This is a genomic window from Marinomonas ostreistagni, from assembly GCF_016888445.1.
In the GTDB taxonomy this organism is placed as follows: domain Bacteria; phylum Pseudomonadota; class Gammaproteobacteria; order Pseudomonadales; family Marinomonadaceae; genus Marinomonas; species Marinomonas ostreistagni.
Window position 1 is genome coordinate 459,730 of sequence record NZ_JAFEKF010000002.1, and the last position, 115,343, is coordinate 575,072.

Sequence of the window (115,343 nt, forward strand, 5' to 3'; positions counted from 1 at the left end):
GAATCACAAGAAGTGCCGCATGTGGCGCTGTTTACTGAGCATTCGCTAGCGCAAAACCTCGACGCTTATCAGCAAAATCGTTACCAACAGCTTAGTCATGAGTTGACGCTAGAGCCGTTTAGCTTGGATCAAACGCGTGCCTATATGCTGCACCGTGTGCGAGCGATTGGTGGTGGCATCAACTTGCCATTTAACGAGAAGCAGGTGAAAAAGATCTACCAACGGTCGCAAGGCCACCCTGGTAAGATCAATCAAGCAGCGCTCGCCATGATGGGCGATAAAAATGCCGCCAAGAGCATGCAAAAAGGCACCAAGTCATCACCCTTTAAGTTTTCCGGCGGGTTATCCTTTGGCTTTCCTGTCGTGCATATGGCGCTGCTATCCATTGTGATGCTGGGTATTTTGGTGGCGGTTATTTTCAGTGGCGGCGAAGACGAAGCCCCCGCGAACACCGCTAGTACTAGTATCGCCCCGATTAGCCAAGCACCGCGCCAAGCCAGCTCTGAAACCATTGCTCGCATTGAGCAGATGCAGCGTCAGATTGGCCAAGAGAGTCCGGTTTCTTTACCGCCGATAGCAGCCAACAGTGGCACCAGCAATGGCAATAACACGTCAGTGTCTTCGGTGGCGCCAGCGCCGTTACGCAATAATGATTCTACCAGCGCCAGTGAACCGCGCGTGTCAGCACCAGTACTGGAGAGCGAAGAGCCGGAGGTGGCCAGCGCGCCCGAACCAGCGTCAGAGCCAGAAACAGTCGCTCCGAGCGATCCTTTCAACCAAACGCAGCGTTGGTTGGAGCGCAATCCAAACCGTTATACTTTGCAGCTACTCGGCACCCATAACCAAGACACAGTGCAAGATTTTATCCGTGACCAAGGTAGCTTAGATGCGTTTAGCTACTTCGAAGCTCTACACAATGGCCGTCCTTGGTATGTGGTAGTGTATGGCGAGTATCGTAATCGCAGTGAAGCCATCGGCGCGGTAGAAAATCTGCCTGGCGGGCTTGCTAGCCTCAACCCTTGGGCACGAAGCGTACGTGGTATCCAGCAGGATATTCGTCGCGCCAATGGTCAATAATCCTACAAAAATCCCACTCTTTAGGGCGTTACTGCATCTTTTCTGCATGATTTAAGTCGCTTTCTGGTAAAAAAATTCAAAAAAAGTAAAAAAAACCATATTCGACTGGATTACCACCGATGCCAGTGGAATTTTCTGCTGGCTATAACGGCGACCATAGATAATTCTCCATTTGCGTGAGAATGGTTTTCATCTAATGCCTAAAAACAGCACTTTTTGTGCAAAAAACGACCTGTCAAATTTGAGTGCCTTCTGGGCGCGGAGTATATTGAATCACCTTTTAACGCATTAGTGGGTCTATAAAAACCATTCTCAGGCGCGTTCGATGCCTGTCCACTAGATGCGACATGAACTGAATCAAGTAGAGATTTCTACCTTTTAACTGTGGGAGTTGGTGTATGAATGCAGGCCTTTATCGTCCTGGCGAGTTCAAAGACAACTGTGGGTTTGGACTGATCGCTCACATGGAAGGCACGTCTAGTCACGACCTTCTCAAGACCGCAATCGAATCACTGACCAGTATGACGCACCGTGGCGGTATCGCCGCTGATGGTAAGACCGGTGATGGTTGTGGCTTGTTAATCCAAAAGCCAGATGCATTTCTTCGTGAAGAAGCTGTGTCGTTATTTAACCACGTTTTTTCGGATTTATACGGCATTGGTATGGTCTTCATGGACCAAGATGCGACCTTGGCGACCGAGCAACGTGATGTACTAACCAAAGCACTAGAAGACGAAGGGTTAAACGTAGTGGGCTGGCGTGACGTGCCAGTGGATCCTTCTTGCTTGGGTACGATCGCGATGGATTGTCTGCCACGCATTGAGCAGGTATTTGTCGACAGCAATCGTTTGGATGCCCGTACTTTCGCGACCCGTTTATTTGTCGCGCGTCGTCGTGCTGAAATCGCTTTGGCGCAGTACGAAAATTTCTATATCTGTTCTTTGTCAGACAAAGTGTTGTCTTACAAGGGCTTGATGATGCCAGTGGATCTACCGACTTTTTATCAAGATCTTGGCAACGAAAAACTGCAAACCGCGATCTGTGTCTTCCACCAACGTTTCTCTACCAACACCTTGCCAAAATGGCCGTTAGCACAGCCATTCCGCATGTTGGCGCACAACGGTGAGATCAATACCATTGAAGGTAACCGTAACTGGGCGATCGCCCGTGGCAGCAAATTACGCTCGCCATTGTTACCTGAGATTCCAGAATTAACGCCAGTGGTCAACCTAACCGGTTCTGACTCGTCTTCGATGGACAACATGCTGGAACTGCTTGTGACGGGCGGTATGGATATCTTCCGTGCGGCACGCATGATTATTCCACCGGCGTGGCAAAACGTTGAAAACATGGACCCTGAGCTGCGTGCATTCTACGAGTTTAACTCTATGCACATGGAGCCATGGGACGGTCCAGCGGGCTTAGTTATGACTGACGGTCGCCATGCAATCTGTATGCTAGACCGCAACGGTCTGCGTCCGTCACGTTGGGTGGTGACCAAAAATGGTTACATCACACTGGCATCTGAAATCGGTACTTACGACTACAAAGACGAAGATGTCGTGTCTAAAGGTCGTGTGGGCCCAGGTCAAATGTTGGTGGTCGACACGCAAACCGGTGAAGTACTACACACCAACGATATCGACAACAAACTTAAGTCTGCACACCCTTACAAGAAGTGGTTGAAGCAAGAAGGCTTGCGCATCGAAGCCTTGCTACAAGAGCATTCGATGGAGTTCGTGCCGTTTACCCCAGAGCAGATGTCGACCTATCAGAAGATGTTCCAAGTCTCGTTCGAAGAACGTGACCAAATCTTCCGTCCGTTGGCCGAAAGTGGTCATGAAGCGGTTGGCTCTATGGGTGATGATACGCCGATGGCGGTCATGTCCAACCAAACGCGTCCGGTGACCGACTACTTCCGTCAGAAGTTTGCGCAAGTCACTAACCCGCCGATCGATCCACTGCGTGAATCGGTGGTAATGTCCCTTGAGACCTTGATCGGTGTTGAGCGCAACCTGTTTGAAGAAACGCCAAAGCACGCTAACCGTATTATCTTATCGTCGCCAGTGCTGTCACCACGCAAGTACAGCCGTTTGTTGGCGATGGAAGATCATCGTTTCCGCTTGGTGCGTTTGAACACTTACTACAATCCAGAAGAGATCAGCCTAGAGCAGGCGATCGAAAACCTTAAGCACAGTGCTGAAGAAGTGGTGCGTAACGGTGCTGTGATTGTCGTGCTGACTGACCGGGATCTAGAAAAAGGCTTGTTGCCAATCCCTGCGGCGATGGCTGTCGGTGCGGTGCATCATCACTTAACAGAAGTGGGCTTGCGCTGTGACTCTAACATCATTGCCGATACCGCCTTTGCCCGCGACCCACACCAGTTTGCGGTGTTGCTAGGATTCGGTGCGACCGCGGTGTACCCATATCTGTCTTACCGTCTGATCAATGACATGATCGACAAAGGCGAAGTCTTGGGCGACCCGATTATGTGCCACCAGAAATACCGTAAAGGCATCAACAAAGGCCTGATGAAAATCATGTCGAAGATGGGCATTTCTACCGTTGCGTCTTACCGTGGTGCACAGCTATTTGAAGCCGTGGGCCTAGACAGCAAAGTGGTTGATCTGTGTTTCAAAGGTGTGCCAAGCCGTATTCAAGGGGCAACGTTTGCGGACTTCCAGCGCGAGCAATCCTTGATTGCTAACAATGCTTGGAAAGCGCGTAAGCCGATCAATCAAGGCGGTTACCTGAAATATGTACACGGTCAGGAATACCACGCCTTTAACCCAGATGTGGTTAAAAACTTACAAATGTCGGTCACCAGCGGCAAGTTTGAAGACTTCAGTAAATACGCTGAATTAGTCAACACACGCCCAGCATCGATGCTACGTGACTTGTTTGGCATTCGCTTTGATGCGCCTTCTATCGATGTTGACCAAGTTGAATCGATCGAGAGCATCTTGCCGCGCTTTGACTCGGCAGGTATGTCGCTAGGTGCCTTGTCACCTGAAGCGCACGAAGCCTTAGCGCAAGCGATGAACGAATTGGGCTGTCGCTCTAACTCAGGTGAGGGTGGTGAAGACCCAGCGCGTCATGGCACTGAGCGCCGTTCTAAGATCAAGCAGATTGCCTCGGGGCGTTTTGGTGTGACACCAGAATACCTAGTCAACGCGGAAGTGCTGCAGATTAAAGTGGCGCAAGGGGCCAAGCCAGGTGAAGGTGGTCAGCTACCTGGCGGTAAAGTAAACGGCTTGATTGCGCGTCTACGTTACTCGGTACCGGGCGTTACTCTGATTTCGCCACCGCCACACCACGATATTTACTCGATCGAAGACTTGGCGCAGCTGATCTTCGACTTGAAACAAGTCAACCCTGAAGCCTTGGTCTCAGTGAAACTTGTTTCTGAGCCAGGTGTCGGTACGATCGCGGCGGGTGTTGCCAAAGCGTACGCCGACTTGATCACCATCTCAGGCTACGACGGTGGCACCGCGGCATCGCCGATCACATCGATCCGTCATGCCGGTTCGCCATGGGAGCTAGGTCTTGCCGAAGCGCAACAGGCACTGCGTGCCAACGATCTGCGTGGCAAGATTCGTCTGCAAACTGACGGCGGCTTAAAAACTGGCTTGGATGTCGTGAAAGCGGCGATCCTTGGTGCAGAAAGCTTTGGCTTTGGTACCACACCAATGGTGGCTATGGGTTGCAAATTCTTGCGTATCTGTCACCTCAATAACTGTGCCACAGGTGTCGCGACGCAGGACGAAAAACTGCGTGAAGAATACTTCATTGGCACGGTTGAAATGATCAAAAACTTCTTCCGCTTTATGGCCGAAGACACGCGTCAGTGGATGGCGAAACTGGGTGTTAGCACCATGGCTGAGTTGATTGGCCGTACCGATTTGTTGACCTTGCTACCGGGGGAAACGGAGAAGCAAGCCAACTTGGACCTGTCGCCGATTCTAAATAACGATGCGATCCCTGCGGACAAACCACAGTACTGCCAAGTGCCGTTTAACCCGCCACACGATAAGGGCCTACTGGCTGAGAAAATGTGGTCAACGGTGCAGCATGCGGTGGAAGAGAAAGAAGGTGGTGAGTATGCCTTTACCGTGACCAACCAAGACCGCTCGATCGGAGCGCGTTTGTCCGGTGAAATTGCTAAGCGCTACGGCAACCAAGGCATGATTGATGCACCGTTGACGTTAAAGCTTAAAGGTACGGCAGGACAATCCTTCGGTGTGTGGAACGCCGGTGGTTTGCACATGTACCTTGAAGGCGATGCCAACGACTATGTGGGCAAAGGCATGACGGGCGGTAAGCTGATCGTGCGTCCGCCGCAGAATTCGGTATTTGAGTCGCAAAAATCGGCCATTATCGGTAACACCTGCTTGTACGGTGCAACCGGCGGTAAATTGTTTGCAGCGGGTACCGCAGGTGAGCGTTTTGCGGTGCGTAACTCAGGTTGTCACGCTGTCATTGAAGGCGCAGGCGATCACTGTTGTGAATACATGACTGGCGGTCTGGTCACGGTATTGGGCAGCACGGGTTACAACTTCGGTGCGGGTATGACCGGTGGTTTTGCTTACGTACTCGACTTGGATCGTACCTTCGTCGACAAGTACAACCACGAGTTGGTGGAAATCCAACGTGTGGGTACTGAGTTGACTGAAGAATACCGCTCACACCTACGTGGTGTGATTGAAGAATATGTTCGTGAAACGAACAGTGAGTGGGGCCGAGAAATCCTAGAAGACTTCTACGACTACATCGGTAAGTTCTGGTTAGTGAAACCGAAGGCGGCCAGCCTAGGGCAACTATTGGCGAATACTCGTCAACGTCCAGAGTAATTGGTAGTCCGGTTTTCCATCAATGTCATTAGCAGCACGCCTAATCATAGCAGCACCGCCTCGTCAGACATCCATGTCTGAAGAGAGCGGAGCGTCCTTCCATGGACTGAATGCTGGCCATGATCAGGCTTGTTTAAACGTTCTGCTGCTTGAGTGGCATTGGGTTTCCCATTTGAAAGAGTGCCGCGCTCAGCGCGGCCACAGGAGATAGCAGCTTATGTCTGAGCGCTTGAACAACGTATTTCAATTTGTTGAAGTAGATCGTAAAGATCCAAAGAAAAAGCCACTGCTGACGCGTAAGTCGCAGTTTGTCGAAATCTACCGCCCGTACGAAGAAGACAGTGCCAAGCATCAAGCGCACCGTTGTCTGGAGTGTGGTAACCCTTACTGTGAATGGAAGTGTCCGGTACACAACTACATTCCTAACTGGCTCAAGCTGGTTGCAGAGGGCAATATTTTAGAAGCGGCTGAGCTGAGCCACCAAACCAACTCACTGCCAGAAGTGTGTGGCCGTGTGTGTCCACAAGACCGTTTGTGTGAAGGCTCTTGTACGCTAGGCGAAGGCGGCTTCGGTGCCGTAACCATCGGCTCTGTGGAAAAATACATCACGGATACAGCGTTTGCTTTAGGCTGGCGTCCGGATATGTCCAAAGTTGTGCCAGTGAACAAAACCGTGGCCATTGTGGGCGCGGGTCCTGCTGGCCTTGCTTGTGCTGACATCCTGGTACGTAACGGCGTCAAGCCCGTGGTATTTGATAAAAACCCAGAGATTGGCGGCTTGCTGACCTTTGGTATCCCGGAGTTCAAACTGGAAAAAACCGTCATGACACGCCGTCGTGAAGTGTTTGAAGAGATGGGTGTGGAATTCGTACTGGGTACCAGTGTCGGTGATGATGTGCCATTTGAGCATATCCTTGAAGAATACGACGCGGTGTTCCTAGGTATGGGTACCTACAAATACATGAAGGGCGGCTTCCCTGGTGAAGATCTACCTGGTGTTTATGACGCGCTCGATTTTCTGATCTCCAACGTTAACCACTGCTTAGACTTTGAAGAGAATGAAGAAGACTTCATTAGTATGAAAGGCAAACAAGTCGTGGTATTAGGCGGTGGTGATACAGCGATGGACTGTAACCGTACCTCGATTCGCCAAGGCGCTAAGAGCGTAACCTGTGCCTACCGTCGTGATGAAGAAAACATGCCAGGCTCGCGCAAAGAAGTGAAGAATGCCCGCGAAGAAGGCGTGCAGTTCCTCTTTAACCGTCAGCCAGTTGAGATCATTGGTGATGGCAAAGTAGAAGGCATCAAGGTGGTTGAAACGCAAATGGGCGAGCCGGATGAAAATGGCCGTCGCCGCGCCGAAATCATTGAAGGCAGCGAGCAAGTGGTTCCGGCCGATGTGGTTTTGGTGGCATTCGGCTTCCAGCCAAGCCCAGCGCCTTGGTTCGAAAAATTTGGTATCCAGACCGATAGTAAAGGTCGTGTGCTAGCACCCACCAATGGCCGCTATATGTACCAAACCACCAACGAAAAAATCTTCGCTGGCGGCGACATGGTACGTGGCTCTGACCTCGTTGTTACCGCGATCGATGAAGGTCGTAAAGCCGCAGAAGGCATTATGGACTTCCTCGACGTTTAAGTTTCGTCATGTGACTCACAATCTGTGATGTCTCATCTAGGCCCCTATCGCAAGATAGGGGCTTTTTTTTGCGTCAACAAAATGTCGTAAATATATAAAATAAGATGATAATCAGTCTTATTTGTGAAATGTTTTTGCGCTATATTTGCCGTTACTTAATTATAACTCGCAGTAATGAATGTCCTATAGGGTTATTCCTTTGCGTGAATCTTTAGGACAATTTTGACTCAAAAAGGACGGTAAAATGAGCTTCAAGCGCAAGATAATGGTAATTTTGTTGGCCGTGGGGATTTTGCCAGCTTTGATACTAGCGGCTATTTTAACCTGGGTTTCGGCGCAGGCGATTTCCCAGTCAGTCTTTGATCACTTATCTTCCGTGCGTAGTGCCAAAGCCTCTACCGTCACCCATTACCTTGAAACCTTGGCGCATGAAGTGGAAATCTTGGCGCAAAGCCCAGATGTTAATGATGCGCTAGAAACCTTTGCGGAGACGTTTTACAACCTACCAGAAATCGATGATAGTGCTGTCGACACAGCATTAACGGGTTATTACCAAGGGCAGTTTTTACCGCGCTGGCAAGCACAAAATACGGCTGTTGGAGCGCAAGATGCCAGTCGTTTGATGACGCAACTGTCACCTCAAGCCCGTTATTACCAGTACCAGTATATTACCCAGAATCCTCATCCGGTTGGACAAAAGGATAAGCTGCGAGCAGATGCCAGCGATAGTGCTTACAGTGCTCAGCATCGCCGTTTCCATCCGTATATGCGAGAAGTGCAGCAGCGCTTCGGTTTTTACGATATTTTCCTGATCGATCAACAAGGTACCGTTGTTTATAGCGTTTTTAAAGAGCTCGATTTTGCCACCAACCTGAATACTGGTCCATATCAAGATTCAGGCCTAGCACGAGCTTACCAACAAGGTTTAGCGCAGCCAGCAAAAGGAGTAGCGGTAACGGATTTCTCGCTATATGTGCCGTCCTATGATGCGCCGGCAGGTTTTATTTCTTCGCCTATCTTCCAAGACGGTGAGCGTGTCGGTGTGCTCGTTGCGCAGTTTCCGATCGATGAACTCAATGCTGTCATGAAGGAGCGTGATGGCTTGGGAGAAACAGGGGAAACCTACCTTGTCGGCCCAGATAATCTAATGCGTTAGGACTCTTATTTAGATCCCGAGCATCACTCTGTGATGGCGTCCTTTAAAGAGCCAACTAAAGGTCAAGTGGATACTGCTGCAGTACAGGCTGCCCAAGGCCAACAAAGTGGCACTCAAATCATCCAAGATTACAACGGTGAGCCGGTTTTATCTGCGTATGCGCCTTTGCCTTTTGCTGGATTAGGTTGGAGCATCTTGGCCGAAATGGATGAAGCAGAAGCCATGGCGGCGCGTAATCAAATGCTCTGGGTGAGCATCGCCTTGGTCATATTGGCAGCTGTTGTTGGTCTAATAGTCGCACTGCTAGTAAGCCGCATGGTGTTGCGTCCTTTAGGGGCTGAGCCCAGCACTATGCGCGACATCGCTGATCGCATTGCGCAAGGGGATCTAACGGTGAACTTTAATGCCACCCAAGAGCCAAGCGTGTACCGCTCAATGGCGCTTATGGCGCAGAGTTTAACTGACTTGGTGGCTGAGATTCGTCACGGTGCACAACGTCAATCACAAACAGCACAAGAGCTTGCTGTCATTTCTGAGCAAACCAGCGGCGCGATTCGTGAGCAAAATGCCAACACCACGCATATTGCTGCGGCGACCTCGCAGTTAAGTTCGACTTCAAGCGAAGTATCGCAAACCATTCAGAGTGTGGCCCAAGCCACGCAAGAGGCCAAAAGCAAGGTCTCCCAAGGCGCACAATATGCTAACGCTGCTTCAAACGCGTTAGAAAATGTGACCGAAGAGCTGCACACCTCTGGCCAAAAAGTTGATTATCTGGCACAGCAAGTTGAGTCAATTTCGGCAGTGCTTAGCAGCATTGAAGGGCTGTCGGATCAAACCAATCTGTTGGCATTGAATGCGGCGATTGAGGCAGCACGCGCCGGCGAAAGTGGTCGCGGCTTTGCCGTAGTGGCGGATGAAGTGCGCACACTAGCGCAAAATACGCAGAAAGAGACAGAGCAAATTGCCAATATTATCGCCTTGCTACAAAACGGCGCGAAAGAAGCGCAGACCTTAGTGTATCGTAGTATTGAAACCTCTGGTGAAGTCGCGTCACAAAGCCGTCAGAGTGCTGTGTTGTTGAACGAAGCCGCTAAGCAAGTGGACCATGTAGACGAGATGACGCTGCAAATCGCCAGCGCCGCGGAGCAGCAGTCTTCGGTCACCAGCGAAATCAGTGGCAATGTCGAATCACTGAGCGCCAGCTCTTCACAGATTGAGCAGACCGTTGAAGAAATCTCTAACTCAAGTGAAGAAGTAGCGCGACTATCGGGTAATTTGAATGTCTTGGTGGATCGTTTTAAAGTGAGTTGATACTCCTTTAACATGAGACGCTGATGCATTTTTTAATCTTTTTAGGCTCTGTTCGCACCTCCACGCCGCCGCGTCCTGCGCGGCTGGGGGAGCGCGTTGCCAAAGCTTGCTTACAAGTCTTAGGACATGCCTACCCAGAACACTCCTTTGAGCTGATTGATCCGCTGGATTACAGCCAAGACGCTATATTTAAACCGCATTTCGCTTACGCCAAAAGCAAAGTACCTGACGATCTAGACGCGTTGGCGCAGAAGATTGAGCAGGCCCATGGTTACGTTATGGTCAGCCCCGAATACAATCATTCTATGAGCCCTGCGTTGGCCCATTTGCTCAACCATTTTGGTAGTTCGCTGTTTTCGTTTAAACCCAGTGCGATTGTGACCTATTCGGCGGGGCAATGGGGCGGTATGCGCGCCGCAGTAGGCATGCGTACCTTTCTAAGTGAGCTGGGTTGTTTGCCAGTGTCGGCCATGATTCATGTGCCCAAGGCGCAAGAGGTCTTTGACGAGCAGGGTAGCGTGCTGGCCGAAGCGAGTTCCGATCAATAGCAGGGTTACTTCGGCCGTACGTTTAGTCAGCTTCTGTGGTGGGCTCAGGCCTGTGATAGCCAGCGTCAACAGAGTGACCCATTTGCCACGAGTGAGGCGTTTGTGCGTTCGCCAGACGAGCGCAACGCGCCCCGTTAACGACTTTCAAGGTTACACCTTAGTTCTTATTCATTTGCGCTTGAGTCCGCGACTAGGATTGCCAATAGTGGTATTAGGCAACGGGCAGGAGCAAGCACAGATGAAAAAGGCCATAGTAATCTTGTTGGTATTGGCACTGGTTGGCAGCGCCGCTTATGGCGTGTGGTTTGTCTCGGAGCGCTGGCAAGAGCCCAAAGTGATGCCGGTAGTCGGCGCGACCTCACGAGATTGGCACCCCGAAACTTTTTGGTATGAGCCTTGGGGCGAGTCGCTGGTGCACAAAGGCATGGATATTTTTGCCGACCGCGGAACGCCAGTCGTAGCGGCCACCAACCATTATATTATGTCGGTCAACGATAGCCGTCGCGGCGGTAAAAATATTTGGGCGCTTGGGCCTAATTGGCGTATGCATTATTACGCCCACTTAGACACCATTGAAGAAGGTTTGGGTGGCTATGTAGCAGCGGGGACACCGTTGGGTACCGTGGGCAGTTCAGGTAATGCCCAAGGCAAACCACCGCATTTGCACTACGGCATTCGCAGCATGATCGCCGATGAGTCGCGCATTGATGATTCAACCTTGGGTGAACAAAAAGCTTATTGGCTCAACCCGATCGAGTATCTGGCACCGGTGATCGTCACTCCATAGATTTGACCGTTTGGTTAATGTTGGCAGGATTCCTGCTAAGCTTATGAAGCCCTTATTTGCTTCCCTGACGCTTTAAACAGGGCATAATAACGGTATGCATAGGAGTAGCAGGCAGTATGATTCGTTTTTTAATCAATGACCGCGAAGTCACCGTCGACCACATTTCCCCAGACACGACGGTACTGGAGTACCTTCGCACCAAAGTTGAGCAACGCGGGACCAAAGAAGGCTGTGCTTCGGGTGACTGTGGTGCCTGTACCGTGGTGTTGGCTGACGTCATCGAAGGTCGCCTGCAATATCGCCATATCAACAGCTGTATTACGCTTCTTGGCAGCTTACATGGTAAGCAACTGGTCACCGTTGAGCATCTAAAAGAGCAGGGTGCGTTGCACCCAGTGCAGCAAGCCATGGTGGACTTGCATGGCTCTCAGTGTGGCTTTTGTACGCCAGGCTTTATCATGTCGATGTTCTTTCTTTATAAGAACTATGAACAACCCACTCGCGCTGACGTAGAGCGTGCATTAGCCGGAAACCTTTGTCGTTGTACCGGTTACCGCCCGATTATTGATGCCGCGTTAAGCCTTGCGGGTAACCGCTCAGAAGACGCCTTTGCCAAGCAAGAAGCGCAAACTGTTGAGCGTTTAAATGCGATTCGCTCACAGCAGCCAAGTGGCTCGTTGCAGTACGGCACACGCCAATTCCTTATCCCTACTAATAGTGATGAACTGCTTGATGCTCTCAAAACTCATCCTGATGCTAAGCTGCTAGCAGGCGGCACCGATTTCTCATTAAGCATCACTCAGCAGCTTCATCAGCCAGAGACCATTATTTACACTGGCCGTGTGGCCGAACTGACACAAATAGAAGTGGCTGAGCACTGTCTCAAGATCGGTGCAGCGGTAGCCTACAGTGATGCCGAAGCACTGCTACACAAACACTTCCCAAGCTTTGCTGATTTGCTTGAGCGCCTTGGTTCACTGCAAGTACGTAACCAAGGCACATTAGGTGGCAACATTGCCAACGCTTCTCCGATTGGCGATACGCCGCCTGTGTTGTTAGCGTTAGATGCTGTGCTACATGTACGTGGACAAGCGGGTCGTCAAACCCTGCCCATCCGCGAGTTCTTTACTGGCTACCGTCAAACTAAACTGCCAGAGATGGGTTTTATTGAAAGCATTGAAATCCCGCTGCAACCAGAACGCTTAGTGCAGGTGTATAAAATTTCCAAACGCTTAGACGATGATATCTCTGCGGTGTGTGCCGCGTTTTCGATCCTATTAGAAGACGGTGTGGTCGCGGATGCGCGCCTCGGATTTGGTGGTATGGCAGCAACGCCAGCAAGAGCTCTCAATGCAGAGCAAGCCTTAATTGGACAGCCTTTTACCGAACAAGGAATACAAACGGCGCAGCAAGCGTTAAGCCAAGATTTCAGTCCAATTGATGATGTTCGAGCCTCAGGTGCTTACCGTCTACAAGTGGCGCAAAACCTTCTACTACGCGCTGTCCTTGAGCAAGATAATCCGACCAATGAAGCCATGGAGGTGGTGCAGTATGCGTAATCTTAAAGCAACCGGCAGCACGGCCACCCAAACCGGTGGTGCAACGGGCGTCTCACGTAAACATGAAAGTGCGCCGAAACATGTGGCGGGCGAAGCGATCTATGTGGACGATATGCTTGAACCACGTGGCACGCTGTATGGCGCGGTAGGCTACAGCGCCATTGCCAAAGGTCGCATTAAGCAAATGGATCTTAGCGCCGTGCGCCAAAGCGAAGGCGTCGTGGATGTGCTCTTGGTCGAAGACATCCCAGGGCATACGGACATCGGTGCGGTATTTGGTGGCGATCCGATTTTGACCTCTGAGGAGATTAAATACCAAGGTCAGCCAATCTTTGTGGTGGTTGCTGATACTGAGTTACAAGCGCGTCGCGCCGTGAAAAAAGCCCAGATCGAATACGATGAACAAGCTGCCACGCTTGATGTGATCGAGGCTTTAAACGCGCAACAATTTGTGCGGCCATCGCACTTCATGAACTATGGCGATGCCCATACCACGTTAGCCAAAGCGCCGTTACGTCTAAAAGCTGAGCAACACATCGGCGGTCAAGAGCATTTCTATTTAGAAGGCCAAGTGGCGCTGGTCGTGCCAGCCGAAGATGGCGGTATGTTGGTGTACAGCTCGACGCAACATCCAAGTGAAGTGCAAAAGCTGGTGGCGGAAGTGCTTAATGTCCCTGCGAACCGTATCACGGTAGATATGCGTCGTATGGGCGGCGGCTTTGGCGGTAAAGAAAGCCAAGCAGCGGCGTGGGCGTGTATGGCGGCGGCGTTGGTGTTGAAAACGGGCAAACCGGTGAAATTACGTTTGCCGCGTGTTGACGATATGAGCATGACCGGTAAGCGTCATCCATTCTACAACACCTATGACATTGGCTTTGATGAACAAGGTTTGATCCAAGCGGCAGACATTATGGTCGCGGGCAATTGTGGTCACTCGGCGGACCTTTCTGATGCCATTGTCGATCGCGCCATGTTCCACGCGGACAACGCTTATTTCCTAGGTGATGTGGCGATTGCAGGGCATCGTTGCCAGACCAATACGGTTTCGCATACTGCGTTTCGTGGCTTTGGCGGCCCGCAGGGCATGATGATTATTGAACGTGCTATGGACGATATTGCGCGTGTGGTGGGTAAAGACCCATTGGATGTGCGCAAGCTCAATCTCTATGGCGGTGAAGGTCGTGACACCACGCCTTACCATCAAAAAGTGGAGCACAATGTTTTGCTTGAGCTGATCGAAAAACTGGAGCAAAGCAGTGATTATCGCGCCCGTCGTCATGAGATCACTGAGTGGAATAAAACCAGTCGCGTGCTCAAGCGCGGCCTCGCTTTAACGCCGGTAAAATTTGGTATTTCCTTTACCCTACAACACCTTAACCAAGCTGGGGCACTGATTCATATTTACACCGATGGCAGCATTCAAGTGAATCACGGTGGCACGGAAATGGGCCAAGGGCTGCATACTAAGATTATTCAAATTGTCGCTGAAGCCTTAGCCATTGATCCTAATGAAATCCAGATCACTGCGACGAGAACGGATAAAGTGCCCAACACCTCGCCCACCGCGGCGTCGAGTGGTACGGATCTAAATGGCCAAGCGGCGAAAAACGCAGCACTGACTTTAAAACAGCGCATCGCAGAATGCATCGCTGAGCAAAAAGCCTGCGAACTTGAAACGGTGATGTTTGCTAATGGCCGCATTTACTGGGGCGATCAAACCGAGTCCATGAGCTTTGCCGATGCGGCGTTATTTGCTTATGAAAACCGCGTGTCTTTGTCTGCAACGGGTTATTACAAAACACCAAAAATCTGGTACGACCGCGAGCAAGCCAAAGGGCGTCCGTTCTTTTACTTTGCCAACGGTGCTGCCGTGTCCGAAGTGGTGGTGGATACCCTAACGGGCGAATACAAAGTGCTCGGTGTGGACATCCTGCATGATGTCGGTCGCAGCTTAAACCCTGCGGTGGATCGCGGTCAGATCGAAGGTGGCTTTATTCAAGGTATGGGTTGGCTTACCACCGAAGAACTGAAGTGGAACGACAAAGGCGTATTGACCAGCAATGGCCCAGCCACCTACAAAATCCCTGCCATCAGCGACACGCCTAAGCGTTTTAATGTGGCTCTGTTTGAGCGTGATAACGATGAAGAAACCGTGTATCACTCCAAAGCCGTTGGCGAGCCGCCGTTTATGCTGGCGATCTCAGTGTGGGCGGCACTGCGTGATGCTATCTCTTCGCTGTCAGGTTATAACGTCAGCCCGCCTCTCGATACGCCGGCGACGCCGGAGCGAGTGCTGAATGCGATCATGATGACCAAACAAGCCAATATAGAAGCACAAAAGGAGAGCCGCTGATGGACGCTTGGACGAATAAAGTTGCCGAATTGCAACGCACTGGCGAGGCTTATACCTTAGTGACGGTCATCGGTACCCGCGGTTCATCGCCTCGTGAAAATGGTAGCAAAATGGTGGTGACCGCAGACGCCAGTTTCGACACCATCGGCGGCGGGCATTTAGAGTACAAAGCCATTGCTCAAGCGCGCGAACTGCTTCTCACCGAGTATGACTGCCAGCATATCGAAAGCTATCCGCTCGGCGCCACGTTGGGGCAATGCTGTGGTGGTAAAGTATTGGTGCTGTTCGAATATTTTGCCAAACGCGGCCTCGATGTATGGTTGTTTGGGGCGGGGCATGTGGCCAAAGCCATGATGCCACTACTGGCCGAATTACCCTTGCGTGTGCACTGGGTAGACAGCCGTTTAGAGCAGTTCCCCGAAGCAATCCCTGATAATGTCGAGCAGTGCTTGAGCGATGATCCCGTAGGCGAACTCAGTCGCGCCAAGCCGGGCAGCTACATGTTGGTGTTGACCCATAATCACCAGTTGGATTATGAATTGACGGAGGCGGCCCTTAAGCGCGACGACCTAAGCTTTGTTGGAGTGATCGGCTCAGATACCAAAGCGCTGCGCTTTCGCCAGCGTCTCACGCATCGCCAGTTTCAAGCCGAGCAGATCGCTCGACTGACCTGCCCAGTAGGGCTTGAGCAAGTGCCGGGTAAGCGCCCGATGGAAGTGGCGGTTTCGATTGTGGGGCAGTTGATCGCCCACTACCAGACGGCCCAGCAGCAACCTTCAAAGCAGCACAATGCGCTCTCTTGGGCAGCGCTCACCGAAGAGCTCGGATTGGACAGCCCCTAGCGCTTTCACGGAAGTTGCGTCTTTATTGCAGGAAGTCAGTGTCGGTTGGTGGTTAGTATAAAAGTCACTTAATCATTACGCAGCCATCTAGACACTAGATAAGGAGAGCTTTATGAAAATGCCAAATTTGGGTATGGGAACCTTCCGTTTAAAAGGCGAGACCGCCTATAACTCAGTACAAATGGCGCTGGAAGAAGGCTTTCGTCATATCGATACCGCGCAAATGTACGACAACGAAGAAGAGGTTGGTCGTGCTATCGCGGACAGCGGTGTGCCACGTGAAGAGTTATTTGTCACCACCAAAATCCATATGGACCATATGGGCAAAGAGGACTTACTGCCAAGCGTGCATGAGAGCCTTAAAAAACTACAGCTAGATTACGTCGACCTGTTATTGATCCATTGGCCGACCCCCGCTAATGGCGAAGGTATGGAAGAATACCTAGGTGAATTGCTTAAAGCGCAAGAGCAAGGCCTCACGCAAAATATCGGCGTCTCTAACTTTACCATTGAGCTATTAGAAAAAGCGCAATCGATCCTGCCTAAAGGTGTGTTGGCCAATAACCAAATCGAGGTTCATCCATACCTGCAAAACGCCAAGATTCGTGACTACGCTGACAAAGCCGGCATTCATATCACAGGTTACATGCCCTTTGCCGTGGGTAAAGTATTGAAAGATGCAGAGATTCACCGCATCGCTGATAAGCACAAAGCGACGCCGGCTCAGGTGGTGATTGCTTGGGCACTACAGCAAGGTTTGACGGTGATCCCATCGTCTACCAAGCGCGAAAACTTACAAGACAACATCTTTGCCTTAAAGATCGAGCTAGATCCAGAAGATATGGCCAAAATCTCCACTCTTGATCGTGGTGACCGCCAAGTGGACCCAGACTTCGCACCTGCCTGGGACGAATAAGCATTTTCTATAAAAAAAGCCGCCCTAATGGGCGGCTGAATAGAAAGAAAACACTAGATGGACAATCGCGGTTTTCAAAAGGAACTTCGGTAGCTTTGTTTAGAAGCGGTAGTTTAGGCCTAGCTTAAAATTGCGGCCCGGTTGGTAAGAAGTGGTATCAGCGCCGGTACTATCGTCTGTTGAAGTTTGGCTTTTGCTATACAATTCGTCGGTTACGTTGTCGACTCGAAGTTGCGCACTAAAATTATCAGTAAACTGATACGAAGCGAATACATCATAGACTGTGTAACTGTTGTACTCGACTGTTCTGGTGTTGCCACGGAAGGTAGATTCATACTTACGACCCTTGCGGTACTTTGTGTCCACTCCTACGCGACCTTTTTGGTCATTGAAGTAAGTGCCAAGTGTAACGCTGACGCTGCGAGGAACCATGTTGTTATCTTTCGTTTTTGAGCCGTCATCTTCAACAACATAACCAGCCATATCTTGGAAAGAGAATTTAGCAAATAAAAACTCACTATCGTAACCAGCTGTTAATTCCCAACCAAAGACAGCGGCTTCATCTTTGTTAACAAACCGACGCACTTCATAAGGGCGACCGTTATATGTGCCCAAGTTCTGATCTAATGTACCTAAGGTATCGTTGTAGATTTTGTCTTTTAGGTCATTATGAATGTAGGTCATACTTGCGTTGACACGGTCTTGTGCTTGCCAAACCCCCATACGTTCGAATGTTAGGCCAATTTCTGAGTTTAATGAGGTCTCACCTGTTAAGTTTTCGTTGGGAATAACACACCAGTTGCCATGGCCATCCATACAGCCCGTAAGGTTGCCTGTCTCGTAGATACCATCACCGTTAACATCCGAGCCAGAGAATGGTTCTTCAGGGAAGCCTTTGCCATAAATCTCATAAATGGCAGGAGAACGGTAGCCTGAGCCAACTAATGCTGTAAAGCCTAAACCATGGATAGAGGTGTCTTCGAATGGCTTCCAAAGAGCAGATAACTTGGAGTTAAGCGAGCCATCGCCTTCAATATCATTACTATTGAAGCTCGCGTCATATTGATCGTAACGGAGGCTACCAGCCAGCTCTAAACCTTCACCAATATGGATTGTGTCACTTAAATAGCCTCCAATAGAGGTGCGTTCCGCAACTTTTGCTGAGCCATCATCATTACTATAAATCATACGAATGTCATCGAAAGTATAATCTAGGCCATAGCGTACGATATGCATGGTGTTGCTTGTAGGAAATAATACACTTGTGTTTTCAATCTCTGCATAAGTAGTGGTTACGCCACCATTTTCCTCCCAATCGCCAGTGCCATTATCAGTCTCTTGATCGCCATCAGAACGCGAGAGTCTAATCTTTAAGTCAACAAGATCATTATCTTTCGGGTTATAGGTGTATTGAGCAGATAGTGTTTGGTCTTTGTTTTCTTTTTTGGTTTCAGAGCCGTCATCGTCAAAATCAGAGTATTCCATATGGTTTTCAAGGATACTTGCTTCTAACCTTTGCTCTTCATCAGGAGTGAAAACACCTTTAACCAAGTAGCTCAAATCTTCCGAGCCAGTGCTTCCATTGTTAGTTTCATAACCGTTGGCGTCTTCATAAGCCTTAGTATCTTTGGCTGAAATGGTCGCGTTTGCAGAGAATTTGTCGTTGAATTTCTTCGCCACGTCGGCGCTAATTCCGTTTGCTTCGCCATTGGTCTCGTGAGAGTAACGAAGGTTTGCGCCCCAATCTCGACCTTCACGAATAATACTTTCTGGGTCTTTGGTCTCCAGTAGCAGCACACCACCTGTTGAGCCATTGCCATAGGTGTTAGCAGCAGCGCCAGGAATCACGGTAATGGATTCATACATATCCATATTAAGCCAGATAGTGTCGCGATCGGCGCTACCTTTATGCATGATTTGACTACGGTTGTTTGGAGCACCTTCAACGCGAACACTAACAGCTTTTCCAGATTGACCGCGTACAGTAATTTCACTACCACGTGAGCCACCTACTTCATCTATTTGAATGGAGGCATTATTCTGTAATGCATCAGCTAAGTTAGACGCTTGAACTGCTTCAATATCTTCGCTCGTAATAGTGGTCGCACCATGGGCTTCACTTACGCGTGCTTTATCGGTTGTTTGTAATTCCGTTTCTTGAGTGCTTTCTACCACTAGGGTATCGAGCTGTTCGTCAGCGTAAAGTGTGCCTGAGGCGAGTGCTACTGCCACCGCAATCATCGAGCGTTTCATTCCGTGTATTCTCCAGTATTAATCGTTTTTTAAAGATTTTGTGCACATATGTAAGGTTATATACATGATGGCATATCAATAATGATATTTAAATGCACTTGATAACGATTATCATTAATAGTTCACGGAACGTTTTGTTTACAATTGCGGAACAGTGCCGTTAGCTTGGTATATTTCAGTAATGGCCTGTAACACATTGAGCTTATTAGAAATTAAAGCTTCCTCGGCGCTGTAAAGGCTACGTTGGGCGCTGATCAGGTCGGATTTTTCGCTAACGCCTTCTTGCCATTCGTACTCAATAATATCGGTTTGCTGCTGCAAATTATCGTACGATGCCAGTTGGTAGCGATAGCTGACAAGGCTTTGCTGATAGTTACTTAAACTGTCTTTTACTTCCTCTAGAGCGGTGCGTACGGTGCTTTGATAATTGATCTGAGCAATGCGCTCATTAATGGCTGCGCGTTGTTCATTGAGAGTGCGTGCGCCGCCATCATAGAGCGTCATACTGATCGACTCAGACAATGCGATAGCCCACTGCTCGGCCAAGTCGTACAGATCCGAAGGGCGCAGGCTGAGGCTTATAGACAGATTAGGCCAACGCTCTAGCTGAGTCACTTGGCTGGTCAAAAACGCTTGGCGCACATTGGCTTTGGCGGCTTTTAGATCCGGACGCTGACGCAGCAGCTGTGCCGGCTGATTAAGCGCAATCTCGGGCACCACAATATCGGATAAAACGGTATCAGGGAGTTGCTCTACCCACTCATCGATGCCCGCCAGTAGGGCGATGGCGCGCTGTTGATCACGCTGTTGTAGCGTTAAGGTTTCGACACGCTCTTCAAGGCTTAAAATTGTGCTTTGCTGGCGCAGTAGATCGCTTTTAGAGACCACGCCGGCATCGTATTGTAAGTCGTATAATTCAAGGCTTTCTTGTGCAGAAGCCAAGTTTTGCCGACTGATAGCAAGGCGTTCCTTGGTCGCTAGATAACTAAAGTATTGGCGGATGAGGTTGGCGGTCAGAGAGATCTGAGCCGCTTCTAAATCCCACTCACTGATGCTGGCGGCAAGGGCGGCCTGATCTTCTTGGGCCTGTAGTTTTCCCCATAGGTCCCACTCGTAACGTGCTGAAAAGGAAAGGCTTTCAGAGTGTTGGTAATAGTGGCTGACATCCGCGCTAGAGCTGGATTGTGAGGCGCTGAGGCTGCCACTGGCACTGATGCCTTGATTGGCACGTTCAAGATCCAGGGCTAATTGCGCACTTTGTAGGCGCTGTGCTGCAACCTGTACGTCCCAGTTTTGCGCAAACGCTTGGCGCAGTAAAAACGCCAGATCCAAAGAGCTAAAGCTTAACCATTGATCTGGGGTAAAGGCACTGTAGCCGTATTGTTCTTGCGCCAAACTTGGTGGCTTGGGCGCTTGATAGACAGAGCTACTGCTACAGCCAAGTAATAACAGTGCGCAACCAGCGCTGATCAGATGTTTCATTTATTCCTCCGCCAGAGCATCGATAGGGTTAAGACGCGACGCTTTACGAGCTGGTGCGTGACCAAAAATAAGTCCCACCAAAAAGGCCGACGCAAACGCCAGTGCCGCCGGCTGCCACGCCAGTGCAATGGCAATATCAAAGCGAGCGATGAACAAGGCCGCGCCCACGCCTAGTAACACACCGATCACGCCACCGCTACAACACACCACTAACGCTTCGATATTAAATTGACGCAAGATGTCTTTGGGCTTGGCGCCTGTGGCCAAACGCAAGCCGATTTCACGTCGTCGCTCGGTGACACTCACCAACATAATGTTCATCACGCCAATACCGCCGACCAACAAAGAGATGGCGGCAATTGAGCCTAATAACATAGTCATGGTGTTTTGGGTTTCGGACACGGCTTCAATCAAGGAGGCCGTGTTAAAAATGCCGAAGTCTTCTTTGCCATGGCGCTCAATAAGCAATTGGCGAATGGTCTGTTCGACCTGCTCAAGATCTTCACCACTTTTAACTTTAATGGTCAGCCCGCCTAGGTAGCGCCCAGCAAATACTCTTGTTAGGCCGGTTTGCAGAGGCACAAGTACCACTTCGTCGTTGTTCATGCCGCCTGCCGAGGCGCCTTGAGCGGTTAGTACGCCTATCACTTGATAGAGGCTGTTTTTCATCATCACGTACTGGCCGATGGCGTTTTGCTCAGGAAACAGCGACTCGGCGATGGTAGCGCCGATCACGATCACTGGGGCTTTATCGGCGTTGTCGCGCTCTCTAAACATCACTCCTTGGGCAATTTCCCAATCACGGATGTGCAGATAATTAGGCGTGGTCGCCATGATCTTGCTGCGATAATCACGGTTTAGGTAACGAATGGTCGAGCGTGCTTCGCGTTCTGGGGCAATGCCGACGAGCTCAGGCAGTTCATTGAGAGCCTCGACATCGTCCAAGGTGAGGGTAGCAATGTCACCGGAGTTACGCATGTTGGCGCCACCAGGGCGCAGCATCAGCAAATTGGTGCCCATGGATTCAATGCGATCAATCACTTGTTGCTTACCACCTTCGCCGATGGCCATCATGGCGACTACTGCCGCGACGCCAATGACCACGCCAAGCAAGGTCAGTAGGGTGCGAAACCAGTTGGCAAACAAGGCACGAAAGGAAATTGTCACGGCTTCGCTCAGGGCAATCGACGGTAGCGGGCGCAGTGTTTCCTTGGCGGCGGTGGGCGTTGCCTCTGTCTCGGTAGGAGCACCGTTGTCGGATAAAATCGTGCCATCTTGAATATGAATCTGACGCTTAGCTTGTGCCGCCACATGGGCGTCGTGAGTGATCAGAATCACGGTCACGCCTTGCTGATTGAGTTCGCTGAGCAGCGCCAGCACTTGCTCGCTACTCTGTGAGTCCAAGGCGCCGGTGGGCTCGTCCGCCAGAATGACTTCTGCACCATTAATCAGCGCACGGGCGATCGACACACGCTGTTGCTGACCACCAGAGAGCTCGCTTGGTTTATGCTGCTCGCGTCCTTCAAGTCCTAGCTGTTGCAGTAAGGCAAAGGCGCGCTCGCGCCGCGCTGATTTGGCCGTATTGGCGTACAAAGCGGGTAACGCCACATTTTCATGGGCGCTCAAGGCTGGCAACAGCTGATAGCGCTGAAACACAAAACCAAAGGTTTTGAGGCGCAGTGCGGCCAGTTGATTGGTATCGAGCTGACTAACATCATGGCCATTGATGCAATAGCGCCCGTAAGTGGGGCTGTCGAGGCAGCCAAGGATGTTCATCAAGGTCGATTTACCAGAGCCAGATTGACCCATAATAGCGACGAACTCGCCTTGCTCGATGGTCAGTGACACATCGTTTAAGGCTTTGATATGCGCGTCGCCGTTGCGATAGCTGCGCTCAATGTGCTCGAGTAGCAACAATGGAGGCTTAGTTGCCACGGCGGCCTCCCATTGGTGGGCGGTTGCCGGTCAAACTGCTGGCTTGATTGCCTCTGGGGGCATTTTGATTACCCGAAATCACCAGATCGCCCGCCTCTAAGCCAGAGGTGATTTCAATATGGGTACGATTTTGAATGCCGGTTTCGACTTTGACGCTCGCACGCTCGCCATTAGCGCCGGGAACAAATGCCAGGCTGCCGCGCGGGCGCTGGGCAATACTGGCTAACGGTGCCATCAGCACATCTTCGGCTTGCTCCTGAATAAAGAAAACTTGCGTACTCATGCCATCCATTAGTTTGCCCGCTTGGTTATCGACATCGATGAGCACTTGATACAGCACCACATCGTTGTTGACCGAAGGCGTGGGCAAAATAGTATTGAGCGTTGAGTGGTAAAAGACGTCAGGGTTACCTAAGGTTGAGAAGCGCACCGCCATACCTTCGCTTAATTTATGAATGTCGGCTTCTGAGACATCTGCGCGCAAGGTCATCTGCTTTAGACTGGAAATCGTCATCAAGGTGGGGGCGCTTTGGTTAGCATTTAAGGTTTGTCCAACGCGAACCTCAATACTGCTGACGGTGCCATCAATTGGGGCGTAAATGCGGCTATAAGAAAGCGTTGCCACATCACCATCAAGCGCTGCTTGACTGGCTTTTATTTGTGCTTCAATCGCGGCAATACGGGCCTTTAAAATCACAATATCGGTTTCTGCGGACTGTAGTGCATCATCACTGACCGCGCCGCGCTGGTGTAAACGACGGTCGCGCTCGATGCGAGTGTTCGAAAGCTCCAGTTGCGCTTCAAGCTGCGCCAATTGCGCTTTTTGGTTCTCAAGGCTGGCTTGCGAGCGGTTGACGTCGATTTCAAATACGGTGGCATCGATCTCTGCCAACAGCTGACCTTGTTGTACTTCATCGCCTTCTTCCACATAAAGTGTCTCGATTTGGCCAGACACTTGGGCGCCGACATCGACGTAATTTGAAGGCTCCAGTGTGCCTGTGCCGGCGACACTGATCTCAATATCACCGCGTACGATGGGTTCAGTGCGCCAGCTAGGTTGCGCATCTTGTTGCGCGAACACATACCAAGCGCCAGTTGCTGCGGGAATGCCTAAGACAAGCAACCAAATGCTGACTGTTAGCCAAGAGCGACGGAAAGTCATAAGTACTTACTCACGTTAGAAACGGCGCATGGGCCGATATAAGAGGTTATGAAAAGAGGCAGGAATAGTTACAAAATAGCAAGATCTTGTAAATATGAATGATAACGATTCTTGGTAAAGCTATGTAAAGGTGTGCTGTTGAGATCTATAAATAAAAAAACGGACGCAAATGCGTCCGTCTAAATAGGCTCTTGAAATATGAGACTCACTTAAGTGGAAGCTTAAAAAAGTCTATAACCGCTACGCTCTAAGTAACGATACAAGGCATATAGTAGACGCTTTAAGTCGCTTACGCAAATAATAATTATTATCATTAAGAAATTTTATCGTTTAATCCTTATTCAATGACGTTAGATAACAAACGCTTTACCTTTTATAGAATTTAGCATTGAACGAGCAAACAATAATCATTATTATCCGCAGCTCTTTTATCACATCAAGGTAGAGTATTGTGTTGTCCAGTTTCAGCAAGGGAATAAGCTCACCCAAAGTACAGGTGACGTATCGCACGGCGTTGGTCTTGATTGGCGGTTATGCCTTAGCCGCTGGCTTGAGCTTGTTGGCCGCGCACTTTTCAACATTACAAGGGCGCGATTTACGCGGTTTACTCTACTTAGTATTTTTCGTCGCTTACACGGTGGCCATTATCCTGTTGTTTGCCATTAACCGTCATCGCCAAGCCACTTGGGCAACCCTGCTAAGCAATGGCGTCACTTGGGGCGTGCTCTGGTTAATCGGAGGTCTGTCATGAAAGGGCCCTTACGCAAGACCATGACTTGGCTACATACGTGGAGCAGTATCTTACTCGGGTGGCTGTTGTTCGCGATTTTCTTAACCGGCACCTTGTCTTATTTTCGCATGGAAATTAATCATTGGATGACGCCAGAGGCACATGTGTCGGTACCGTCAGAACACGCCATTGGTATCGCCGCCAAGCGTTTAGTCGAGGTGGCTCCCGAAGCTGAGAGCTGGAACATTACGCTACCCAGCGAGCGCAATAATACGTTGGATTTAAGCTGGCGTAATCCCGGCGATACTCAGCGCCGCCGCGGTCCGATGGAAGTGCTTAACCCAAGTACGGGTGAGCAGATTGAGGTGCGTGAAACACGTGGTGGCGACTTTCTCTATCGTTTTCATTTTGAGTTGTACCATTTGCCCCGCGGTTTTTCGCGAACCTTGGTAGAAATCGCCACCATGGCGATGTTTATCGCCTTGATCTCCGGCATCATCATGCACCGCAAGATCTTTAGCGACTTCTTTATGTTTCGCACTAAGAACCGCTCTTTAGGCTGGTCGGATGCCCACGCAGTGACTGCTGTGCTGGCGCTACCGTTTCATTTAATGATTACCTTTTCAGGGCTGATTTTACTGGCTTCGACCTTAGTATTCTGGGGCGATGACATAAACAGAAGCGCCAATGGGGGCAATCAAGCGCGCGGGCCAGCACAAGTAGCAGCCGAGCCTGTTGAGCGTTTGCCTGCGCCAGATTTAACGCGCATGCTGGCAACTGCCGAGCATGAGTTGGGCGCTCGTGTCAGCTTCCTGTTGGCGAATAAGCCCATGACACGGGAAGCTGAATACATTTTCTTCTCGTCAGAGCGTGACAGTCTATTAGGGAGTCGCTTCGGTCAAACACTGACACTTGATAATGACGGCAATGTGCGTGAAGCCTCCGGCATGTTTGCTACTAATAACCAAGAAATCAACGCGGTGAATGCGATCAATGGTGTATTGAGAACATTACACGAAGCGCGCTTTGCCGATCCCTTGGTGCGCTGGTTGTTTTTCATTGCAGGTGTCTCAGGCACCTTAATGGTCGGCACAGGCTCAATTTTATGGGCGACTAAACGCGCCAAACGCCAAACTGGGCAGTTTGGTTTTGAGTTGGTACATGTGCTAAATATCGCCAGTATCAGTGGACTTTGCATTGCTGTCGCCAGCTACTTTTGGCTTAACCGTTTGCTTCCGGCCGAGCTTGCCGTCCGCCAAAGCTGGGAGATTAATGGCTTCTTTATGGTTTGGCTGCTGACATTGGTGCACGCTGCGATATACCGCCATCGCCACGCTTGGCAAGCGCAACTGTGGCTGGCAGGTAGTCTGTTTGTATTGCTGCCAGCATTGGATCAGTTTACTTCTCCAGTGGGCTTGTGGAGTGCGTTAATAAATGGCGATTGGATGCGCTTAAGCTTTGATGGCATGAGTTTATTAATAGGCGCTATCTTGTTGCTTTGTGCAGGGTATTTGCGCCAAAAAATGCAAAAAGTAAGAGCCCAGCAAGCTGTAAAGAAGAGGTCGAGCAGCACTGCTTCAGGTACGCAAGAGGTGATCGCGAAATGATGGTGTTAGTATCGTTCCTATTAAGTTTTTATGCGTTTTTACACTTTGCCATGAGTGTTAAAAAGCATCATCTGGATGTTTATAAAGGTTGGTATCAAGCTAAGCCGCTTTCTATGCGCGAGTACCGTACGCAGCAATTGATTGCTTGGCTTGCCTTATTGGCTTCGTTTTATATCGCCGTGGCACACTGGGGCATCGGCATTGGTTCGATGGCATGGCTGATGCTGATCACGGTGTCAGCGCTGCTGGTGGTGGCATTATTGGCCTATCGTTTAAACTGGTTCCAATGGCTTTGGCGCTACACCAGTTTGGGGCTTAGAGTGGCACCGCCTGTATCTAAATCATGAGTTTGTTACTGTATTAAATCGAGATCTTGGTATGAATAAAATTCCCAGCGATATCTGCAACTTAGCAGATTACGAACGCCACGCTAAAGCGCTGTTGGCGGAGCCGACATGGGCCTACTTATCAGGCTTCTCGATGGATGGTATTACCCACCGACGTAACCGCGCTAAGCTTGATGAAGTATTGCTGCAGCAGCGTATTTTGAGCGCGGATATGGGCCAAGGTGATTGCCGCTTATCACTGTTTGGACGCGAGCTTAGTATGCCTTTGTTGATTGCGCCTTTGGCCTATCAAAAGCTTGCCCATCCGATGGGCGAATTGGGCGCAGTACAAGCGGCCGCCGCGCAAGGCGTTGGCTTTTGCTTATCAACACTTGCCAGTTCCAGTATTGAGCAGGTAGCAGAGGTTGCGCCTCAAGCGAACCGTTGGTTTCAGTTATATTGCCAGCCTAATCGAGATGACACGCTTAAGCTTATACGCCGGGCTGAAGCGGCGGGCTATCAAGCGCTTGTGGTCACCGCGGATGCACCTATTAATGGTGTGCGTAACGCTGAGCAACGTGCAGGCTTTGAGTTGCCAGACGGCGTGCGCGCCGTCAATTTAGACGGTTTGCCACAAGCCGCCGCAGGGGATTCGGTGTTTGCTTGTTGGATGAGTCAGGCGCCTGATTGGCAGACCTTAGCGTGGATACGCAAGCAAACCCGTTTGCCATTGCTGTTAAAAGGTGTAATGCATCCGGCAGATGCCAAGCGTGCGCTCGAGGTCGGTGTCGATGGTGTAATCGTCTCTAACCACGGTGGTCGGGTACTGGATAGCCAGCCGGCAACGATCGAGGTGTTACCTGCCATCCGCGCGGCCGTTGGGCCGACATTACCGGTATTGCTTGATAGTGGTATTCGCCGTGGCAGTGACATCGTCAAAGCAATAGCGCTTGGGGCCAACGCGGTATTGTTAGGCCGCCCAGTGTTTTATGCGCAAGCGGTCGCCGGCCCTTTAGGTGTGGCGCACAGTCTGCGCATTTTGCGTGATGAACTAGAAGCGACCATGGCGTTATGCGGGTGTGCTACCTTGGCTGATATCAATCAAGACTGCTTATACACACCTTTTTAGTGACTCATATTGTTGCAAGCCAAACCTAGTTGGTTTGGCTCCATTGACGCAATAAGTTGTGGTACACCCAAATCAAGTTCTGAATGCGCTCGTCATCCGGCAGATCTTGGCGCAACCCTTGAATGCTTTGATCTAGCTGGTATAGCGTGCGGCGCTGTTCGTTGTCTGCGACTAAGCTTTGTAACCAAAAGAACGAGCTGACGCGCGCCCCTTGCGTCACGGGATTCACCTTGTGAATGCTGGTCGACGGATACAGCACCATATCCCCTGCAGGCAGTTTAATTGCTTGCGTGCCAAAGGTGTCTTCGATCACCAACTCTCCACCCTCGTAGTCTTCAGGCTCGCTTAAAAATAAGGTCATGGATAAGTCTGTGCGCACTTTCACGGGCGTGTTCGGCACTTGGCGAATGGCATTGTCCACATGAAAACCAAACTGTCCGCCCCCTTCATAACGGTTAAACATCGGCGGAAAGATTTTTGCCGGTAGGGCGCTGCCCATAAAGTCTTCCCGCTGGCTTAGGGTGTGCAAAATAAAGTCGCCGAGCTTACGCGCTAGCGGGTCGTCTTGGCTTAGTTGCAAATTGCTTTTTTGCTGGCGTGAAGCATTGCCCGCGGTGAGTTTGCCGTCTTGCCAATCTGCTTGGTCCAACGCCTCGCGGATCTCGGTCACTTGTGCAGCGGTTAACACGTTTTTTAGATGCAGTAGCATAGCGGGTTACTCGTATAAGATAGTTTTATCAGTGCTAGAGATAGCAAAGCAGCCGCGTACAAAGTAACACGGCTGCTTTGGGAGAACGAGCAAAGGAAACAAAACTCGTTCTAGGAACGCTTCAGCTTATTAGAAGTCGTATTTCACAGTGACTTTAGCATTGCGTGGATTACCTGGGCGGAAGTGGCCCTTGGCGCTGTAATCCGATGCGTAACGCTCATCCGTCAAGTTGCTCACATTTAGCTGAGCACTTAGCTGATCTGTAAACGCGTAGCTTGCCATCGCATTGACGATGGTTGCTGAGCCAGTGGTGAAGTAAACACGGTTGGCACGCCAGTAATCGTTGCCAGACTGGTATTCCGCACCTGCACCTAGAGTTAGTGGGCCTTGCGCGTAAGTCATCCACAATGCGGCCGATTTTTTCGGAGCCGCAGTTAGGCCGTTACCAGAAGCATCATCGCCGCGCGAAGTACCTTCTACGACTTTCGCCTTTTGGTAGGTGTAGCTAGCGGTCACAGAGACGGCGTCAGTGATCTGGCCAGTCGCGGATAACTCCACACCTTTGCTTTGCTGCTCGCCTGAAGTCGTTAGCTCATTATTAACCGTTTCATACTCATCTTTCGAGGTTTTGAATACGGCAGCGCTTAGCAATAGGCGGTCGTCAAACAGTTCCCACTTAGTACCTAACTCTTTGGTTACGGACTCGATTGGATCCAGTGAAGCGTATTCAGCAACATCCTCTTCACTACGACCATTAAGCGAAAGGTTAGCGCCGTTAGGCTCTTCGTTATTGGCGATGGCAAGATAAATGCTACCGTTGCTTGCTGGCTTGTAATTCACCGCAGCATTCCAGCTAAAGAGTGTAGCGTCTGACGTTGCATCGACCATAGTCGCGCTAGAGCCACGGCCGACACGCTGAACCGCATCCAGTTCGTAGTCTTCTACGCGGGCGCCAGCACTAACTTGCCAGTGCTCGTTTAGCGTGGCGGTGTCGTTTAGGTAAACTGCAAAGCCTTTCGCGGTGGCATCTTTTGAGTAACCGTCAATGCTGTAGCTGCCCGAAGCACGGATTTCACCTGGATTAAGTGGATCGTAGCTGGTTTTCGAGTAGCTGTAGCCGGATAGATCTACATTCGGTGTTTTCTGGTTTTCACGGTAGGCTTCGGCGCCGACGACGATATCATGGCGAATCTTGCCAGTGTACTTTTCACCGATAAAGTCCAGTTGTGTGACCACTAGCTGGTTTTCGCTGAAGTTAGTTTTAGGGAAAACTAAACCATAGTTACCAGTGTAATTAGGGTTGTCGCGGTCGCCTAGGTTTTCTGGCCAAGGGCGGTGGATAATAGATTTGGTTTCGGTCTCGCCATAGCGTGTTTGGCTGCGTAGGTTCCACGCATCGTTTAACTTATGGTTCACAATCGCGGTTAGGGTTAGGGCATCAACTTCTTCAAAGTCGCGATTTTTTACACCGTAGTAATTGTCCCAGTATTTCTCAGCGATCATGCCTTCTGGCACACCTGACGCATTGGAAACCTCTTCAGTGATGAATGGCAAGCCAATCACTGGTGTGTTGTCCTGCTTCATGTACATAAAGTTAAAGGTAACATCGGTATCTTCGCTGATTTGCTGGAAGTAAGATGGCGCCACAGCATAGCTCTTGTATTCTTCTTCGCCGTTATCCCAGTAATCGCCACCTTGCTCGGTCATCAAGTTCAAACGTACAGCGCTGTCATCCGATAGGACTTTATTGAAGTCACCAGTCAAACGCTTAGTATCAGCTTCATCGTAAGAGGCGCTGATGCTGTTTTGATCGCCACGTAGGTGTGCAGACTTAGTTACTAGGTTAACCGAGCCGCCCGCGGAACCTTTACCATATACCGAACCATTGGCGCCTTTAGCGACTTCGATTTGCTCAGTGTTAAAAGTGTCACGGCTGTAGCCTGCCACATCACGGATACCATCAGAGTAGATGCTGCCATTGGCATCAAAACCACGAATTGTGACGTTGTCAGAAGTGTTAACGTTACCGCCACCACCTTCACCGGCACCAAAGGTAGATACACCAGAAACATTGCGTAACGCGTCTTCTAGGGACGTGACACCTTGATCTTCCAGTACTTGCTCATTCACTACGTTGATGGTTTTTGGGGTATCAACCATTTCTTGCGTGAATTTAGGGCTAGCTGGCGCACCGGCTTTGTAGCCATTTTCAGACGTATCAATAACATCGATACGCTCTAGCTCAGCGCTGTTTTGCTCAGCAGCAAAGCTTGGTGAGCTCATCAGCGCCAGTGCGGAGCCAACCGCTAAAGCGATCGGAGCAATCTTGAATTGACCTTTGTTCAAAGTGTTCGCGTTCTTCATTGGTGTATCCATGTAAAGCAGTTTAATGAATGTAATAGTTTTAATGAGAAGCGGATGTTAAATGATAATTATTGTTATTGGAATATGTTTTGTGCATATTTTTTCATTAGTCATATAACTTTTGGTGATTTGTTTAGAGAAATGAGGATGTATATAACGAAAAAAAGCAAGCCATGGGCTGCATGGCTTGCTTTTTAGCTTTGATTGGCTGTTACAACGAGGCGCTAGCGGGTGGGCAGGTTGTTAAGTGTAGCCTGCCAGCGCTCACTAAAGCTCTGCTTGCTGTAGCGGCTGAAGTCGTCAATTTGCCAAGTGTTAGCGCCTGCCTTGGTATTAATCTCCACCGCCGTCATGCCGTCCAATTCATCGGCTTCAAGGGTGGGTAGCAGAAGCCCTTTACTAAAGGGCGTCACCGAGTCTTTGCCATTGGTTACCGCATCAAAGCCAGACATCAGCAAGGCATCGTCCATATCCAATGCGACTTGGCGCAGTGCGCGGCTATTGGCTTGGAAATTGGCATTAATCTGATCCGCTTGATCGGGCCACAAAGCGATCAAGTCACGCTTTAAGATGCCAAGCATTAATAAGGCATTGTTGGTATTGAGCCAAAAATATTCGTCTGGCTCATGGGTCGCCACTTGCTCACCGCCTGGGATCAGGGCCTTAGCAATATCGATCGGCACAATGCGCACATTAGTACTGCGCAGCGGCACATAGAAGGCCAACTCAGGGCGTAACGAGCTGATATTTACAATCGCATCAAAGTGCGCCATCGGCTCGGTTTCATTGCGATTGAGCCAGCTGGGGATACGATTAATCGGCAAGCGTGTAGGAGGCAAATAAGTCACCTCAATATCGGTGTCAGCCAGCAGCGCTGAGGTCATGCTGTAAGTAATCGGCGCGACGGTCGCGACATTGGCGGCCAGCGCCCAATTAGCGCACAGCAGTAATAGACTAGAGAGAATTACGCGCATGCGGTGGAGCCTCCTTTGCGCAGAGAGTAAACAGAGATAGCGATAACAAACCAGACACAGGCCACTAAAATAATGGCCGGTCCCGTACCAATGGCCCATTTCATATACATAGGCAGTAACACGCCGATCAAGGCGCTAGTCGTGGCTATCAGTACCGAATAACCGACCATACCGCGCAGATCACGTGCCATCAGGCGAGCGCTGGCCGCAGGGATCAACAGCAAGGCACCGACCAAGATGGCGCCAATAATTTTTACCGCCGCGACGGTGACCAGTGCGATCAGCAGCACAAAACCATAATCATGCAGAGTCACCGCGATACGACGCGAGCGCGCAATATCGGGGCTTAATGCATTCAAATAGGCATGGTTGGCACTGAAAAAAGCCAGCCCCATAACAATGGTGGTAATCACCGCCAAAATAATTAAATCGTAGGCGGAGGCGGTTAAGATCGAACCAAACAGCACCTGCTCCACCAAGTGAGCATTGATTTTCTTAGCGACAAACATCAGCAGCGCTGCACCTAATGCCAAGGCAAATGCCAAAAAGACGCCGATCAAAGCATCATAAGGCACCGTCGTGCGCCCGCGCACCCACTGTAGCGTCAAAGCAAACAACACCGAGAAGGCAAACAAGCTGATCCAAGGTTCGGTGGCCGGCTCGCCCATTAAGATACCAATCGAGACGCCGGTCAGGGCACTGTGGCCGACGGCTTCGGATAGAAACGCCAAGCGTTTTACCACCACCAAGGTGCCTAGCATACCGAGCAGCGGGCCGATCATAAGACAGGCCAAGAACGCGTTGACGACAAATCCGTAGTCAAAAATCGCCGGTAACAATCCCAGCGCCACTAGGCTGGAAAACACATCATGAATACTAGCTAGCATGGCGCAAACCTATGTGAAGCGATTGAAATGATTGCAGTAGCGTGGTCGGGTCGTCGTGGCCCTGTAGGCCGCCGTCGATCCACGACAAGGTATCGCAGTGAGCTTGTAGAATCTGCCAGTCGTGCTCGATCATGACGATGGTGCCGCCGTTGGCTTTGAACTGCACTAAAATCTCAAGAATCTGCTCTCGACCGTGTTTATCGACGCCCGCTAAAGGCTCATCGAGCAGCAAAATATGCGGCTCGTTTAGTAGTGCGCAGGACAGCAGGACACGCTGACGTTCACCAGAAGACAAGGTACCCAAACGCTTACCTAAGAGTTTGTTGATACCGACACGCTCGACCACCGCATCGATTTTAGGATCGCCTTTAAAGCGGCGCCACACGGGGCGTTTGTCACAGTGCATACGCAAAAAATCCAGTGCTGTGACGGGCAAAGATGCATCAAAGGGCGACAGTTGCGGCATATAACCCGCGTGATTGCGGCCCTCGGGCCAATGTAGCTTAATGCTGCCGCTGTGGTTATGAAGCCCCGCGATGGCTTTTAGCAAGGTACTCTTGCCGCCGCCATTGGGGCCAGCGATGCCATGCCACTGCCCACCGTCTAAGTTAAGGTCCAGTGACTCGAGCAAAGGCATGCCTTTGACAGTCACGTTGACGTTGGCAAGGTATAAACTTGGGCCCATCATTATTGCAGCGCCTCAGCCAGTTTCTTCAAGTTGTTGCCCATCTCACGCTCGACTTGATCGGCGCTGTATTCGCCGTGGGTCATATGGCTGAAGTAGTACACCTTAATGCCGGTTTCTTGCTCGATCATATCGACATAGTGGTTTTCCATATTCAGCTCAGTAAACAGCACATCGATGTTTTGCTGGCGAATGGTCTGGATGGTTTCTTCTAGCTGCGAAGCGGTCGGCGAGACGCCGTGCGCTGGCTCAATCACCGCTGAGACGGTTAAACCAAACTCTTGCAGCAAGTAAGCGTAAGCACCGTGAGTACTGGCAATACGGATATTGCTGACATCTTTATCAAGTAGGGCTTCTTGTACCGGTGTTTTTAAGGCGCGCAGAGTTTTGGCGTACTGCATGGCATTTTTAAGGAAGTAGGTCTTGTTGTCAGGGTCGAGCTCACCCAAGGCTTTAGCAATGGTGTACACCTGGCGAATGCCAGCATCAATCGAGACAAACGAATGTGGATTGACTTTTTCATCATGACCAATCAGTGGCACATCTTTATTGGCGTAAATCACTTGAAGGTTTTTGGGTTGCAGTCGGTCGACGGTTTGCGTCGCAAATAAATCGTGGCCGATGCCATTTACGACTAGGGCATCCAAGCTATTTAAACGCTCAATATCAGCAGGGTTGAGCTGGTAATTATGCGGGTTAAAGCCGCTCTCGATCAGAGGCAGTACATCGCCACGTTCGCCGACAATATGGCTCACGTATGAGTAGTAAGGGTGCAATGTCACGCCGACTTGTAACCGCGCACTGGCTTGGGCACTCATTAAAATAAGTAAGCTCAGGAGTAAATATCGCATGTGAAATCCTATTGGTTTAGCGTGTGCCAAGTGATGGCAGCATGGCAATCGACGGCTTGCTCGGTCTGCGTCCAGTGGGCATCCCAAGCGTCTTCATGGCGCTCGACAATGAACTGAAAATCACCCGTAAGCAGGCTGAAGCAGTCATCTTCTTGCTGCGTAAAAGCTTGCCCTTTAATGGTTGGTAGTGGCAGTTCGTCTAGCTGGTAGGGGGCTGTGATGAGACCGGCTTCTTCGAGCATGGCGATTTCTTCCACCGCATTGCTGATCTGCGTGGCGGCGTTGATTAACGACGCGGGCAGCTCAGGCAAGGCATTAGCGCTGGTTTTATGAATCAACGACAGCAATATGAGTGCCGTGGCTATGACCCCAGCACACACCAGCAGAAAGTTGCGTGTCTCGCCGCGGCCATCCGCTGGTGGCACGATCTCAATCTCAGAATTCGGCATAGTCAAACTCAGCAGGGTCTTCATGACCTGGATCGAACATTAAGTAATATTCGCCGTCTGGCTGTGGAATATGGATTTCACCCATATTGTCCGTAGTCTGACGAGTTAATAGCTCTTCGTCGTAGCTGCGCACTTCGATGGTTTCACCATGGGCTAAAGAACCGTCGCTGTAGGCAGCAACACAGCTGACTTCTTGGTTCGCCAATTGACAATCTAGAGTCGGGTAATGCGCAAAGGCGCTGCTCGAAAGCAACGCCATTAAGCTACCCATTAATAAGGTCGCTTTGCTCATTATTCGTATACCACTTCAAAGGTGTAAAACACGGTGTAGAAGGCTTTATCGGCATCAGCGCCTGGGTTCTCACCTTGGTAGCCAAATGTTGCCGCGTAACGGCCGGCATTTTCGATTTCGATGCTCGCCATGCCGTCTTCGTCGGTGGTCGCTTTGATTGGCTCAAGTTCGCCATTGTAGAGTGCCGCTTCGGCTTTCACCGTAATCTCAACGCCTTCGACGGCTTCACCGTCTAGCAAGGCTTGGAATTCAAGCTCTTCACCATTGATGTAGTCAGCAGGATGCGTCACCGGGATGATTTCAAAGCCTTCGTTAGTCGGATTGATGACTTCTTCAGTTGGCATTTTGGCGGTCACAAATGACATGCCGTAGCGACTCATTTTGATGGTTTCGATGTTTTTCGCGTCTTCTGGGATCAAATCTTGTACTTGAGCCAAGCTGCCACGTAGGCGTTTTTGTGTGTCACGCTTACCGATGGTGTAGGTCGTCATGTACATTGGCTCAGAGCCACCGTACACGATTTTGTAGGTGCCGTTTTCGTCAATAGGCAGGTCAAATGACGTGCGCGAAGCGCTCTTAACGACAGTGCCGATGTTGCGAATACGTTTGCCATTAGCGCCATACACATTGATATTGTCTGCGCCTACTGGCTTATCAAAACGAAACACGCCATGTGACGCTGAAATATCAACGGCAACTGAAGCGGGCGCTTCGGTAATAATAGATTTCGCCGGCATGATCATTAGCTCGTGAGCCATAGTGCTGCTAGCGGCCAATAGGCCTAGCGCGCAAAGAGTCGCTTTAAACATGGGTAGTCCTTAAGTGTTATTTTACAGTAATCAAGATGTCGCCCAGCTCGTCTTCGGCTGGAATACGGTATTGGCTTTGGCCATCGTTGAGGTCAATCTTCGCTTTCACCAGTGAACGGCCACCGTTTTCACGAGCGGCTTCGACATACAGGGTGAACTTGTCCCAGTCGTCGTTGACATTAAAGGTTTCGCTGTAGTGGCCAGGGCCTTTGGTTGCGCCGGTGAGCCCATCGATATGGTGGTCGTAACGGCCGACTTTACGCCACCAGCGGCGCAGGTCAGAGAGCCATTTGTCCTTTTCACCTTGTAAATGCCAAACCAGCAAATGCTCGCTGTCGCGGCCTTGTTCAGCCCAAATCGCCACATAAGGTTTGGCGTAGCGCTCGGCGTCTGGGCGTGGAATCTCAAACGCCACTTCTACCGTTGCAGCTTGTGCTAGGCTTGCCATACCAAGGGCCGCGCCAAGCAATGTTTTATTTATGAGTGAGCGCATGCAGCTCTCCTTTAATGCATCAAATAAATCGCCAACACTGTTACCAAAGAGCCGATACCGACCCAACTAAGTGTGGTGGTACGTTGTAAGGTGTTGATTACCAAAAGCCATAATCCCGACAGACAAAACACCAGCATAAACACACCGGCACTATCAGACAGCCAGCGCCAAAATCCTGTGACGTGTTTGCCACGGTGTAGGTTATTAAGCATTTCTAAAAACGGCAGGTCCCGAATAAACACATCGGCCACTTCATCGTCTGGGTAGACTTCCACTGCATAACTGCCTTGTGGGCCGTCTAAATGCAGCAGTAGAAGCTGCTCTGCAGGCTCCCAATTGATTTCTAAATCCACCCCATGAATCCCGTGCTCTTGATCCAGCCATTGCAATACACTCAATGCAGTAGCGGTGGATTCACTTTCCCAATCAAGGCTGAGCAAGGATTCGGGTAAATCGAATGTTTGTGAGGTTTGCTCAGTACTGCCTAAATCCCAATCGATATGGTTTAAGAACACACCGGTTGCAGCGAAAAAGATCATCAGCAATAAAACGGGGGCGGCGCTATAGATATGAAGCCAACGGGCCCAGCGATTTAGTGCAACGATTTTGGTGTTCATAGGTGAAAATGTTCTTAAACGTAAATTACTCGCTAATGATAATCGCTATCGTTAAAAATGTGCAATATAATAACAATAATTATTGTTGATATTTACGTTAGTTTACGGAGAGAAGTGTGCCGACTTGGTTTGTGAAGGTGGTGCAGCAACTAGATCGCCTAGTGTATGTGGCCAGTGCCTTATTACTATGGGTGTTGTTTTACCTATGGAGTGTCTTGAGCAGCAGTGACTACAGTTATTCTAGTGAGGCATTTAGTGCTTTGTTGGTGCCTGTTTTTAGTCTCGCTCAGTATCAGGTATATCAACTGCCGAGTGGTCTCATGGCGCACGTGGCTGATGGCCAACTTGGCTACGTATTTTCATCCCGTGAATGGCATTGGTTAAGCGCTATGCTGCACATCAGTCAGTATCTGCTGTATGTGGTATTGGCGGTGTCTGTCTGGGCATTTCAATATGCTCCCTTGCGCCGTTTCGGAGTCTCTATGGCGCTGATGGCTGGCGTACTCTTGTATTCAAAAGTGTTTTTGCTGACCCAAGGTAGCGTAGCGATTGCCCCATGGTGGACGCTGTTTTTGATCGTTGTGCCCTGTTTAAGCGTGTATTTTGATGTGCGCAAGCGCCTTCCTAGCCAAGCAGGGCAGCGCAGTGCCTTGATTGCTTACGCTAGCCAAACGGGTAGCGCCAAGCGCTTAGCAGAACAACTGCACAAAGCTGCGCAGCCGTTGGTGGATCTACGCTGCGTGTCACAATTAAGCGCCCAACAGCTGCAGAGTTATCAGCGCGTGTTTTTCGTGGTCAGTACCCATGGTAATGGCGCCGCGCCAGATGCGGCACATAAACTTGTCCATGAATTGCAAACGACTCAAGCGGCTTCCTGTGAGACCAAGTTTAGCGTGCTAGCACTGGGTGATCGTACTTATCAAACCTTTTGTGCGTTTGGCTACCAGCTGTCTGATTTGCTCGATCAAAAAGGCTTTAAGCGCCTATTACCGCTTCAAGAAGTGGATCGCATGGATTTACGTGCGGTCGAGACTTGGTGGCAACAAATCGCCCAGCTACTCGGTCTGGCGAATCAAAAGGTGGCGCTGCAATACGACGAGTTTGTGGTACAGCAGAATGAGTGCCTCAACCCGCAGCAAGCCTTACGTTTGGCCTACCGCATACGCCTTTGCCTGCCAGGCGTTCGTTATCAGCCTGGGGATGTGTTGGCGGTGATGCCACAAGTTAACCGTGATAGCGTGCGACAGCGGCTTGAGCGTTATGGCTTTTCGGGCTCTGAAGCCGTGCAGCTCGCCGGTCAAAGAATGCTGTTATTGGATGCCTTGACCCAACTTGAATGGGAATATGAACAAGCCGATACGCCGCAGGCACTGGTCGACCAGCTCACACCTTTGCATGAACGCCTCTATTCAATCGCCTCGTGTGAGCCTGATTACGTGGAGTTACTGGTGCGTCAACATTGGCGTGCAGATGGCACGTTAGGGATTGCCTCAGGCTATCTAACACAACTGCAACCAGGTCAGCGTATCGAAGCCAGTCTTCGTGAGCACACAAGCTTTCATTTGGTGGGCGATGTGCCGCTGATCATGATTGGCGCGGGCACCGGTTTAGCGCCGTTTATGGGCTTTTTACAACAGAAGCAAAATTGGGGTTCAGAGACGGAAAACTGGCTGCTGTTTGGCGAACAATACTTTGAACATGACGCCTATTTTCACGACGCACTGCAACGCTTCCAAGATGAGGGCGTACTGACACGTTTTCATACCGCTTGGTCGCGCACCGACGGTCTCTATGTGCAATCCCTGTTGACCATGCATGAGGTAGCGTTACGCGAATGGGTCGAACACAAAGGCGCGCATATCTACCTTTGCGGTAGCCGCCAAGGCTTTGGTGAAGCGGTCAACGACACCCTACGAGAGATCATCCCAGAACAATACCTAAGTGAACGCTTACACACGGATTTGTATTAGCAGCATCGCCTCAGCCAAATCCATTTTCCGCTCCAACGAGCAAGCTCGGGAGATCGCTTCAAATGGACAATGGCTGAAGCTCTAAAAGTGGTGCAGCATTCCACGCGCAGGCGCGAATAGTCGCTTAAAAATTGTATGGATCGTTGGCTAGGTTGGTAGTAATTCAGGTTGAAATCGCTTCAGCCATATCCATTTTTCGCTCCAACGAGCAAGCTCGGGAGATCGCTTCAAATGGACAATGGCTGAAGCTCTCAAGCTAACGAGGTAGTAGCTCGGTACGAGGGAATTGTATCCCCGATTACAAGCGTTAGCTTGCTGAACTAAAGCCAAGGCGGCTGCACCGCCAATCGCGGGCAATAGCCCCCTCGTACAAGATTTTCATACAGCAGAGGGTCGGTACGAGGGGATTGTATCCCCGATTGCAAGCGTTAGCTTGCTGAACTAAAGCCAAGGCGGCTGCACCGCCAATCGCGGGCAATAGCCCCCTCGTACAAGATTTTCATACGGCAGAAGCCTGGTACGAGGGGATTGTATCCCCGATTACAAGCGTTAGCTTGCTGAACTAAAGCCAAGGCGGCTGCACTGCCAATCGCGGGCAATAGCCCCCTCGTACAACGCTTTCGTTCTAACGCACTAACCACGCTTCTTTGTAGTAGCGGTTAAGCTGCCCATCTTGCCAATGGAACAGATACAGCCAGTCGTTGTTGACCAAGTTTTGCAACAACTCATGCTTAGCGACGATCGCGGCAATAGTATCTTTCGGTGCGCGGATGTAGACTGCAAGACGCTGGGGCGTGTGCATCCACTGCTCGCCGTTGTGCAAAGATTGCAGCGCCAAGCCAATGCGCAGGTCGCCCCCGTTGCCTTCAAACACGCCAATGTGATCACCGACCGCGTTGTGCAAAACTTTGTTGCCACTGCCGAACTTGAAGTTATCAGTAGTGGAAAGGTTGTACTGCATGTTGATCCAGTGGGTCACCAACATGGGCGCGGTCATCAAGCGCTCTAGCACTGCGCCGTCAGGGTCTTGTTCAAAATCGTAATCGTGTAAGAACGAACGACCTTCCAAGTCCAGATTACGCGTATGCTGACGCGGGGCGATGATAAAGGCGTTGTTATCCGCCAAGCCCCATTCTGGGCGAGTCTGTGACCAGTCTTTGGCACGTTTTTGGTAGGCGCGATCGCGCTCTTCTTTGTCCATATTCATCAACGCTTCATCCAAACGCGGAGCGCGTTCTTGCTGCGTCAAATACGTGGCTTGCTTGAGCCAGTCGATCACGTCAGCGTCTTTTACGTTGTTGTAGCAGGTAATATGGTCGGTGATGGTGTTGTGTTGTGCTGGCACAAATTGTGTCTGCTTAGGGATGTTGTAGCCCAGTGTCACGAGCTTTTCGCGCACTTGGCTGTCGTTAAGCAGTTGCGCCAAGACTTTCACGTTGACCTCACCGCTTTGGCCACCACAGGCACCACATTCAAGGCCAGCGCTCTGTAGGTTATTGCAGCTGTGGCTACCATGACCGACCAGCATGATGGTGTCGGCAAACGAATGCAGTCCCATGGTATCGAGCACGCCTTTGGCCAATTGTGCTTGATCATTGATACCCAGGGTGGTGCCTTGGCGTGTCAGAGTCCAGTGCGTGTGGTTGGTTAGGATCTTCGGTGAGTGCGCTTTGGTTTCACCAGCGACGGTCTTTTTAAACAGTTTAAACGCATACCACCAGCCCATGGATTCGACCATGGAGAAGGTCGCGGTCGCCGCATTGCCCCAGCGATTCCAGCTGGCGCTGCGATTAGCGCGATCAAGTTGACTGTCGTCCGCTTGGCTTTCAAACACGCGAATGCTGGGTGGTACCAAGCCAGGTAGTTGCGGGCGTGTGACTTGGGTGCCCGCTTGTTCGTATTCAATCGGTAAACCAAAGAACCCAGCAAAACCATAAGTTTCGATCTCGCTGCTTTGGCGCTCTAGGGCGCGACGATACACTTCGGAGCGCACATCGATACAAAAGATTGCTTGCAAGCGCGGTGCTGAAGTGTGTTGTGGTGCGACGTCCTTAAGCTGCTGATGCATAGATTGCTGTTCACTCAGCTCCAACGCGCGGGCCCAGACACGCTGGATAATCATGGCGTCATGGTGCTGACTGCGTAGTTCAACGATGTGGTTAAGTTGACGCTGCCAGCGCTCTTGTAGCAGCTCAAAATCATCGGCATCGTGTTGCGCAAGATAGCGCCAAACGACCAGCTCCCATGCCATCTTAATGGCGAGCAGTGAGCGCAGGTCGTCGTTGGTTTTGCCAGATTTTTGCGCCTCAAACGCACGATAAGCCAAGTACGAGCCCCAGCCATTGATGTCGAGCAGTAGAGATTGGGCGTAGGCCGGCAGCGCGTTATCGTTTACCTCAAGCGTTTTAATAGCTTCAGCAAACAAGGCTTCTTGATCGTCCGGCAAGTGATCAAATTCTTTATCAAGGCCTGCCTCTGACATGATGATCGCCAAGCCGCGGTCCATGCGTGAAACCTGTAGCCAGTGTTGATACAAGTTCAACGATTGTTGACGGTATTGGCGGTTCAGCATCGGGCGTTGCTGTTGATAATGTGCGGCGCAAAATTGGCTGATTTGATGGGTGATTTCATCGTGCCACGACATCTTCGCCGTGCTGCGGGTTAAGTCAGCCCAGTCAGCGATGTTGCGCCAGCTTTGGGTGCGGCTCGACTCTTTACTCAAATAAATGATTAGCGACTCTGGCGACATGTCCAAGCCATATTCGTTGGCGGCTTGCATAAGACGGTCATTGGCAATGCGGCCGTCCTCGTACCACTGCACGTAGGTGGTGATGTCCATATGACAGCGAATGCCAGCCAGCAGAGACATGTTGGTCGCGACTTGGTCAAAAGGCTGGTCAACTAGGTTCCATAGAGGATTCACAGCGATCATCTGATCCAGCGGCCAGTTCGGTGCTAGGCACTTAGTGGCTTGTGTCAGCGCACTCTGTTGCGCGTCATTGAGTTCGAGTTGAGCGTGAGTATCCATCATTATTTCTTCCAGCCTTTTGCAAGATTTGGGAATATCAGCGCCACACCGTGGTGCTTAGCTTTCGAATACGCCGGTAGGCTCACAGGCCAGATCAGCAGCGTCAGCTTGGTGAACCATTCATCTAAGTAAAGGCCCGCAAATAAAGTCACTGAGAAGCGGCGCACCCAAGGCAAATGCGCCAAGTAGCGCAGGCAGATCGCCAACACAAACAACACCACAAACAAAGCACAGGCCCAAATATCCTCGGCACCAAACGCCATCACGGTGTGCTCAGGGATATGACCGTGCAGCAGCCAGCCTGTAGCGGATTTTAAACCACCATAAAGCAATGCCAAGCCGATGACTGTCAACGCTAAGCGCAAGAAAGCGCTGGGTCGTGGCACACTGCGCCACTGTGCAACTAAGAGGGTCAAGGCAAACCACATTAATAACCATGGGCTCATAGGGCCTTGGTATTGCCACAACCAGATGGCGGCACCGACCGCCACTGTGCTAAACAATGCCGCCGCACCCCACGCGATAAAGTGCGGGTTCTCATCGGGCGCTACTTTACGGGTTAGGTAGTCATGCACAGCGCTACTAGAGTTCAAGAAAGCATGGGCTTTGTACACTGAGTGCGTCATCAAGTGCAGCACCGCCAGTTCATATAGTCCGAGCGCACACTCAAGCAGCATTAAGCCCATTTGTGCGCTGGTCGACCATGCCAAACGTACCTTGATACTGATACGTGTGGTCATCACTAGGGCACTGATGACAGTCGTTAAACCCGCCACGATGAGCAATAACCAGATCGCAGCACTGCTCAGTTGCAGTAAAGGATAGAAGCTAAGGACTAAGTAACCGCCCAAGTTGATAATGCCCGCGTGTAAAAGCGCGCTGACCGGCGTAGGCGCTTCGACCACTTGCATCAGCCAGCCATGAACGGGCAGCTGGGCACATTTCATCAATGCGGCGGCAGCAATCAAGCAGGCGGCTACTTGCTCTTGCCAAGTCAGCGCGCCGTACATCTGATTCATGATTTCTGATAAGTACCAGGTTTCGTGCGTCCAGTAGAGCAGGCCAAAAGCACACAGTAGCGACAGCTCAGCAACACGGGCTAAGATAAATTTCTTGTGCGCCGCTAGGATTGCCCGCGGACGATCCGGGTAAAAGGTTAACAAGTAGTGTAGGCCCAGACTAATACCAACCCAGCCAGCCCAGAACCAAAGTAAGTGATTACTAGACAAGGTCAGTGTCACCGCAGCCAGCGTCAGCATTAGGGCGCGATAATAGTGATCAACCCGCGGCTCGCCGGCCATATAACGCTGGGAAAAGCTCACCAACACCCACGCCATAAACACTACCAAAATCAGCATTAAGGCACTGAGTAAGGAGGTATAAATGGGGGCGCTTTGATCGGCTGAAAACAGCCACCAAGAAGACAAGATTGCGACAAGCAACACGGGAGCGGTCCATACGCCGACGAGCGCGACCCGCGCGGCATGCTGGCGTAGCTTAGGTAAGCCGCAGGCAAGGCCGATCAGGGCGTACAGAGCTGGCAACAAAAAAGTCAAAAAAGTCATTGGTTTCGCCATGGAAATTGTTGAAAGTGGCGCCAGTATGCCGTTAGATTAACGTTAATAAAAATACATATATTTTAATGAAACGTTCTGTTTTTGATATTAATCAAAGCAGCAATAAGGAATCCTTATGGCACGCTTAAATTACCATCATCTTTATTACTTTTGGCGTGTGGCAAGTATTGGCCATTTGACCCAAGCAGCAGAGCAATTGCACGTGTCGCAATCGGCTTTGTCCTCACAAATCAAACAGCTAGAGAATAAGATAGGGCAAACCTTGTTTGAGCGCGAGGGGCGACGCCTGGTTCTGACGGATGTGGGCAAAAAAGTACAACTTTATGCGCAAGATATCTTCGCTACGGGCGAAGAGTTGGAGCAATTTCTCAAAAGCGGTAATACTCAGCACCATCATCTCAACATCGGTTTTGAAACCCACTTGTCGCGTAACTTTATCGAAGCCTTCATTGCTCCCTTGCTCGATGATGCATCGGTGAGTTTTTCGCTCTATGCGCGCAATATCAGTGATTTGATGGCGGGCTTGAGTAGCCATGAGTTGGATATTGCTTTGACCAACCGCGCCTTGGCCAATGATGTACAAGGTGTGATGTGGCAAAACCAATTGGTAGCACGCCAATCAGTGGCGATCGTCGGTCCTTCTGGCGCTAAGCCAAAGACGAAGTTCCCTGAGGGGTATGCCGATAAAAAGTGGATTTTGCCGGGCCATAATATGGGCATACGCTCTTTGTTTGAGTCCTTTTGCACCACCCATCAGTATCGTGCTGATGTCAAAACCGAAGTCGACGACATGGCGATGATGCGTCTATTGGCCCGTGACAGTGGCTATTTATCGGTGTTACCGCCGGTGGTGGTCAAAGACGAGATCGAAATGGGCCGCTTAGAAGTCTACCAAGAGCTGCCTCAGGCCTATGAGCACTTTTATGCCATCTCGCAACCACGCAAATTCGTGCCAGAAGTCCTGCTACATCTACTCAAACAACAGCAATTAGAATAGCCTTTTTAAGGCCTAGGTCATCGCGCTGTCGCTCAGATGCACTACTATGTGTAGACATGGACGCGTAACTTGCTCAGTACCAAGGAGATGACAGCGAATGGCGACCTTAATGGCCTTATGCCCAGTGGTGTTTTTGATTTGGAGTATGACCAAGCCCTCGCCTTGGCCTTCTCACGTGGCGCTGCCGCTTACCGCGTTACTGACCGCGTTGATTCAGCTGGGGTATTTTGAGGCGTCACTGCAACTCCTCACGGCCAATGGTATTGCTGGTGTGTTATCGGTGTTGACGCCAATCTCGATCGTTGCCGGAGCCATCTTACTCAATCGCGTCTTGGTGCATTCGGGTGCAGAAGAAGTGCTGCGCCATTGGCTGGAGCGCATCAGTACCAATCAGGTGGCGCAGCTGATGATCATTGGTTGGGCATTTGCCTTTATGCTTGAAGGGGCGTCTGGGTTTGGTACGCCTGCGGCTATTGCTGCGCCGATTTTGGTGGGGCTCGGCTTTGCGCCGATGTCTGTGGCGTTGCTGACCTTGGTAATGAACAGTGTGCCGGTGTCGTTTGGCGCAGTGGGCACACCCACTTGGTTTGGTTTTGAAGCGCTGAATCTAAGCGATGTCATGGTGTTGCAAATCTCCTCTTACACCGGCCTGATGCATTTGGCCGCGGGCTTGGTGATCCCTGTTTTGGCGCTTAAGTTCCTCGTCAGTTGGCAAGCCATTCGTGCCAATTTTCTGTTTATCCTCATCAGTATTTTAAGTTGTACGCTGCCGTATTTTTTACTGGCGCAGATCAATTACGAGTTCCCCGCTTTGTTAGGTGGCGCGCTTGGCTTGGCCATTTCCATTGCTGCGGCCAAGGCTGGCGTTGGCCTGCACCGCGAGCATCAAGCGCCCCTTAGCAGCACAGCTTCCTTGCCGTTTGTAGCAGTACTGAAAGCCCTGTCGCCTTTTATATTATTAATCGTCATCTTGATCGTGACGCGAGTGCAGCAGCTAGAGATCAAAGCCCTGCTAAACAGCACCACCCCTTGGTTTAGTCTAGCTGGGATCGAGGTCAGCGAGGCGTTGATTATCAGCTGGCGCGGCATTTTGGACACCTCGGTGAATTGGTCTTATAAAACGCTGTATGTGCCAGCGCTGATCCCATTTGTGGTGACGGTGTTACTGTTGGTGCCGATATTGTCTTTGCGCTGGGCGACGCTAAAACTGGCCCTTGGTGAGACCGGCGCTCGCATTAAGCTGCCAGTGATTGCCTTGATCGGCGCGCTGATGATGGTCAACTTTATGATGCAGGGCGATGAGCGCGCGCCTATCTTTATCATCGCCGATGGTTTGGCGCGGTTAATGGGAGAAAGCTGGGTCTATGTGGCGGCATTATTGGGTGCGCTGGGCTCGTTCTTTTCCGGGTCCGCGACGGTGTCTAATTTAACCTTTGGTGGCATTCAATATGGTATTGCTGAGCAGACCGCTTTGCCGGTAGCGCTGGTGTTGGCGCTGCAGTCAGTGGGCGCGGCCATGGGCAATATGGTGTGCATCAATAACATCATTGCGGTGGCGACGATTTTGGGCATTAAAAACCAAGAAGGCGCCATGATTAAGCGTACCGTCATTCCTATGTTGGTGTATGCCGCCATTGCGGCGCTAATGGGCGCCATCTTGCTACATTTGGCATAAAAATGGCTTCTGAAGCCTAGGGGCCACTCCATTATTGACGCAAAATATGCTTTCATTGCGCTGGCTTATCTCAAGCATTAAAGACTAGGAATACGAATACGCTATGGAATTTATCTGGATACTGTTTGCCTTCGTTTGCGGTTTGGCCGTAAAGATGGTCAATCTGCCCCCCTTAATCGGCTTTTTGGCCGCAGGTTTTATTCTGAATTTTATGCAGGTGCAGCCGTCGAGCGTGCTGTCGCACCTGTCCGATCTTGGCATTACCTTGATGCTGTTTTGTATCGGCTTGAAGCTTCATGTTAAAGACTTACTCAAACGTGAAGTATGGGCATCGACCCTTGGTCACATGGGCGTTTGGACCATTTTAGTGATCGGTGTGGCCTCGTTGGCAGGTCTTGCTGGGCTGCAATATTTTGATGTCTTGACGCTGCGTACCGCAGCCTTAGTTGGCTTTGCATTAAGTTTCTCCAGTACCGTATGTATCGTCAAACTACTCGAAGAAGCCGGTGAGCTGAAGACGCGTCACGGTCAGTTGGCGCTTGGTATTTTGGTAATGCAAGATATCGTTGCGGTGGTGTTCTTGGTGTTGGCAACGGGCAAGGCACCCAGTCTGTGGGCGCTGCTGTTATTTGCTTTAATTCCGTTGCGCCCGGTCATTGGCAAGCTGGTGGACAAATCTGGCCACGGGGAAATGCTGCCGCTGACGGGCTTATTCTTGGCACTGGGCGGCTATGAGCTATTTTATCTAGTGGACGTGAAGGGCGATTTAGGTGCTCTGATCTTAGGAATCTTGTTGGCGTCCCATAGCAAGGCCTCGGAGCTTAATAAGTCGTTGATGAACTTCAAAGACTTATTCTTGATCGGCTTCTTCTTAAGTATTGGTTTCAGTGCCTTGCCGACTTGGGAAATGCTGGGCATCAGTGCTTTGTTAACGTTACTGTTGCTGGCCAAGTTTGTGCTGTTTTTCTTTATGTTTACCAGTTTGCGCCTGCGCGGCCGTACCTCATTCTTGGGGGCGTTAGTGCTGTCAAACTACAGTGAATTTGGTTTGATCGTAGTGGCATTGAGTGTCGAGGCGGGTTGGATCAGTAACGATTGGTTGGTGATTTTGGCGCTCGCGGTGTCGTTCTCGTTTGTTATTACCAGTATTTTGTACCGCAAAGCCCACAGCTATTTCCGTCATTACAAAGATCGCATTCGCCATTACGAGCATGCGGTGCCACTGCCAGAAGATACCTTCTACCAGCCTAAAAATATGGAGATCTTGGTGGTGGGTCTTGGTCGAGTCGGTCGTGGTGCCTACGAATCCTTGAGCAATATGGTCGAGGGCGATGTGGTTGCTGGCATGGATGCGGATCAGTTCCGTATTAAGCAAATGCAAAGCGAAAACCATAATGTTTTCTTCGGTGACGGTGAAGACGTCGACTTATGGGAATACTTAGATCTTTCGCAAGTGAAGCTAGTGCTGTTGGCGCTGCCATCGGCGGATGATAGTACCAATGTGGTGAAACAGCTGCGTAGCACGGGCTTTACCGGTCAGGTGGCGGCGATCGCCCGTTACCAAGACGAGCGCGAGCATATGTTACAGGCTGGCATCAACAATGTGTTTAACTTCTACACCGAAGCCGGTACCGGTTTTGCCGAAGAAAGCTTGTCGTTGATTCGCGCTCAGCCTAACAAGGCGCTGTGATCCTTTTTTTGACCTAGCACGTAGGGTAATGCGACCGCTTAACAGGAGCGCATTACCCTATGCCTCACGCCAAACCCCATCTCCCCAGCAAAACCTGTGAAGTTTGCCAGCGCCCGTTTGTGTGGCGCAAAAAATGGGCCTCCTGCTGGCATGAGGTCAAATATTGCTCGGAGCGCTGTCGCCGCAACCGCGCAAAAAACAGGGAAAATTCGCCTTAGTGTCATGGATCTTTAGTATCATAGTCGCCAACTGGGATTAATACGCCACTGAGGTGACATGCAAACTACGTCTTATTTGTCGAAGCAACTCTTTTCAATGACTTGGCCGATGCTGTTTGGCATCTTGTCGATCATGAGTTTTCAGTTGGTCGACAGTGCTTTTATCGGCCAATTAGGCGTATTGCCACTGGCGGCGCAAGGCTTTACCGCACCGATGGCGATGATCTTTATCGGCTTACAAGTCGGCCTAGGCATTGCGACCACGTCGTTGATTTCACGCGCCCTTGGGGCCGATGATACGGTGTTTGCTAAGCAGCTAGGTGGCTTAGTGGTGTTACTTGGCGCCATCGGTATTGCCTTGGTGTCGGTCTTGGTTTGGGTGTTTCGTCATGGCATTTTGGCCCTGCTCAGCGCGCCTGAGAGCGTCACGCCGATCATCGATGATTATTGGGGCTGGTGGTTAGTCAGTACTTGGATCGGCGCCATGATCTATTTCTTCTACAGTATTTGTCGCTCCAACGGCAATACTATGCTGCCAGGCACCATTATGGTGGTCACCAGCCTACTAAACATCGCCTTAGATCCGCTGTTCATCTTTGTGTTTGATTTTGGCATCGTCGGTGCCGCCTATGCCACCATTGTCGCGTTTGCTATCGGCATGTTGATCATTGTGCCCAAATCCTATGCCAGTCATTGGCTGACGTTTGATTTTTCTAGTCTGCATTGGCTCGATACGCTCAGCAAAATTGGTCATATTATGGGGCCCGCGATGATCAGTCAGTTGCTGCCGCCGTTATCCTCGGTGTTGGCGACCAAGCTTTTGGCAGGATTCGGTACCGCGGCGGTGGCGGCGTGGGCCGTCAGCTCGCGCTTTGAGTTTTTTGCCATTGTCACCGTTTTGGCGCTGACCATGACGTTGCCGCCGATGGTGGGGCGCTTTTATGGTGCTGGCAACTATGGCGACATTCGCCGCTTGGTGCGCATTGCTGTGGTGTATGTTTTAGGTTTTCAGGCTCTGGTTGCGGTACTGGTCGCGTTCGCTGCGCCGTGGATTGCCTCACTGATGTCGAGCGATCAAGAGGTGACCGATATCGTCACTTGGCATTTATGGTGGGTGCCAGTGAGTTTAGGGCCATTGGGCGTGTGTATGATGATGGTGTCGGTGGCGAATGCCTTAGGGCAGCCTTACAAAGCACTGTTGATGTCGGCGCTTCGCTTGTTTGCCTTCTTCCTACCAGCGCTTTGGATCGGTGGTCAGATTGGCGGTCTGTGGGGGCTGTTTATTGGCTCGAGTGTCGGTAATGTTTTGGCGGGTCTAGCGGCGTGGCAGATCTATCAAAATATTATGAAAACCACCTGCTCTGAAGCGCAGCAGCAGGCGGCATAAGTCTGATCGCACCCTTGTGTGATCAGAGCTGATTGATATTATCCAGACACCACTGAGCACGATCGAGCGTGGCTTGTTGCTGCGCTTCATCTTGCTTGTCCCAGTTGCCATAAATTAAGCCAATGCGCGGGTTTTTCAGTAGGCGCTCACGATGCTTGACCATAAAGTGCCAATAAAGGCTGTTAAGTGGGCAAGCATCCTCACCAGTCTTTTGTTTCACATCGTAGGCACAGTTACCACAATAATCTCCCATGCGCTGAATATAGCTGCCGCTCGCGGCGTAAGGCTTAGAGGCAATCCAGCCGCCGTCGGCAAATTGGCTCATACTGCGGGTGTTGGGTAGCTCGACCCACTCCAAAGCGTCCACATAAATCCCCAGATACCACTCATCCACTTGTTTCGGCTCAATGCCCGCCAGCATACAGAAGTTGCCTGTCACCATAAGGCGCTGAATGTGGTGCGCGTAGGCGTAGTCCAGTGATTGACCAATAGCGTTGGCAAGACAGTTCATCTTGGTATCGCCAGTCCAGAAAAACTCCGGTAAATCGCCGTCGGCTTCTAGGACGTTTTGCTCGCTGTAATCGGGCATGTTGATCCAGTACATGCCGCGCACGTATTCGCGCCAACCGAGAATTTGGCGCACAAAACCCTCTACTTGCGCGATGTCGATTTCTTTGCGGTAGCGATAGCTTAAGATTGCTGCTTGAATCACATGCTTAGGGTTGAGCATTTTGCTGTTGAGGGCAAACGACAAACGTGAGTGATACAGGCTCCACTTGTTTGGTGTTTGGTCGGTCATCGCATCTTGAAAGCGACCAAAGTTAGGCAGCAAGTGATCGCAAAAATACTGCAGCATGGTCAGCGCATCGTGGCGCGTGACGGGCCAAGGTAAGTTTTCTTGGGCCTGACCAAGGGACGCAATCTTGTGGCGTTTAATACGCGCCAATAGATGCTTTACATCGTGGCTAAAACACAGCGGCTCAGGGATATTGGCCAAATCTTTGGCTTTGAGCTTTTGACGGTTGGCGTTGTCGTAGTTCCACGTGCCACCCTCGGGCTCGTGATCGTCGGTCATCAAGATATTAAAACGTTGGCGCATTTTGCGGTAAAAATGCTCCATTCGAATGGTGGTTTTAGGCTTGAAATGACGCGGAATTTCTTCAAATGGCAGCAAGAAATGCTCAGTGTCCACCAAGCTAACTTTTTGCGATGCTTGCTCGGCGATCGAGCGGTATTGCATCATCACCCGATGCTCATCAGGGCGTTGCAGCTCAATGCGTTTCGCGCCAATTTCTTGTGCTGTTTCAAGGATCAGCTGTTCAAGGCTCAGGCCGACGGTGTCGTCTAGCGTCAGATAACGTACTGCGTGGCCAGCATCCAGCAAAGCGCCAGCGAACTTTTCCATAGCCAAGAAAAACGCACACAGTTTTTGGATGTGATGTTTGACGTAGGTGGCTTCGGGATGCAGCTCGGCGATCAAGTACAGCACACCTGGGTCATTTTTCTTGTACCAGCGATGGCCAGCATTGAGTTGGTCGCCAAGGACGACGCGCAGTGTATGATATTGGCTCATGAAGACGCATCCTGCTGTCGACGGGTGGGCGGACGCACATGGGTTGCCAGTATGCGATGCTTTTCTTGTTGTACGCGCGGGTGATTGCGAAATCCCCACAACCGCTCGCGAGCGGCTTTTGCGGCACTGACAAGATCGACGATAGGGGCGGGATAATCCTGCCCAATCTGGCATTGATACAAGGTTTCCTCCATTGTGGTCATGTCCCATGGTGAATGAATTAACGGCGCTGGCAACTCGTGTAATTCGGGTACCCAGCGGCGTATGAATGCACCCTCTGGATCCTGCTCTTGAGCCTGTTTTACCGGATTATAAAGCCTTATGGTATTCGTGCCAGTCACACCGGCTTGCATTTGCAATTGTGGGTAGTGGATGCCGGGCTCAAAATCCAAAAACAAACGCGCTAAATGCTCGGCGCCAAGGCGCCAATCGATGTTTAAATGATGACATAAAAAGCTCACCAGCATAGCGCGCATACGAAAGTTTATATAGCCAGTGGCGTGTAAAGCGCGCATACAGGCATCGACCATTGGCACACCAGTATGGCCTGTTTGCCAAGCGTATAAATCCTGAGTCACTTGATGGTCATTGCGGTACGGGAATTCAAGGTAACCCTGATTGATAGGGCGCTGCTCCATAGCGCACTCGGACTCGAATTTTTGCATAAAGTGACAATGCCAATGCAGGCGCGAGCTGAGCGCGATCAAGCTGCGGCGCCAGCCTGGTGTATGCCAGCGTTTTAGCAGATCTTGATAGACTTCGCGCAGACTGATGTTGCCCCAAGCTAAATAGGGAGACAGGCGCGTGCAAGCCGAGCGACTGCTGGAAGGGCTAGAAATCGAGCGATAATAGTCCTTGCCACGACCGTCATAAAAGCTTTGTAGAGTTTGCCACGCGAGCGTTGGGCCACCGGTTTGCAGACCTTTTTTAGCAACTTGCCAGCTTTCAGGTAGTGTCAGTGCGGGCGCCGTAATGGGCTGCCACTGAGCTTGCTTGAGATCGACGTCAGCGAGCGGTGCGCGCATCACTTGCTGCCAGTTACGATCCCAGTCATCGCGGCTGGTTAGACCACGTATCACGGCGCCACTCGGGAATTCTTGCCACGTAATGCCTTGTTGCTGGCACCAAGCCGCGACAGCACGATCACGAGCGAAGGTGACGGCTAAGCCAATCTCTTCGCTACTGTAAAGTTGATCAAAGCCGTGTTCGCGCTGCAGCCACTGTAGTGCTGGCAGTGCGTGATCATGCAGAATAAGTAATTGAGCGCCAAAGGGTTCAAGTTGACGCTTTAGGTCTTCAAGGGATTGCCAAACAAAACGCCAATGGCGCTCATCGTAATGACCATCATTGATCAGCGCAGGTTCAAAAATATAGAGCAATATTAGTGGCTTGCCGGAGGCTATCGCAGCAGCGAGCGGCGCGTGATCGGTGAGTCTTAAATCACGTTTAAGCCACACTACGGAAGGACTTGTGCGCTTCATTTGGGGATAATAGGCCAATCGGCGGCGTCGACCGAATCCAGTTGCGGATCGTGCTGATGGCCACTCCATTTTTCTATAAAGCGCCCTTCAGGGTCATATTGCTGCGTTTGCTTCTCAAGGTTAAAGTGCCTGCCGCCGCGCGGATCGGCGCCAACGCCTGCGATGTATTGCCAGTTGCCCCAGTTAGCGCCGACATCATAATCCACCAACTGTGATTCGAAGTAAGCCGCGCCATAGCGCCAATCGATGCCCAGCTCATAAATCAGACAACTAGCGGCCAACTGGCGGCCACGGTTGCTCATATAGCCGGTTTGATTTAGCTGCTTCATACACGCGTTAACGATTGGGTAAGGGGTGTTGCCTTGGCACCACTTTTTAAAACGCTCGGCGTAGTAACTGCCCACATGACCTTGACCGGTAATGCCGTCGCGCACAAACAAGCCTTTACCGTGCAAGGTAGCGTACCAATGGAAATATTCACGCCACAGCAGCTCAAAATAGATCCAATAGGTTGAATCATTGGCCCCATGATCTTGCTCATAAACATCGAGGCACGCTTTGATTTGGCGTGGCGAGACACTGCCTTGGGCGAGCCAAGGAGAGAACTTGGTCGAGTTTTCCCAACCGTCTAGCTCATTGCGCAGAGTCTTGTAGCGACTGGGCAAATCGGTGGCAAAGTAATCGCTAAGGTGCGTCAGCCCCGCTAATTCACCTCCGGTAAATAAACCGCGCTCATCGCTGCGACGGGCAGGCCAGACGTCTAGGTAAGGCAAATCCAAGGCTCTTGAGGATGGCAAGCTGGTGATTTCCGGGTAGAGGGAAGGCAGGTTAAGCGGCTCGACCTGTTTGCGAAACTTGCTAAAAGAGCTGGGTAAGTCGGCTAATGCAAACGGTAGCTGCTGCTCGGTGAAAAGGCTTAGGCCGTGTTCGATGACAAACTGCACATCAGCAAATTCAGCTTGTAAGTTGGCCAAGGTCTGACGCTCATACCAGCCTGGATGATGATTACGAAACACATGGGTAATCGGCAGTTCATTGAGCAATACCGACAGCGTCGACATGGCGCTCTGTTCACTGACATACAAAAGTTGTCCGAGGCTTTCCAGACTGCAAGCCAAGTCGTCTAAGCCTTGAAAATAAAAGCGCTCGCGACGCATCGAAGGCTCGGCCAACTGATAGGGCATTGGCACAGTGATATCAGGTGTTAAGCAGGCGACAAATAATAATTCATCCACTTGTTGCTGAGCTGCCCATAATAACTTCTGATCCGCAGTACGTAAGTCGTTGCCCAGCCAAACGAGACCGATAGACATGGTATTCCCCAAATTAGCTTAATAGTTTAGTTACGTAGTTCTAGTGGTTTTGGATTGCAATAAATAATAAGGTAAATTCTTGTAAACGCAGGTGAGAATGAATATCATTGTTTTAATAAATCGTTTTATTCATTTTTCTGGAGCGTGCAATGAATAGCACAATGGAACAAATTAAAGACTTCCTTGTTGTTGGTGGCCCTGTCGTATGGATTTTGCTTGGCTTCTCGATGATTGCCGTCACTATCTTTTTAGTGAAGCTATGGCAACTGGCGACACTGCGTGCAGAAAGCCGTAAATCCATCAATATTGCGCTCGATGCTTGGCGCGCTCGCGACGTTGATACAGCGCTAAACACCTTGTCAGAAAAGCGCCCAGTTGAAAGCGTGGTGGCTTACAGTATGGAAGCCTTACGCCATGCCAATCGCGAAGTGGCGTCTGTACGCGAAGAAGCTGAGCGTCGCGCACTAAACACATTACACGACCTGCGCTCGTTCCTACGTCCATTAGAAATCATCGGCTCTTTAAGCCCGCTACTGGGTCTACTGGGTACGGTACTGGGTATGATCACGGCCTTCCAACAGATGGAAAGCGCCGGAGCACAAGTGGATCCATCGGTTCTGTCTGGCGGTATCTGGCAAGCACTATTAACCACTGCAGTGGGTATCGCAGTAGCCATCCCTGTTATCGCCATGCACGCATGGTTAGAGCGTAAAGTAGAACGCGTTGCCCATAACATGAACGATGCCGTCACTCAGGTTTTTACATCAAAAGAAGGTGAGCGCCTAGCCGCTGTGGCTGCGCGTGAGGTGCCACATGCCGCTTAAGCTGGATCAGCCGCGTAAAAAACAGCTGATCAGCCTAACGCCGTTAATCGATGTCGTCTTCATCCTGCTTTTGTTCTTCATGCTGACATCTTCCTTTGTCGCATGGCGTACCTTGGATACCCCTCTGTCAGCGCCACAGACTGAGGTGACACCAGAGCAAGACAAACAAGATCCAATGATTTTTGAGCTGCGTGCCAACGATGGCCTAGTGTGGTTTGACGGCCAATCTGTGTCTGTCGCCAACAGTGATCGCATTCGCGATCTAGTGCAGCAAAATCAAGATCGCTTATTTGTACTGCAAGCGGAAGACGACGTGTCTTTGCAATCATTGATGACCTTAGCGGATCAATTGAAACTGCAGGGAGCTGAAAAGCTCTCCATCGCCAATGCGTTTAGCGAATCTGAGTAATCATGAATATCAATCAGAAATTTATTGCCCAGCGCGATAGTCAAGGCGGGGATGACGGCGTCATCCCTTTGATCAACGTGGTGTTTTTGATGTTGATCTTCTTTATGGTCGCCGGCCAAATTCAAAAAGCCGATCCGATCCAGATTACCCCACCTAACTCGATCAATGAGCAACGCCCTGAGGCCGAGCCGAATGTGATGATGGTGGTCGGTAGCGACGGTGAAATGTATCTCAATGACGACTTAGTGGTCTTAGAGGATGTCGAAAGCCGCCTCACGCAACTGTTTGACAGCGCCGCGGATCAAGACGCCTTTTGGGTACAGATCAAAGCTGATGGCGCGCTTAACATTGAGTCGCTGCGTCCGTTGTTTTCTGAAATCCGTGCTGCTGGTTTGACCAAAGTCAGCATCGCCACGCAGTTAGGGCAAGGAGACGCCCAGTGAAACGCAGTCATTGGATCATTGCTGGTAGCGTCGCCGTATCGCTGCACGCAGGCGCGTTTTATGGCGCCTTTTTACACTCTGACGATAAAGATTCAGGCAGCTTAGCTGCGGGTGAGCAGGGCATCGAATTTGACCTAGGCATGCTTGGGGATATGGGTGCTGAGCAAGAGACCGTGGTGTCACAAGCGGAAATTACCCCGCCAGAACCAGAGGTCGTTGAACCTGAACCGGAGCCAGAACCTGAACCGGAGCCAGAACCCGAGCCGGAGCCAGAACCCGAGCCGGAACCGATTCCAGAGCCTGAGCCAGAACCTGTGCCCGAGCCGGAAGTTGAGGTGAAACAGCAAAGTGAGATCATCGCGCCTGAGCCGAAGCCAGAACCCAAACCTGAGCCCAAGCCAGAACCGAAACCTGAGCCTAAGCCAGAACCCAAACCACAACCGAAGCCAAAGCCCAAACCACAGCCTGCGCAAGAAGTGGTAGCAGACCAAGCCAATGCGGATAAAACCGTGGTGCAGCAAAAAGCCACGACCGGTCGAGCAAGTTCTGCCAACAGTGGTGGCCAGGAAGCGGCACAGGCGGATTACTACGCTAAGCTAGCGGCGAAATTGGCCAGTAACAAGCGCTACCCGCGTGCTTCACGTCGTCGTGGCGAAGAAGGTGTGGTGACGATATCGTTTGTCGCACACCCTAATGGCGATGCCAAAAATATCGAAGTGACTGGCAGCTCCGGCTCACGTCGCCTTGATAAAGCGGCCATTGATATGGTGAAACGCTCGCAGCCTCTGCCGGCGTTCTCACTGGAAATGGGCAGCACTCCGATGGAAATTTCACTGCCCGTTGCGTTCCAATTACGTGACTAATGGCTAATTGGCCGAGCGTGGTAACAACAACCACACTCGGCCAAAGTGCTTCAATTGCCCCGCATGAAAGTGCGCTTCTTCACCAATTCCTTGATACCAATCGATGTGGCCTGGTCCTTTAATCGCGCCGCCTACGTCTTGTGCCAGTAGCAAACGAAACTCATGACCGACCAGCTCTCCTTGAGCATTAAGCTTTGGCACTTCACCCAATAAAATGCTGCCTAATGGAATGATTTTAGGATCCACGGCAACCGAATACAGCGGCGTCAATGGCACATTGGCCGCGCCCACTGGTTGAGTTAAGCCTTCACTGAAAAACAGATAACTTGGGTTGGTGGACATCACCTCGCGCATTTGCTCAGGATGCGCCGCGAGCCATTCGCGAATCGCTTGAGCCGACATTTGGTCGCGTTCAATTTCGCCGCGCTCGATCAAAATCTTGCCTAAACTACGGTACGCGTGGCCATTAACGCCGCCCCAAGACAGCAAGCGACGTTCGCCATCTTCAAATTCCACCATGCCTGAGCCTTGCACGTGCAAAAAGAAGTTATCCACCAAGCTTGAGGTATAGGCGATCTCAAGTCCTTGGCCATCTAAAGCACCCTCAAAATCAATTTGTTCACGACTCGGTAGACGCCCGCCATTACTTTTGGGTTTGCGATAGAGTGGGTAGCGGAAGGTCTCATCTGGCTGATGGCGCACTTCCATCACCGGTACATAATAGCCAGTAATCTGCACGTTGCCGCGCTGATCCATGCCCGACACTTGAAATGCTTCTAGCTGCGGCCAGTAACTTGGGTCGTTAAACCAGGCCTCTAACTCACTGGCCGTGGCGCGTAAGTCATCACTGGATAACGATAGATTGCCGGCCTGATAATCACGCTGGCCAATACGCTCAAGGTAGCGGATTTGCTGCTGCAAACCATGACTAAAGGTGGCATCAGGATGGGGTAGGCCAGGCGGTAAGCGCTCACTTAAATAGAGCTCATCGCGCTCAAGCGCATCCTCATCGCGCCCGTTGTTGGGGAAATCATTAGAAGAATCGATCTCTTGTGTGCTACAAGCCGATAAAAGCAGCAGCGGAAGCAGTAAAACGAGCAATCGTGTGGTCATAAGAAATCAGTGCTGAGTAAAATAGCTATGAGTGGCTGAACTCAAGATAAGTTCAATGCTTAATGCATTAAGCATTCGTAAGCTTGGCGCAGACTAATGAAGTAGTCGGTATCACCGCCGCGGTCAGGGTGAGCATTGTGCGCTAGTTTGCGATATTGATGCTTAATAGCCTCTTTATCATCCAGCAAGTCGGCATCAAGTTCTAGCGTCTTTAAGGCTTCTTTACGCTCATCTTGGTTGAGGATGCCGTGGAAGAAACTGTCGAGTAAGCGCTTGACCTCGTCTTTATCGGTTTTGACGTACTCGTCCCAATCCAGATAATAGGCGGCCAGCTTGGCATCGGCGCTGTCAGCAAGGGTGGTGGCGTCGCTGTGTTGATGAGGGTGATCGTGTAATAAACGGATGCGCGTGGAGCGGATTTCGAGTACTAACTGCTCCTCTTGCCACAAACTAGACTGCAGCTGGTAGAGTGCATTCATAATCAAAAAATGCTGGCGAAACAGCTGTAAGTTGGCATCATCGGCTAAGCGTTGCAACACCGTATGTCGCTGTTTCAGAGACTTGAGAATATCGTACTCCGCAATGCCCTCTGAATGGGTTCGCAACAGCGCCAGTATATCGGGTATTAGTGGGTTTCTCATAACGTGCTCCATGCTACAACTCTAGTCTATATGAGCAAAAATGCATGGGTCAAAAGGCCATATGTAACGAACGGGGTAACAGGTCGCTTATGATTTACATTTTGTTACTGATTGTAATTATTGGATTGTTCTTTGGTCCACAGCTGTGGGTTAAGCACATTCTAAATAAGTACAAAACGGCCCGTCCAGACTTGCCTGGTAATGGTGGTGAACTGGCGGAGCATTTAATTAAACGCTATGAATTACAAGATGTTAAAGTCGAGCAAACCGAGGATGGCAAAGACCATTATGACATCGTTGCCAAGCGTGTGCGCCTTAGCTCTTATGTCATGAATGAGCGTTCACTGACAGCTGTTGCCGTGGCCGCTCACGAGGTCGGACATGCCATTGCCCACCACCGCCAAGAGACAGTGGCACGCCTGCGTACACGTTATTTGCCGATTGCGATGATAGTACAGCGCTTTGCGGTGCTGATGTTATTTGCTTGGCCTATCGTTAGTGTTTTGCTGCGCTTGCCGTACACCCCAGCACTGCATGCGTTGGTGGTGATTGTCTTAGGACTACTGACGGTGTTTATTCAATTGGCGATCTTGCCCGAAGAGTGGGACGCCAGCTTCAACAAAGCCTTACCCATCCTGCGCCAAGGGCGCTATTTGTCTAGCCAAGATTTACCCAAGGTGAAACGCATCCTAACCGCCTGCGCCATGACCTACGTGGCCTCTGCCTTAATGAACATCCTTATGTTCTGGCGCCTACCAAGACGCTGAGGCACGCCCGCAATATCTATGAGTGGGAACGCATTGTAGGAGGGTCAGCTTAGGGGACTGACCCTTTCATGAAGGGCAACAGCCAATGTCCATTTGGAGCGATCTCCCGAGCTTGCTCGTTGGAGCGAAAAATGGATTTGGCTGATGCGATTGTGGGCCTCGCATTGCTTTGAGTTGCGAGATCTGAGGAGGCCATGACCTTGCAATTCAATTTGCTTGCGCATTGTCTCGTTCCTCGACGCGTCAGCGCAAATCAAACGCAAGGTAATGTCTAATGAGTCTTTCATAAAATTGAGCAAGCTAGCGCTTGCGATCGGGGATACAATCCCCTCGTACCGAGCATAGGTTGCGTCAGTTGAATGATTGTACGAGGGGGCTATTGCCCGCGATTGGCGGCATAGCCGCCTTGGCTTTGCCCCAGCAAGCTAGCGCTTGCGATCGGGGATACAATCCCCTCGTACTGGGCATCTGCTACGTTAGCTTAGGAGCAACAGCCAATGTCCATTTGGAGCGGAAAATGGATTTGGCTGGTGCGACTATTAACCTGAGAAAAAAGCATAAAAAAGACCCCCGAAGGGGCCAATAAGGAGTGTTCTATAAACGGCTTAACGCTGCTTGGTTTCGAATTCTGGGTGAATCCAAACCGGCACATTCGCCGTGGGCAGTAAGTCGTTGCCAAGGATCATGTCCGCAGCACGCTCACCCACCATGATTGTAGGTGCGTTCAGATTACCATTAGGGATGGTTGGAAAGATGGACGAATCCACCACCCGTAGGCCTTCTACGCCCCGAACGCGACATTCTTCGTCCAACACCGCCATCGGATCATCGTCGGCGCCCATCTTACAAGTACACGAAGGGTGGTAAGCGCTTTCCACGTTGTCTTTGACCCACTGATCAATCTCGGCATCGCTTTGCACCGCCTCACCCGGTTGGATCTCTTCACCGCGATAGGCATCCAGAGCCGGTTGCTGTAGCAGTTCGCGGGTCAGGCGAATGGTGTCGCGCCAATCTTGTTTGTCTTGCTCAGTGCTGATGTAGTTAAACTGAATGCGTGGCTTGGCTTCAGGGTCATTGCTCTCGATCCAAACGCGGCCCCGGCTTTCGGGTTTGTTCGGGCCAACGTGCACTTGGAAGCCATGACCATCGACCGCTGCTTGGCCGTCATAGCGCATCGCCGCTGGCAAGAAGTGGTACTGAATATTGGGCCATTTAAGGCCCGCGCGAGAGCGAATAAAACCACAGGATTCAAAGTGGTTGGTGGCGCCCAAGCCGTCTTTAAACAAAATCCAGCGGGTACCGATCATGCCTTTGCTGATCAAGCCTAGCTTGCTGTTTAAGGTCACCGGCTCTTTACACCAGTATTGGAAGTAGACTTCCAAGTGGTCTTGTAAGTTCTCACCCACGCCAGGCAAGTCGTGTACAACCGGTACGTGAGCCTTGTCTAGGACCTGTTTTGGACCAATACCAGAGCGCTGCAAAATGGTGGGCGAGCCGATTGAGCCGGCGCTTAGAATCACTTCTTTGTTGGCGTAAGTCTGCATCACTTGATCGTTCAAACGGTACTCGATGCCCGTGGCACGCTTGCCGTCAAACAGGACGCGCTTGGTCAGTACGCCAGTTTGCAAGGTCAGGTTAGGGCGTTTTAGCGCGCGGCGCAGATACACGTTTGAGGTCGAGGCGCGCACGCCGTCTTTGACCGTCATATGCATGGGGCCAAAGCCTTCTTGGCGGTAGCCATTGTAATCATCCGTTTGCCCGTAACCCGCTTGCGCACCGGCATTGATAAAGGCTTGATAAAGCGGATTTAAGGCCATGTTGTTGCCGTTGTTGGTAGCTAATGGGCCATCGCCGCCACGGTAGGTGTCAGCGCCGCCTTGCCAAGATTCGGCGCGTTTAAAGTAGGGTAGTACGTTTTGGTAGTGCCAGCCTTTAGCGCCATGCTCTTCCCACTCGTCGAAGTCACAGGCGTGACCACGCACATAGACCATACCATTGATCGACGACGAGCCGCCCAGCACTTTACCGCGTGGGCAATGCATTTCGCGGCCATCAAGTCCGGCTTCTTTATCGGTATGAAACTGCCACGCGTACTTGTCGGTATTCATCGGGTAAGACAGCGCAGTGGGCATTTGGATAAAAATACTCTTATCCGAACCGCCCATTTCCAGCAATAGCACTGAGTGCTCGCCACTTTGGCTTAAACGATCCGCCAACACACAGCCCGCAGAACCAGCGCCGACAATGATGTAATCATAGGTTTTGTTGCTCATAGCACCACCTCCATGGACTTAGTAAGGGCTTGGGATATCCGTCATTGAGACCAATACGCTCTTTACTTGGGTATAAGCGCGTAGAGTATCTAAGCCATTTTCACGGCCAATGCCGGACTCTTTGTAACCGCCGACTGGCATTTCCGCAGGTGATGCGCCCCAAGTGTTGATCCAGCAAATGCCAGCTTCAAGCTGTTTGATGACGCGGTGAGCTCGGCTGATGTCTTTGGTGAAGACGCCTGCAGCCAGGCCATATTTGGTGTTGTTGGCGCGGCGAATCACTTCATCTTCGTCACGGAAACTTAGCACTGACATCACCGGACCAAAGATTTCATCGCGCACTTGTGGCATGTGATCGTCACAGTCGACAAATACCGTCGGTTTGACGAAAGCACCTTTGTCGCAGCCATTGTCGAGGTAGCGTTCACCACCACAAAGCAGTGTGGCGCCGGCGTCTTGTGCCGCTTGGATGTATTCCAATACCTTGTGCATATGCTCTTGATGAATCAATGAGCCTACTTGAGTATTGATGTCCATCGGGTCGCCGATGATCATGGCTTCGGTGCGTTGTTTCAGCTCGGCTTTGAAAGTCTCTAGCATGTCTTCGTGTACAAACACGCGTGTGCCGTTGGTACACACTTCGCCTTGGGTGAAGAAGTTGGCCAGCATCGCGCCTGATACCGCTTGATCCACCGGCATATTAGGGAAAATGATCAGTGGCGATTTACCGCCAAGTTCCATGGTGACGTCTTTAAGGCTTGAAGCGGCCGCCGCCATGACTTTTTTGCCAGTGCCGACTTCGCCAGTGAATGAGACTTTATCGATTTCAGGGTGATTAGTAATCAGTTGACCAGTGCGAGCGTCGCCTTGTACTACGTTAAACACACCGTCGGGTACGCCGGCTTCGGTGTAAATCTCAGCCAGTTTGTAGGCGGTTAGGGGTGTTTCTTCGGAAGGCTTAAAGATCATGGCGTTACCCGCCGCCAAAGCTGGGCCCGATTTCCAGCAGGCGATTTGAATAGGGTAGTTCCACGCGCCAATGCCAGCACAGATGCCAAGTGGCTCGCGACGGGTGTAGTAGAAGCTGTCGCTATCTAGGTCTTGGAAGTCACCTTGAATTTTATCGGCTAGACCCGCGTAATATTCGATCACATCTGCACCGGTTTGAATGTCCACTTCAAGCGCTTCTTGCAGCGGCTTACCGGTATCCAGCACTTCAAGTTTGGCAATATCATCGTTGTGCTGGCGTAGTAGGTCCGCAGCACGCTTTAAAATGCGTCCGCGTTCAACGCCACTCATAGCGGCCCATTCACGTTGCCCTTGTTTGGCTGACTCAATAGCCGCGGCTAGCTCTTGTTCACCGGCCAACTCGATGGTTGCCAATTCTTCACCTGTGGCAGGGTTGGTCGTAACAAAGGTTTCACCCGACTGAGACGCTCGGTAGCCCCCGTGAATGTATTGCTGTTTATGTGCCATGATTCACCTCTTCAATGCGTCATCTGTGTTGTGTGTCTTAGGACACAGATGAAGGAAAATTTTTATTAAATGAGCGTTTAATAAAAAACATTGTACATAATTTGAGTGATTTTGAAATCACATGAGGGAAAAATTTTAGCAACAAGCGTGTGGCGAAGTGACTTTGAGGCTTTTAAGGTACAAAAAAAGCCCTTGTTAGGGAGGCTAACAAGGGCTTCTAACATCCTGATTTATGGAGAATTAAATCATTACAACGCAGTTATGGTCCGGACTGATAGGGCTTTGTTGATAGCCATCGGCGGCCTCATCGTTCAGCCAAGTTTGGCCATCGACAAGATAGCGAAATTGATAATGCTGGTCTTTATCAAGATTCAGCGTCGAGGCGAATACACCGGTTTTTTGCTTGCGCATCGGTGTAGCGGTTTCGTCCCAGCCGTTAAAATCGCCCACTAAGTACACCTTTTTAGCGCCTTCAAGCTGCTCTGCCGGCAAGGCAAATTTGACCTTACATTGAGGCTTGGTTTTTAAGTACGTTTTTTCAATCATCGATCGCTCCTTGAGTCCAAATGGGGAACTCGTGACTTATGCACATCCAAATAGTTGCAAGCAAGTCCTGCGCCAATGGGGACAACTCGAGTGCTTATCCCCAACCCCATTAAGCAAACTGCCTATAACTTATACTACATATCTTGTCTGACCAAAGTGAAGGAAAATTGTTCAAACCCTGCACAATATTTGGGCGTCACGTCCTAGACTGAAGCATGTCACCAACAACAATAAGAGGGGATGATGATGGAATTCGCTCATATAGTACTTATCGTATTGGTCATCGCTTTGGTCGCGAAATTTGGCTACCGTTGGTATCAAAAGCACCACAAACACAGCCACTCGCACCATGACTCTTAAACCGTGTTTTGGCCGCCCTCAAGGTAGCGCTTGCGCTTGCTGTCTTTGACTTTTTCTAAGTCGACCAAGACCAAACCGTCGACACAGTAACCAAAGTCCGCGTCGACACCAAAATCCAAAAAGCGTACCCCTTGTTCGTCGCACAGTTCGCTGTATTGCTTGAACAAGGTCGGTACCGCAGCCCCCAAATTACCTAACTGCTCTTTAAGGATGCGAAAGTCTTCTTCGTAGCTTTGGCCAGTAAAGAAGCCTTTAAGGAGTTCTTTATGCTCTGCTTGGATCAAATAAGGGTTATACGATGCGGCCAAATGCTCTTTGTCGGCAAAGTAGGTGCAGTAGAAATGCACGATCATGTCTTTGGCCAAAGTTGGGTAGTTGCCACTTAAGCTAACTGGGCCAAACATATAGCGCACTTCTGGGTGGCGCTTTAAGTAGGCGCCGATGCCGTACCATAAGTAATCTAAGCTGCGCTTGCCCCAATATTTTGGTTGTACAAAACTGCGGCCAAGCTCAATGCCTTGGGCAAAATAAGGCTCCATATCGCAGCTGTATTGAAACAAGGTGGTGCTGTAAATACTGTGTGGTGTATCGCTCTGCAGAAAACGATAGACCTCGCCGATGCGATACGCGCCAACCACTTCCAGCTCTTCTTCGTCCCAAAGTACTAAATGACGATAATCGCGATCGTATTTATCTAAGTCCTTGTGCTCGCCGGTGCCTTCGCCGACCTTACGAAAGGCAATTTCACGTAAGCGGCCAATCTCTTGCATGAGGCTGGATTCGTGCTCGTATTCAGCTAAGTAAATTTGCTTATTATCTTTGGTCGAGCCCAGATGCTCAGCGCGCTTTAACTCAAGTTTGAGCTGTTGGCGGTTTTGTGGGTGAGAAATGGTTTTCTCTGTTTTTAGGAGCGGTTTGCGGCCTTTGGCGATGCGGTACAAGTGACGCTTCACCAGTTTGTTTTTCTCTTTGTTGCTCAGTGGCAATTTGGCCAGCTCTTGGATCGGGATCGGCTCGCCCACTTGAATCGGAATGCGTCGATTGCGTTGACGAAACATTTCATTGGCCAGCTGTAGCGTCGACAGTGGGCGATACACCCAAGAACTGGTGTAAAACATCATCGAGTTACGCCCGCCAATGTGCACTGGCAAAATCTGACTATTGGTTTTTTGGGCGATCTTTAGGTAACTCGAGCTCCACTGTAGATCCTTTACGCCGCTGGGCGATAAGCGGGACACTTCACCCGCAGGGAAGATAATGACACACTCTTCGCGCTGCAAGCAGTCCATGATGGCTTTAAGCTGCTGACGGCCAGTTTTGCCGCCCATATTATCCACCGGCAGTACTAGGCCTTTTAGCGCATCAAAACCGAGTAATAAATCATTAGCGACGATTTTGACGTCTGGGCGGATTTCGCCGATAAGGCGCAAAATAGCGAGGCCATCAAGGGCCCCAAGTGGGTGGTTGGCAACAATAACAGTACGGCCAAACGCCGGAATATTACGGCGGTCCACTTGGCTGGCTTGATAACCAAAATTGAAATGGTCGAGTACCCGGTCAATAAACTCAAAGCCAACGTATTCACCGTTGTGCTCGAGGAACTGATTGACTTCGTGTTCGTGAAATAGACGCTTTAAGACACTAATGGTCGGCTTGGTAATCAGCGGACTTTTGTCAAAAAACTGCGGGGCTTTGCTGGTAATTAATTGTTCGACCTGTAACACGCGACACTCCGAAAAGGCTACTCTCTATCGCTAACAGGCTAAAAAGTATGCGTGACAGAAGTGTGACGTTTTGGTGTTGCATTGATGACAAATTAAACAGCAGAAATGATAGGCACAAAAAAGGCCGCTACAGCGGCCTTTTCAGAGGGGGATAACATTAAGCTTCTTGTTTCGCTTTATTGCTATTGCCAAGGGTAATGTGGCGTGACCCTTTGTAATCAGTTTGACCACTGACACCCGAATCAATTTGCTCGATTTGACCGCCACGGGCTAAAAACTCTTCCATTTGTTTTGCGATTGAGTCTGATGTCTCAATGGCTGCATCTTGCTTCTTTTTGGTCGCCATGGCGCGTTCCTTATTTTTAGTCAGTAGTAAACTTCACTATACCAGAATCCGTCGGTATTGGCTTTAGTTTATTTTTTCAACAATTAGCCCGCTAAGCGGCTTGGGTGGAAGTAGCGCATAATCGGGTTGAAAAAGCGCGAAAACCTTCCGGTAAACTCGATTGGAGAATCGAGCACAATCAAACAAATACAATCGGCGTCTTTGGTGACACGTGGCTGGTGATGGTCCTCATCGCCACGACGGATAAAGTCACCCGCTCGATATAAGCCTTCTTCATCCGAGAAAGCGCCACTCAATACCAAGGTAATCTCATCACCGGTGTGAGTGTGGTAAGGCATCGCTGCGCCAGCTTTGATGTATAACAAAGCAATTTGCTCACCGCTGCTTTCATTGGACAAGGTAGCCAATTTAAAAGAGGGCGTTAAGCTCATCCACTTAAGCTTGTCATAGCCTTCTGGGATGTAGCGGCGTAGCGTCGCTGGAATGTGTCGCAAAGTGTCTGATAAAGCGCTAGATGGCGCTGGCGCCGTGGCTTGCTCAGATGTGGGCTCGGACTGCGCGGTAATGCGCGCCAGAACACTCGACTTCAAAGCCGACATTTGGCTTTGTGGTGCGGTGTCTGCTTGTTTGGACAACAGTTCGGCGCCTAACATATTGAGACGTTTTACTTGCTCGCGACAGTGGGCACATTGATCCAAATGGGTCGAAACCGCCAGCGCATGGGCCAACGACAAGGACCCAGACGAATAGTCAGTTAACATGTCCAAAGTAGGGTGGCAGCTAAGCATAAACGACTACCTCTTAATAATTACAGATAACTTGTTGAGAGCAAGACGCACACGTGACTTAACCGTGCCCAGCGGCAACCCAAGTTCTTGTGAGGCTTCAGAATGGCTTTTGCCTTCTAAATAAACCTTTGAAAGTACTTGTTGTTGGTCGTTGGGAAGTTCGTTAAGACCGTTGCGAATACGTTCTTGGTCTCGCTTTTGCTGAACGTCGCTAAACGGATCAGCATTTTCATCGACAAGCTCGCTCCAGAAACCATCAGGATCGATGTCACTCTGGTAACGCCCATTTTTGCGCATGTAATCAATCCGCGCGTTTCGCGCAATGGTAAATACCCAAGTATTCAGCGAAGCGGTAGCAGGGTTGTAGAGATGCGCCTTATTCCAAATCCGGATCATTACCTCTTGGGCGATATCATCCGCCATAAGGTTGGAGCCGGGTTGGGCAGACAAACAAAATGCGCGTATTCGTGGGGCATAGTGGTCGAACAGTCTCTCTAGCGCCGCAGTATTTTTCTGCGTCGCGATTAAGGCCATATCGTCGACTAAGGTGTGATCACTGTCTAGATTTTCTGAAACCATGTTCATCCTGTGCTCCAAACGTACAAAATAAAGTCTGTTTGGGTGTGGCAAGCGTGCTTGCGTAAATGGATACGTCTTTAATGACTGAGTTGGATCAGTGATCTGATAAAAAAAAACGTTCGTATTGTATTAGAACTTGTCAGAACTAAAAAATGAGTACACTCCATGTCCCATGCTACCCCAGAAAGCCAAGCGCTAATTGAACGCTTCAAAGCGTTTTACAAAGACGTGAAACATCCTAAACTGGATGTCATAGGCGATATGTACAGTAGCGACATCAAATTTCGTGACCCTGTCCACCAGATCGAAGGCATGGATGAATTACACGCTTACTTGTCCAACATGTGTGACAATGTCGAAAGTGGTCGATTTGAGTTCTTGGATCAGCTTATTGGTCCTGACACTGCCTATATTAAATGGAATATGTACTTTCGTCATCCCAAGCTTGGTAAAGAGACCCATGTGGTGCGCGGCGTGTCGCAAATACAATTTAACGAGCGCATTTACTATCATGAAGACATCTACGACATGGGGCAGATGATTTATGAACACGTGCCTGTCGTCGGATGGGCGGTGACCAAATTACGCAAACGTCTTAGCGCAACATAGGAGTGTTATTATGCCAGCAGTAGGAAACGCACCATTTGCTTGGATCACCGGGGCGAGCTCGGGGTTAGGATTATCGCTGACGCAAGCGTATCTTGAGCGGGGTTATCACGTGGTGGCCTCAGCGCGACGTGAGAAAGAGCTGGCTGGACTAAGTCGCTTATACCCTGATGCATTGCACTTTATGCCGTTTGATGTGACTAAAGAAGAGGAGGTAGAGCCTGCTAAGGCCTTGCTTGAGAAAATCACCAAACGCCTCGATCTAGTGATTTTAAATGCCGGAACGTGTGAATACCTTGATATGGACAAGCCCGATTGGAGCCTGTTTGATCGCGTCAACCAAGTCAATTACATGGGCATGGTGCGTTCACTAAGAGTCTGTTTAGACCTGCTCAAGCAAACCCCCGACGCGCATTTGGTCGGCGTCAGCTCGCAAGCGGTACAAGCGCCGTTTATTCGCTCGGAGGCGTACGGCGCGAGTAAAGCGGCGTCACGCTATTTACTAGCGTCGTTACGCTTAGACTTAGCGCCGGATGATATTGACGTCACCTGCATCATGCCAGGTTTTATCGACACGCCATTAACCAAACGTAATGATTTCCCGATGCCCTTTTTGATGTCGCCAGACCAAGCTGCGGCACGCATTCAAAAGGCCATTGATAAGCGTGTCTACGAATACGCCTTTCCTAAGCGACTGTCAGCTGCGCTGGCACTGTCGAAACTTTTCCCTAAGCTTTGGTTTAAGCAAAACGCTCGCGAAACGTCTGAGTAAGGAACATCAAACACATGAAAGTAGCGATTATTGGCACGGGTATCTCGGGCCTGACGGCTGCGTATCTATTGCGCCAAGAATATGACATCACAGTATTTGAACGAGACAGCCGTATTGGTGGCCATACAGCTAGTAAAACGGTGGATGATCAAGGTGTTACGCGTCAAATCGACACCGGCTTTATTGTTTATAACGATTGGACTTACCCTAACTTCATTCGCCTGATGAATGAGCTTGGCGTGCGCTCAAGACCGACCGAGATGAGCTTCAGTGTCAGCTGTGATCGCACCGGCTTAGAGTATGGCGGCAACAATTTGAATACCCTGTTTGCGCAGCGCAAAAACCTACTTAATCCGCGCTTTTTGGGGATGTTAAAAGACATCGTCGCCTTTAATAAACAATCCATTAAAGACCTCGATTCAGGGCGCTTAGACCCGGCTATCACCTTGGGTGAGTATCTCGACCAAAAAGGCTATGGCCAACAGTTTGCCAGCCATTATTTAATCCCCATGGGCAGCGCAATATGGTCGTCCACCCTGCAAGAAATGCTCGATTTTCCGCTGGTGTTTTTTGTGCGTTTTTTCAAAAATCACGGCTTATTGAGCGTTAATAATCGTCCCCAGTGGCATGTGATCGAAGGCGGTTCGAGCGCTTATCTTGAGCCACTCACACAAGCTTTCAAATCGCGTATCCGACTTAATAGCGAAATCGAAAAGGTGACCCGCCAGCCAGGTAAGGTAGAGATTCGCTTTACTGATCAGCACACAGAAATCTTTGATCATGTGGTGTTTGCTTGTCACAGCGATCAAGCACTGGCCCTACTGGGGGATGATGCCTCGGCGTCAGAGCGTGAAATTTTAGGTGCCATTCCTTACCGTGATAACGATGTGGTGTTGCACACAGATACCAGTTTGATGCCTAAAGCCAAGCTTGCATGGTCAAGCTGGAACTATCACCTAAGCAAAGACCAAACTAAGCCTGCGACGCTCAGCTACAACATGAACATCCTGCAAAACCTTGAGGGTGCAGCCAATACCTATGTGGTGACTTTAAACCACACCGATTGGATTGATCCGCAAAAGATCATCGGACGCTACCGTTATGCGCACCCGACCTTCACTCTCGCGGGGATCGAAGCGCAGGAGCGCTGGCATGAAATCAACTTTGGTAATACCTGGTTCTGTGGCGCTTACTGGCGAAATGGTTTCCATGAAGATGGCTGTTGGAGTGGCGTACGCGTTGCCAAAGCGCTAGGAGTGAACTGGTAATGAGCGATACTTGGCGCAGTGGTTTTTACACGGGCACGGTGCGCCATCGCCGCTTTACGCCCAAAGCGCACGCGTTTACTTACCAAGTCAGCATGGTGTATTTCGATTTAGACGAAGTTGATGCCATCTTAGCCAGCTCACCATGGTGGTCAGCTAAGCGCTGGCGCCCAGCACGCTTTGTGCGCCAAGACTACTTCGGCACGTCCGACAAAAGTATCAAACAGGCGGTGCAAGACGAAGTCAATCAGCGTCTCGGGCTTAACCTTTCAGGCCCAGTTCGACTACTGACCAATGCCCGCTACTTTGGTTATTTAATCAATCCGATCTCCGTCTATTACTGCTTTGACGAGCAGGAAACTCTGCACGCAATGTTGCTAGAAGTGACCAATACACCTTGGGGCGAGAAGGTGGCCTATGTGTTTGCCTGTGATCCAAGCAAGCCGGTTCAGCGTACTAACATAGACAAAACCATGCATGTGTCGCCGTTTCATCCGATGGAACATTTTTACGATTGGCGCAGCAGTGTGCCGGGGCAGAAGATTGCCATACACATGCGTAATAAAGAACAAACCGAAGCACAGCAATGTGTTTTTGATGCAACCTTGTCGCTGCGCCGCGAGACAATCACCAAACGCAGTCTCGCCTCGATTTTATGGCGCTATCCGTGGATGACGGCCAAGGTTGTATGGGGCATATATTGGCAAGCCTTAAAGCTATTTGTGAAGCGTGTGCCAGTGCATGACCACCCAAAACACAAAGCAGGACATTCGTGAGATTAAGGGGAAGCAGATGATCAACTCAATCAATGTCGGACGTCGCAAAAAGTCAGCGCGACGTCAGGGGTTAATCGATAAAGCCGCGAAAAAAGCCGTGTTCGCGATGCTCAGACGACTTGAAGTTGGCCATTTGGTACTCGAAGACCAAGGCGAACATTATAGCTTTGGCCAAGATTCGGCCACCGCCCATTACCATGCTCACATTACTGTGAAAGACATCGAAGCGTATCGCGACGTCTTTTTAAACAGCAGCATCGGCGCCGGAGAAGCCTACATGAAAGGGCATTGGACCACGCCCGACCTGCCTAATGTGATTCGTTTGATGGTGGCCAATCTAAACCTAATCAACGAAGTGGATGCCAAGCGCCCAATTTGGCAGCGTATAGGTCACAAGTTATTTCATTCCCTTAACGCCAACACCCGCGATGGTTCGCGTAAAAACATCGCCGCTCATTATGATTTGGGTAACGACTTCTTTGAGCTATTTTTAGATCCGACCATGATGTACTCCGCTGCGGTCTATCCAAGTGCCGATGCGACCCTTGAGCAGGCGTCCGTGCACAAGCTCGACCGCATGTGCCAAAAGCTTGAACTTGGGCCTGGCGATCACTTGCTAGAAATTGGTACCGGCTGGGGCGGTATGGCGATCCATGCGGCCAAGCATTATGGCTGTCATGTGACCACGACGACCATTTCAAAAGAGCAATACGAATACGCCAAGGCGCGCGTACAAGCCGAAGGTCTGAGCAATCGTGTGACCTTGTTGCTGGAGGATTACCGCGACTTAACTGGCCAATACGACAAACTCGTATCGATCGAAATGATTGAAGCAGTTGGCCATGAATATTACGACAGCTACTTTGCCAAATGCAGCGAGCTGTTAAAGCCGGAAGGATTAATGGCGATTCAAGCAATCACTATTGCAGACCAGCGTTATGATTACGCGCGCAAGTCGGTGGACTTTATCCAGCGCTATATCTTCCCTGGGGGGTGTTTGCCGTCAAACGCGGTGATCGCTGACAAAGTGGCCAATAAAACCAACATGCAAATCATCGACGTGGAAGATATTACCGAGCATTACGCTGACACCCTACAAGACTGGCGCACGCGCTTCTTCGACAAGCTGGATGCGGTCAAACAGCAGGGCTTTGATGATGTCTTCTGCCGCATGTGGGATTTCTATCTCGCTTATTGCGAAGGTGGTTTTCGCGAGCGTGCCATCAGTACCGGCCAATTCGTGATGGCCAAACCAAATTACCGATTCCAGAGACGCTAATCAGACGCCGTGAGGCCGTTATGAAGACGATACTCAATGCCGTTAGTTTCCAACTGTTATGGTTTGCCTGTGTTTTAGGGGGCGATGATTGGGCCTTAGCGGCCATCGTCGTCTACTTTGTGCTGCATCATTACTTTTTTGTGCAGCAAAGCAACGAGTGGTGGTTGATCGTCTTATTCGTGGGGCTTGGCATCATTGTTGATGGTGCCTTGATCTTTGGTGGCTGGCTGATGATGCCACCGTCGATCTGGACCTTTCCTTTACCGCCGCCTTGGCTTCTGGGTCTCTGGGCAGGCGTCGGCTCACTGTTTTTCCATTGCCTACATTGGGGCCAGCAGCGGCCGTGGCTACTCAGTGTCTTGGCTGCGCTTTCCGTACCGTTTAGTTACCTGATGGGCGCGCGCTTTGCCGAAGTGTCATTCGGTCAAGGCCAACTCGAAACCTTAGTGCTTATTGGCTTTATCTGGTTTTGGTTGATGCAAGTGGGCGTCATGGGCGTACAGTTTTTAAATCACCGACAAGGACTTAAATCATGATGAAGCAGACTGTTGCAGGCCTTTGTCTGGCCGCGCTCGCTGCACCCAGTATGGCTCAAGACACTACCGTCGTGGGTAAAGCGTATCGTCTTGACAGTGATCAGTTGGTGTATGTTGAAAAACACCAATACCTCGAGGATGGTCGCCACCAAGTGTCTTACGAGTCGCCCCAAGGTGAGGTATTTGCTCGCAAAACCCTTGATTACTCCGTGTCAGAGCAGGCGCCAACATTTACCCAAACTAATGATCTGATCGGTGAGCGCATCGAAGTCAGCAATGCGGATGGCAAGCTTAAATTACGCTACCGCGCCAGTGACAATGGCAAAGTGTTTCAAAAGCGTTTTGAGCGCAGCAAGCGTCTGCTAGTCGACGCGGGGTTTGATAAATACGTTAAAAATAATTGGCAGGCGCTGACCGAGGGCAAGCCCTTTGAAATCCAATACTTGGTGCCCAGTGAAACCACCACGGTGAGCTTCAAAGTCAGTCAAACGGACTGTTTGGCCAATACGCCAGCTAGCGCCAAGTGTTTTTCTATTGCGCCGCAGTCTTGGTGGGTCTCGCTTGCGGTAGACCCGCTCACGGTGGCTTATGACCCTAATACGCGTAACTTAGTACGCTTCACTGGGCGTGGCAATATTGCCAATGCCGACGGCGACTACCAAAGCGTTGATATTCATTACCAATACCCAGATAGCCAAGCTACAGGAGAATAACATGCTTCGAATCGTACTTTTTTGCGCCATGATGGTGGGCCTTGCTGGCTGCTCGTCGACCACGGTTGAAACTTATGCTGACAATGAGCCTAAGTTTGATGTGGAAACCTTTTTTGAGGGCGATCTGGTCGCCCATGGTGTGCTCAAAGATTACAGCGGCGAAGTGATTCGTTATTTTTCAGCGGATCTTAAAGGTAGCTGGCAAGATGGCGTCGGCACATTAGAAGAATGGTTTGTATTTGACGATGGTGAGCGTCAAGAGCGCACATGGACGCTAGAGCCAAACGCCGACGGTAGCTACACCGCCAATGCCAACGACGCGGTCGGGCCAGGCACACTGAAAACGGCGGGTAACGCGCTGTTTATGAAGTATGTGCTGCGTGTGCCCTATGATGGCGATACCATTGATGTCAGCGTCGATGATCGCATGTACTTAGTGACGCCAGATGTATTGATTAACGAATCGACCCTTAAAAAGTTTGGTTTTGAAGTAGGCCAGCTGACGCTCACCATTCGCCGTGTCGATCCTTAGTGTAGAACTGAGATGCCTGTGCTAATCTTGCGCCTCGATAACAACGTGAACAAAGGTGAGTCGTGGCGCAATTAGTGTTTCGTTTAAAAAACGTCCCCGAGCAAGAGGCGGATGACATCCGTGAGTTGCTAAACGAGCAGGGTATTGAGTTCTATGAAACCAGCGCTGGCCGCTGGCAAATCTCGATGGCAGGCATCTGGGTACGAGACAAAGCGCAAGCAGCCCAAGCCAAAGAGCTGATCGCACAAGATCAAGCGCAACGGGCGCAGCAGGCCACGCCGATCACCGCCAAAGATTGGCTTGCGGGGTTTTTAACCCATGCCAAACAAAACCCAGTGGAGTTTGTGTTTACCGTCCTTGGCATCTTATTGGTATTGTCGTTGACCTTGATTCCATTTTGGATTGGCCAGCGCTTAGCGGGCTAAACCGGCGTACAGGTTTGTTGCGCTTGTAATAAGGCGCGCATCACTAAGCGGCGCGTAACAATGCCAATGAGGCGACCTTCCTCCACCACAGGGTAGATTTTGGGCTTGCTGCCCATCATCAAGTTGACCACCTGCATGACTTGTTGGTCGGGCGTTACAAACAGCACATCTTCACTCATCACTTTGGCAACCGAGCCTGGGCTGTCACAGTGATAGGCCGATTGGCTCAGTGGCCCCAGCAAATCTTGCTCTGAGACAAAGCCGATCAGGCGACCGTACTGGTCGGTGACGGGGGCGCCGCTAAGTTTGTGTAGCGCCAGCTGACGCGCGCATTCATCGGCTGCTGTCGTTGGCTGCACGTGAAACGTGTCATGGGACATGATATCTCTCACACACAAGGCATCTAGCTTCATAAGAGCCTCCACTTTGTTGGTGGTGAATGTCCTTTAAGTGTAGTGCCTGACGCTAGATTTTGCCCAGATTCGCCGGCCATTGGCAGGTTTGTGCGTGAGCCTTTTTACTTCCCGTTAAAAGTCTTTAAAATAAGACGATTGAGCATCCGTTAACCGACCTTGGTACAGCGCCTTTATGAGTAAGTCGAAAAAAGACAACAAGCTAACCCTGCACCCACGCAATCCCCATCGTGCGCGCTACAACTTTGCGCTGCTGGCGGACTCGTGCCCAGAGCTAGCGCCTCATATCAAGCTGAATCAATACGGCACTCAAACCATTGATTTTGCCGATCCAGAAGCGGTAAAAGTGCTTAACCGCGCGCTACTGAATCACTTTTATGGGGTATTGTTTTGGGACATCCCCGAAGGCTATCTATGCCCACCGATTCCAGGGCGTGCCGATTACATTCATTACCTAGCGGATTTACTGGCTGATTGTAACCAAGGCCAGATTCCTCGTGGCCGTGGCGTCAAAGCATTGGATGTTGGCACCGGAGCCAACTGCGTCTACCCGATCATTGGCTCGCAAGAGTACGGCTGGCAATTTGTCGGCAGTGATGTGAATCCGACCGCGGTACAGGCGGCGAGTCTTATTGTCGATGCTAACCCAAGCCTTAAAAAACGCGTCAGCATTCGTCAGCAACAGCAAGCAGAGCGTATCTTCGCCGGTGTGTGGCAAGACGATGAACTGTTTGATGTGACCTTATGTAATCCGCCGTTCCACAGCAGTGAAGCGGCCATGAGCTCAGAAAACAAACGCAAATGGCGCGGCCTTAATGCCAAAGCCGATGCTAAAAAAGGTACCCTTAACTTTGGTGGTCACGGACCTGAGCTTTGGTGCGACGGCGGCGAGGCAGGCTTTATCACGCGTATGATCAAAGAGAGTGTGGCCTTTAAAGAGCGCTGCTTCTGGTTTACCAGCTTGGTCGCGCGACGCGATAATTTGCCGAGCATTTACCGCGCTCTGGAACAAGCGGGCGCGATACAAGTCAAAACCATAGAGATGGCGCAAGGCCAAAAAGTCAGCCGCTTTGTGGCGTGGAGCTTTTTGGAAGATGCGCAAATCGATTACTGGCGCGATACCCGCTGGCGCAAATAACGCTCGCATCCGCGGCGCGCAGATAGACTAAACTGAAACATACCCAAGCGACTAAAAGGTGTTCCTATGATCGCGCTCGTAAGGTTAGTAGTACTGGTATTGTTGATCCTGTTGGTGACAGCAGGGGGCTTGATCATGAGCTTACTGCTCGCCTTTTCCAAAGATCGAGTGTATTACATCGCCAAAGCCTTTGCGCCAGTGGCACGCTTGTTTGGCTTACGGGTGGAAAAGCACGTGTCTTACAAAGCCTATGATGTGGCGCAAGCGGTGTACATCGCCAACCATCAGAACAACTTTGATTTGTTTACCTTTTCTCATGTGGTGCCGCATCATACGGTCACCGTCGGCAAGAGTACTCTGAAATGGCTACCGTTTTTTGGCTGGTTGTATTGGGCCACCGGTAATTTTTTGATTGAACGCAACGACCGCGACAAAGCCATCGCTACCATCAAACAAATCGTTAGCAAAATGCGCGCCTCAGGCCTGTCGATTTGGATGTTTCCCGAAGGCACGCGCAGTCGTGGCCGCGGCTGGTTACCCTTCAAACGCGGTGCGTTTCATGCCGCCATTCAGGCGGGAGTGCCCATCATTCCTGTGGTGTGTAGCTCGACCCACGAGCAAGTTAAGTGGAATCGCCTACGCAATGGCACCGTCAAAGTGGAAGTGATGGACCCGATTTTTACCGAAGGTCTGACCGAGCAAGATGTCGCACAGCTGGTCAAACAGTGTGAAACCCTTATGCACGCCAAGCAGCTCGAGCTAGACCAAGCGATTGAGCAAGCCGAATAACCTAGCGGCTGGTCGGCAAGGCCTCATCAATCGCTTGTTGTAGCGCAGTCACCAGCTCATGATCGGGCAGCTCGTTAGCCTGGTGCCACTCTGGGCGCTGGCTAATGCGGGCAAACAACTTCTCTAAGCGTGCCACCTCTTGTTTGTCTGGCAGCGTATCTGATTGCCCTTGGTAGGCTTGTTGGGACGCGTGACCGCGTTGGTGCAAATGGGCAATCAGCTGAATGCCGCGATACAAAAGCGCAATCGAGCTGTCTGGATTCAGCGCCAACACCGAGCGCTTACGCAACTTATTCATCAAAGTGGTTTTAAAAGAACGCCCCGTCTGCACACCTGCACCTAAAATAGCGCCAAGCGTCGTCGCTGTACCTAAAGTGAGACCAGCGCTCAAAATATCAATGCCAGCGCCGATGGCCGCACCCGTGGCAGCGCTAGTGCTGGTGTTGATGCCCCAACTTTTAAGCGTGTCGGGATCAAAGATATCCTGTTGCCATTGACCTTCTTGTAAAGGTAAATCCCTTAGCACCACATCTTCGTGGCGAAAATCGTATAAGCGCAAACAGTAGCTCACAAACGCCTGTTCACGTTGACGAATATGCTGTTCAAATGCTTGCTTTTCGCTAGCGCTTGGCGTCGTCGAGGCACATACAAATTGGCTGGTAGTGCAGTCAATCAGGGCATGACTAAGGGCTTGTTTGGCCTGCGTGAGACGCTTGGCAGCGTCTTGCTCGCGTTGGTTGATCAGCGCTTGTAAGGTGTCGTATTCATCTGGTGCCAAGCTTTGCAGGGTCTGGTACAGCTTGCGCTCATCGGCCAAAAAGAACGCTACTGTATCGTAGCGTACATGAGCATGCAGCTGGCGCTCGGCCAGGCAGCGGCGCCATTCGCTTTCGTGGCTCTGCTCGGCGTTACAAAAGTTAAGAATCGGCACGATCGGCTTGTTGGCACAAGCGAGGATATTGAGCTCATCCAGATACTTACCCAATGGCGCTTGGCGTAAATCGATCACATACAAAATAATATCGCAGCGACTGAGCTGCTTAAGGATTTTCAGCTCCTGCTCAAAGTCATCCTGCAGCGCACTGTCGCTTTGTACCGCCTCAAGCCAGCGCTCATTGCTGGTATCTGCATAATCCTGCACACGGGTTTGCCACAGGCCGATCGAATCCTCAAATCCTGGGGTGTCGATCAAGTCCAGCAAGGGCGCGTCGTTGAGCGTCAGCGAGATTTGCTCCACATGACGCGTGGTGCCTGAGTAGTTTTGTACCTCGCCAAAGTTATGATCGCGCAGCATGGTGCGAATCAGTGAGGTTTTGCCCGTGTTAGCGTGGCCGACAATTAACAAAGAAATCGACATATTACACATCCTTCCAGTGGCGAATCTGCGCGGCATCGACACCACGCTCTAATAGCGCTTGGGTCCAAGCCTCGACAAATGTCTGGCCGTGTAAATAGATAGTGTGGGTTGAAGGCACAGCTTGTTTAATAAAGCGCAAACTGCCGCGATCAGGGCTGTTCTCGGCGTCTAATACCAAGACTTTGTCAGACGCTTGATCTTGTAAATAAGCCTGCTGGGAAGCGGCATCTTCCACTCGTGCAGTGACTTCAATATTAGTAGGCTCGGCCTTACTCCACTCAAACAAAAAGTAGCGTGAATCTTGTGGCAGCGGCGCTGGTGCTGCATCGGCTACGGCGGTTTGAGTCATCGTAGGCGTTGTCGTTGCAGAGGTGTTGTCGGCGTCCAAAATGCGTGATTGGTAGCGTGCTTTTGGCGCGCTCGGCACAAGCTGTTGCCATAGGGATTGACGCGCTGAGCGGTATAACACATGACTTAGCGCGGTAAACAGTAAACGCACCAATACACCGTACAAGAGCACACAGCTGAGCAGCCATAAGCCCCACATTTGGCGCACGCTATCGCTTTGTTCTGCGACACCAATTTGGCTCATTTGAATATCGCTAAGCGTTGGCATCGGTGCGCCGATCATGCTTGGCAACACGCTAAGCCACTGACTCACCTGATAAAAATCCTGTTGTGTCAGCAGAGTGGTTTCCCAGACAAACTGTACTTGATGGGTCATCAAAAATAACAGCGCACTGCATAAGCCGCCGAGCAAATAGCCCGTCCAGCAGCTGTGGACTAAGCGTCCCATTAGCCATCGGCCAGTACGACCCCGTAGACGCAGCTGAATAAAGCTTTCCAGTACAGGTTTGGGCAAACGCAGTGCGCGGCCGACTTTATCAAGCAACAGTGAAAACCACTGCAACTGACCGCCGCCGCGCGGGCTTTGGGTCGCAAGACTCGCCAGCCAAATCAACAAACTGACCAAGTGAGCACCGAGTAAAATCACCAATAGCCAAAAAATATTCAGCGCTTGATCCGTACCCGAACCAAACGAGATCGGCGCTGCGACCGCGCCCATGATGGTAAACAAACCAATCAATAGCAGCTGTAAGCCATTACCTAAGCCTACGACCTTGGTATAGCTATCATAAACGCCAGCGTCTGCTAGGCTTGATGGGTGGTGTTGTTCGAGACTGGCTTTAAGCGCAGACTGTTCTTGACGCGCAAGGGGCATAGCACCGACATCCTCAGCTAAATCATTCATAGGCATACCGTTTTTGGATGACATTTATCAACGTCAGTCTATCAGGCTGTATCTGTACTTGGCGAATTGTTACGTCGAAAGCGTAATATGTATGTAATTGTTACAGGGAATTGTGCCTTGCGACAGGGCTACATTAGTATCAAATCATCAAAGTGACTAGACAAAGGTTGGTCTCACATGCGTTTAAATTCCATTCGAACTAAGGTGACCGCACCGATTGCATTGTTAGGTGCGATTTTACTGGGTGTGTATTTCTCTTCTATAGCGATTGTCGATATTGCCAAACAGCAAATGGACAAACAAGCTAAATCCTATTTCGCTGCCAGCAGTTTGGTACTGAATGCCGATCGCGATATTTACCAAGCGCTAGTAGCGCGTAATGCCATCGTTAATGGGCAAGGGTCTCTGGCAGATAACCAAGCGGATTTCGCTGACAACGCACAACAAGTTAAAGATCGTTTTAATGCCTACCGTGCGGCCTTAGCATCAGAGCCACAGCTAGTCAGCCAATTTTCAAACTTCGATGCCTTGTTTAACGCATGGCAAGCACAAGAAGCGACCCTGCTACGCCAAGCGCAAGCAGGCCAAGATACGAGCGCAGCGATGGCGCAAGCCGATGCCAGCTTCTCGGCAATCCGTGATGTGCTAGATGTAGCAGGTGAAACCGTCAACAATCGCGCCCAAGAGGCACAGCAAGAAGCTTTAGCAAGCATCGAACAAACCCAAAACACTAAACTCATCATTATCGTGATCGTGCTGGCGATCGCTGCCGCGTTTGGTTACTTAGTGCCGAAACGTCTAAACGAGCGCGTTAACCACTTGGCTAGTCGTATTAAAGAAATCGCCGAAGGTGATGGTGACTTAACGCAGCGCATTAACTCGACCGCCAAAGATGAGTTGGGCGATCTAGCCAACGAGTTTGACGGCTTTGTTGAGCGTCTACGTGGCATCATCGGCAGCATCCGACAGCAGTCTCAGTCTTTGGGCAGCATGACCAGCGAACTTACCCACGTATCTGAGCGCACTGCAGGCGTGACCACTACCTTGGTTAACGCGTCGAACTCCATCGTTAGCGCGGCCCATGAAATGAACATGTCGAACCAAGAAATGGCCGGTGTGGCGAACGATACTGCCACCGAGGCGCACAACTCGAGCGCCCTAGCAGACCAAGGTATCGGTGCGGTGAATAACTCACGCAGTGCCATCGATGGGCTAGTGGGTGATATCGAACAAGCTCTTGGTCGCGCGACGGACCTTGAGAAAAGCTCGGAAGCGATTGCTTCGGTACTAGAAGTGATCCGTAACATCGCTGAACAAACCAACTTGTTGGCGCTTAACGCCGCGATCGAGGCGGCCCGTGCCGGTGAGCAAGGTCGAGGCTTTGCCGTGGTAGCCGACGAAGTACGCACACTGGCAACGCGTACTCAAGACAGCACCAACGAAATCGAATCTATGATCGATCAGCTCAAAGTCAACGTGCATGAGTCATCGCGCGCGATTCAAAACAGCCGCACCAATGCTGACACCACAGTGTCTAACTTCGACGAAGTGATCCGTATCTTCGGTGCGCTACAAGAGTCGTTTGGCAAAGTGCAAGAAATGGCCGCGCAAACCGCTCAAGCTACGCAAGAACAATCGACCGTATCGGGTGAGATCAACGAGAACTTGTCGGCGATGAAAGCACAAACCGACGAAGTACAAGCGGTTTCCGAAAGCGTACAAGCGCAATCGAAACAAATCAGCGATCTCTTCGAAGAATTAGATCGCCAAGTGGGCAGCTTCAAGGTCTAGTCTTAAGCGATTACATTTAGCCATAAGAAAAGCCGCTTCCATGAAGCGGCTTTTTTGTATGTGAAATAATCAGTTTCTGGAATTTTGGGGTTATTGGGGTTATATTTAAAGCGCTTAAGATCAAAGGAATGATCGATGAAAAGTAGAGAAGTGATTCAGCTGCTGTTGGACGATGGCTGGTATCAAGTTCGGGTGAAGGGGAGTCATGTGCAATTTAAGCATCCCACCAAAAAAGGTACGGTCACCGTGCCGCACCCGAAAAAAGATGTGCCACTTGGTACGTTTAACAGCATCAAAAAACAAGCCGAGCTTGATAAGTAGGTATCTACCATGAAATATCCTATCGTATTACATACTGATAACGGCGTGAGCTACGGTGTCACCGTGCCTGATCTACCAGGTTGTTTCTCTGCAGGAGACAGCTTTGATGAAGCTTTGGACATGGCAGAAGAGGCGATCTTTACTCACTTAGAGCTGATGCTGGAAGACGGCGAAGAGATTCCTGTGGCAAGCCCAGTGGCAGAGCTAAAAGACAACCCAGATTACCGTAATGGCATCTGGGCGATTGTGAATGTTGATATCACCCCGCTGCTTGGCAAAAGCGAGAAGATCAATGTCACTTTGCCGCATTTATTGATCACCAAGATTGATAAAGTGGTGGCGGCAAATCCGAAGTATAAATCGCGTTCGGGATTCTTGGCTGAGGCGTCTAAAAAAGTTTTAAATTTGGTGTAGATAATTAAGGAAGTTGTAGATGGAACGCAAAGTGATTTTAGATACCAATATCATTCACAGCACTCGTACAGATACATCTGGAATGCAAATGCTCTTGAGGTTAGTTAAATCAGGTTTTTTGAAACTTGTTATACCTGAAGTTGTTGCTAGGGAGTATTTGACTAAAAGAGTTACGGAATCTAAAGCTTCAATGGAAAAAGTTATTTCAGAAGCAAGAAAGCTTAAGAATAGTAAGGTTTATGGAAGTGATTACTCTTTGTCTAGTATAGAGTCTTCTATTTCGGAAGCTATCAAAGACATTGAGCCGAGTTTTCATGAATGGGCTAGTCAAGAAGGTATAGAAATATATAAGATCAATAACACATCAATTGAAGATATTTTCAATGACTACTTCCTTGGGATAGGGGCTTTCAAAAAGCCAAAAAGTCGTGAAGATTTCCCCGATGCTGTGATTTTAGACTGTATCAGAAAGCTCTCTACAGAATCTAATGTTTATGTAATTACAAAAGATCAACACCTTTCTGGCTGCTGTACAAGACTAAATACTATTACGGTATGTACCTCATTAGATGATTTGTTTGAGGAAAATGATATCAAGGAGGCCATTATCGACCTAGATAGTGTGGATGGGCGTATAAATAGCATTCTTGAAACCTTAGAGTCTTCTTCAGCTAATATATCTATCCAAGAGTTTATAAGTGAATTTAAGAGAGAAGAATATTTAGAGAAAGGCTTCCTATATGACTCTATTGATTTGCCATATGATCTAAAAGAGATTGTTGATAGTTCGGATAATTGGTCAGTACAAGCGGAAATTTCAGGTGAGCTAGACTTTAATGATTTGTATGTATCCAAAGCAAAATTTCTAGGTGGCAATAAATTCAGCTTGTCTACTAATATGGAGTGCTTGCTTGAATTGCATGTTTTTTGTTCTCCTGAAACGTATGAGACACTTCCATATGAATATAGAAAGAAACTTGAGTGTGATGAGGAACTTATTGATGGAGAAGAACATATATCTGGTGAGCTTAGAGGATACCTCGAAAGTAATATCGTTATAGACGCTATAGACCTTAATATTAACCCTCATGCCTTAGAGGTACATTTAAGTTATTTAGGGCAAGATAGATGTGAGTTAGAAGTCGAAGTTGAAAGCATTAATTTGGATATCATTTCTCTATAAAAAAGCCGCTTCGTTTGAAGCGGCTTTTTTGTGTCTGACGGGATAATCCTGAGGATTACGCGTCGATACGTTTGTACTTAATACGCGTTGGCGTTGCGTCTTTACCCGTACGCGCTTTGTAGTCGGCTTCGTATTCTTGGTAGTTACCTTCGAAGAATACGGCTTTTGAGTCACCTTCGTAAGCCAAGATGTGTGTTGCCACACGGTCAAGGAACCAACGGTCGTGGGAAATCACAATTGCCGCACCTGGGAACGCTAGTAGCGCTTCCTCTAGGGCACGTAGTGTTTCAACGTCCAGGTCGTTGGTCGGTTCGTCGAGTAGCAAGACGTTGCCGCCTTCTTTTAGCAGCTTCGCCAAGTGCAGACGGTTACGCTCACCACCTGAAAGGTGTTTCACCAGTTTCTGTTGATCTGAGCCTTTGAAGTTAAAGCGACCGATGTAGGCACGTGAAGGCACTTTCCAGTTGTTCACTGTGATCATGTCTTGGCCATCAGAGATCTCTTCAAAGACCGTCTTGTCGCCATCTAGCTCACGCATCTGATCAACGTAGGCTAGTTGCACGGTTTCACCGATGGTCACGGTGCCTGAGTCAGGTTGCTCAATGCCGGCGATCATTTTGAACAGGGTCGATTTACCGGCACCGTTACCACCGACTACACCGACGATCGCGCCTGGTGGCACAACCATGTTGAAGTCTTCAACCAATACGCGGCCATCGAAACCTTTAGAAACGTTTTCGATCTCGATAACTTTGTTACCTAGGCGAGGACCCGGTGGAATGTACAGCTCGTTGGTCTCGTTACGTTCTTGGAACTCTTTTGAGTTCATTTCTTCGAAACGTGCTAGACGCGCTTTGGACTTAGACTGACGGCCTTTAGCGTTTTGGCGCACCCACTCAAGCTCAGACTTGATGGCTTTGTTGTGTGACGCTTGTTGCTTAGCTTCCATCTCAAGACGCGCATTCTTCTGGTCTAGCCAAGAAGAGTAGTTGCCTTCGTATGGGATACCGTGACCACGGTCAAGCTCAAGGATCCAGCCCGCAGCGTTATCTAGGAAGTAACGGTCGTGGGTGATCGCTACCACAGTACCTGGGTAATCTTTCAAGAAGCGTTCTAGCCACGCGACAGACTCAGCGTCCAAGTGGTTAGTCGGCTCGTCTAGAAGGATCATGTCAGGCTTGTCTAGTAGTAGACGACATAGCGCCACACGACGACGCTCACCACCAGATAGGTGCTCAACGTTGGCATCCCAAGGTGGCAGACGTAGCGCATCGGCTGCGACTTCTAGGGCGCGATCAAGGTTATGACCGTCTTTTGCTGTGATCAGGTTTTCCAGCTCAGCTTGCTCTGCCGCCAACGCATCAAAGTCAGCATCAGGATCGGCGTAAGCGGCGTAGACTTCATCAAGACGCACAAGCGCTTCTTTTACGTCGGCCACAGATTCTTCGACGATGCCACGCACGTCTTTCGCCGGATCAAGCTCTGGCTCCTGTGGTAGGTAGCCGACTTTTAGACCTGGCATCGGGCGTGCTTCACCAATGTATTCTTGGTCAACGCCTGCCATGATGCGCAATAGGGTCGATTTACCAGAGCCGTTTAGACCCAAAACACCGATTTTAGCGCCAGGGAAAAACGACAGGGAAATGTCTTTAAGAATCTCGCGTTTCGGCGGTACGATCTTACCAACGCGGTTCATGCTGTATACAAACTGTGCCATAAGCTGTGGTCTGTTCCTACGTGAAATAACGAAACTGAATTGATGCCAAGCAGCGCGCCAAGCGCGAGTGCTTGATACCGACAAATGTTGGCGCTAAGCATAGCACAACAACAGCCAATGCAGAATCATTGCAAATCGCTTCGACGCGCCCTAAACCTCGCCCCCTCGGTAGCTATATAGCAGTGAGATTGTTATTATCTTGGACTATTATTAGCCAGTAATTTTTGGCTGTTATCGAACCAACTTTCCCAATCATTGGAACCCAAATGCGTTGTCCTTTTTGTGGTACTCAAGATACCAAAGTGCTTGATTCTCGACTTGTTTCCGAGGGCGCTCAAGTACGTCGTCGTCGCACCTGCGGCCATTGCCAAGAACGCTTTACCACCTTTGAAGTGGCTGAGTTACAAATGCCCAAATTGATCAAAAGTGATGGCAGCCGTGAGCCGTTTGACGAAGACAAGCTTCGCTCGGGGATTATCAAAGCGCTGGAGAAGCGTCCAGTGAGCATCGAATCGGTGGAAACCGCCATTATTCGTGTCAAAGAAAAGCTACAAGCCACGGGCGAGCGCGAGTTGCCGTCACGCATCATCGGTGAAGCGGTGATGGAAGAGCTTAAGCGCCTTGACCAAGTCGCCTACGTGCGCTTTGCTTCGGTCTACCGTAGCTTTAAAGACATCAGCGAGTTTCGCCAAGAAATTGAACGCCTCGAAAGCGGCACCAGCACCTCTGAGGAGAACTAAATGACGCAGCCGATTCACCAACATTATATGGCGCAAGCAATACGCTTGGCCGAACACGGCCGTTACACCACCCATCCAAATCCTCGCGTGGGCTGTGTCATCGTCAAAGACGGCGCCGTGATCAGTGAAGGCTTTCACAAGCGCGCTGGCGAAGGCCACGCCGAAGTGCAAGCGCTGGCCAATCTCACTACTGACGCCAAAGGCGCGACCGCCTATGTCACGCTAGAGCCGTGCAGCCACTTTGGACGTACACCGCCATGTGCGCAAGCCTTGATTAATGCGGGCGTTGGGACTGTGGTTTATGGCATGCAAGATCCCAACCCAGAAGTCGCAGGCAATGGCCTGACTATGCTCAAAGAAGCCGGCATCGAAGTAATCGGCCCGATTATGGAAGCCGAATGCCGCGCGCTTAATCCAGGTTTTATCAAACGTATGGAAGAAGGCTTGCCGTTTGTACGCGTTAAGCTTGCCATGAGTGTCGACGGTCGCACCGCGATGGAATCCGGCGAAAGCCAATGGATCACGGGCCCTGAAGCGCGCCAAGATGTGCAGCGTTTGCGTGCGCAAAGCTCTGCCATCGTCACTGGCATCGGTTCAGTGATCATCGATAACCCCAGCATGACGGTGCGCATTGATGACAACGATCAAGCGGCTGACAGCAAAGACGTGCGCCAACCGCTGCGCGTGATTCTTGATACGGCGCTATCGATTCCACCCGAAGCGAAGATCTTATACCCGACCAATGAAGTAGTCGTGTTCTGCGACGAAGAAGAAATCGAGCAAGAGCACTTAGCCACGCTGCAAAAGAAAAAAGTCGACGTGCGCTTCTTACCACTAGGCGACGATGGTCGCTTGGATTTGGTGGAAGCCATGGGGCAACTGGCCGACCAAGGCATCAATGAAGTCTTAGTTGAGACCGGGGCCGTGCTAGCCGGCGCCTTTTTAGACGCAGGTCTAGTCGACGAACTTGTGGTGTACATGGCGCCTAAGTTACTTGGCTCAGAAGCGCGTCCACTACTAAACTTACCCCTAGAGCAGATGTCCGAAGCGGTCGATCTTGAGCTTCTCGACCTGCGCAAAGTCGGGCAAGACATCAAATTTGTCTACCGTCCACAGTATCGTGATGACGAAGAGGAACAAGCCTAGTGTTTACTGGCATCATTACCGGTCAAGGGCGCGTGGCACAATGCCAACGCAAAGGCGGTGATTTAGCGCTTAAAATCCACGCCGAAAGCCTAGATATGCACGATGTCGCCCTGGGCGACAGCATCGCCACCAATGGCGTGTGTTTGACCGTGACACGTCTAGAAGGCAGCAGCTATTGGGCCGATGTCTCCGCTGAGACATTGGCGCACACCACGCTAAGTCAATGGCAAGTTGGGCAGCAGGTGAACCTTGAAAAAGCCCTACAGCCGACTTCGCGCCTAGGCGGGCACTTGGTCAGCGGTCATGTGGACGCCACCGGCGAAGTGGTGGCCATCTGGCCGGATGCACGAAGTATTCGTTATCGAATCAAAGTGTTACCAGAGTTGATGCGCTATATTGCTCTTAAAGGCTCGATCTGTGTCGATGGTGCGAGTCTAACGGTAACCGGCCTTGATGCAGATGAATTTGAGCTCAGCATTGTGCCACACACGGCCCAAGAAACCATTATGGCCAGTTATCAGGTGGGCACTCAGGTAAACATTGAGGTGGATCAGATCGCGCGCTACTTAGAGCGTTTAATCGCACCGCAAAACGTACAGAGCGAGCCAAAGGTGTCATCCTTAACGGAGACATTTTTAGCCGAACATGGGTTTATGGGGCGCCGCCGCTAAACCGTGACTGAATGAAATAGGAAGGTGAAGTACCATGGCAATTAATACCATTGAAGAAATCTTGGCCGACATGCGCCAAGGCAAGATGGTCATTCTGATGGACGACGAAGATCGCGAAAACGAAGGCGACCTGATTGTCCCGGCAGAATGCATCACGCCGGAAATCATCAACTTTATGGCCGTGCAAGCCCGTGGCTTGATCTGTCTGACGCTGACACCGGAGCGCTGTAAACAACTGGCGCTGCCCTTGATGGTGAATCAAAACGGCGCCGCCTTCAGCACCAACTTTACCCTTTCTATTGAAGCGGCCGAAGGCGTGACCACAGGTATTTCCGCGGCCGACCGCGCACTGACCGTGAAGCGTGCCGTCGCCGCCAACGCTCAACCAGAAGATATCGTGCAGCCAGGGCATATTTTCCCAGTGATGGCAAAACCAGGCGGCGTGTTATCGCGCGCAGGCCACACCGAAGCAGGCTGTGATTTGGCGCGTATGGCAGGTTACGAAGCCGCCTCCGTGATCGTCGAAGTGATCAATGACGATGGCACCATGGCGCGTCGTCCAGATTTAGAAAAGTTTGCCGAGAAACATGGCATAAAAATTGGTACAATCGCTGACCTGATTCATTACCGCACACTCAACGAAACCACCGTGCAACGCGAAGCGGAGCAAGTGGTGCAAACCGAAGTGGGCGAATTTAATCTGATCACCTACCGCGATACGGTACAAGGCCTTAGCCATATGGCCTTTGTCAAAGGTGACATCACGCCAGATACACCGACTCTTGTGCGGGTTCACGTACGTGACCCAGCTCGTGATATCGCCGGAATCATCTCCTCCGAGACCGAGCACAAATGGTCCATGTCAGGCGCATTGGAATACGTCGCCAAAGAAGGCGCTGGTGTGGTGGTATTAGTGGATACGTTGGATCATCCGAATGATCTAGCGGCCAGCTTCGCCACCACGCTGAACCCACCTGCGGGGAAAGGTTCACATAAAAGCGGTTCAGGCACTTACCTGACCGTCGGGACGGGGTCGCAGATTCTACGGGATTTGGGCGTGTGCAAGATGCGCTTGCTCAGCTCGCCGAAGAAATTCTCCGTCACTGGGTTTGATTTAGAAACGGTGGAATTCATTCCATATAAGGGCGCTCCTGTGAGTGCCGATCAAGTTTAAAGTTTAGAGGCAGATATGAGCGATATTAAGACTTATGAAGGTCATTTCGCAGCACCTGGTGCCAAGTTTGCGCTGGTGGTGGGCCGTTTTAACAGCTACATCGTTGAGAGCTTAAAAGAAGGCGCTATCGACACCCTAGTACGCCACGGCATCAAAAAAGAAGACATCACTGTGATCTACTCGCCAGGTGCGTTTGAGATCCCTGTGGTCGTGAAAAAAGTCGCTGAGCAAAACCAATACGATGCCATTGTTGCCCTAGGCGCAGTGATCCGTGGTGGTACGCCGCACTTTGAATACGTGGCGGGCGAATGTGTGAAAGGTCTTGGCCAATTGGCACTGCAATACGGTATCCCAGTATCGTTTGGCGTGTTGACGGTTGATACCATCGAGCAAGCGATCGAACGCGCTGGCACTAAAGCCGGCAACAAAGGTGGTGAAGCAGCACTTTCTGCTCTAGAAACAGTAGCCGTATTGCGTGAATTGGAAAGCAAATAATGAGTGATCAAGACCAGGCACAAAAGCCAAAAAAACCTTCTCGTTCGCAACTGCGTAGCGCGTCGCGCTCGTTTGCTTTGCAGGCGCTTTACCAATGGCAGATGAACCAATCATCGGTCAATGAAATCGAAGCGCAATTTGCTGTCGATCACGACATGGCAAGCTGCGACAAGACCTACTTCCGTGAGCTTCTTTACGGCGTAGCGTCTAAAGCTAAAGCCCTAGACGAGAAGTTTGAGCAATACCTTGATCGTTCGTTATCAGAGTTAGATGCCATTGAATTGGCAACGTTGCGTATCGGTACGTTTGAACTAGTAGAACGCTTAGACGTGCCTTACCGTGTGGCGATCAACGAAGGTGTTGAATTGGCGAAATCGTTTGGTGCCAGCGAAAGTCACAAATACGTAAACGGCATTTTAGACAAACTTGCTCAGCACGTGCGCCGCGAAGAAATCGCTGCCCGTCGTAATGCCAAGTAAGGGCGTTTGAGTAAGTGTTGAAGAATCCCAGTCAGGCCCCGCTTGACTGGGATTTTTTGTAGCGGCATTGAGATAGGACGACTATGCAAGAGTTTGAGTTAATTCGCTCGATCTTTCAGGCCTCGGTCATGGCCAACACCGAAGGGCGCGGCGATATATTGCAAGGCATTGGTGATGATTGCGCTCAGGTGCAAGTACCCGAAGGGCAAACCCTAGTCTTTTCCATGGATACCATGGTCGAAGGGCGTCATTTTCCTTACGATGCTGATCCGGTCGACATCGGCTATCGCGCGGTCGCGACCTGTGTCAGTGATTTGGCGGCAATGGGCGCCAAGCCCGCATTCTTTACCTTGGCCCTGACGATGCCTGAGTCCGATCCTCAATGGTTAGCAGGCTTTGCCGAAGGCATGGCGGAGCTAGCGGAGCCGATTGGCTTGTTATTAGTCGGCGGTGACACCACCAAAGGCCCACTGACGATTACTTTGCAAGTGCACGGCTATGTCGAGCAAGCTATGACACGTCTGCGCAGCCATGCTCAAGTGGGCGATGACATTTACGTCACTGGCACCTTAGGCGATGCCGCGGCAGCCGTGCCGGTAGTGACCGGTGAGCTACAAGTGTCAGCCGAACGCTACGAATACTTCTATGAGCGCTATTGGCGCCCATCCCCACGTTTAATCGCCGGTATGGCCTTAAAGCGTGTGGTGCACAGCATGATGGATATCTCTGATGGCCTCGCCCAAGATTTGCAGCATATTTTGCGCGCCTCAAAGGTCGGTGCCTATGTGGATTACGCCAAACTTCCCGTGTCTGATGAGCTTGCCCAATGGCGCCCCGAAAGCGCCTACGCGCTAGCACTCACCGGTGGCGATGATTACGAGCTATGCTTCACCGCGCCGCCTAGCGCCCGCGAAGAGATCCAGTTAATTCTGCAAACCTTGCATTTGCCTTGTGCGCGCATTGGAGAAATCACGGACTCTGAAGAATTGATCGTCGATGGTTACGATGGCGAGCTGAGCGGCTGGCAGCATTTTTAAGCGCTGACGCAAGCGTGCTCAAAAAGCCCTGGCCAAAGTAAACAAAAGCCGTGTCTGTGACACGGCTTTTGTCGTTATGAAGGAATACTTTGGCGCAGCATGGTGAGCGCATCGCTGAGCAAAATCGGGCGATTGTCCGTGGATTCCAAGACTTTGTCACTGTAGCGCCACTGAAAGTCAGAGTAGTAGCTTTTGCGATACTCGGAAGGCGTCGCGCCACAATACTTTTTAAACGCCGCGGTCATATGGCGATGTTCGTTAAAGCCGACTGCTTGGGCGATTTCAGTGATCGGCAGTTGCACGTCTTTGAGCAGTGGCTTAGCCATGTTGACGCGCACCATGGACAAGTATTCAAACGGGCTGTAACCGCTGACTTTTTTAAACAAACGCGAGAAATGGTAATAGCTTAAGTGGGCTTGGTCAGCCAATTGGGCAATGGTGATTTGCTCTTGGTAATGGCGATTGATAAAGCCAATGCTTTCTTTAATTACCTGATCGTCTTTGCCTTCTGTTGTCGACGCCAGCTTGGCTTGGCTGTGGCTGGCTTGTTCTATCCCAGCTAATAATTGATAGGTATTCGCAAGGCTAGCAAAGCCCGCTGAGGTTTGTAGCAATGCCGCTAGATGCGTGTCGGCCAGTTGGCGCAGGGCGTCATAGTTGGCGTGCGTCGGCGTGATGGTCTGATAACCCGTCACTGGCGCATGATTGCGATCAAACAGGGTGGCGTCAAACTGCCAAGTGACCAAGGCACTTTGTGGCGTCGACTGCTCGATGGCATGAATAATATCCGGGCCGATATAGACGAAGTCCCCCTGTTGCAAGGTGATCTCTTGCTGGTTCACCGTAAAGGTGAAGCCGCCGCGCAATATATAGCTAAACTCGGGGGCCTTGTGCCAATGCGGTTGGCAATAAGTCACTTCCGCCGCAAAGACATTAAGGTGCTCCGAATCAAATACGATCAGCTCACAGGTTGACGACATCGGCTCTAAATATTCAGCCTGTCTTTTCACTGAATTAAATGGTTGCATTGTCGGTGTATTTTATAATTTTTATGTATTGATTGGAGCGTTTACGCCCCTTTATATAACGCCAGCACAGTGTTCTCTGGGCACTGTGCCAGCGGCTTGGGTGGGCCAATCCTGTGCCCTAAATTATGCTTGTTGTATTAATCGTAGTGTAGCGCATCCGCCAACGCTTGGCGTGATACATCGACGCCCAAAAACTCCGTCAGGGCAATATAAAAACCGCAGAACAGCTCCGGCGCAATATTGATCAAGCGCTCACGAATCACCTCAGGCGCAAGGCCGCTCTTGTCTGCCACCAATGCCACGATCTGAGCAAAGGCGCGTTCATCGTTGATCAGCTGCACCAAAGAGCTGTCCACGTTAAGTGGCAAGCGATGCGCTGTGCCCAGTGCTTGCACGCTGGCGCGCAGTGGCAGCTCGCGTGAGTGCGCCCCGACACAGATCTCATAGGTGCCGGCTTCCGTGATCCATTGCTCAAGCGTAGGGTGATAGGAGCGGAAGTCTTCTGCGCTGAGCGTCAGTTCAACGGTTTGCGTCTCGCCTGCTGCGAGCGCCACTTTGCTAAAGGCTTTAAGATTCACTGGCGCGTGGGCCAATTCGCCGTCTGGGTGCGTTAAGTACACTTGTACTACTTCTTTACCCGCACGATCGCCGCTATTGGTCACAGTGACTGACACGGTCAGGGCATCGTCTGCGGCCAAGGTGGTGTGACTAAGACTCAGAGCTTGATACTCAAACTGGGTGTAGCTTAGACCAAAACCAAATGGGAAGCGGGGCGTCATCTTACGCTTATCGTAATAGCGATAGCCTACGTAAATGCCTTCCGAATAATGATGACGCAAGGCTTCCCCTGGATAATGCAAAAACGCCGGTGTTTCTTCCAGACAGTTCGGCACCGTCACCGTGAGCTTGCCGCTTGGGTTAGCGTGACCAAACAGCAGCTTAGCCACCGCCTTACCGACCCCTTGACCCGCAAAGAAGGTCTCAAGCAGGGCGTGACACTGGTCCAGCCAGGGCATTTCGACCGCATCCGAGTTGCTCAAGACCACGACGGTTCTAGGGGCAACTTGTGACACCTTATGAATCAACTGCTCGTGGGCGGCGAGGATCGACAGGTTTTGGCGATCGCCATTTTCACCGTCTTCACCGATCGCCGTATTGACGAACACCACCGCCACATCGCTGTGCTGGGCGATATGGACCGCCTGCGCTAGGGCTTCGTCATCGGCTTGATCGTCGGCGCCGACGCCTTTGGCAAAGTGAATATCAAACGCATCACCCGCTACATCAATGATTTCATCCAGTGGGCGATCCAACACATACGGCACTGTAGTAGCACAGCCAGAGCCTTGAATGACTGGCTCATGAGCGCCTGGGCCGATGATTGCCACGCGCTGAAAGCGCTTAGCGTCTAATGGCAAGGTTTGCTCGTCGTTCTTTAATAGCACAATCGACTCTTCGGCGATCTGCTGGGCCAAAGCGTGATGCGCGCTGAAATCCGTGGTCGGCTTAGTGGTTTTCTGATCCAGTTGTAGGCGATCTAGCAGGGTCAGCAGACGCGCACAAGACTCGTCCACCACCGACATGGGTACACGGCCCTCGTTGATCGCGGCCAATAAATCGCGCTTGTCACGTTGTACTTCAGGCATCGACAAATCATTGCCCGCCAGTAGTGAAGCCGGGCGGTCTTTGATGCCGTACCAATCGGACATTACTAAGCCGTTGTAGCCCCATTGTTCGCGCAAAATTTGCGTCAACAAGGTGTGGCTCTGGGACGTTTGTTCGCCGTTTAAACGGTTGTAAGACGACATCACGGTCCATGGGTTGGACTTATCGATGGCGCGCTTAAAGCCCGCTAAATACAGCTCGTGCAGCGTGCGCGCATCCACGATCGAATCCATCTCGGTGCGACGAAACTCAGAGTTATTGCAGGCAAAGTGCTTGAGGCTCGCGCCAACGCCTTCATCCTGCATGCCGTTGATCAAGGCTGCTGCCAGCTCACCGCTGACGACTGGGTCTTCTGAATAGTATTCATAACCACGCCCAGAGAGCGGTGTGCGGCGCAAGTTGATACCAGGGCCGAGCAAAATATCCACGCCCAACGCTTGGCATTCATGCGCCAAGGCTTGCCCCATTTGATACACCAGCTCAGTGTCCCAGCTACACGCCAGCGCTGAGCCGTTCGGAAAACAGGTGGCCGGCAAGGTTTGGCCAAACAAGGCTTCACTGCCTTTTTTCTGCTCACCTTGATCGTCGGCGGATTGGTGCACCACGTTTAAGAAATCGCTGATGGTCCAATTGGCATCGTCGTCGATTTGCTCGCTGCTGTAGCGCACGCCATATGTGCCATCGGTCATGGTGGCGCTAGGAATGCCCAAGTGCGCAAACGGGGTAGTTTTCCACAGCGCTTTGCCCGACAAGAAAGCCACTTTCTCGTCGGTGGTCATTTGGCTGATGAGCGTTTCATGTGAGTGTTTCATAAGAGTCCATTAGGTGTTGCTTTTACGCGCGTCGATTTTGGCAATCAGCTCGCGGTAGTTGTGTTCGTTAAGCGTGTACAGCGCTACCACGATCATCGACAAGATAAACATCGCAGCAGGGAAAATCGTCATACTAAAATTGATACCGGCGATGGCTTCGGCGCTCACCGCATCGCTTGAGTAGTTGAAGCTGTCCAATAATAGACCAGCACAGCCACCACCGACCGCCATGGCAATTTTGGTGATGAAGTTATAGAAGCCATAAATCGTGCCTTCGGCGCGCACTTCATGATGCCATTCGGCGTATTCCACCGTATCTGGCACCATCGACCACATGGTGACAAAACCAATGCCCAGAGTAACGCTAAACATACACACGCCGATCATGATCAGGGTGACGTTGTCGCCAGCGATAAAGTATTGGAACAACAGACCGGCTGCGCCAAATACAAGACCGGCTTGGGTTAGGGCTTTTTTGCCCAGCATGGCGATCAGCTTTTCAGAAATGATTACACCAAAGGTGTAAAACGCGGTCTGGATCAAGAAAAACTGCGTGGTAAACGAGGCATCGCCGATCACATAGTTAATAAAGTAGATCGCAATCGCCATCCACACGGTGTAGGCGATGTAGAAAAACATAGTGTACAAAGACACATTGATCAGCGGCTTGTTTTTAAACACTGTATTAATGATGACTTTGGCGCCGACGGGCGTGCTGTCTCGTTCCACTGCGACACGCTCTTTGGTCATGGCAAAACAAGCAAAGAAGGTCAACGACGCCAATGCTGAGTAAATCGCGACAGCCGCGATATAGCCAGTTTGTGGCGTCTCAAACAGCGACACCAGCGGATCAGCGGTGGTCGACACCACCAAGTAACCAATACTGGCCAGCGCGAAGCGATATACTGACAACGACGCCCGTGATTGCTCGTCTTGAGTCAGCATATTGGTCATCGCTGAGTAGGGCGTATTGACTGTGGTGTACGCCAAGCAGTACAGGGTGTAAGTGAACAGCGCAAAGGCAAATTTGTAATCTGTTTCAAACACTAAGAAGCAGGCTACGGTCAGCAGCGCAAGCGGTAGGGTGCCATACAAAATAAACGGGCGTAACTTACCGAAGCGGGTATCGGTTTTATCGACAAAATAGCCAATCACCAAGTTAAAAATGGCGTCGGCCACGCGGGCGATGACAAAAATAGCACTGGCTTGGGCGGCACTGATGCCGTAAATATCGGTGTAATAGAACAACAAAAACAACGATACAAAGCCAAACGATAGATTCGACGCGAAGTCGCCTAGTCCGTACCCAAACTTTTCGGTTCGGGAGATCTTCACATAGCTGTTATTAGAATTGAGTGAAAGTGACATAAGATTTCTCCAGTTTATTATGTGAGCAGACTATCAAAACTCACACAGCGGCACGCACGTCATTTTGCTTAACTAAGGGCGGATTTTTGCTAAGTGTCTAAAAAATGAGCGCCCTGATAACTTCCATTGGAGAGTCGTCAGCGAACGCGTATAATCTTGTCATTCTTCCTTTTATGCGAGTGTGCCTGTGTCCCGTGAATTAACCCCACACCATGCCTTTCAGACCGATTGCCTTGAGCAAATGGGCATTGTCAGCTGGGTGCAAGGCCAAGCGCCAGCCACTGGGACCATCTATCGCGCGCCGCAGCCTTGGCCCCGTGCCGATGGCTTACAAGCGTCTGAGCCGGACGTTATTATGGATGACAGCGCTTTTGCGCCGCCCATGCCAGCGCCTGCTCGCGCCCCAGAAAAGATCGATCCTGAGCAAAAAGATGCGTCAGTAGCGGACCTTAAACGCCAGCTTGGCGCCGCGCCAGAAGTCATCGTCGAAGATCTACAGCCGATCGAAGAAGTGGTGCTCGACACTCCAGAGTTGGCGCCCGATGCGGGCCAGAAACTGCCATTACAAACGCATTTGGCGGGCTACTTTATGCTTGGGCGCTTATTAGTGTTAAGCGATTTACCGCAAGCGTTTAACGATGAAGACGCCCTAGATAAGCTTGCGCTGAACCTCAGTAAAGCCTTACTAAAACAAGAGGTTAGCGAATGGCATAAAGGCTTGTTCCGCTGGCCAGGGCGTCTGCAAAACCAATATCTAGTCGGTCGCCAAGATTGGCTGTTAGGCGCCTTTGAGCAATTCTTAATGAATCAATTGGGCAACCAAGCCAACCAAGAATTACTGATTATTTTAGCGGGACAACACAGCGTGCAGTTTTTTGACGCCTTACCCGACGCGCACCCGTTAAAGCGCCATCCTGCTGCGCAGGTAGACAGCTTGCCGCAAATGCTGCGCATCCCCGAATTACGTAAAGATGCGTGGGCGACCATGCAATCTACATTTTTTGCACCAAAATAATCATGTCTGATCACTATACTATCTCCCCAGCCGCTAGTGATGACCTAGACGCCTTGCTAGCATTAAACCAACAGGCGAATCCGCATCCGTGGTCAGCTGCATTGATGGCCGATGCACTGGCAAGCGGCAAAAATAGCCGTCAAAACTGGCTGCTCAAAGATAAAGTCAGTGGCGAGTTGGTGGCTTGGTTATGCGCTTCAAAAGTCTATGACCAAAGCGAATTAGAATTAGTAGTGACGCATCCAGATTGGCGTCGCCGCGGCTTGGCACAACGTCTTATCGAGCATTGGCTAGATTGGGCGCAAGCACAAGATTGCCACGAAGCGCTATTAGAAGTACGCGCTTCTAACACTGGCGCCATCGCCCTATATGAAAAGCTCGCGTTTGCCGAAGTCGGCCGACGCAAAAACTATTATCCGTTGGCGGACGGGGGCAAAGAGGCCGCTGTGCTCATGACCCGCCCGCTCAACGACGCACACTGAGACTGCAACCGCAGACCAACAATGGAGTAATACCATGACTCAAGTACTAGTGCCGATTGCCAATGGCAGCGAAGACATTGAAGCCGTCACCATTATCGACGTACTACGTCGCGGTGGCGCCGAAGTAACCGTCGCCAGCGTGCACGATGACAAGCAAATCACCGCAGCCAACGGCTGTAAGATCGAAGCCGATGTCTTGATCGGGGATGTGGCGGAGCAAATGTACGATGCCATCGTGTTGCCAGGTGGCATGCCAGGCGCAGAGCATCTACGCGACAGCAAAGTGTTGGTTGATCTGTTGGAAAAACACGACATCCAAGACGCTCTGATCGCAGCCATCTGTGCGGCACCAGCCGTGGTACTTGGTACGCATGGGTTTGTGATGGACAAGCAAGCGACCTGTTACCCAGGCTTTGAAGACGGTCTCAAAGGCGCAGACTACCAAGCGGATCAGCCGATCGTGATGGACGACAACATCATTACGGCGCAAGGCCCAGCCATGGCGATGGCCTTTGCATTGGCGGTATTGGCGAATCTAAAAGGCATCGAAGTGACCGAAGAAACGGCACAGGGCCTGCTTTGCTAAAAGCGCTGATCTTGTCCAAATGGTCAAGCTAAAATCTGCAAAAACAGCCGAAACTTGGGCTTTCGGCGGCTCTTTTGTGTGGACGAAAAAGCCATTTCAGAGTAAAATTGTTCAGATTTATTTGGTCGTAGCGACTCAAAACACAGCAGTAGTTCGACTACGACATCAGCATCATTTTATAAAAGCGAGGTGGGCCACAGGTTTACCTCGCTTTTTTGCAACCTAAAATAGGCACTTACGGGAGGTTCCTTTGGCAACATCAGCGATTCTTGCTCTGGAAGACGGCACAATATTTAGAGGTGTGTCGATCGGAGCAGATGGCTCCTCAACCGCAGAGGTTGTGTTCAACACCTCAATGACCGGTTATCAAGAAATTCTTACTGATCCTTCCTACGCTCGACAAATGGTCACTCTGACCTACCCACACATTGGTAATACTGGCGTTAACGCCGAAGACGAAGAGTCTGACCAAGTTTGGTGTTCGGGCCTAATCATTCGCGACCTACCTTTGCTATCAAGCAGCTGGCGTCAACAAGAGACACTAGATGGCTACCTTAAGCGTAAAGGTGTGGTTGGGATTGCGGACATCGATACACGTAAATTGACGCGTATCCTACGTGAGAAAGGTGCTCAAGCCGGCTGCATCATGGCTGGCGACAACATCAACGAAGAGGAAGCCGTTGCGCAAGCCAAAGCTTTCCCTGGCTTGAAAGGCATGGATTTAGCCAAAGAAGTAACGACAGACAAGTCATACGAGTGGACTGAGTCAACTTGGTCGCTTGCAGCGGGTCACACCACCCCAACAGAATTCCCATACCACGTCGTGGCATACGACTACGGTGTGAAAACCAACATTTTACGTATGCTTGTTGAGCGTGGTTGCCGCTTGACGGTTGTACCTGCGAAAACTCCAGCAAGTGACGTGCTAGCACTGAATCCAGATGGCGTTTTCCTATCGAACGGCCCTGGCGACCCAGAGCCATGTGATTACGCGATCAATGCGATCAAAGAGATCCTAGAAACTGAAATTCCCGTTTTCGGTATCTGTCTAGGTCACCAATTGCTAGCGCTAGCAAGCGGCGCGCAAACCGTCAAAATGAAGTTTGGTCACCACGGTGCAAACCACCCGGTACAAGACATCAAAGCGGGCAACGTAATGATCACCAGCCAAAACCACGGTTTTGCGGTGGATGAAGCAACGCTACCTGCAAACCTAGAAGCAACGCACAAATCATTGTTCGATGGCTCTCTACAAGGCATTGCACGTACTGACAAAAAAGCTTTCAGCTTCCAGGGTCACCCTGAAGCGAGCCCAGGTCCACACGACGTGGCACCGCTATTTGATCAGTTCATTGAAAACATCAAAGCAACCAAAGCCTAAGCGAGAACGAGAAGACTATGCCAAAACGTACTGACATAAAAAGCGTCTTAATCTTAGGTGCTGGTCCGATTGTCATCGGTCAGGCCTGTGAATTCGACTACTCAGGTGCGCAAGCCTGTAAAGCCCTTCGTGAAGAAGGCTTCCGAGTTATCCTAGTAAACTCGAACCCAGCAACCATCATGACTGACCCAGTAATGGCGGATGCGACTTACATCGAGCCGATCGAATGGCAAACGGTTGAGAAAATCATCGAAAAAGAACGCCCAGATGCTGTTCTTCCGACGATGGGTGGCCAAACTGCATTGAACTGTGCGCTAGATCTTGAGCGTCACGGCGTGCTAGCGAAATACAATGTTGAAATGATCGGTGCGACTGCGGATGCGATCGACAAAGCCGAAGACCGTCACCGTTTCGACGAAGCGATGAAAGCGATTGGCCTTGAGTGTCCACGTGCGGGCATCGCCCACAACATGGACGAAGCGCACGGCGTACTAAGCGAAGTGGGCTTCCCATGTATCATCCGTCCATCGTTCACTATGGGTGGTTCTGGTGGCGGTATCGCCTACAACATGGAAGAGTTCGTTGAAATCTGTGAGCGTGGTCTAGACCTATCTCCGACCAACGAACTGCTGATCGACGAATCTCTGATCGGTTGGAAAGAGTACGAGATGGAAGTTGTACGTGACAAAAACGACAACTGTATCATCGTATGTGCGATCGAAAACTTCGACGCCATGGGCGTGCACACAGGTGACTCGATCACTGTTGCTCCAGCTCAGACTCTGACAGATAAAGAATACCAAATCATGCGTAACGCCTCTTTGGCAGTACTGCGTGAGATCGGTGTTGAAACGGGTGGTTCCAACGTACAGTTCGGTATGGACCCTAACACTGGCCGCTTAGTCGTTATCGAGATGAACCCACGTGTATCACGTTCATCTGCACTAGCGTCTAAAGCAACCGGTTTCCCAATCGCGAAAATCGCGGCTAAGCTAGCGATCGGTTACACCCTTGATGAGCTACAAAACGACATCACAGGTGGCCTAACACCTGCGAGCTTCGAGCCATCAATCGACTACGTTGTAACTAAGATTCCTCGTTTCACATTTGAGAAATTCCCACAAGCCAACGACCGCCTAACGACGCAAATGAAGTCTGTAGGTGAGGTGATGGCGATCGGTCGTACCTTCCAAGAATCCATGCAAAAAGCCCTTCGTGGCCTAGAAACCGGCACAGACGGCTTCAACCCAATGCTGGACCTAGAAGACGAATCAAGCAAAGAAGTACTACAACGCGAGCTTAAAGCACCAGGTGCGGATCGTATTTGGTACATCGGTGATGCCTTCCGTTCTGGCATGAGCGTAGACGAAGTTTACGAAGTGACCGGCGTTGATCCATGGTTCTTGGTACAAATCGAAGACCTGATCAAAGAAGAACAAGCACTAGAATTCGCAGGCCTTGCGGATCTAACCCACGACAGCATGCGTCGTCTGAAGCGTAAAGGCTTCTCTGACGCACGCCTAGCAGCACTGCTAAACGTGACTGAGAAATCCCTACGTGAGCGTCGTTACCTAGTTGACGTACACCCAGTGTACAAGCGCGTCGATACCTGTGCGGCAGAATTCGCGTCTAACACAGCGTACATGTACTCAACCTACGAAGACGAATGTGAAGCCGCGCCAAGCGACAAGCAAAAAGTTGTTATTTTAGGTGGTGGTCCAAACCGTATCGGTCAAGGTATCGAGTTTGACTACTGCTGTGTACACGCGGCCCTAGGTCTACGTGAAGACGGCTTCGAAACCATCATGGTGAACTGTAACCCTGAAACCGTTTCAACCGACTACGACACTTCTGATCGTCTGTACTTCGAGCCAGTCACGCTAGAAGACGTACTAGAAATCGTTCGTACCGAGAAACCAGTTGGCGTAATCGTGCAGTTCGGTGGTCAAACACCGCTTAAGATTGCCCGTGCCCTTCAGAATGAAGGCGTGCCAATCATCGGTACGACACCAGAAGCGATCGACCGTGCCGAAGACCGTGAGCGTTTCCAAAGCATGATCCAGCGCCTAGGCTACAAACAGCCTAAAAACGCGACCGTACGTTCAACCGAACAAGCGATCGTAAAAGCCGCTGAAATCGGCTACCCACTAGTGGTACGTCCTTCGTACGTACTAGGTGGCCGCGCGATGGAAATCGTTTACAACGAAAAAGAACTGACGCGCTACATGACGTCTGCGGTAAAAGTGTCAAACGACAGCCCAGTACTGCTTGACCACTTCCTAAACTCAGCCATCGAGATCGACATCGACTGTATCTCTGACGGCGAGCAAGTTGTGATCGGCGGCATCATGCAGCACATCGAACAAGCCGGTGTTCACTCAGGTGACTCAGCGTGTTCATTGCCTCCTTACTCATTGCCAGCGGACGTTCAAGACGAAATCCGTGTTATGATTAAACGCATGGCGCTAGAGCTTGGTGTAATCGGTCTGATGAACACCCAGCTAGCGGTTCAAGACGGTGAAATTTACGTAATCGAGGTCAACCCTCGTGCGTCACGTACCGTACCATTCGTTTCTAAGTGCATCGGTCGTTCACTAGCTCAACTTGCAGCGCTAGTAATGGCAGGTAAGACACTGGCAGAGCTTGGTTTCACTGAAGAAGTCATCCCAGACTACTACAGCGTTAAAGAAGCGGTATTCCCGTTCAACAAGTTCCAAGGCGTTGACCCAATTCTTGGGCCAGAAATGAAATCTACCGGTGAAGTCATGGGTGTTGGCGATACTTTCGCTGAAGCCTTCGGTAAAGCAGCCCTAGGTGGCGGCACCGTACTTCCGACTTCAGGCCGCGTCTTCATCTCTGTGCGTGACCAAGACAAAGCTGGCTCAGTAGACGTCGCTAAACGCCTAATTGGCCTAGGTTTTGACCTAGTGGCAACGGGCGGTACCGCGAAATACCTAGCTGAAAATGGCGTGGAAGTGAAGAAAGTGAACAAAGTGAACGAAGGTCGTCCACACATTGTTGATATGCTGAAAAACAATGAGATCGCTTACATCATTAACACCACATCGGGTACTCAAGCGATTGCAGACTCGTCTGTGATTCGTCGTACCGCACTACAAGGCAAAGTGTGCTACACCACAACTTTGGCCGGTGCCGATGCCATGAGCCTAGCGATCAGCAGCGCCAACGAAGAGATCAAAGTTAGAAGACTGCAAGAGTTGCACTCGGGGAAATAATGAAAAAAGTACCAATGACGTTGGAAGGCGAAACGCGCTTACGCGAAGAGCTGAACCACTTGAAAACTGTCGTTCGTCCACGTGTGATTGCGGATATCGCCGAAGCACGTGAACACGGCGACCTGAAAGAAAACGCAGAGTACCACGCCGCTCGTGAAGAGCAGGGCTTTGCTGAAGGTCGTATCTCAGAGATCGAAGGCAAACTGGCTGACGCTCAAGTGATCGATGCCAAAAGCATCCCACACACGGGCAAAGTGATCTTTGGTTCGACGGTAACCTTGTTCAACGTCGACACAGAAGAGACCGTGACTTACAAAATCGTAGGTGACGACGAATCGGATGTGAAACAAAAGAAAATCTCTTACGCGTCACCGATCGCCAAAGCGATCATCGGCAAAATGGAAGGCGACGAAGTCGCCATCCAGATTCCATCTGGCGAAGTTGTCTACGAAATCGAAACCGTAGAACACATCTAAGCCGCGCGTTAAGTCGACGATCTAAAACGCCCCGTAGCAATGCTACGGGGCGTTTTTTTATGGCTGCTGCTCTAGAAAGTGATGTGGCAAAGGTCGGTACGAGGGGATTGCATCCCCGATCGCAAGCGCAGCTTGCTAGAAAAAGAAAAGGCAGCTTCGCCGCCAGTCGCGGGCACAGATCGGTACGAGGGGATTGCATCCCCGACCGCAAGCGCAGCTTGCTAGAATAAGAAAAGGCAGCTTCGCCGCCAGTCGCGGGCAAAGATCGGTACAAGGGGATTGCATCCCCGATTGCAAGCATAGCTTGCTTATCTAAATCTAGGCAGCTTCGCCGCCAGTCACGGGCAATAGCCCCCTCGTACAGAGATCTTCGCAAGCCTGAGATGCTTGTGTGGCAGAGGCCCGGTACGAGGGGATTGCATCCCCGATCGCAAGCGCAGCTTGCTAGAATAAGAAAAGGCAGCTTCGCCGCCAGTCGCGGGCAAAGATCGGTACGAGGGGATTGCATCCCCGATTGCAAGCATAGCTTGCTAGAAAAAGAAAAGGCAGCTTCGCCGCCAGTCGCGGGCAAAGATCGGTACGAGGGGATTGCATCCCCGATCGCATGCGCAGCTTGCTAGAAAAAGAAAAGGCAGCTTCGCCGCCAGTCGCGGGCACAGATCGGTACGAGGGGATTGTATCCCCGATTGCAAGCGCAGCTTGCTAGCTTTGCCGAGCAAATTTGTCGCAGAAAAGGCAGCTTCGCCGCCAGTCACGGGCAAAGGTCGGTACGAGGGGATTGCATCCCCGATTGCAAGCGCAGCTTGCTAGAATAAGAAAAGGCAGCTTCGCCGCCAGTCACGGGCAATAGCCCCCTCGTACAGAGATCTTCGCAAGCCTGAGATGCTTGTGTGGCAGAGGCCCGGTACGAGGGGATTGCATCCCCGATCGCAAGTTCAGCTTGCTAGATTTATTGCGTCACGAAGCTGGCAAACAGCACGTCCATCACCGGCTCGGTGCCGGTTTCTTCTTTCAACGCTTCATTGACCGCCACTTTGGCGGCGGCGCGGGTTTCTTCGCGGGCGATCGCGCCCGTCACTTGCTCTTTCTCGCGCGAGCTCAAAAACATCACCAGCGCATCACGCACGATCGGCATATTGGCCAAGATCACGCCCTCACGCGAGCTATCTGAGCGCAGGCTGATCTTGGTTTTGATGTAACTCAAGCGCCCACCTGTAGAACTGTAGTTAACGATAAAATCCGGCTCCAGCTCGATATACACGGGCGTCACCGCCGCGGCTTCGTCCTCAGCATAGCTGCTTGGGCTTAAACCAAGCGTGAATAAACACGTCAAAATCAGTAGAAGGTGCTTTTTTCCGTTTAGCAGACAATGCATGATAGTTCCTCTCTCGAATTCGCAAGCTGACTGGTTATACTAGCGGCCATAAAGAGATGACAGACCAGATAAAACCAACACAGCGCCACTGGCACTTTTTTATCATTGTACTGTCTAGTGTTCACCGGGTCACCCGTATCAAACGATAAAAGGAAATCACCATTATGCTATCGCTGTTTTCAGCTCGCCGTTTCCACGGCTTAGTTGCGTTTGCGGCCTTTGCGCTACTTGCTGTCGCATTTTACATGGAGTACCAAATGATGCTGGAGCCGTGCCCGCTGTGCATGATGCAGCGCATTATGTTCTTCCTTGTTGGCGTTTTCTCACTGATCTCAGCCTGTGGTAAGCAGCTTAGTTGGCAGCGCAAGCTCGCTTGGCCAATCGTAGTGTTTTCTGTGTTGGGCGCGTTGCTGTCGATCCGCCACTTATACTTACAAAACCTGCCAGCCGATGAGCTACCTGCCTGTCTTCCAGGCCTAAGCTACATGGTCGAAGTCTTCCCGTGGCAAGATGTGATGCAGGCTATGATCCTAGGCACCGGCGACTGCGGCGAAGTGTCGTGGACCTTCTTAGGCTTAAGTATCCCAGGCTGGACGCTAGTAGCCTTCGTTGGCATGGCAGTGATCAATCTTGTGATTGCTCTTAAGCCCAATAAAAGCGCAGTAAACTGATCCTAGTTACATAAAGCGTGCGTAACATTACAAAAGGTCGGTGGCCATGTGTTGCAGGGCTGACTCGATCAGAATATGCTTAAACCATAAAGCCTAGGTCAGCAAACGCGCCAACAGCGCCGAGCCATAGGGGTAAATGTCTGCCCCTGCTGCGTGCTAGGTAAACCATCAACAAGAACGTGGTTAGGAGACAAGTTATGCTAGAACGCTGCAAAACTGCGCAAGAGCGATGGGGAGGCGTTCACGCCATTATTGACCGTTGGCTTCAAAGTCGTAAACGACTGATCGAAGACTGGGTTGAGCTGCGTGAACGCGGGGAATACACACCGACCGACACACCAAAAGTACAGGCTTTTTGTGAGTTGCTGGTCGACTACGTATCCACTGGCCACTTCGAAGTCTACGAGCAACTGGCGCTTGAAGCTCAAGAATTCCACGACGATACGGCACTGCAATGCTTTCAGCAGCTGATGCCGGAAATCGATAAAAACACCGAAATCGTATTAGAGTTCAACGACCGTTACGACACCAAAGAACACTGCAATGCGCAACTTGCGGATCTACCGATTGCCTTGCAAACGCTGGGTTTAGTAATGGACGAACGTTTCGCATATGAGGATCGACTCATTGAAGAGTTACATGAGGCGCACAGCGAAGCGAGCGCTTAAATCAGCCACGCTAGCCGGATTGGTTCTAGGGTTGGTCGCATGCTCGGCCGAAGAGCCGGTATCCGTTACGTCCATGGCGGTACAAGGGCTGTACTCAGCGGCCTTGAGCGACAATGGCTCAGGTTCGTTGATTGGTTCGATCCAACACGGCGGCAGCTACTGGCGCAATACTCCCTCACAGCGTCTCTATAACTGGAATCACGCCAGCGGTGAATACACGCCATTAGTCAGTGTCGACATTGACCCAAGCGGTGACTATGCGGCTACGGGCGGTGAGCGCACTATGGTGCTGTGGAGCACCGTCACCGGCGAATCGGTTGGCTTTTGGAATACCCCAGGGGACATCAAATCAGTCAAATTAACGCGCAACGGTGACTTTGCCTTAGTCGGCATGGACGATCAAACCGCGCGCTACTTTGATGTCAAAAACGGCGGCGTACGTCATGTATTACGCATGGGCTCGGTGATCCGCTCGGTGGACGTCACCCCAGATGGCCGTTATGCCTTAACCGGCGATGATCTCTACCAAGTGGTGCTGTGGGACTTGCGTACCGGCGAGCCACAACAGACGTGGCAACTGGACAACAACATTGCCACAGTCAAACTCTCTAACGACGGCGCGTACGCCTTTGCCGCAGCGCAGCTGGGTGATGCCAAAGTCTGGTCAACGCTCACGGGCGGCCAAGTCAGCCAAATCGATACCGGAGCCCTGCAGTCACGCAATGTCACCATCAGCCAAGCGCAATTTTCCAACGATGGCCGACGTCTGTTGCTGGGCGAACAAAACCGCCGCGTTAACTTAGTCGATACCATCACCGGCGACGTGCAACGCTCTTGGGATTTACACCTCAAAGATACCATGCGACCGACTGGCTCAGCGGTATTGGCCTTAGCCTTCGGCGCGGGCAATACCTATTACGCTATCGGCAGTAATGGTTTCTTAAATGTCTTCCAATAGCACCGCTCACACTCAGAGCGGTGCTTTCTATTTTAAATAAGGTTATATGGCAATGCAGCTCACCTCTTCACAACGACTTTGGGGCGCTTTGTGTGCCACCCAAGCCATGCTTTCGGTTGCCGCTGGCGCCTTTGGTGCTCACGGTCTGAAAAACCTTGTTGGCCCGACTCAACTCGAATGGTGGCAAACCGCTTGCCAGTACCTGATGTACCACAGTCTAGCGGGGTTGCTCGCCGTCGGTATGCTAGCAGTATTGCCAAAAGTGCGCCGTGCCCCGTTGCTATTTAGCTTGGGCAATCTATTATTTGCAGGCTCTCTCGCCGTGATGACCCTGACGGACTTGCGTACGCTTGGTATGATCACACCGATCGGCGGCGTGCTCTATTTATTGGGCTGGTTGGTGATGATCCTAGGCTTTATAAAACCGACTCAGAGCCGCGCGAATTAACAGACATTTCGCTTCTATTTTAGTACCATACCCGCCTAAATTTTGAACGTGAGATTAGCACTTCCATGCAAGACGAACAGAACCCAACCAATCCAGATGTTAAACAGCGCAGAATACGCAGTTTCGTAGTGCGCGGTGGCCGTATGACCGAAGGCCAGCAAAAGGCTTATGATGCCAACTGGGAAGTTTTCGGTCTGGATGCCGCCAATGGCCGCATCGCTTACCAAGACGTATTTGGTCGTGAGTCCGACGTGGTTATCGAAGTAGGCTTTGGTATGGGCGCGTCACTGGTCGAAATGGCTAAAAATGCCCCAGAAAAAGACTTCATCGGCATCGAAGTGCACCCACCAGGCGTTGCTAAGCTGATGATGATGGCGGCCGAAGAAGGTCTGACCAACATCCGTGTGTACTGCCACGACGCCATCGAAGTCATGGCCGATTGCTTGCCACAAGGCGAAGCTTCGACCTTCCAGTTGTTCTTCCCTGATCCATGGCACAAGAAAAAGCACAACAAGCGTCGCATCGTGCAGCCATTGTTTGCCCAGCAAGTGGCGAACATCCTAAAAGTCGGAGGTGTGTTCCACATGGCGACCGACTGGGAGCCTTACGCTGAGCACATGCTAGAAGTGATGGAAGTACAAGAAAACTACGAAAACGTCGCCGGTAAAAACCAATACCATCCACGCCCAAGTAACCGTCCGTTGACTAAATTTGAGCAGCGCGGTGAAAAGCTTGGCCACGGTGTGTGGGATCTGATCTACAAAAAGCTAGATCAATAATTCGATTAAACGTGATCTTCCAGACACAAAAAACGGCGCTTAAAAGCGCCGTTTTTATTGGACCGAATCAAAACACAATTAGTTTTTGATTTCAGCGTCTTCGCGAGTGTTGCCTGCATCAAAGTAAGCTTGGAACACTTTAGGTGTGCGGCCACGGCCACTCCACTCATGTGTTTCGCCGTTCCACTGGATACGGTACTTCGGTGCAACAGTCTTGCCTTTAGTCGCGCTAGAACGAGACACACCGCCGCTTAGCGTAGCGATTTCTTCTAGTGTCAGACCACTTTGTTCGATCAGTTTCGCAATCTCAGCGGCTTGGGCTGCTTTTGCTTGTTCTTCTGCTTGACGAGCTTGCTCATCTTCTTGCATTTTAACCAGCGCGTTGTTTAAACCTTCGATTAGGTTTTCAAGTTGGGCGATGGTTAATTCTTTGGCCGCAGCACGTGCTTTGGCTTTATTTCCGGCTAGCTCTTCTAGTAAGCTCATGATTTCCCCTATAGATCTGAAAACGCATTAATGTACGCGAACACAGAAAGAAATCCTTCTGCAACTGTGTTGTTTTAAAGTGGGTATAAGATTACCCGAAATAAACGGATTAATTCAATTACCTTAAAGTTAATATCTTTATTTAAGGTGCTTTAATCAAGTTTATTTTAATAGTTTAATAAAAACTTCCTCAATTAGCGAATACTAAACGGCCCAAAAGTAAACAATATGCAGATAATTTATACGACGCTGGCGTCAGAATTTGGTAAATCGGTCAATACCACCCAAAATATCATCAAACTATTTGAGGAAGGGGCGACCGTCCCATTCGTCGCCCGCTACCGAAAAGAAACTACCGGTGCCATGGCCGATGATGTATTGCGAGACTTTCATACCCGTTGGCAATATTTATTGGAGCTAGAAAAACGTCGCGAAGCCATTCAAGACATACTGCAAAGTAGCGACAATGTGCCAGCTGCGGTATTTAAAAGCCTAGCTGCGGCGACCAGTAAAACCGAACTAGAAGACATCTACGCGCCCTTTAAACAGACGCGCAAAACCAAAGCTGATCTCGCCGTCGAGGCCGGCTTGCAGCCGTTTGCCATCGCTATCTGGCAAGACGGTCAAGCCAATGCTGCCCAGCATTATCAAGCCTTGCCAGACACGGTCAGAGCAGCGACCAGCCAAAGCGAGGCATTATCGGGCGCCAAACATATAATTATTGAAAAGTTATCGCAAAATATAATGACGCTACAGCAAGGTAAACAACTGCTGAAAAAAGAAGGCGAATTAATCAGCCGAGTCATGCGCGGCAAAAAAGAAATCGGCGAAAAGTTTCAAGATTATTTCGATTACCGTGAAGCGATTAAAAAATGTCCGCCGCATCGGTTGTTGGCACTATTTCGGGGCAAAAAAGAAAACATCCTCAAGCTATCGATTGAATTAGAGCAGGATCGACTGCCATATTCGCTGCAGCAAGCCATCTTTTTAACACCGCTAGGCTTTCCTGAGATAAAAGAACGCACCCCAAGCAAAGAGAAAATCGCTTGGCTAGAAAGCGCTTGGCAAGAAAAGATATTCTCTAAACTTGAAACAGATATTCTCAGCGAACTAAAAGAGCAAGCCGAAGCGGGTGCGATTGAAGTATTCCAAGACAATTTAAAAGACCTTTTGATGGCCGCACCAGCAGGGGCCAAACGCACCCTAGGATTAGACCCAGGTTTTCGTAATGGTGTTAAATGGGCGGCGATCGATGAATACGGCGCATTATTAGACTACGGCGTCATCTATCCTCATGCGCCACAAAACCAAACGCAAAAAGCCTGCGCGCAATTACAACAAGTGATTCGCAAACATCAAATCGACTGGGTGGTGATTGGCAACGGTACCGCCTCGCGCGAGACAGAAACCTTGGTGAAAAGCTTAATCAGCGAGCAACAGCTAAACTGCCGCAGCGTGATCGTCTCTGAAGCGGGCGCTTCTGTGTACTCAGCATCGCCTGTGGCCAGCCAAGAATTCCCCGAGTTAGACGTCACCATTCGTGGCGCCATCTCCATCGCCCGACGCTTTCAAGACCCGCTGGCGGAACTGGTGAAAATCGACCCGCAAGCCATCGGTGTTGGCCAATACCAACACGACGTCAAAGCCAACAAACTCAGCGAAGCGCTGGACTACGTAGTGGAAGACTGCGTGAATAAAGTCGGCGTTGACCTCAACCTTGCCTCCGCATCCTTGTTAACCCACGTCTCCGGCTTAAGCCAACGCCTAGCGCAAAACATCATCGACCTGCGCGAACAGCTTGGAGGCTTCACCAGCCGCGCCCAGCTCAAAAAAGTCAAAGGCATCGGCGATAAATGCTTCGAACAATGTGCCGGCTTCCTGCGCATCCGTGGCGGCAAAGAGCCGCTTGACGCCTCCGCCGTGCACCCAGAATCTTATGCGCTAGTGAAACAAATGGCACAGCAGGTCAACCTAGAAGTGAAAAAACTGGTGGGCAACGTTCAAGCCGTGGGCCAACTACAGCAACAACTGGCACAACCAGGGCAACTTAGCTTCACGCAAAAAGACATCTTAGACGAACTCGCCAAACCTGGCCGCGACCCGCGTCCAGAATTCCAATACGCCAGCTTCGACGACAGCGTTGCCACCATCGACGACCTACGTGAAGGCATGACCCTAGAAGGCGTCGTCACCAACGTCGCCGCCTTCGGCGCCTTCGTCGACATCGGCGTCCACCAAGACGGCCTCGTGCACATCTCCCAACTCGCCAACCGCTTCGTCAAAGACCCCCGCGACGAAGTCCGCGTCGGCGAAGTCATCAAAGTAGAAGTGCTCGACGTCGACGCCAAACGCAAACGCATCGCTCTCAAGCGCCTTGGCTCCTAGACTTGCTAGATTGAAATCGCAGCAAAGATCGGTACGAGGGGATTGCATCCCCGATTGCAAGCGCAGCTTGCTGCGCCCGAGGACTCATTAGACATTACCTTGCGTTTGATTTGCGCTGACGCGTCGAGGAACGAGACAATGCGCAAGCAAATTGAATTGCAAGGTCATGGCCTCATCAAGGCTTTGCTATCTCAAACCCGCTTGGCTGGGCATTGGCGGCAGGCTTGCTGCAGTAGCTCGACAAACAGCTTAGTCGCGGGTCCGGTGCGCTCGCCCTTGCCAAAGATCGCATACATATCAAACGTACGCTGCCCGCCGGACTCCAGCGGCAGCGGCTGCAGGCGTCCTGATTCGATCACGCTGCGCAAATCCGCGATCGGCAACCAGGCAAAGCCAATCCCCGACGACACCACCTCCAGCGCCGACTGCACGCTCGACACCGTCCAGCGCTGCTCCGCCCCGAGCCAGCCTTCATCGCGCGAGCTTTGGCTCGCCGAATCACGGATCACCACCTGCAGCTCCTGTTTCAAGCGCTCATTGCTGATCTTGCCAGGCTCCCGAAACAGCGGATGATTGGGCGCCGCCACGGCCACCATCTCCACCTCAATGATCGGATCGGCCAAATAACCCTTTGGCACAATGCCACTCAAAATCAAATCCGGCGAACCGTTTTCCATCAACTCCAGCGCACCACTGAGCACCACCTCGTGCAACTGCACTTGCGTGCCTTGGCTCTGCGGTTCAAACGCCTTCAGCGCGCGCAACAGTGCCGGTGTCGGAAATGCCTCGTCCACCACCAACTCAATCTCCGGCTCCCAGCCTTGGCCTAGCGTATGCGCCAGCTCTTCCAGCTCCAGCGCCTCGCGCACGATATGCCGCGAGCGGCGCAACAGCACCTCACCACGTTCGGTTAACTTCGCCTTACGGCCATCGATCGCCAGCAGCGGATAGCCCAGCTGCTCTTGCAATTTGGACACGGTATAACTGATCGACGACTGACTTTTGTGCAATGCTTCCGCCGCCTGCGCAAAGCCGCCTTTATCCACCACCGCTTGCAACACGCGCCACTGTTCTAGAGTTACTTTTGGAGCCTTCATAGAGAGCCTTTTATGATTTTGATAACGCATAATATCTAAATTATCGATCTTATGAGTCGAAATATTACGCTTTTATATCTAAAAATTAGGTTTTATTATTCTTCTATCCAATGAATTCGAAGCCAAAGCTTCACACACAGTTTAGGAGATTGAACATGGCAACACTACTACGAATTGACTCAAGTGCCTCAGGCGACCTGTCCAAATCACGTCAACTAACCGACGCCTTTGTTGCGCAGTGGCAAGCGAAAAACCCAGACGGCCAAGTGATCGTACGCGACGTCAACGCCAACCCACTGCCACATTTCACCAGCGAAACACTGGGCGCACTGTTTACCCCAGAAGCGGATCGTACCGCTGAGCAACAAGCGATCGTCACCATCGGCGATGAACTGATCGCCGAGCTAGAATCAGCCGACGTGATCGCCCTAAGCGCGCCAATGTACAACTTCAGCATCCCATCGACGCTGAAATCTTACTTCGACTACATCGCCCGCGCTGGCCGTACCTTTAAATACACCGAAGAAGGCCCAGTGGGCTTGGTTAACAAAGACGCCTACGTCTTCACCGCCAGCGGCAGCTTCCTAGCCGGCACACCGATGGACCACCAAGCGGCGTACATCAACACCTTCTTAAACTTCGTCGGCATCAACGTCAAACAAACCTTCACCGCCGGCGGCCAAGCCCTAGGCGAAGACGGTGAAAAAGCCTTCACCGCCGCCAAAGACAGCATCGCCCTAGCGGTGTAAGCCAACCGGGGGTTAAGATCGGTACGAGGGGATTGCATCCCTGATGCTTATTAGGCTGAATTCGCCCCAGCCAAATCCATTTTTCGCTCCAACGAGCAAGCTCGGGAGATCGCTACAAATGGACATTGGCTGTCGCTCAGGAAATTAGCAAATCTTGCTGGGGCGAGTTCGTTCATCGCGGGCACAGGTCGGTACGAGGGGATTGTATCCCCGATCGCAAGCGCAGCTTGCTGAGCTAAATTTGCGCCCGAGGACTCATTAGACATTACCTTGCGTTTGATTTGCGCTGACGCGTCGAGGAACGAGACAATGCGCAAGCAAATTGAATTGCAAGGTCATGGCCTCCCAAAATCTAGCCGCTCTAGCTAACAGATGCTCAGCGATTCCCTACCGCACCACCGCACCACCGCACCAATCTCTGGGCAGCGCTCTTGCAGCGCAAGCGCCAGCGCTTGCTTGGCATCCGCCTCGCCGTGTACCAGCTTCACCTGCCGAGGCGCCATCGGTATCCCCGCGACAAAGCGCAGCAAGTCAGCCTGCCCCGCATGAGCCGAATACCCGCCCAGCTGCCAGACTTTCGCCTTGATCGGATAACGCTCGCCATCAAACTCCACATAACCATTGGCCTTGTGATGAAAGCGCAACAAATCCCGCCCAGGCGTGCCCGCCGCCTGATACCCGACAAAGATCACATCATTGCGCGCATCGCCCAGCAACGCCTTCAGATAATTAACAATGCGCCCACCCGCACACATCCCAGACGCCGCGATCACCACCGCAGGCCGCGCCTGGCGCGCCAGATAATCCACCGTCTGCACATGCAGATCATGCTCATCAATCGTAGTAATTTGCTCAAAATTTAAAGGATGGCGACCACTGGCCACGCGCTCGCTGGCTTCTTGATCCCAATAGGGCTTCAAGCGACGATACACCTCAGTAAAATCGTTGGCCAAGGGCGAGTCGACAATAATATCCAACTCATCCCACGCCACGCTGGCACCGCTGCGCGTATGGCTCACTGGCGTATCGCGTTGTTCATGAATAATCGACTCGATCTCATACAACAACTCCTGCGTGCGCCCAATGGAAAACGCCGGGATCAGCACCACACCACCATCGGCCAACGCACCTGCCATCGACGCCTGCAACCGCTCGCGGCGCTGGCTGCGATCCTCATGATCTTTATCGCCATAGGTACTCTCGAGCACCAATTGATCCGCTCGCTCGGGCGCTTTCGGCTCCGGCAACAAAGGCGCATGGGGTGCGCCCAAATCCCCTGAAAACACCACATGCCAGTGTTGATCCACCGACGTTTCACCGCTTGGCACCGGTAAACGCACGCTCACATAGGCCGAGCCCAAAATATGCCCCGCGGGCGATAAACGCACTTGCACCGCCGGTGCGTCGTCACCATTTAGCGTCAACGCATGCCACACCTCATATTCCACCGCCACCAATTGCGCGCGCAAACGCTCCAAGCACGCCTCAATAATGTCACGGTTACGGGTGACGCCGACTTTGAGGGCATCTTCGATCACCAGCGGCAATAATTCCGCGCTCGGCTTAGAGCAAATAATCGGACCACTAAAGCCCGCCGCCAGCAAATAGGGGATGCGCCCCACATGATCAATATGCACATGGGTGACGATCAGCGCTTGCACGCGGGAGATATCAAACTCGATTGCCAACTGCTCGACTGAGGCACCGCGCTCCGAGGCTTCGCTGCCCTGAAATAAGCCGCAATCGACCAACAGCGAACGATCGTCATCGATAATGAGTTCATGACAAGAGCCGGTGACACCGTCTTTGGCGCCATGGTGGGTAATTTCAAACATACACAATCCTTATGTACTGAGGTAAAGCCTTGATTGTAGAGCATTCTGGCGCACATAGCACAGGGCATAAAAATCCCCCTGCAAAGTCACTTTGACAAAGAATTGTCAAAAAATTTATGACAAAACAAATTGCGCTAAAAAGTCACAACAGGTCTAATATCCGGCTACTAAAAAGACATTCAAACGTTTAGGCCAAACACATATGACACAGGACATCGTGATCCTTGCCGCAGGCAAGGGAAGCCGTATGAAATCGGATTTTTCTAAAGTACTACATAAAGTAGGTGGCGAGGCGATGGTACGTCGTGTGCTAAGTACCGCAGCGCAACTCAACGACGCTCAACTACACCTGATCGTCGGTCACCAAGGCCAACAAGTCGAGCAAGCATGTCAGGATTTTGGTGCCAACATCGTTTGGCAGACCAACCCACAAGGCACCGGCGACGCCCTACGTCGCGCCGCGCCTTCATTGACCGCCGACGGCGCCACACTGACCCTATACGGCGACGTGCCGCTGATCCAGCAAGACACCCTAGAGCGCATGCGTGCCTTATCGACACCCAACACGCTGGTACTGCTGACCATCACCCTAGACAACCCACACGGCTACGGCCGTATCGTGCGTAATCAACAAGGCCAAGTGACTGCCATCGTTGAGCAAAAAGACGCCAGCGCCGAGCAATTGGCGATCCAAGAAGTCAACACTGGTATCTTGCTAGCGCCCAATGCCAAGCTACAAGACTGGCTTGCTGCGCTGAACAACGACAACGCCCAAGGCGAATACTACCTTACTGACATCATCGCCATGGCGGCCGAGCAGGGCGTTGACATCGTCACCGTCGAGCCAGAGTACGAATGGGAAGTGGCGGGCGTTAATGACCGCGTTCAGCTCGCGGCACTAGAGCGCGTCTGGCAACAACAGCAAGCCGAAACCCTGATGCGCCAAGGCGCTAGCCTGATGGACCCAAGCCGCATCGATATTCGTGGCACACTGACCACCGGCCAAGACTGCATCATCGACATCAACTGTGTGTTTGAAGGCAACGTCACCCTAGGCAAAAACGTCGAAGTCGGCCCTAACTGCGTACTCAAAAACTGCACCGTCGCCGACAACACCATTATCAAAGCCAATACCATGATCGAAGACAGCCAAGTTGGCGACGCTTGTGATCTGGGCCCGTTTGCGCGTTTGCGCCCTGGCACGGTACTGGCGGACAAAGCCAAGATCGGCAACTTCGTAGAAACCAAAAAAGCCCACATTGGCGCTGGCAGCAAGGTCAACCACTTAAGCTACATTGGCGACACGACTATGGGCGCAGGCGTCAACGTCGGTGCGGGCACCATTACTTGCAACTACGATGGCGTCAATAAATTTCAGACCATCATCGGTGACGGCGTCTTTGTGGGGTCTAACACCTCATTGGTGGCGCCAGTGGAAGTACAGCAAGGCGCTACCATCGCCGCTGGCTCGACCATCACCAAAAACGTCGCTGCAGATCAGCTGGCCTTTGGCCGTGCCAAACAAATGAACAAAAACGGTTGGGCGCGTCCGACCAAGCAGGAGAAATAATATGTGTGGAATCGTCGGCGCCATCGCTCAACGTAACGTAGCCAAAATCCTACTCGAAGGCCTATCACGCCTAGAATACCGTGGTTATGACTCATCAGGCGTAGCCATCAACAACGAAACCGGCGTGCGTGCGCACCGTGCGGTAGGCAAAGTACAAGCCCTAAAAGACAAGTTTGAAGCCGAGCCACTAGACGGCAAAATCGGCATCGCCCACACCCGTTGGGCGACCCACGGCAAACCGACTGAAGCCAACGCGCACCCGCATTTCTCCGGCCCAGATTTGGCCCTCGTGCACAATGGCATCATCGAAAACCACGACGTACTGCGCCGTGAGCTAAAAGCCAAAGGCTACGAATTCAAATCCGAGACCGACACCGAAGTGATCGTGCACTTGGTACA

103 protein-coding genes (2 of these 103 only partly in view) are annotated in these 115,343 nt (G+C 50.9%); 63 read left to right on the plus strand and 40 right to left on the minus strand.

Translation table 11 applies throughout. The annotated features are described in order from the left end of the window. The 11 genes from JQX58_RS07615 to dkgB form a co-directional block, all read left to right on the plus strand. Window positions 1–1,077: the 3' portion of an SPOR domain-containing protein gene (locus JQX58_RS07615; RefSeq protein ID WP_204146237.1), read on the plus strand. 489 nt of this gene lie to the left of the window's left edge; the window shows 1,077 of its 1,566 coding nt (coding positions 490–1,566); its start codon lies beyond the left edge, outside the window; the stop codon is at window positions 1,075–1,077. Between the two features lie 398 nt (window positions 1,078–1,475). Next, a complete protein-coding gene (gene gltB, locus JQX58_RS07620) occupies window positions 1,476–5,927 on the plus strand; it encodes a glutamate synthase large subunit (RefSeq protein ID WP_204146238.1) in 4,452 nt (1,483 codons plus the stop codon). A gap of 217 nt (window positions 5,928–6,144) precedes the next feature. Beyond that, complete coding sequence (locus JQX58_RS07625) at window positions 6,145–7,566, plus strand: FAD-dependent oxidoreductase (RefSeq protein ID WP_204146239.1); 1,422 nt, start codon at window positions 6,145–6,147, stop codon at window positions 7,564–7,566. A gap of 244 nt (window positions 7,567–7,810) precedes the next feature. Continuing rightward, window positions 7,811–8,722: a cache domain-containing protein gene (locus JQX58_RS07630; RefSeq protein WP_204146240.1), complete on the plus strand. Its 912-nt coding sequence runs from the start codon at window positions 7,811–7,813 to the stop codon at window positions 8,720–8,722. Window positions 8,723–8,755: 33 nt separating this feature from the next. Next, window positions 8,756–10,033 carry a methyl-accepting chemotaxis protein gene (locus JQX58_RS07635; protein WP_204146241.1) on the plus strand — a complete coding sequence of 426 codons (1,278 nt, stop codon included), beginning with the start codon at window positions 8,756–8,758 and terminating at the stop codon, window positions 10,031–10,033. Window positions 10,034–10,056: 23 nt separating this feature from the next. Continuing rightward, on the plus strand, window positions 10,057–10,581 hold the full coding sequence (locus tag JQX58_RS07640) for an NADPH-dependent FMN reductase (RefSeq protein ID WP_420827040.1): 525 nt from the start codon (window positions 10,057–10,059) through the stop codon (window positions 10,579–10,581). Between the two features lie 238 nt (window positions 10,582–10,819). Further along, window positions 10,820–11,368 (plus strand): M23 family metallopeptidase, encoded by a 549-nt coding sequence (locus tag JQX58_RS07645; protein ID WP_204146242.1) that lies wholly within the window; start codon window positions 10,820–10,822, stop codon window positions 11,366–11,368. A 116-nt stretch (window positions 11,369–11,484) separates the two neighbouring features. Next, a complete protein-coding gene (gene xdhA / locus JQX58_RS07650; RefSeq protein WP_204146243.1) occupies window positions 11,485–12,927 on the plus strand; it encodes a xanthine dehydrogenase small subunit in 1,443 nt (480 codons plus the stop codon). Further along, window positions 12,920–15,280 carry a xanthine dehydrogenase molybdopterin binding subunit gene (xdhB, locus tag JQX58_RS07655; protein WP_204146244.1) on the plus strand — a complete coding sequence of 787 codons (2,361 nt, stop codon included), beginning with the start codon at window positions 12,920–12,922 and terminating at the stop codon, window positions 15,278–15,280. The genes xdhA and xdhB overlap by 8 nt, the downstream gene beginning before the upstream one ends. Next, the gene (xdhC, locus tag JQX58_RS07660) at window positions 15,280–16,122 is read left to right on the plus strand and encodes a xanthine dehydrogenase accessory protein XdhC (protein ID WP_204146245.1); all 843 of its coding nucleotides are present in this window, start codon (window positions 15,280–15,282) and stop codon (window positions 16,120–16,122) included. Before xdhB ends, xdhC begins: the two co-directional genes overlap by 1 nt. Before the next feature lie 112 nt (window positions 16,123–16,234). Next, on the plus strand, window positions 16,235–17,038 hold the full coding sequence (dkgB, locus tag JQX58_RS07665) for a 2,5-didehydrogluconate reductase DkgB (protein WP_204146246.1): 804 nt from the start codon (window positions 16,235–16,237) through the stop codon (window positions 17,036–17,038). 99 nt (window positions 17,039–17,137) lie between these two features. Here the strand turns inward: dkgB and JQX58_RS07670 are convergent, their stop codons facing one another. The 4 genes from JQX58_RS07670 to JQX58_RS07685 all read right to left on the minus strand — a co-directional run bounded on the left by JQX58_RS07670 (window position 17,138) and on the right by JQX58_RS07685 (window position 23,870). Next, window positions 17,138–19,291 carry a TonB-dependent receptor domain-containing protein gene (locus JQX58_RS07670; RefSeq protein WP_204146247.1) on the minus strand — a complete coding sequence of 718 codons (2,154 nt, stop codon included), beginning with the start codon at window positions 19,289–19,291 and terminating at the stop codon, window positions 17,138–17,140. 138 nt (window positions 19,292–19,429) lie between these two features. Then, window positions 19,430–20,773 (minus strand): TolC family protein, encoded by a 1,344-nt coding sequence (locus tag JQX58_RS07675; protein WP_204146248.1) that lies wholly within the window; start codon window positions 20,771–20,773, stop codon window positions 19,430–19,432. Further along, the gene (locus tag JQX58_RS07680) at window positions 20,774–22,708 is read right to left on the minus strand and encodes a MacB family efflux pump subunit (RefSeq protein ID WP_204146249.1); all 1,935 of its coding nucleotides are present in this window, start codon (window positions 22,706–22,708) and stop codon (window positions 20,774–20,776) included. After that, window positions 22,698–23,870 carry an efflux RND transporter periplasmic adaptor subunit gene (locus tag JQX58_RS07685; protein WP_204146250.1) on the minus strand — a complete coding sequence of 391 codons (1,173 nt, stop codon included), beginning with the start codon at window positions 23,868–23,870 and terminating at the stop codon, window positions 22,698–22,700. The genes JQX58_RS07680 and JQX58_RS07685 overlap by 11 nt, the downstream gene beginning before the upstream one ends. A 451-nt stretch (window positions 23,871–24,321) precedes the next feature. Between JQX58_RS07685 and JQX58_RS07690 the strand changes: the two genes are divergently transcribed. Genes JQX58_RS07690 through JQX58_RS07705 form a run of 4 tightly spaced genes read left to right on the plus strand, consistent with a single transcriptional unit; the run spans window position 24,322 to window position 27,662 of the window. Next, window positions 24,322–24,621, plus strand: coding sequence for a hypothetical protein (locus JQX58_RS07690; RefSeq protein ID WP_204146251.1), 300 nt, complete (start codon window positions 24,322–24,324; stop codon window positions 24,619–24,621). After that, on the plus strand, window positions 24,618–26,207 hold the full coding sequence (locus JQX58_RS07695) for a PepSY-associated TM helix domain-containing protein (protein ID WP_204146252.1): 1,590 nt from the start codon (window positions 24,618–24,620) through the stop codon (window positions 26,205–26,207). Before JQX58_RS07690 ends, JQX58_RS07695 begins: the two co-directional genes overlap by 4 nt. Beyond that, window positions 26,204–26,554 carry a DUF3325 domain-containing protein gene (locus JQX58_RS07700; RefSeq protein WP_204146253.1) on the plus strand — a complete coding sequence of 117 codons (351 nt, stop codon included), beginning with the start codon at window positions 26,204–26,206 and terminating at the stop codon, window positions 26,552–26,554. The genes JQX58_RS07695 and JQX58_RS07700 overlap by 4 nt, the downstream gene beginning before the upstream one ends. Window positions 26,555–26,585: 31 nt before the next feature. After that, window positions 26,586–27,662, plus strand: coding sequence for an alpha-hydroxy acid oxidase (locus JQX58_RS07705; protein WP_204146254.1), 1,077 nt, complete (start codon window positions 26,586–26,588; stop codon window positions 27,660–27,662). Between the two features lie 25 nt (window positions 27,663–27,687). Here the strand turns inward: JQX58_RS07705 and JQX58_RS07710 are convergent, their stop codons facing one another. The 11 genes from JQX58_RS07710 to JQX58_RS07760 form a co-directional block, all read right to left on the minus strand. Then, a complete protein-coding gene (locus JQX58_RS07710; protein ID WP_204146255.1) occupies window positions 27,688–28,371 on the minus strand; it encodes a Fe2+-dependent dioxygenase in 684 nt (227 codons plus the stop codon). Between the two features lie 129 nt (window positions 28,372–28,500). Further along, window positions 28,501–30,735, minus strand: coding sequence for a TonB-dependent receptor (locus tag JQX58_RS07715; protein WP_204146256.1), 2,235 nt, complete (start codon window positions 30,733–30,735; stop codon window positions 28,501–28,503). A gap of 224 nt (window positions 30,736–30,959) precedes the next feature. Beyond that, complete coding sequence (locus tag JQX58_RS07720; protein WP_204146257.1) at window positions 30,960–31,709, minus strand: metal ABC transporter substrate-binding protein; 750 nt, start codon at window positions 31,707–31,709, stop codon at window positions 30,960–30,962. Further along, window positions 31,700–32,596 (minus strand): metal ABC transporter permease, encoded by an 897-nt coding sequence (locus JQX58_RS07725; protein WP_204146258.1) that lies wholly within the window; start codon window positions 32,594–32,596, stop codon window positions 31,700–31,702. The genes JQX58_RS07720 and JQX58_RS07725 overlap by 10 nt, the downstream gene beginning before the upstream one ends. Beyond that, complete coding sequence (locus tag JQX58_RS07730) at window positions 32,586–33,284, minus strand: metal ABC transporter ATP-binding protein (RefSeq protein WP_204146259.1); 699 nt, start codon at window positions 33,282–33,284, stop codon at window positions 32,586–32,588. The genes JQX58_RS07725 and JQX58_RS07730 overlap by 11 nt, the downstream gene beginning before the upstream one ends. Continuing rightward, complete coding sequence (locus tag JQX58_RS07735) at window positions 33,284–34,132, minus strand: metal ABC transporter solute-binding protein, Zn/Mn family (protein ID WP_204146260.1); 849 nt, start codon at window positions 34,130–34,132, stop codon at window positions 33,284–33,286. The genes JQX58_RS07730 and JQX58_RS07735 overlap by 1 nt, the downstream gene beginning before the upstream one ends. Before the next feature lie 8 nt (window positions 34,133–34,140). Next, on the minus strand, window positions 34,141–34,581 hold the full coding sequence (locus JQX58_RS07740; protein ID WP_204146261.1) for a hypothetical protein: 441 nt from the start codon (window positions 34,579–34,581) through the stop codon (window positions 34,141–34,143). After that, entirely contained in the window at window positions 34,568–34,873 is a 306-nt protein-coding gene (locus JQX58_RS07745) for a hypothetical protein (protein WP_204146262.1), read from the minus strand. Before JQX58_RS07745 ends, JQX58_RS07740 begins: the two co-directional genes overlap by 14 nt. Continuing rightward, window positions 34,873–35,682 carry a DUF4198 domain-containing protein gene (locus tag JQX58_RS07750; protein ID WP_204146263.1) on the minus strand — a complete coding sequence of 270 codons (810 nt, stop codon included), beginning with the start codon at window positions 35,680–35,682 and terminating at the stop codon, window positions 34,873–34,875. Before JQX58_RS07750 ends, JQX58_RS07745 begins: the two co-directional genes overlap by 1 nt. Window positions 35,683–35,698: 16 nt before the next feature. Beyond that, window positions 35,699–36,175: a DUF2271 domain-containing protein gene (locus JQX58_RS07755; protein ID WP_204146264.1), complete on the minus strand. Its 477-nt coding sequence runs from the start codon at window positions 36,173–36,175 to the stop codon at window positions 35,699–35,701. Window positions 36,176–36,186: 11 nt separating this feature from the next. After that, a complete protein-coding gene (locus JQX58_RS07760) occupies window positions 36,187–36,792 on the minus strand; it encodes a PepSY-associated TM helix domain-containing protein (protein ID WP_204146265.1) in 606 nt (201 codons plus the stop codon). 116 nt (window positions 36,793–36,908) lie between these two features. Here JQX58_RS07760 and JQX58_RS07765 point away from each other — a divergent pair, with 116 nt between their 5' ends. Beyond that, a complete protein-coding gene (locus JQX58_RS07765) occupies window positions 36,909–38,762 on the plus strand; it encodes a flavodoxin domain-containing protein (RefSeq protein ID WP_204146266.1) in 1,854 nt (617 codons plus the stop codon). A gap of 625 nt (window positions 38,763–39,387) precedes the next feature. Here the strand turns inward: JQX58_RS07765 and JQX58_RS07770 are convergent. Next, on the minus strand, window positions 39,388–41,793 hold the full coding sequence (locus JQX58_RS07770; protein WP_239090217.1) for a YbcC family protein: 2,406 nt from the start codon (window positions 41,791–41,793) through the stop codon (window positions 39,388–39,390). Further along, window positions 41,793–43,355, minus strand: a complete 1,563-nt coding sequence (locus JQX58_RS07775; protein ID WP_204146267.1) for an NADH-quinone oxidoreductase subunit L — start codon at window positions 43,353–43,355, stop codon at window positions 41,793–41,795. Before JQX58_RS07775 ends, JQX58_RS07770 begins: the two co-directional genes overlap by 1 nt. Before the next feature lie 127 nt (window positions 43,356–43,482). On the opposite strand from JQX58_RS07775, the gene JQX58_RS07780 reads away from it, so the two are divergent. The 5 genes from JQX58_RS07780 (at window position 43,483) to JQX58_RS07800 (ending at window position 49,334) form a co-directional block, all read left to right on the plus strand. Next, window positions 43,483–44,364 (plus strand): LysR family transcriptional regulator, encoded by an 882-nt coding sequence (locus JQX58_RS07780; RefSeq protein ID WP_204146268.1) that lies wholly within the window; start codon window positions 43,483–43,485, stop codon window positions 44,362–44,364. A 97-nt stretch (window positions 44,365–44,461) separates the two neighbouring features. Then, on the plus strand, window positions 44,462–46,039 hold the full coding sequence (locus JQX58_RS07785) for an L-lactate permease (RefSeq protein WP_204146269.1): 1,578 nt from the start codon (window positions 44,462–44,464) through the stop codon (window positions 46,037–46,039). Window positions 46,040–46,142: 103 nt separating this feature from the next. Next, window positions 46,143–47,729 carry a cation:proton antiporter family protein gene (locus JQX58_RS07790; protein ID WP_204146270.1) on the plus strand — a complete coding sequence of 529 codons (1,587 nt, stop codon included), beginning with the start codon at window positions 46,143–46,145 and terminating at the stop codon, window positions 47,727–47,729. A 59-nt stretch (window positions 47,730–47,788) separates the two neighbouring features. Continuing rightward, on the plus strand, window positions 47,789–47,947 hold the full coding sequence (locus JQX58_RS07795; RefSeq protein WP_204146271.1) for a DUF2256 domain-containing protein: 159 nt from the start codon (window positions 47,789–47,791) through the stop codon (window positions 47,945–47,947). 58 nt (window positions 47,948–48,005) lie between these two features. Then, a complete protein-coding gene (locus JQX58_RS07800) occupies window positions 48,006–49,334 on the plus strand; it encodes an MATE family efflux transporter (RefSeq protein ID WP_204146272.1) in 1,329 nt (442 codons plus the stop codon). A 22-nt stretch (window positions 49,335–49,356) separates the two neighbouring features. On the opposite strand, the gene JQX58_RS07805 is transcribed toward JQX58_RS07800, so the two are convergent. The 3 genes from JQX58_RS07805 to JQX58_RS07815 are packed head-to-tail and all read right to left on the minus strand — an operon-like array spanning window position 49,357 to window position 53,701. Continuing rightward, window positions 49,357–50,907 (minus strand): cryptochrome/photolyase family protein, encoded by a 1,551-nt coding sequence (locus JQX58_RS07805; protein WP_204146273.1) that lies wholly within the window; start codon window positions 50,905–50,907, stop codon window positions 49,357–49,359. Next, entirely contained in the window at window positions 50,904–52,388 is a 1,485-nt protein-coding gene (locus tag JQX58_RS07810) for an FAD-binding domain-containing protein (protein WP_204146274.1), read from the minus strand. The genes JQX58_RS07805 and JQX58_RS07810 overlap by 4 nt, the downstream gene beginning before the upstream one ends. Further along, window positions 52,385–53,701 carry a DASH family cryptochrome gene (locus JQX58_RS07815; RefSeq protein WP_204146275.1) on the minus strand — a complete coding sequence of 439 codons (1,317 nt, stop codon included), beginning with the start codon at window positions 53,699–53,701 and terminating at the stop codon, window positions 52,385–52,387. Before JQX58_RS07815 ends, JQX58_RS07810 begins: the two co-directional genes overlap by 4 nt. A gap of 149 nt (window positions 53,702–53,850) precedes the next feature. Here JQX58_RS07815 and JQX58_RS07820 point away from each other — a divergent pair, with 149 nt between their 5' ends. The 4 genes from JQX58_RS07820 to JQX58_RS07835 are packed head-to-tail and all read left to right on the plus strand — an operon-like array spanning window position 53,851 to window position 56,240. Further along, entirely contained in the window at window positions 53,851–54,525 is a 675-nt protein-coding gene (locus JQX58_RS07820) for a MotA/TolQ/ExbB proton channel family protein (protein WP_204146276.1), read from the plus strand. Beyond that, window positions 54,515–54,934, plus strand: coding sequence for an ExbD/TolR family protein (locus tag JQX58_RS07825; protein ID WP_204146277.1), 420 nt, complete (start codon window positions 54,515–54,517; stop codon window positions 54,932–54,934). The genes JQX58_RS07820 and JQX58_RS07825 overlap by 11 nt, the downstream gene beginning before the upstream one ends. A 2-nt stretch (window positions 54,935–54,936) precedes the next feature. Further along, window positions 54,937–55,377 carry an ExbD/TolR family protein gene (locus JQX58_RS07830; protein ID WP_204146278.1) on the plus strand — a complete coding sequence of 147 codons (441 nt, stop codon included), beginning with the start codon at window positions 54,937–54,939 and terminating at the stop codon, window positions 55,375–55,377. Continuing rightward, window positions 55,374–56,240, plus strand: coding sequence for a TonB family protein (locus JQX58_RS07835; RefSeq protein WP_204146279.1), 867 nt, complete (start codon window positions 55,374–55,376; stop codon window positions 56,238–56,240). The genes JQX58_RS07830 and JQX58_RS07835 overlap by 4 nt, the downstream gene beginning before the upstream one ends. A 3-nt stretch (window positions 56,241–56,243) precedes the next feature. Here the strand turns inward: JQX58_RS07835 and mltA are convergent, their stop codons facing one another. Both mltA and JQX58_RS07845 read right to left on the minus strand, forming a co-directional pair. Beyond that, a complete protein-coding gene (gene mltA / locus JQX58_RS07840; RefSeq protein WP_204146280.1) occupies window positions 56,244–57,353 on the minus strand; it encodes a murein transglycosylase A in 1,110 nt (369 codons plus the stop codon). A 59-nt stretch (window positions 57,354–57,412) separates the two neighbouring features. Further along, on the minus strand, window positions 57,413–57,994 hold the full coding sequence (locus JQX58_RS07845) for a DNA-J related domain-containing protein (RefSeq protein ID WP_204146281.1): 582 nt from the start codon (window positions 57,992–57,994) through the stop codon (window positions 57,413–57,415). A gap of 89 nt (window positions 57,995–58,083) precedes the next feature. Here JQX58_RS07845 and JQX58_RS07850 point away from each other — a divergent pair, with 89 nt between their 5' ends. Beyond that, entirely contained in the window at window positions 58,084–58,761 is a 678-nt protein-coding gene (locus JQX58_RS07850; RefSeq protein WP_204146282.1) for a zinc metallopeptidase, read from the plus strand. Between the two features lie 605 nt (window positions 58,762–59,366). Here the strand turns inward: JQX58_RS07850 and betA are convergent. The 7 genes from betA to JQX58_RS07885 form a co-directional block, all read right to left on the minus strand. Then, a complete protein-coding gene (gene betA / locus JQX58_RS07855) occupies window positions 59,367–61,034 on the minus strand; it encodes a choline dehydrogenase (RefSeq protein WP_204146283.1) in 1,668 nt (555 codons plus the stop codon). Between the two features lie 18 nt (window positions 61,035–61,052). Next, complete coding sequence (betB, locus tag JQX58_RS07860) at window positions 61,053–62,510, minus strand: betaine-aldehyde dehydrogenase (protein ID WP_204146284.1); 1,458 nt, start codon at window positions 62,508–62,510, stop codon at window positions 61,053–61,055. 240 nt (window positions 62,511–62,750) lie between these two features. Next, window positions 62,751–63,056, minus strand: coding sequence for an isoamylase early set domain-containing protein (locus tag JQX58_RS07865; protein WP_204146285.1), 306 nt, complete (start codon window positions 63,054–63,056; stop codon window positions 62,751–62,753). Window positions 63,057–63,412: 356 nt separating this feature from the next. Continuing rightward, window positions 63,413–65,140: a bifunctional ornithine lipid synthase OlsF gene (olsF, locus tag JQX58_RS07870; RefSeq protein ID WP_204146286.1), complete on the minus strand. Its 1,728-nt coding sequence runs from the start codon at window positions 65,138–65,140 to the stop codon at window positions 63,413–63,415. A 157-nt stretch (window positions 65,141–65,297) separates the two neighbouring features. Then, entirely contained in the window at window positions 65,298–65,486 is a 189-nt protein-coding gene (locus tag JQX58_RS07875) for a hypothetical protein (RefSeq protein WP_204146287.1), read from the minus strand. Window positions 65,487–65,569: 83 nt separating this feature from the next. After that, window positions 65,570–66,274 (minus strand): ChrR family anti-sigma-E factor, encoded by a 705-nt coding sequence (locus JQX58_RS07880; RefSeq protein WP_204146288.1) that lies wholly within the window; start codon window positions 66,272–66,274, stop codon window positions 65,570–65,572. A gap of 6 nt (window positions 66,275–66,280) precedes the next feature. Further along, complete coding sequence (locus tag JQX58_RS07885) at window positions 66,281–66,859, minus strand: RNA polymerase sigma factor (RefSeq protein ID WP_204146289.1); 579 nt, start codon at window positions 66,857–66,859, stop codon at window positions 66,281–66,283. A gap of 159 nt (window positions 66,860–67,018) precedes the next feature. Here JQX58_RS07885 and JQX58_RS07890 point away from each other — a divergent pair, with 159 nt between their 5' ends. The 9 genes from JQX58_RS07890 to JQX58_RS07930 all read left to right on the plus strand — a co-directional run bounded on the left by JQX58_RS07890 (window position 67,019) and on the right by JQX58_RS07930 (window position 73,757). Then, complete coding sequence (locus JQX58_RS07890) at window positions 67,019–67,462, plus strand: nuclear transport factor 2 family protein (RefSeq protein ID WP_204146290.1); 444 nt, start codon at window positions 67,019–67,021, stop codon at window positions 67,460–67,462. Window positions 67,463–67,472: 10 nt separating this feature from the next. After that, window positions 67,473–68,231, plus strand: a complete 759-nt coding sequence (locus JQX58_RS07895) for an SDR family NAD(P)-dependent oxidoreductase (protein ID WP_204146291.1) — start codon at window positions 67,473–67,475, stop codon at window positions 68,229–68,231. A 14-nt stretch (window positions 68,232–68,245) separates the two neighbouring features. Further along, window positions 68,246–69,499 (plus strand): NAD(P)/FAD-dependent oxidoreductase, encoded by a 1,254-nt coding sequence (locus JQX58_RS07900; RefSeq protein WP_204146292.1) that lies wholly within the window; start codon window positions 68,246–68,248, stop codon window positions 69,497–69,499. Then, window positions 69,499–70,272, plus strand: coding sequence for a DUF1365 domain-containing protein (locus JQX58_RS07905; RefSeq protein ID WP_204146293.1), 774 nt, complete (start codon window positions 69,499–69,501; stop codon window positions 70,270–70,272). Before JQX58_RS07900 ends, JQX58_RS07905 begins: the two co-directional genes overlap by 1 nt. A gap of 16 nt (window positions 70,273–70,288) precedes the next feature. Then, window positions 70,289–71,551 carry an SAM-dependent methyltransferase gene (locus JQX58_RS07910; RefSeq protein WP_204146294.1) on the plus strand — a complete coding sequence of 421 codons (1,263 nt, stop codon included), beginning with the start codon at window positions 70,289–70,291 and terminating at the stop codon, window positions 71,549–71,551. Window positions 71,552–71,571: 20 nt separating this feature from the next. Then, on the plus strand, window positions 71,572–72,087 hold the full coding sequence (locus JQX58_RS07915) for a DUF2878 domain-containing protein (protein WP_204146295.1): 516 nt from the start codon (window positions 71,572–71,574) through the stop codon (window positions 72,085–72,087). Then, complete coding sequence (locus JQX58_RS07920) at window positions 72,084–72,800, plus strand: hypothetical protein (protein WP_204146296.1); 717 nt, start codon at window positions 72,084–72,086, stop codon at window positions 72,798–72,800. Before JQX58_RS07915 ends, JQX58_RS07920 begins: the two co-directional genes overlap by 4 nt. Before the next feature lies 1 nt (window position 72,801). Continuing rightward, window positions 72,802–73,332 carry a DUF3833 domain-containing protein gene (locus tag JQX58_RS07925; RefSeq protein WP_204146297.1) on the plus strand — a complete coding sequence of 177 codons (531 nt, stop codon included), beginning with the start codon at window positions 72,802–72,804 and terminating at the stop codon, window positions 73,330–73,332. Window positions 73,333–73,406: 74 nt separating this feature from the next. After that, a complete protein-coding gene (locus JQX58_RS07930; protein ID WP_338040705.1) occupies window positions 73,407–73,757 on the plus strand; it encodes a DUF6164 family protein in 351 nt (116 codons plus the stop codon). Here JQX58_RS07930 and JQX58_RS07935 read toward each other — a convergent pair. Then, window positions 73,754–74,170, minus strand: a complete 417-nt coding sequence (locus tag JQX58_RS07935) for a CBS domain-containing protein (RefSeq protein ID WP_204146299.1) — start codon at window positions 74,168–74,170, stop codon at window positions 73,754–73,756. The genes JQX58_RS07930 and JQX58_RS07935 overlap by 4 nt on opposite strands. A gap of 175 nt (window positions 74,171–74,345) precedes the next feature. Here JQX58_RS07935 and rlmF point away from each other — a divergent pair, with 175 nt between their 5' ends. Then, window positions 74,346–75,308, plus strand: a complete 963-nt coding sequence (rlmF, locus tag JQX58_RS07940) for a 23S rRNA (adenine(1618)-N(6))-methyltransferase RlmF (protein ID WP_204146300.1) — start codon at window positions 74,346–74,348, stop codon at window positions 75,306–75,308. A gap of 66 nt (window positions 75,309–75,374) precedes the next feature. Beyond that, a complete protein-coding gene (locus tag JQX58_RS07945) occupies window positions 75,375–76,097 on the plus strand; it encodes a 1-acylglycerol-3-phosphate O-acyltransferase (protein WP_204146301.1) in 723 nt (240 codons plus the stop codon). Window position 76,098: 1 nt separating this feature from the next. On the opposite strand, the gene JQX58_RS07950 is transcribed toward JQX58_RS07945, so the two are convergent. Continuing rightward, window positions 76,099–77,454 (minus strand): GTPase/DUF3482 domain-containing protein, encoded by a 1,356-nt coding sequence (locus JQX58_RS07950; protein ID WP_204146302.1) that lies wholly within the window; start codon window positions 77,452–77,454, stop codon window positions 76,099–76,101. Between the two features lies 1 nt (window position 77,455). Then, a complete protein-coding gene (locus JQX58_RS07955) occupies window positions 77,456–78,706 on the minus strand; it encodes a DUF2868 domain-containing protein (protein ID WP_204146303.1) in 1,251 nt (416 codons plus the stop codon). Window positions 78,707–78,883: 177 nt separating this feature from the next. Between JQX58_RS07955 and JQX58_RS07960 the strand changes: the two genes are divergently transcribed. The 4 genes from JQX58_RS07960 (at window position 78,884) to JQX58_RS07975 (ending at window position 82,415) form a co-directional block, all read left to right on the plus strand. After that, the gene (locus JQX58_RS07960; RefSeq protein ID WP_204146304.1) at window positions 78,884–80,497 is read left to right on the plus strand and encodes a methyl-accepting chemotaxis protein; all 1,614 of its coding nucleotides are present in this window, start codon (window positions 78,884–78,886) and stop codon (window positions 80,495–80,497) included. Window positions 80,498–80,632: 135 nt separating this feature from the next. Next, window positions 80,633–80,818 carry a type II toxin-antitoxin system HicA family toxin gene (locus JQX58_RS07965; RefSeq protein WP_204146305.1) on the plus strand — a complete coding sequence of 62 codons (186 nt, stop codon included), beginning with the start codon at window positions 80,633–80,635 and terminating at the stop codon, window positions 80,816–80,818. A 9-nt stretch (window positions 80,819–80,827) separates the two neighbouring features. Next, complete coding sequence (locus tag JQX58_RS07970; protein WP_204146306.1) at window positions 80,828–81,232, plus strand: type II toxin-antitoxin system HicB family antitoxin; 405 nt, start codon at window positions 80,828–80,830, stop codon at window positions 81,230–81,232. A 19-nt stretch (window positions 81,233–81,251) separates the two neighbouring features. Further along, window positions 81,252–82,415 (plus strand): PIN domain-containing protein, encoded by a 1,164-nt coding sequence (locus JQX58_RS07975; RefSeq protein WP_204146307.1) that lies wholly within the window; start codon window positions 81,252–81,254, stop codon window positions 82,413–82,415. A gap of 55 nt (window positions 82,416–82,470) precedes the next feature. On the opposite strand, the gene ettA is transcribed toward JQX58_RS07975, so the two are convergent. Then, complete coding sequence (gene ettA / locus JQX58_RS07980; protein ID WP_204146308.1) at window positions 82,471–84,132, minus strand: energy-dependent translational throttle protein EttA; 1,662 nt, start codon at window positions 84,130–84,132, stop codon at window positions 82,471–82,473. A gap of 266 nt (window positions 84,133–84,398) precedes the next feature. Here ettA and nrdR point away from each other — a divergent pair, with 266 nt between their 5' ends. The 7 genes from nrdR (at window position 84,399) to thiL (ending at window position 89,874) form a co-directional block, all read left to right on the plus strand. Then, window positions 84,399–84,872: a transcriptional regulator NrdR gene (gene nrdR, locus JQX58_RS07985; RefSeq protein ID WP_204146309.1), complete on the plus strand. Its 474-nt coding sequence runs from the start codon at window positions 84,399–84,401 to the stop codon at window positions 84,870–84,872. Next, window positions 84,873–86,018: a bifunctional diaminohydroxyphosphoribosylaminopyrimidine deaminase/5-amino-6-(5-phosphoribosylamino)uracil reductase RibD gene (gene ribD / locus JQX58_RS07990; protein WP_204146310.1), complete on the plus strand. Its 1,146-nt coding sequence runs from the start codon at window positions 84,873–84,875 to the stop codon at window positions 86,016–86,018. Continuing rightward, window positions 86,018–86,689 carry a riboflavin synthase gene (locus tag JQX58_RS07995; RefSeq protein WP_204146311.1) on the plus strand — a complete coding sequence of 224 codons (672 nt, stop codon included), beginning with the start codon at window positions 86,018–86,020 and terminating at the stop codon, window positions 86,687–86,689. The genes ribD and JQX58_RS07995 overlap by 1 nt, the downstream gene beginning before the upstream one ends. A 34-nt stretch (window positions 86,690–86,723) precedes the next feature. Then, window positions 86,724–87,863 (plus strand): bifunctional 3,4-dihydroxy-2-butanone-4-phosphate synthase/GTP cyclohydrolase II, encoded by a 1,140-nt coding sequence (gene ribBA / locus JQX58_RS08000; protein ID WP_204146312.1) that lies wholly within the window; start codon window positions 86,724–86,726, stop codon window positions 87,861–87,863. Between the two features lie 15 nt (window positions 87,864–87,878). After that, the gene (ribH, locus tag JQX58_RS08005) at window positions 87,879–88,358 is read left to right on the plus strand and encodes a 6,7-dimethyl-8-ribityllumazine synthase (protein ID WP_204146313.1); all 480 of its coding nucleotides are present in this window, start codon (window positions 87,879–87,881) and stop codon (window positions 88,356–88,358) included. Next, window positions 88,358–88,837 (plus strand): transcription antitermination factor NusB, encoded by a 480-nt coding sequence (gene nusB / locus JQX58_RS08010; protein ID WP_204146314.1) that lies wholly within the window; start codon window positions 88,358–88,360, stop codon window positions 88,835–88,837. Before ribH ends, nusB begins: the two co-directional genes overlap by 1 nt. Before the next feature lie 83 nt (window positions 88,838–88,920). Continuing rightward, on the plus strand, window positions 88,921–89,874 hold the full coding sequence (gene thiL, locus JQX58_RS08015; protein WP_204146315.1) for a thiamine-phosphate kinase: 954 nt from the start codon (window positions 88,921–88,923) through the stop codon (window positions 89,872–89,874). A gap of 74 nt (window positions 89,875–89,948) precedes the next feature. Here the strand turns inward: thiL and JQX58_RS08020 are convergent, their stop codons facing one another. The 3 genes from JQX58_RS08020 to JQX58_RS08030 all read right to left on the minus strand — a co-directional run bounded on the left by JQX58_RS08020 (window position 89,949) and on the right by JQX58_RS08030 (window position 94,747). Beyond that, window positions 89,949–90,854: a helix-turn-helix transcriptional regulator gene (locus JQX58_RS08020; protein ID WP_204146316.1), complete on the minus strand. Its 906-nt coding sequence runs from the start codon at window positions 90,852–90,854 to the stop codon at window positions 89,949–89,951. 185 nt (window positions 90,855–91,039) lie between these two features. Beyond that, window positions 91,040–93,379, minus strand: coding sequence for a beta-glucosidase (locus JQX58_RS08025; protein WP_204146317.1), 2,340 nt, complete (start codon window positions 93,377–93,379; stop codon window positions 91,040–91,042). A gap of 9 nt (window positions 93,380–93,388) precedes the next feature. Then, on the minus strand, window positions 93,389–94,747 hold the full coding sequence (locus JQX58_RS08030) for an MFS transporter (RefSeq protein WP_204146318.1): 1,359 nt from the start codon (window positions 94,745–94,747) through the stop codon (window positions 93,389–93,391). Window positions 94,748–94,934: 187 nt separating this feature from the next. On the opposite strand from JQX58_RS08030, the gene JQX58_RS08035 reads away from it, so the two are divergent. The 6 genes from JQX58_RS08035 (at window position 94,935) to greA (ending at window position 101,923) form a co-directional block, all read left to right on the plus strand. Next, window positions 94,935–95,762: a hypothetical protein gene (locus JQX58_RS08035; RefSeq protein ID WP_204146319.1), complete on the plus strand. Its 828-nt coding sequence runs from the start codon at window positions 94,935–94,937 to the stop codon at window positions 95,760–95,762. A 2-nt stretch (window positions 95,763–95,764) separates the two neighbouring features. Further along, entirely contained in the window at window positions 95,765–96,244 is a 480-nt protein-coding gene (locus tag JQX58_RS08040; protein WP_204146320.1) for a GNAT family N-acetyltransferase, read from the plus strand. Between the two features lie 34 nt (window positions 96,245–96,278). Continuing rightward, the gene (locus JQX58_RS08045) at window positions 96,279–96,830 is read left to right on the plus strand and encodes a DJ-1 family glyoxalase III (RefSeq protein WP_204146321.1); all 552 of its coding nucleotides are present in this window, start codon (window positions 96,279–96,281) and stop codon (window positions 96,828–96,830) included. A 250-nt stretch (window positions 96,831–97,080) separates the two neighbouring features. Next, window positions 97,081–98,211, plus strand: coding sequence for a glutamine-hydrolyzing carbamoyl-phosphate synthase small subunit (gene carA, locus JQX58_RS08050; RefSeq protein ID WP_204146322.1), 1,131 nt, complete (start codon window positions 97,081–97,083; stop codon window positions 98,209–98,211). 17 nt (window positions 98,212–98,228) lie between these two features. Then, window positions 98,229–101,447, plus strand: coding sequence for a carbamoyl-phosphate synthase large subunit (gene carB, locus JQX58_RS08055; RefSeq protein WP_204146323.1), 3,219 nt, complete (start codon window positions 98,229–98,231; stop codon window positions 101,445–101,447). Then, the gene (greA, locus tag JQX58_RS08060; protein WP_204146324.1) at window positions 101,447–101,923 is read left to right on the plus strand and encodes a transcription elongation factor GreA; all 477 of its coding nucleotides are present in this window, start codon (window positions 101,447–101,449) and stop codon (window positions 101,921–101,923) included. Before carB ends, greA begins: the two co-directional genes overlap by 1 nt. A gap of 949 nt (window positions 101,924–102,872) precedes the next feature. On the opposite strand, the gene JQX58_RS08065 is transcribed toward greA, so the two are convergent. Then, on the minus strand, window positions 102,873–103,298 hold the full coding sequence (locus JQX58_RS08065) for a flagellar basal body-associated FliL family protein (RefSeq protein WP_204146325.1): 426 nt from the start codon (window positions 103,296–103,298) through the stop codon (window positions 102,873–102,875). A 164-nt stretch (window positions 103,299–103,462) separates the two neighbouring features. Between JQX58_RS08065 and JQX58_RS08070 the strand changes: the two genes are divergently transcribed. From JQX58_RS08070 to trmB, 5 genes are all read left to right on the plus strand, one after another. After that, window positions 103,463–103,969, plus strand: a complete 507-nt coding sequence (locus JQX58_RS08070) for a disulfide bond formation protein B (protein ID WP_204146326.1) — start codon at window positions 103,463–103,465, stop codon at window positions 103,967–103,969. Between the two features lie 197 nt (window positions 103,970–104,166). Continuing rightward, entirely contained in the window at window positions 104,167–104,637 is a 471-nt protein-coding gene (gene rsd / locus JQX58_RS08075; RefSeq protein WP_204146327.1) for a sigma D regulator, read from the plus strand. Next, window positions 104,609–105,595, plus strand: a complete 987-nt coding sequence (locus JQX58_RS08080; RefSeq protein ID WP_204146328.1) for a WD40 repeat domain-containing protein — start codon at window positions 104,609–104,611, stop codon at window positions 105,593–105,595. The genes rsd and JQX58_RS08080 overlap by 29 nt, the downstream gene beginning before the upstream one ends. A gap of 52 nt (window positions 105,596–105,647) precedes the next feature. Continuing rightward, complete coding sequence (locus tag JQX58_RS08085) at window positions 105,648–106,043, plus strand: DUF423 domain-containing protein (protein ID WP_239090218.1); 396 nt, start codon at window positions 105,648–105,650, stop codon at window positions 106,041–106,043. A 65-nt stretch (window positions 106,044–106,108) separates the two neighbouring features. After that, the gene (trmB, locus tag JQX58_RS08090; protein WP_204146329.1) at window positions 106,109–106,822 is read left to right on the plus strand and encodes a tRNA (guanosine(46)-N7)-methyltransferase TrmB; all 714 of its coding nucleotides are present in this window, start codon (window positions 106,109–106,111) and stop codon (window positions 106,820–106,822) included. 78 nt (window positions 106,823–106,900) lie between these two features. Here trmB and JQX58_RS08095 read toward each other — a convergent pair whose 3' ends face one another. Then, the gene (locus JQX58_RS08095) at window positions 106,901–107,308 is read right to left on the minus strand and encodes an H-NS histone family protein (protein ID WP_204146330.1); all 408 of its coding nucleotides are present in this window, start codon (window positions 107,306–107,308) and stop codon (window positions 106,901–106,903) included. A gap of 228 nt (window positions 107,309–107,536) precedes the next feature. Between JQX58_RS08095 and JQX58_RS08100 the strand changes: the two genes are divergently transcribed. Further along, entirely contained in the window at window positions 107,537–109,693 is a 2,157-nt protein-coding gene (locus tag JQX58_RS08100; protein ID WP_204146331.1) for a Tex family protein, read from the plus strand. 191 nt (window positions 109,694–109,884) lie between these two features. Here JQX58_RS08100 and JQX58_RS08105 read toward each other — a convergent pair whose 3' ends face one another. Further along, window positions 109,885–110,790 carry a LysR family transcriptional regulator gene (locus tag JQX58_RS08105; RefSeq protein ID WP_204146332.1) on the minus strand — a complete coding sequence of 302 codons (906 nt, stop codon included), beginning with the start codon at window positions 110,788–110,790 and terminating at the stop codon, window positions 109,885–109,887. A gap of 155 nt (window positions 110,791–110,945) precedes the next feature. On the opposite strand from JQX58_RS08105, the gene JQX58_RS08110 reads away from it, so the two are divergent. After that, window positions 110,946–111,539 carry an FMN-dependent NADH-azoreductase gene (locus tag JQX58_RS08110; protein ID WP_204146333.1) on the plus strand — a complete coding sequence of 198 codons (594 nt, stop codon included), beginning with the start codon at window positions 110,946–110,948 and terminating at the stop codon, window positions 111,537–111,539. 365 nt (window positions 111,540–111,904) lie between these two features. Here JQX58_RS08110 and JQX58_RS08115 read toward each other — a convergent pair whose 3' ends face one another. Then, window positions 111,905–113,374: an MBL fold metallo-hydrolase RNA specificity domain-containing protein gene (locus JQX58_RS08115; protein WP_204146334.1), complete on the minus strand. Its 1,470-nt coding sequence runs from the start codon at window positions 113,372–113,374 to the stop codon at window positions 111,905–111,907. Between the two features lie 202 nt (window positions 113,375–113,576). On the opposite strand from JQX58_RS08115, the gene glmU reads away from it, so the two are divergent. Together glmU and glmS are read left to right on the plus strand one after the other, a co-directional pair. Further along, window positions 113,577–114,944 carry a bifunctional UDP-N-acetylglucosamine diphosphorylase/glucosamine-1-phosphate N-acetyltransferase GlmU gene (gene glmU, locus JQX58_RS08120; RefSeq protein WP_204146335.1) on the plus strand — a complete coding sequence of 456 codons (1,368 nt, stop codon included), beginning with the start codon at window positions 113,577–113,579 and terminating at the stop codon, window positions 114,942–114,944. 1 nt (window position 114,945) lies between these two features. Beyond that, window positions 114,946–115,343: the 5' end (the start) of a glutamine--fructose-6-phosphate transaminase (isomerizing) gene (gene glmS / locus JQX58_RS08125; protein ID WP_204146336.1), read on the plus strand. It continues 1,432 nt past the right edge of the window; the window shows 398 of its 1,830 coding nt (coding positions 1–398); its start codon is at window positions 114,946–114,948; the stop codon falls past the right edge of the window.

What these genes read in the sequence shown, in the direction of transcription:
- nrdR (WP_204146309.1), top strand. Translation starts at nt 84,399, where the DNA reads ATGCGTTGTCCTTTTTGTGGTACTCAAGATACCAAAGTGCTTGATTCT.
- ettA (WP_204146308.1), bottom strand. Translation starts at nt 84,132, where the DNA reads ATGGCACAGTTTGTATACAGCATGAACCGCGTTGGTAAGATCGTACCG.
- xdhA (WP_204146243.1), top strand. Translation starts at nt 11,485, where the DNA reads ATGATTCGTTTTTTAATCAATGACCGCGAAGTCACCGTCGACCACATT.
- JQX58_RS07965 (WP_204146305.1), top strand. Translation starts at nt 80,633, where the DNA reads ATGAAAAGTAGAGAAGTGATTCAGCTGCTGTTGGACGATGGCTGGTAT.
- JQX58_RS07800 (WP_204146272.1), top strand. Translation starts at nt 48,006, where the DNA reads ATGCAAACTACGTCTTATTTGTCGAAGCAACTCTTTTCAATGACTTGG.
- gltB (WP_204146238.1), top strand. Translation starts at nt 1,476, where the DNA reads ATGAATGCAGGCCTTTATCGTCCTGGCGAGTTCAAAGACAACTGTGGG.
- JQX58_RS07625 (WP_204146239.1), top strand. Translation starts at nt 6,145, where the DNA reads ATGTCTGAGCGCTTGAACAACGTATTTCAATTTGTTGAAGTAGATCGT.
- JQX58_RS07770 (WP_239090217.1), bottom strand. Translation starts at nt 41,793, where the DNA reads ATGATGGATACTCACGCTCAACTCGAACTCAATGACGCGCAACAGAGT.
- JQX58_RS07780 (WP_204146268.1), top strand. Translation starts at nt 43,483, where the DNA reads ATGGCACGCTTAAATTACCATCATCTTTATTACTTTTGGCGTGTGGCA.
- JQX58_RS08115 (WP_204146334.1), bottom strand. Translation starts at nt 113,374, where the DNA reads ATGTTTGAAATTACCCACCATGGCGCCAAAGACGGTGTCACCGGCTCT.
- JQX58_RS07910 (WP_204146294.1), top strand. Translation starts at nt 70,289, where the DNA reads ATGATCAACTCAATCAATGTCGGACGTCGCAAAAAGTCAGCGCGACGT.
- dkgB (WP_204146246.1), top strand. Translation starts at nt 16,235, where the DNA reads ATGAAAATGCCAAATTTGGGTATGGGAACCTTCCGTTTAAAAGGCGAG.
- JQX58_RS07640 (WP_420827040.1), top strand. Translation starts at nt 10,057, where the DNA reads ATGCATTTTTTAATCTTTTTAGGCTCTGTTCGCACCTCCACGCCGCCG.
- JQX58_RS07945 (WP_204146301.1), top strand. Translation starts at nt 75,375, where the DNA reads ATGATCGCGCTCGTAAGGTTAGTAGTACTGGTATTGTTGATCCTGTTG.
- JQX58_RS07975 (WP_204146307.1), top strand. Translation starts at nt 81,252, where the DNA reads ATGGAACGCAAAGTGATTTTAGATACCAATATCATTCACAGCACTCGT.
- JQX58_RS07630 (WP_204146240.1), top strand. Translation starts at nt 7,811, where the DNA reads ATGAGCTTCAAGCGCAAGATAATGGTAATTTTGTTGGCCGTGGGGATT.
- JQX58_RS07635 (WP_204146241.1), top strand. Translation starts at nt 8,756, where the DNA reads ATGGCGTCCTTTAAAGAGCCAACTAAAGGTCAAGTGGATACTGCTGCA.
- JQX58_RS07960 (WP_204146304.1), top strand. Translation starts at nt 78,884, where the DNA reads ATGCGTTTAAATTCCATTCGAACTAAGGTGACCGCACCGATTGCATTG.
- ribBA (WP_204146312.1), top strand. Translation starts at nt 86,724, where the DNA reads ATGGCAATTAATACCATTGAAGAAATCTTGGCCGACATGCGCCAAGGC.
- JQX58_RS07720 (WP_204146257.1), bottom strand. Translation starts at nt 31,709, where the DNA reads ATGCGCGTAATTCTCTCTAGTCTATTACTGCTGTGCGCTAATTGGGCG.
- JQX58_RS08040 (WP_204146320.1), top strand. Translation starts at nt 95,765, where the DNA reads ATGTCTGATCACTATACTATCTCCCCAGCCGCTAGTGATGACCTAGAC.
- JQX58_RS07735 (WP_204146260.1), bottom strand. Translation starts at nt 34,132, where the DNA reads ATGCGATATTTACTCCTGAGCTTACTTATTTTAATGAGTGCCCAAGCC.
- glmU (WP_204146335.1), top strand. Translation starts at nt 113,577, where the DNA reads ATGACACAGGACATCGTGATCCTTGCCGCAGGCAAGGGAAGCCGTATG.
- xdhC (WP_204146245.1), top strand. Translation starts at nt 15,280, where the DNA reads ATGGACGCTTGGACGAATAAAGTTGCCGAATTGCAACGCACTGGCGAG.
- JQX58_RS07925 (WP_204146297.1), top strand. Translation starts at nt 72,802, where the DNA reads ATGCTTCGAATCGTACTTTTTTGCGCCATGATGGTGGGCCTTGCTGGC.
- JQX58_RS07805 (WP_204146273.1), bottom strand. Translation starts at nt 50,907, where the DNA reads ATGAGCCAATATCATACACTGCGCGTCGTCCTTGGCGACCAACTCAAT.
- JQX58_RS08045 (WP_204146321.1), top strand. Translation starts at nt 96,279, where the DNA reads ATGACTCAAGTACTAGTGCCGATTGCCAATGGCAGCGAAGACATTGAA.
- JQX58_RS07955 (WP_204146303.1), bottom strand. Translation starts at nt 78,706, where the DNA reads ATGAATGATTTAGCTGAGGATGTCGGTGCTATGCCCCTTGCGCGTCAA.
- JQX58_RS08020 (WP_204146316.1), bottom strand. Translation starts at nt 90,854, where the DNA reads ATGTCGTCAACCTGTGAGCTGATCGTATTTGATTCGGAGCACCTTAAT.
- JQX58_RS07755 (WP_204146264.1), bottom strand. Translation starts at nt 36,175, where the DNA reads ATGCGCTCACTCATAAATAAAACATTGCTTGGCGCGGCCCTTGGTATG.
- JQX58_RS08065 (WP_204146325.1), bottom strand. Translation starts at nt 103,298, where the DNA reads ATGCATTGTCTGCTAAACGGAAAAAAGCACCTTCTACTGATTTTGACG.
- nusB (WP_204146314.1), top strand. Translation starts at nt 88,358, where the DNA reads ATGAGTGATCAAGACCAGGCACAAAAGCCAAAAAAACCTTCTCGTTCG.
- JQX58_RS07880 (WP_204146288.1), bottom strand. Translation starts at nt 66,274, where the DNA reads ATGCTTAGCTGCCACCCTACTTTGGACATGTTAACTGACTATTCGTCT.
- rsd (WP_204146327.1), top strand. Translation starts at nt 104,167, where the DNA reads ATGCTAGAACGCTGCAAAACTGCGCAAGAGCGATGGGGAGGCGTTCAC.
- JQX58_RS07890 (WP_204146290.1), top strand. Translation starts at nt 67,019, where the DNA reads ATGTCCCATGCTACCCCAGAAAGCCAAGCGCTAATTGAACGCTTCAAA.
- JQX58_RS07740 (WP_204146261.1), bottom strand. Translation starts at nt 34,581, where the DNA reads ATGCCGAATTCTGAGATTGAGATCGTGCCACCAGCGGATGGCCGCGGC.
- JQX58_RS07670 (WP_204146247.1), bottom strand. Translation starts at nt 19,291, where the DNA reads ATGAAACGCTCGATGATTGCGGTGGCAGTAGCACTCGCCTCAGGCACA.
- JQX58_RS08105 (WP_204146332.1), bottom strand. Translation starts at nt 110,790, where the DNA reads ATGAAGGCTCCAAAAGTAACTCTAGAACAGTGGCGCGTGTTGCAAGCG.
- JQX58_RS07850 (WP_204146282.1), top strand. Translation starts at nt 58,084, where the DNA reads ATGATTTACATTTTGTTACTGATTGTAATTATTGGATTGTTCTTTGGT.
- JQX58_RS07750 (WP_204146263.1), bottom strand. Translation starts at nt 35,682, where the DNA reads ATGTTTAAAGCGACTCTTTGCGCGCTAGGCCTATTGGCCGCTAGCAGC.
- JQX58_RS07920 (WP_204146296.1), top strand. Translation starts at nt 72,084, where the DNA reads ATGATGAAGCAGACTGTTGCAGGCCTTTGTCTGGCCGCGCTCGCTGCA.
- JQX58_RS07645 (WP_204146242.1), top strand. Translation starts at nt 10,820, where the DNA reads ATGAAAAAGGCCATAGTAATCTTGTTGGTATTGGCACTGGTTGGCAGC.
- JQX58_RS07875 (WP_204146287.1), bottom strand. Translation starts at nt 65,486, where the DNA reads ATGGCGACCAAAAAGAAGCAAGATGCAGCCATTGAGACATCAGACTCA.
- JQX58_RS07710 (WP_204146255.1), bottom strand. Translation starts at nt 28,371, where the DNA reads ATGCTACTGCATCTAAAAAACGTGTTAACCGCTGCACAAGTGACCGAG.
- JQX58_RS07760 (WP_204146265.1), bottom strand. Translation starts at nt 36,792, where the DNA reads ATGAACACCAAAATCGTTGCACTAAATCGCTGGGCCCGTTGGCTTCAT.
- JQX58_RS08085 (WP_239090218.1), top strand. Translation starts at nt 105,648, where the DNA reads ATGCAGCTCACCTCTTCACAACGACTTTGGGGCGCTTTGTGTGCCACC.
- JQX58_RS07685 (WP_204146250.1), bottom strand. Translation starts at nt 23,870, where the DNA reads ATGACTTTCCGTCGCTCTTGGCTAACAGTCAGCATTTGGTTGCTTGTC.
- JQX58_RS07895 (WP_204146291.1), top strand. Translation starts at nt 67,473, where the DNA reads ATGCCAGCAGTAGGAAACGCACCATTTGCTTGGATCACCGGGGCGAGC.
- trmB (WP_204146329.1), top strand. Translation starts at nt 106,109, where the DNA reads ATGCAAGACGAACAGAACCCAACCAATCCAGATGTTAAACAGCGCAGA.
- JQX58_RS08100 (WP_204146331.1), top strand. Translation starts at nt 107,537, where the DNA reads ATGCAGATAATTTATACGACGCTGGCGTCAGAATTTGGTAAATCGGTC.
- JQX58_RS07705 (WP_204146254.1), top strand. Translation starts at nt 26,586, where the DNA reads ATGAATAAAATTCCCAGCGATATCTGCAACTTAGCAGATTACGAACGC.
- JQX58_RS07795 (WP_204146271.1), top strand. Translation starts at nt 47,789, where the DNA reads ATGCCTCACGCCAAACCCCATCTCCCCAGCAAAACCTGTGAAGTTTGC.
- JQX58_RS07810 (WP_204146274.1), bottom strand. Translation starts at nt 52,388, where the DNA reads ATGAAGCGCACAAGTCCTTCCGTAGTGTGGCTTAAACGTGATTTAAGA.
- JQX58_RS07695 (WP_204146252.1), top strand. Translation starts at nt 24,618, where the DNA reads ATGAAAGGGCCCTTACGCAAGACCATGACTTGGCTACATACGTGGAGC.
- ribD (WP_204146310.1), top strand. Translation starts at nt 84,873, where the DNA reads ATGACGCAGCCGATTCACCAACATTATATGGCGCAAGCAATACGCTTG.
- thiL (WP_204146315.1), top strand. Translation starts at nt 88,921, where the DNA reads ATGCAAGAGTTTGAGTTAATTCGCTCGATCTTTCAGGCCTCGGTCATG.
- JQX58_RS07915 (WP_204146295.1), top strand. Translation starts at nt 71,572, where the DNA reads ATGAAGACGATACTCAATGCCGTTAGTTTCCAACTGTTATGGTTTGCC.
- betA (WP_204146283.1), bottom strand. Translation starts at nt 61,034, where the DNA reads ATGAGCAACAAAACCTATGATTACATCATTGTCGGCGCTGGTTCTGCG.
- ribH (WP_204146313.1), top strand. Translation starts at nt 87,879, where the DNA reads ATGAGCGATATTAAGACTTATGAAGGTCATTTCGCAGCACCTGGTGCC.
- JQX58_RS07730 (WP_204146259.1), bottom strand. Translation starts at nt 33,284, where the DNA reads ATGATGGGCCCAAGTTTATACCTTGCCAACGTCAACGTGACTGTCAAA.
- JQX58_RS07845 (WP_204146281.1), bottom strand. Translation starts at nt 57,994, where the DNA reads ATGAGAAACCCACTAATACCCGATATACTGGCGCTGTTGCGAACCCAT.
- JQX58_RS07775 (WP_204146267.1), bottom strand. Translation starts at nt 43,355, where the DNA reads ATGACTTTTTTGACTTTTTTGTTGCCAGCTCTGTACGCCCTGATCGGC.
- JQX58_RS07700 (WP_204146253.1), top strand. Translation starts at nt 26,204, where the DNA reads ATGATGGTGTTAGTATCGTTCCTATTAAGTTTTTATGCGTTTTTACAC.
- JQX58_RS07900 (WP_204146292.1), top strand. Translation starts at nt 68,246, where the DNA reads ATGAAAGTAGCGATTATTGGCACGGGTATCTCGGGCCTGACGGCTGCG.
- rlmF (WP_204146300.1), top strand. Translation starts at nt 74,346, where the DNA reads ATGAGTAAGTCGAAAAAAGACAACAAGCTAACCCTGCACCCACGCAAT.
- JQX58_RS07950 (WP_204146302.1), bottom strand. Translation starts at nt 77,454, where the DNA reads ATGTCGATTTCTTTGTTAATTGTCGGCCACGCTAACACGGGCAAAACC.
- JQX58_RS07935 (WP_204146299.1), bottom strand. Translation starts at nt 74,170, where the DNA reads ATGAAGCTAGATGCCTTGTGTGTGAGAGATATCATGTCCCATGACACG.
- JQX58_RS07825 (WP_204146277.1), top strand. Translation starts at nt 54,515, where the DNA reads ATGCCGCTTAAGCTGGATCAGCCGCGTAAAAAACAGCTGATCAGCCTA.
- xdhB (WP_204146244.1), top strand. Translation starts at nt 12,920, where the DNA reads ATGCGTAATCTTAAAGCAACCGGCAGCACGGCCACCCAAACCGGTGGT.
- JQX58_RS07905 (WP_204146293.1), top strand. Translation starts at nt 69,499, where the DNA reads ATGAGCGATACTTGGCGCAGTGGTTTTTACACGGGCACGGTGCGCCAT.
- JQX58_RS07820 (WP_204146276.1), top strand. Translation starts at nt 53,851, where the DNA reads ATGAATAGCACAATGGAACAAATTAAAGACTTCCTTGTTGTTGGTGGC.
- JQX58_RS07725 (WP_204146258.1), bottom strand. Translation starts at nt 32,596, where the DNA reads ATGCTAGCTAGTATTCATGATGTGTTTTCCAGCCTAGTGGCGCTGGGA.
- JQX58_RS08080 (WP_204146328.1), top strand. Translation starts at nt 104,609, where the DNA reads ATGAGGCGCACAGCGAAGCGAGCGCTTAAATCAGCCACGCTAGCCGGA.
- mltA (WP_204146280.1), bottom strand. Translation starts at nt 57,353, where the DNA reads ATGACCACACGATTGCTCGTTTTACTGCTTCCGCTGCTGCTTTTATCG.
- JQX58_RS07745 (WP_204146262.1), bottom strand. Translation starts at nt 34,873, where the DNA reads ATGAGCAAAGCGACCTTATTAATGGGTAGCTTAATGGCGTTGCTTTCG.
- JQX58_RS08025 (WP_204146317.1), bottom strand. Translation starts at nt 93,379, where the DNA reads ATGAAACACTCACATGAAACGCTCATCAGCCAAATGACCACCGACGAG.
- JQX58_RS07675 (WP_204146248.1), bottom strand. Translation starts at nt 20,773, where the DNA reads ATGAAACATCTGATCAGCGCTGGTTGCGCACTGTTATTACTTGGCTGT.
- JQX58_RS07790 (WP_204146270.1), top strand. Translation starts at nt 46,143, where the DNA reads ATGGAATTTATCTGGATACTGTTTGCCTTCGTTTGCGGTTTGGCCGTA.
- JQX58_RS07785 (WP_204146269.1), top strand. Translation starts at nt 44,462, where the DNA reads ATGGCGACCTTAATGGCCTTATGCCCAGTGGTGTTTTTGATTTGGAGT.
- JQX58_RS08030 (WP_204146318.1), bottom strand. Translation starts at nt 94,747, where the DNA reads ATGTCACTTTCACTCAATTCTAATAACAGCTATGTGAAGATCTCCCGA.
- JQX58_RS07865 (WP_204146285.1), bottom strand. Translation starts at nt 63,056, where the DNA reads ATGATTGAAAAAACGTACTTAAAAACCAAGCCTCAATGTAAGGTCAAA.
- JQX58_RS07815 (WP_204146275.1), bottom strand. Translation starts at nt 53,701, where the DNA reads ATGTCTATCGGTCTCGTTTGGCTGGGCAACGACTTACGTACTGCGGAT.
- betB (WP_204146284.1), bottom strand. Translation starts at nt 62,510, where the DNA reads ATGGCACATAAACAGCAATACATTCACGGGGGCTACCGAGCGTCTCAG.
- JQX58_RS07830 (WP_204146278.1), top strand. Translation starts at nt 54,937, where the DNA reads ATGAATATCAATCAGAAATTTATTGCCCAGCGCGATAGTCAAGGCGGG.
- JQX58_RS08095 (WP_204146330.1), bottom strand. Translation starts at nt 107,308, where the DNA reads ATGAGCTTACTAGAAGAGCTAGCCGGAAATAAAGCCAAAGCACGTGCT.
- JQX58_RS07970 (WP_204146306.1), top strand. Translation starts at nt 80,828, where the DNA reads ATGAAATATCCTATCGTATTACATACTGATAACGGCGTGAGCTACGGT.
- JQX58_RS07715 (WP_204146256.1), bottom strand. Translation starts at nt 30,735, where the DNA reads ATGAAGAACGCGAACACTTTGAACAAAGGTCAATTCAAGATTGCTCCG.
- greA (WP_204146324.1), top strand. Translation starts at nt 101,447, where the DNA reads ATGAAAAAAGTACCAATGACGTTGGAAGGCGAAACGCGCTTACGCGAA.
- carB (WP_204146323.1), top strand. Translation starts at nt 98,229, where the DNA reads ATGCCAAAACGTACTGACATAAAAAGCGTCTTAATCTTAGGTGCTGGT.
- JQX58_RS07885 (WP_204146289.1), bottom strand. Translation starts at nt 66,859, where the DNA reads ATGAACATGGTTTCAGAAAATCTAGACAGTGATCACACCTTAGTCGAC.
- JQX58_RS08070 (WP_204146326.1), top strand. Translation starts at nt 103,463, where the DNA reads ATGCTATCGCTGTTTTCAGCTCGCCGTTTCCACGGCTTAGTTGCGTTT.
- JQX58_RS08110 (WP_204146333.1), top strand. Translation starts at nt 110,946, where the DNA reads ATGGCAACACTACTACGAATTGACTCAAGTGCCTCAGGCGACCTGTCC.